Below are 115,343 nucleotides of genomic sequence, written 5' to 3' on the forward strand. Positions count from 1 at the left end.
GCCTTGATGCTATCCCATGCGTTTGGGACGATGGACTTTGAAAAAATCGAATTCCGTATCGATGAACGCAATATACGTTCTAGAAAGGCCGTGGAAAAATTGGGCGGGGTCCTCGAAGGGGTATTACGCAAAAACGTTTACCTCTTGGATGGATTTAAACGGAATACCTGCTGCTATGGCATTTTAAAAGAAGCGTGGATCAAGTAAATTCGAAATAGGGAACGTATGGAACGGAAAATAGCTAAAGTTACCTTGATGGTCAAAGATTATGATGAGGCCATTGCTTTTTATACCCAAAAATTAGGTTTCCATGTTTTGGAGGATGTGCCTTTGGATGCCGATAAACGATGGGTATTGATAGGGCCTCCCGATCCGGAAGGTACCGCATTGCTTTTGGCAAAAGCCACGAACAAAGAAGAAATACGGTGTATCGGCAACCAAACCGGGGGACGCGTATTTCTCTTTCTACATACCGATGATTTTTGGAGGGACTATAAAGCCATGGTCGCAGCGGGGGTCATTTTTATGGAGGCCCCCAGGAAAGAAGCTTATGGAACCGTGGCGGTATTCAAGGATCTTTATGGCAATCTTTGGGACCTTATGGCTCCTAAACCTTGATCACTCTTCCTTCTTTTCGGAAATTTCCACCTCGTAATACTTTATTTTACGGGTCGTATAGGCATTTTCAGGAGTAATGATCTTTTTGACCCAATTGCCGTCCTCACCTTGGTCAAATTGGTAAATGTATTCCTTAACCGCGACCGACTTCCCTTTTTTGGTCACCGATTTCAGCAGCAATCCCTTTTCATCATATTCAAAGGTGGTTACCTCCTTAGGTACAAATTGGTCTTTTTTGGGATCGATTGCAAAATGGGTCTCGGAGCGCAGTTTCCCTTGTTCATCAAATACCTCTTCCAAAGCGGTCTGCGGATTCCCCTCCAAAAACTTTTTGGTCAACACCACATGCAGCTTTTTCTTGTCCTTTCCTACCTTTTCCGATTTTCTAATGGATTTAATAACGGTCCCGTTCAAAGCATATACCTGCGTCTGCTCCCCTTTATATTCGGCATGTTCGATCAACGTCTCGTCATTACCGTCGTTGTTCGTCCTTATGATTTTCACCAATACCGTATCCGCATCATAGATATACTCATAGCGGTCTAAAAACTCCTTGTCGTAAGAGATTATTTTTTCGGTGACCTTACGAAAGGGAACCGTATCGATCGTATAAAAATTCGCATAGGATGTACTGCGCTCAAAAGTGTTGTTCCTATAATTCTCAAAGCGTCTTTCAATAAGATCCCCTCCCCTATACTTGTAATACGTTACATCATAATCGGCATCGTTATAACGGGTGACCGATTTGGTCAGTTTACCCTCCATATCAAAATCATAGGCCTCCTTGCCATAGGAAGTACTTACCAAGCAGGACTTCACCGGACCTTTTAGATCAAAATCCGCTATGGTGAAAATCCTGATTTCCTGCCCATGTCCCACCTTGGCAAAGACCAAAAGGACCAGAACCATTACTTTCCGTAAAAAAATTGACGTGTAATTTTTTACCATATACCAAAAGTAATTTATAATACCGCAACAAGAAAACAAATTCCGTACCATTAATATTGCGTTAAGTGTGATAATTTCATCAACCTTCGCTATAGTTTCAAACCGATTGTCTTCTATCTTTGGGGTCATATATGCTTACGAACATGAAAAAACCCAGTACCATGAAAATTTCCACAGCCTTTGTTCCCCTTTTATTGATGATGGTCATGGGGTGCCGTCCCGAAAAAAAAACGGTAATGCAATACCCTGATTTTGAGATCGGGGTCATTGCCGACTGCCAATATTGCGATTGCGACCCCACCGATGTACGTTTTTACAGGAAGGCACCGGCACGTTTAAAAGAAGCCGTTACCGAACTCAACACCCATAAATTGGATTACACCATACATTTGGGCGATTTCATCGATAGGAATTTTAATAGTTTTGATACCCTGATCCCCATTTGGGGCGGTTTGCACATGGATAAATTCCATGTGTTGGGCAATCATGACTTTAGTGTTGCCGATTCGCTTAAACCCATGGTTTTTGAAAAAATGGGTCTTAAAGATCGTTATTACAGCATCGTGAAAAACAAATGGAGGTTCATTGTTCTCGACGGAAACGACCTTAGTGTACATGGCGCTTTGACAGCCGATAAAAAACAACAGACCGACTCCCTTTATGCGTTATTGTCGGATCGGGAATTACCCAATCTGAAACCTTGGAACGGTGGTTTGGGCAAAGATCAATTGCAATGGGTCGAAAATGAATTGAAACTAGCCACTGAAAATAAAGAACGTGTTGGTTTTTATTGCCATTATCCCGTTTTGGGGGAAACCAATGACCTTACGCTCTGGAATTACGAACAGGTTTTGACCCTTATCGACAAATACGAATGTGTCAAGTTTTATTTCAATGGGCATCACCACGATGGCAGTTATGTACAAAAAAACGGGGTGCACTATCTCAATTTCAAGGGGATGTTGGACACTCCCGACAGTACCTCCTATGCCCGTGTGGCCTTTCATAACGATTCGATCCTCGTGAGTGGATATGGCAGGGAACCCGACAGGGGCCTTAAAATAAGGTAGATCGGTATGCGTTTAGCGCCTTGTACCCTGCATAGATCCCGTTTCCGATCCTAAAAGGACATAAAAAAACACCCCGACGTTTCCGTCGGGGTGTTTTACTATTCACATGTTACCATCTTCACCACTTCGAAGGCTTCCCTTCGACTGGGCCCAGACTGGCTACTTGACTTCTTCGAAATCAACGTCTTCGACGTGATCGCCTTCATCGGCGCCAGTAGCTCCGGCAGTATCCTCACCATTTGGTGAAGCTCCGGCTTGTTGTGCTTCCGCTTGGGCTTTGTACATTTCCTCAGAAGCTACTTTCCAAGCTTCATTGATTTTATCCAAAGCTGGCGTAATAACCGCCAAATCCTTGCTTTCATACGCTTTCTTCAATTCTTCCAAAGCATCTTGGATAGGCTTTTTCTTATCATCGGAAAGCTTATCACCGAACTCGGACAATTGTTTTTCGGTCTGGAAGATCATTCCATCGGCCTCATTCAATTTATCCGCGGTTTCCTTGGCTTTTTTATCGGATTCGGCATTGGCTTCCGCTTCGGCTTTCATCTTTTTGATTTCCTCTTCGGTCAACCCTGAGGAAGCTTCGATACGAATATCCTGTGACTTATTGGTCGCCTTATCGGTAGCGGAAACCTTGATGATACCATTGGCATCGATATCAAAGGTCACTTCGATTTGAGGCGTACCCCTTGGTGCAGGTGGAATTCCGTCTAAATGGAAACGTCCTATGGTCTTGTTGTCCGCTGCCATGGGTCTTTCCCCTTGCAACACATGGATCTCTACCGATGGCTGGTTATCGGCCGCTGTAGAGAATACCTGGGATTTCTTGGTAGGGATCGTGGTATTGGCCTCGATCAATTTTGTCATTACACTACCCATGGTCTCGATACCCAAAGAAAGTGGGGTAACATCCAATAACAATACATCTTTGACATCACCGGTCAAAACACCACCTTGAATGGCAGCACCTACGGCAACCACTTCATCAGGGTTGACCCCTTTTGATGGTTTCTTGCCAAAGAACTTCTCAACCGCCTCCTGTACTGCAGGGATACGGGTTGATCCCCCTACAAGGATGATCTCATCAATATCACTTTTTGAAAGTCCGGCAGACTTCAACGCGGACTCACAAGGCTCAATGGTCCTTTTTACCAAGTCTGCGATCAATTGTTCGAATTTAGATCTGGTCAAGGTACGTACCAAATGCTTAGGTCCTGTAGCCGTTGCCGTTACGTAGGGCAGGTTGATCTCGGTCTGTGCGGAAGAAGACAATTCTATTTTTGCTTTTTCGGCAGCTTCCCTCAAACGTTGCAATGCCATGGCATCTTCACGAAGGTCCATGCTTTCGTCTTTCTTGAACTCTTCGGCCAACCAATCGATGACTTTTTGATCCACATCGTCACCCCCTAAATGGGTATCCCCATCGGTAGACAATACTTCGAATACCCCGTCTCCCAATTCAAGGATTGAAACGTCATGGGTACCCCCACCAAAGTCAAAAACAACGATTTTCTGGTCGGTATCCTTTTTATCCATACCATAGGCCAAAGAAGCCGCGGTAGGTTCGTTGATGATACGCTCCACTTTAAGTCCGGCAATCTCACCGGCCTCTTTTGTGGCTTGTCTTTGCGCATCGTTAAAATATGCAGGAACGGTAATTACCGCACGACTTACATCCTGTCCCAAATAATCTTCAGCCGTCTTCTTCATTTTCTGAAGTACCATAGCCGAAAGTTCTTGTGGTGTATATAAACGACCGTCTATATCTACCCTTGGGGTATCGTTATCGCCTTTTACCACTTTATAAGGTACACGATCCGCTTCTTTTTTTGATTCGGAGAATTTGTTACCCATAAAACGTTTAATGGAGTAAACCGTTTTGTGCGGATTGGTCACCGCCTGTCTTTTTGCAGGATCCCCTACTTTGATCTCACCACCCTCAACGAATGCGATGACCGATGGGGTTGTTCGTTTTCCTTCTGCATTGGGAATTACAACAGGCTCGTTACCTTCCATTACGGAAACGCAGGAGTTGGTCGTACCCAAGTCAATACCTATAATCTTGCTCATTATTTATGTTTTAAATATTAGTGCTTATTTTTTTACGTCGTTATGGAAATGACAAACAATATGCCAATCGCCGGTTTACTGACATGATGTCATCCCACAAATTGTCATAATGCCGGAAGAACACTCTATTCATAGGGTATTCGGAAGTTTTTTGGGGTTAAGGTTTTCTGCTTCGGATGGAAGACAAACGGACTCCTTTTAACGAAAAAGTTGGCACAAAGGCCATTGGGGCAACCATAGGTGCTTAATGTACACCTCTTAATCCGCCATACCTATGGCAAGCCCTTAAAACTGCCCTTTCGGCAAGATTTTTCACGGTACGGCCTTTAGGGGCACCATGGTAGAAATTCAATGGTAAGAAAAATAAAATACCCCCTTTCATCCAACAATAATTTTATCTTTACCATTATGGAGCAAACGGATGTACTATCGGATGTAAAAATGGAATGTATCAGCATTTTCGATATGTTGAAAATCGGCATCGGTCCGTCGAGCTCCCACACCTTGGGGCCTTGGCGGGCTGCTGAGCGCTGGATCGCCAGACTCAAGGCCAAAGGCTATTTTGCCCAGGTGGCAAGCATACAGGTACATATGTATGGCTCGCTGTCCCTGACCGGGAAAGGCCATGCCACCGATTATGCCGTTATATTGGGACTCTCCGGTGCCGACCCCGAGTATGTGCCCCTAGCGGATATACATACCATCGTACAACATACAAAGGAAACCAAACACCTGAACCTCAATGGGGAAAAAAACCTTCCTTTCGATCCGGTGTCCGATATCATTTTCAATCGGAAATTCCTTCCCTTTCATGCCAACGGGTTAAAATTCACGGCCGTGCTGACCGACGGTAAAAAAAAGTCGCAGACCTACTATTCCATTGGTGGGGGGTTTGTCGTGGTTGAAGAACGAAAGAATGCCAAACGGAATATAGCGACCTTTAAAACCTTTCCCTTACCCGTTACCAACGGGCAACAGCTCTTGGGTTATTGCAAACGCGAAAAAAAACCGATTTCAGAAATCGTACTCACCAATGAAAGATCCCTACGTACCGATGCCGAGATCGATCATGAACTGCATCGTATTTGGGACACCATGCTCGAATGTATGTATATCGGATGCCATACGGAGGGCATTCTCCCGGGTGGACTTCAAGTGCGTCGTCGTGCATTTGGCATGCACCAAAACCTAAAGGGCGACCTCCCCTATGCCGATCCCAAAGAATGGTTACAGACCATTCGGCAGACCGAGGTTAAATTTCGACAGATCCTGAAATGGGTCAGTTGCTTTGCCTTGGCCGTCAATGAGGTGAATGCCTCTTTAGGGCGGGTGGTCACGGCCCCTACCAATGGGAGTGCCGGGGTTATCCCTGCCGTATTGATGTACTACCTGGTCATCGAAAACCACGATGCCGGATTTGAGGCCATTAAAAAGTTTTTATTGGTGGCTGGCGAAATCGGCAGCATCTTTAAAAAGGGAGCCACGATATCGGCTGCCATGGGTGGTTGCCAGGCAGAGATCGGGGTGTCTTCGGCCATGGCGGCAGGGGCTTTGACCGAGTTATTGGGAGGCAGTCCCGAACAAGTGCTTATGGCTGCTGAAATTGCCATGGAACACCATTTGGGCCTCACTTGCGATCCCATTGGCGGCTTGGTACAGATACCCTGTATCGAACGCAATTCGATGGGGGCCATAAAAGCGATCAATGCCGCGGAACTGGCTTTGGGATCGGACCCCTTGGAAGCCAAAGTACCTTTGGACAAGGTGGTACAGACCATGTGGGAAACGGCCAAGGACATGAACACCAAATACAAGGAAACCTCGGAAGGTGGACTGGCCGTTGGGGTATATCTAAGTGATTGTTGATTTTTTTATCTACTCTTTTATAACCGTTTGTGCTCATTTGCAACGACTTACATCGTCCTTTTCTACGGAATTACTTGGTTTTTTTGGTTTTTTAAAGGAATTTTAGCTAGTAAACATAAAAAAGATATATACATAACCTGGTACGTATATTCAATTGTTATGTGCCATGAATAGAGAAATGAAATGAATATGATTAATCCTCCCCTTAGGGCACCAGTCTTAATTTGGAATGTATTAACTACAACTTTTTTTTGGACTACGACAATGAGAATGTTGCTAAAGCCTGAAATATCCGGTTGGGGTATTTTCAATTTTGGCGGAGAAGGATTAACAGGAGACTATTGGCTGCCACCCCTAATCGTTTTATTTGCGCTATTGGTCTTTTATCTTGAAGGTCGTGGCAAATTCAGGTCTATTTATCACATAATGATAATTAGCTGGAACTTATTGATTACCGGAGCTGTTGCTTATGGTAGCTTCCAGTCTAGCACACAAGTTTCCTTCGATACCTGGGGAGTCAATATTTCAATGATATGGCTCTTAGTACCATTTATTTTGTTTTTGATATTAACTGTTGCATTAGTGGTACAAGAAACAAATGGAAAATATTTAATTCCGTGTTATAATTGGTCGAAGATCAATTGGAAACCTTTGGTTATGGCTCTTTTATTATTTCCGGTTGCATTTCTATTCTTTAGGTTAGGTGAGGGATTTAATTGGTATGTAAAAATTGCCGTTGGAGCGACCATAATTCAGTGGATATTACTAACAGAAGTTTTAGGTCGTCCTCATAAAGGAAAAATGAAAAAATCCACTGACATCTGATGGTACATTTAAAGATAATCAATGGATGTATAAAGAATACCTCGTACGCATAACATTGGTAACCGATGCACAAGCCTTTAATCCGGAAAAAACTACTTCATATAAGCCGCTTTAAGGGTATTTTCAGTGTCAAGTTAAAAATGGGAAGCTAATTTCCCTTGCTTTGAAAAGGCCCCGGATAAGTATTCGAAGATGTTTTCCACAAATGCCGTTATGGCAAGGATTCCTGCCCCGCTTTTACCCCGTTTTTCGATGAATTTCAGGTACATCTTCAGGTTGTAAGCCATCGCCTTGTTCGCCTGCTCCTGCCCGTTCGTGTTTATTTTCCTTAGCCCCATGAACGGTGCCGGCGTTTCAAAATAGGTTTTGGATAGTGCTGGTCCGTTCGGTTTATCCTGATAGTCCTTCTTGCTTTGGATACCTATAGTTACAATCCTTCCGACCGACAAAGACTTTTTTCACTACCTTGTTCATCAGGCACATAGCCAATAATCAATACGGACTTCTGCCTTATTCGTTAGGTCTGTGTATTTTTGTAATGTCGTCAAAAACTTATGGATTTAGCTTTGGACAGAAAAAAAAGGTTAAAACAAAATAGAAAGTTTTGGCTGAATGCAGGTTCGAAGGTTACCGCTCTATCTCCCGAACTAATCAAAGCTGGAACGTTGGCGGTAATAAAAACCAACCATTTACGTTCAATAATAAATTAGAAACAACAAACCCGAAATCCCCAAGAATCATGAAAAATCCTAAGCCGAGATTAATATTACTGACAATATTTACAGCCTTGGCCTTAATGGTCGGGTGCGATAACGATGATGACAATGACGTGTTCGCCGATGTAACAATAAATGAAGGACCGAATGGCGACATTGGTGGCGATTTTACTGGAAATGGCGGAAGTACTTCCCAAACGTTTGAATATCAAAACGGATTAGCAACAGCGGATTACAATGCGGACATAACAGCATCGGCAGGCAGCATTTTCCAAATGATAGTTAGAGATGCTGACGGAACTGTTGTCTTGGATAGGTCGCTAAATGGAAATATAGAACCTGATAGCTTTTCAGGTGTTACTTCCTCTGGAACGGTTGGAACTTGGTCTGTTACCATAAATCTAACTGATTTTAATGGCGATGGTAGTTTTTCATTGAGCGAAGGCGATTGAAAAAATAACTAACATAAATTGATCAAAAACAAACTTAGGATAGCCATAAGTATAAGCATTTGCTTCTACTCGCCTACCCTGAAAATTCCGTTGGAATTTTAAGCTTCGTGTGTACTTGCAAAATTTTGTGTTAAAACATGTAACTACGCATAGTCAAATCCGTTGTAAACAATTTTGACCCGTCCTGAATAAAGGCTACCATATTATCCGAATAAACCTTACACACGAATTGAGCTAGTTGTTTCGGACTTTTCACCAATTATTTTCTTTCGATGATTAACACCCCAATTATGCAATTCAAAAATAACTTTTCCCAGTGTTTTGGAATGCTCTGTAGGTGTATATTCCGTTCGCACGGGAAAACCATTGATAACAGTTCTAACAATCAACTTATTTTCTTCCATATCTTTTAATTCCTTTGACAAAACTTTGGTGCTTAACTTAGGAATACTTCGTTCTATTTCCCTAAAGTGCTTATTTCCTTCCCAAATTGAAATTAATATCAAAAGCTTCCATTTTCCACCTATGACATCCAAAGTGTCCCGTACGGGTAACAAAGCGGACATACACTCTTTATGTTCTTTTTTTTTCATCCCTACACATTTAATGATTACCTAAAAGTAACTGATTACCTTTAGGTAACTGATTACTAATGGTAATCAAAAATAATTACTTTTGCCGTATTACCAACAATAACAAACGAAAAATGAAAAACAAGATTCTTACAGCTTTATGTATCTTATTCGGATTAATGATGATTAATTCAGGATTGAATAAATTCTTCAACTATATGCCCATGCCCGAAATGTCTGAAGAAATGATGCAAATAATGGGCGGGTTTATGACAATAAAATGGATTTTTCCCCTTGTAGCAATTGTTGAGATCATTGGAGGCGCTTTGATAGCATTCCCAAAAACAAGAGCACTGGGTGCTATAGTAATTCTACCGGTAATGGTTGGAATATTTGTTCATCATATCGTTCACGATATGTCAACTATTGGCATTGTATTGGTGTTGCTAGGAATCAACATTTGGGCAATTGTGGCTAATTGGAATAAGTATTTACCGATTATAAAAAGTGAATAGGCTTGAATTAATATAGATTAAGCGTTTACCAAACTACTGTTGAAAACCACTACTGCCAATTCCGGTAATCGTCACTCAACCCCTTGATCATTGGATCAATGACTTCCAAAACCGCCTTAAAAGGCGGTTTTGTTTTTTAGGAGACCTATTTACCCCTGGTTTTTGCCGAACCCAAAAACATCCGTAGGACCTGTAAGTTCCGTTTTTCACAAAGTGACCAAGCGCCTTGACTACCCCCTTTCAAACGCCTATGGAAATCGTTCGTGCGTATACGTTCGCACAACTGGAAATGGGCGAACGGTTTTTCCTGATAGTCCTTCTTACCTTGCATACCTATCGTTACGATCCTCGCGATCGACAAAGACTTTTTTCGCTAACTTGTGCATCAGGTACAAGAACTATAAGTCAGTCCTACCCTCTTCAAAAGAGAAATTTTATTACTTTCGATTCGGCCCGATGCCGAACTAAAAAATCCCAACAAATTTTCCAGTCCGAAATTATCGCCTTAACCTTGTAGGTAATTAATATCAGGCCTAGGAATTTGTAAGAGTATGTTGAAATAATCCTAAACTAGGAATGGAAATATAACCAATGTTATTATATGAAAAAATTAAGAGCGCTAACTGATGCTAAAATTGAATCCGGACGACAAGCTAATCCTGAGTTTATGAATGGTGTGGATACTATTATCAAACAAGCAAAGGCCTTTCAACAAGGGGAAAATGCAATCAAAATTGAACAGAAAGCTCCTGATTTCGAGCTGCCCAACCCTGAAGGCAAATCAATATCATTAGCTGCTTTATTGGAGAAAGGACCTGTTGTCATTACTTTTTATAGAGGTAATTGGTGTCCTTACTGTAATTTACAACTCAGGGCTTTGCAAGCCAGACTAGATGAGATCCATGCCTTGGGAGCTACATTGGTTGCCATTAGCCCACAAGTACCGGATGGATCATTGACAAAAGATGAAATTAGTACGATGGACTTTACTGTATTGTCTGACCAAGACGCAAAAGTTGCTAGGCAATACGGTGTTGCATGGGAAGTGCCAGAGTTTTTAGCAGAACATATGCGAGTAGACCGTAAACTTGATTTAGAAAAAATCAATAATGGAAACGGTAATATATTACCAATTCCGGCAACGTTTATATTAGGACAGGACGGCGTAGTTAGATGGAGCTATGTTAACGTTGACTATAGAATTCGTTCAGAACCTGATGAAATTATTGAAGCTTTGAAAAATCCATATTAACAAAGTACAACTTACCTTAATTCTACCAGTTGATTCTTTGTTTACCTCAAAACCAATACAACTTCATTGATGGCAAAGGTCGGTTAAGGTTGCTAAACTAATTCTACAGCACCGATAATCGTCACACAATCCCATGATCATTGGATCAATGACTTCCAAAACCGCTTTTTTAGGCGGTTTCGTTTTTTAGGGGACCAATTGACCCCTGGTTTTTGCCGTACCAAAAAACCTCCTTGGAGCCTATAGGTTCCGGTTTTCAAAAAAAGTGACGGTAGCGGGACCAAAGCTCCCCTTTCAATCGCCCATGGAAATCGTTCATGCGTATATGTTCGTTCAACCGGAAATGGGCGAACGGTTTTTCCTGATAGTCCTTCTTGACTTGCACATCTATAGTTATGACCCTTGTCCAAATCGGCAATGATCGACAAAGACTTTTTTCTTAACTTGTGTAACAGGTACAAGGGCCATAATGTTGTGGTTACTATCGATAAACCGAGAAACTGGATGAACAAAACAATATTTGAAATCACCAAAATGGACTGTCCATCGGAGGAAAATTTAATCCGAATGAAATTGGACGGAATTTCAAGTATTGCCAATTTGGACTTTGACATTCCGAATCGAAAACTGACGGTTTTCCACAATGGAAAAATTGACCAAATCGAAAAGTCGGTCCTCGAACTGAATTTAGGCGGAAAGAAAATTTCGACCGAACAATCCGACCAAACGGAATTTAAGGAAAATGCGAACCAGAAAAAACTACTTTGGTCTGTCCTTGCCATAAATTTTGCCTTTTTCCTTATCGAAATGACGACAGGAATCATATCCAAATCAATGGGATTGGTGGCCGACAGTTTGGATATGCTAGCCGATAGTTTTGTGTACGGAATCAGCTTATTTGCGGTCGGCGGAACGATAATTAAGAAGAAACGGATTGCCAAACTTGCTGGTTATTTTCAAATAACACTTGCGATTATTGGATTTGTAGAAGTTTTAAGGAGATTTTTCGGAGACGGGAAACTTCCTGATTTTTCGACAATGATCATCGTTTCGGTTTTTGCACTTATCGCAAACGGAATTTGTCTTTACATCTTGCAAAAATCAAAGACTAAAGAAGAGGCACATATGAAAGCGAGTATGATTTTTACCTCGAATGATGTGATAATCAATTTAGGTGTAATTATCGCAGGACTATTGGTGAATTGGTTGAATTCGAGCAAACCTGATTTGATTATCGGCACAATCGTCTTTGCTTTGGTCATTCAAGGAGCATTCAGAATATTGAAATTAAGTAAATGAAGAAGCCCATTATAGATATGACTCGGAGGTACTGTTGTACGAACAGCTTAGGAAACATGGATTGGAATAATTCTGTAAAGAATTCAAAACATAAAAATGGCTTTGTGATGGCTGTTTTTGAACATTCCAGAATGAATTCGCTGTTCAATGAAATGAAGGACTTGGGTAATTCCCTAATCGAATTAATAGACAAGGAATAAGAACCTTAATGGGCAACTCGCCCCGTTTGGCTAAATGAGGTGCACCGGCAAAAAATACGCCTACATTTCCCGTTTCCGACACTTGGATAAGATCGTTGCAGTACATTTGAAATCCCGATATACCATGAAGACCATCACTTGGAAATTACTATTGAAATCGAATACAAAATCCGTCTTCCAGTTCCTCTCGACCCCCGAAGGCAGAACCAAATTTTGGTCTGAAAAATCATCTGAAAAAGATACTATAATTCATTTTGTATTTCCCAATGGTCGTACCTACCATTCTAGAACAATAAAAATAATTCCCAATAAAGAATTCCATTTGTCCTATTTCGATAGCTTGGTCAAATTTCAGTTAGAGTCCTCTATAAACGGGGGGACTGAGCTTACACTAATTAATGAAGGCGTTTCTGAAAGTGACTTTCCCGAGGTCAATGCAGGATGGGTTTCCGTACTCATGAACCTTAAAGCCGTAGCCGATTTCCGATGTGATCTGAGAAACCATGACCCCAATAAGACTTGGGATCAGGGCTATGCAAATAATTAATGATTTCAGTGCCCTTTTAAAGTCATGAGAATAATAACGGGTTGTATATTTCAATTCATATGCCGCACTATTTGATCTCAGCATACAAAAGCACAAAACGCCTATCACCACGGCTAATTGAAATGATCAATAACGAAATAAACATAACACCCGCATAACCGTTTACCGAGCATTAAACTTAAGACGTGTATCCTAAATGGCATAATATAGCCTACCCGATAAATCCTTCGGATTTTTCCCCTGTTTGTCCCTTTTTTTTAAATTCGTTGTTCAATCGTGTACATGAACGTTGTAAACATTTGAAACAAATCTTATGAGGAAATTATTAGTCCTGCTTCTACTGATCCCCCTCCTGTCAATGACCACCGAAAATGATCGGGACAAATTCATTGGGAAATGGGTGGGTGAGGACAAAAATGAACTTGGTTATCTGAATTTTGACCCAGATGGATATGCTTACTTTGAAATAAAAGGCAGAAAATTTGGAGGAAAAGAATTTGTAATGAATGGTGAAAAAGGAAAAATGACCTATGAAATAAATAGCGAAACGCACCCAATCCAAGTGGATCTCATAGTAACCAAATTGGAAAGTGGCGAACAGCATAAATTACTTTGCATTGCAGAATTCATCGATAATGACACCATGCAGTTTGAGATGAATTTTGAGAACAACAGACCAACGGACTTTGATACGGATAATTCCATAATCTTCATTAGAGAGCAATAAAAACGTTTTAGGGCAAGGTAAAAAATAAATAACCGGTGCATGCCTACTTACGAAAATCCATCGGATATTCCCCTGGATCGACCGTTTTTGCTAAATTTGTTGCTTGGATTACCCAACTAAGCCTACACAGGCTTGTTGGGCCATGATAAAAAAAGTGTAACGGAACAACGAACCATAAATTCTTGAAATTTATAAATTTAACTTCTCTAATTATTTAGAAATAAGTTATCTTGTTCTAGTAATAATTAAAATTAAAAAAATGCAACGATTTAGTGAAAAGTACATCATAACAAAAGAAATGGAATGGGAAGAACTTGGTGGAGGCGTATCAAGAAAGTTCTTAGGTTACGATAACCAAATCATGATGGTGAAAGTGAAATTTGATAAAGGAGCTTTGGGTGCCCCACATCAGCATTTTCATACGCAAGCCACCTATTGTGTTTCAGGTAAATTTGAATTTGATATTGATGGCGAAAAGAAAATTATAGAAGCAGGGGATGGCGTATATATCGAACCTAATTTATTGCATAGTGCGATTTGCTTGGAAGAGGGAATGCTAATAGACACCTTCAGTCCTGTACGGGAAGATTTCTTGAGTGGTGGCGGTGTATCTTATTTTGGGGATAAAGAAGCCTAAGAAAAACACTAAGGGAAATAAAATCAGTTTTCTTCATTTCGTCTAAACCGGCAAAAATCACTCAGGGTAAAACCGATTATACTTTGAGTATTTTATTAGGATAGCCGACCATGATCAAAACAAAGACCCCGATAACCGCTTTATAAGCGGTTATCTTTTTTTTGGGGCACTCCGTTGATCTGAACTTTTAAGGGAATCTTACGGGCAACCCTTAAACTTCACTCGTTTCTAAACGGGGTTCAGGTTTTTCTTTGGTTGTACGTGACAACAAATGCATCACCTTGTTCGCCAGTTACGGCCCTAGGGGTTAGACTGCTTAATCCCATAAACCGGGGCAACGAACCGTTGGGTACGGGCCATTTCCTTGAAACGACATTGCGCCCCGTGCATTTAGTCGAGTCCTCCCCTTCCCTTTCATATCCCATAAAATCAATACACAGAATTCAATTTTGAAATATAAAGTCATAGAGAATTCGTTTGGAACCCCATAATGAAGGAACGATTGAAATATGGCGATGAGATTATCGAAATTAATGAATGGTTTGACGCAAATTCTGAAAAAGAAATACCAAGACTTATATCCTTTGTATTCAAAAAGAAAAACCAATGCCCATAAAACCTCCTGTAAAACGCCATTACGGTTAAAGCTAACCGAATAATTTGTGCGCTTAAGTAACTTTGTCCCTAATCGAAAAAGTACATCAAAATGCGCTACCACTGCAACAAAAAACCATAAGTGAAATTAAAGAAGAACGAAATTGAATATCAGAAAAGCAATAACATCCGATTTTGACAAAGTTTGGGAAATATTCTCCAGAGTCATTAAAACTGGGGACACCTATGTCTTTCATCCCAATACTCCAAAAAAAGACCTGAAAAAACATTGGTTTGCCGACTATATGGAAACCTATGTCCTGGAAGAGGACGGACAAATACTGGGAACCTATATTATCAAACCCAACCAAATTGATTTGGGAAACCATATTGCCAATTGTAGTTATATGGTAAACCCCAACGCCCAAGGGAAGGGAATAGGAAAAAAACTTTGTGAACACTCTCTTGAAACGGCCAAGGAAAATGGATTTGAAGGGATTCAATTCAATATTGTGGTAAGTACCAACAAAATAGCCGTGGCATTATGGGAAAAATACGGATTTGAAATAATCGGAACCACACCTAAAGGATTTCGACATGCTGAATTAGGAATGGTGGACACCTATATCATGTATAAAAACCTAAAAGGAGAACAATAAGAACCAACCGCTACATAACCCAAATACGACGCGCACTTTTAGGCCGAATCCAAAGGGCTATGTATCTTTATGGGGTCGCTAAAATGAAAATCATGCGATTACAAAATGTTGGATTTTCGCTTTGGAGAAAAAAGAAAAACAAAATCAATACGCTATAGCTTAGCGCTCAGTCAGAAACCAATGGTTTCCTAACCTCCGCACTACGCTTGGCCCATCAGTTGTAGGTACTATGGCAAAAGACATACCACATATAACATTTAAATCTGCAACAACCGACAATATTGGTTTTGAAATTGTACCTATTGAACAAATCGCTAAAAGTAAAAACAAACACAAACACCATCCTGAATTACCCCATCAGGTTAAATTTTATAATCTCATTTTTTTTACACAAGGCTCTGGAAGACATTTTATCGATTTCAATTGGTACCCCGTACAACAAAATAGCTTGGTTTACCTCACCAAAGACCAAATCAATGCTTTTGAGTTTTCAGAAGAATTAAAAGGCTATTGTATCCTATTTACCGAGGAATATTTTGTGAATAGCTTCTCCAATTTAACAGATGACTTTGTATTTAGACTTTTTAACCCAGAGTTGTTTTCACCTATTCTTCAAATTCCCCAAAATTCCGATTTTATAGCCTATTTTAATCTACTACTCAAGGAATATGGCAATCCCCATACTTTCAATCATGCAATCATTATCAATTCACTATTGACGATTTTGATATCAAAAGCAGAGAATCTAAAACAAAATCTAACCTTCCATATTTCGGATTCCCCTAAAGTCGCCCTTTATCAAAATTTCATTTCACTTATAGAGAAAAACCTAACCAAAAGCAGAAGCGCAAATTTTTACGCCAAAGAACTGGCGATAAGCTATAAGCATTTAAATACCATTTGTAGGGAATTGATGAATAAGACGGCCAAAAACGTCATTGATGATTTTGTCATTCTTCAAGCGAAGCGAAATTTGATCAATTCAACGACAAACAGTTCTGAATTAGCGTATAGATTAGGGTTTGAAGACCCAACAAACTTCACCAAATATTTTAAAAAAAAGACAGGATTAACCCCAAAATCCTTTATAAAATTACTTTCTAAAGATTAATGGTTCAACTTTAACCATTTTAATACCGGTTTTCATCTTTTCCATAAGTCCTGGTCGCTTCATCTTTGTATCAGATTTAAAATACAAAAAAATGAACCGAATGATTACCACTGTTGCCATTACCCTTTTAATAGCAGTTAGCCACGCACAAGACAAAAACATTAACATTGAAAAATCAGGAAAAATGGAAACAATAACAGCATTAACAAACAAAGAAAAAGCAGTGGCATTGATCACTAGTTTAGAAACCGGTGACAAATCGACCATTTCATACATCAACCCGACCAACTACAAGCAACACAATCTTGCAGTAGCCGATGGATTGGAAGGCTTTGGCGAAGTATTGCACCACGCACCAAAAGGAGGTTTCAAAGCAAATGTAATCCGTTCATATCAAGATGGGGATTACACCTTTACACATACGGAATATGACTTTTTTGGACCAAAAATAGGCTTTGACATCTTTAAATTTGAAAATGGTCGAATTGTAGAACATTGGGATAATTTTTCCGATCTAGCTACTACAAATCCAAGTGGTAGAACACAATCAGATGGGGTTACAAAAGCTTCGGATATGGATAAAACAGAACAAAACAAAGCTTTGGTAAAAGATTTTATCAATACCATTTTAATCAAAGGCGAGTTTGACAAAATGCACAACTATTTTGATGGTGACAAATACATTCAACACAATGCTATGATTGGTGACGGAGTTTCCGGATTGGGAAAAGCCTTGGAAGAATTGGCAAAACAAGGGATTACCATGGTGTTTGAAAAAAACCATATCATTTTAGGAGAAGGTAATTTTGTTTTATCGGTAAGCGAAGGAACATTTGCGGGAAAGCCAACATCATTTTATGACCTGTTCAGGATAGAAAATGATAAGATCGCAGAGCACTGGGATACCATCGAAACCATTTTACCAGAGGCCGAAAGAAAAAACACAAACGGAAAATTTAATTTCTAAACATGAATTTAAAATCAAAAAAAATGAAACCGAAATCAATCCTATTTATCTGTATCGTAGTATTTTGCGTCGGACAAAGTTTCGCCCAAACCAATACAACAAACGAAAATGAATTTCAATTTGGAGAGGCAGAACATTTTTTGGACGGGTATTCCCTGAATTTCCAATACCAAGATGGCAAAGCCATACATATGGGGTTTTACAATGGAAAAGCCAACTATGAATGGATTACCGGACCTGGAAAAGGAAGAGGAAATACAGACATTCCTTACCGCTCATGTAAAATCGGAGATAATCTTTATATCGTCAATTGGCATGAAACGGGATTAAAGGATTATTTGACCATTGTTTTTGATTTTGAAAAAATGATGGTACATAGTTCTATCATCGTAGGCTATGAAAATAAACCCGAAAGAAGCTTAAAAACGGTATTCTTGACCGGTGTCATAGACCATTTACAGAAGAAGTAAGATGAGCAACGTAGCAACTTGCCCAACTTGTGGCAGTACCTCAAAAATAAAGGAAACGAATGAGGAAATAACCTATGAAACCATTCAAGATGATGAATTGATAATAAAAATAGATCAGTTGAAAAAAGCATTGCGGAAATGCAAGGTAAAAGCGGCGCAATTGGAAAAGCAACTTGAAGGATCCAAATAACAATATCGGTTTACGGCAAAACCCAAACGCAACATGCACTTTAGGACCGAATCGAAAAGGCTGTTTATCTTTATATTATAACTAAATTGTACATTATGCGAGAGCGAAATGTACAATTTTCCCTTTGGAGAAAAAAAAAGCTACCTCTGAAGCAGGCGGAAACGAAAAGTTTCCTTGCCTGCCCCACGTGGCAAACCCGAAAACGTTGGCTGTAGTTAGTGATGAACGAAAAGCAAATCATAGATTGGTTACTTGAGGGTGATGTATCAATACGTTATCAGGTTTACCGTGATTTATTAGGTAAGCATAGGAACGACTTGCAGGCCAGAATTGCATTTGAAGGTTGGGGCAAACATTTCTTGTCCCAAAGAAAACCAAATGGCCATTGGGGAGAAAGGTTCTATTACCCCAAGTGGATTTCAACCCACTATACCCTGCTCGACCTCAGAAATCTGAATCTAAGCCCTAACAACGAAATCGTAAAAGAATCAATCAAACAGGTTCTGGGTAGTTCAAAAGCCAAAGATGGAGGAATACGACTTGGCCCCTCCACCTCACTACACAGTGATGTTTGTGTCAATGGCATGTTCTTGAACTATGCCACATATTTCAAAACCCCGGAAAAGGAGTTGTAATCAATGATTGACTGCCTTTTGGAGGAAATAATGCCTGACGGCGGATTCAATTGCCGGACCAAAAGAAACGGTGCAAGACATAGCTCCCTACACGCTACCCTATCGGTACTTGAAGGACTCTGTGAATTTAAAAAAGCCGGATACGACTATCGGAACCATGAAATTTCAGAAGCCCAAAAAAGTGCAGAAGAATTCATTCTGCTACACAACTTGTTCCTTTCCGACCGATCGGGAGAAATCATATCCAAAGACTTTTTAAAATTAGCTTATCCAAGTAGATGGAAATACGATATTTTACGTGCATTGGACTATTTTCAATATACCGGAAGAACATGGGATGAAAGGATGAAAAAGGCACTGGAAGTCCTATTGAAAAAAAGAAATAAGAACGGTACCTGGAATATGCAAGCAGCCCATCCCGGACAAGTACACTTGATAATGGAGAAAGCCGGCACCCCAAGCAGATGGAATACCTTACGGGCTTTACGGGTATTAAAACATTTTGAAAAAGAAAACCACAGTACACAACGGTAATCCTGTATACTGCATTGTCCACTTTTCGCGAATCGATGAATTCGACCACCTTGTACCCCCCTTTGTACAAGTAATTGCGTACCACCTGTGGTTTTACCCGGCTTTGACACCATTGTTTCGTGATAATTTCCCTAGAATATCGACTTAATTAAAAATTTAGTAACTTAATACCTACAAAGGTCGCTATACAGCCTTTTTGCTGTTTACGGGAAGTACTATACCAAAATTGTCCAACAATCAAAACCAGGCAATATGAAACTTGTATCCAATGCAACCCTACAAATTCAAAAACCGATCAATGAAGTTTTTGAAGGAATCGTCGATCCTGCAAAATTGACCCAGTATTTCATTTCGGAAAGTAGTGGGCGATTGGAGTCGGGAAAAGACGTTATTTGGAAATTTCCCGAATTTGATGACAAATATCCGATCAAAAACGTCAACATCGAACCCAATCGTTCAATTACCTTCGTTTGGGATCCCGATACGGCCGTCCAAATTATATTGGAAGCCCAAACTGACAAAAGCACTATCGTAAAAGTAACGGAAACAGAGCGGGAATTCGGTGTAAAAAATCTCGAATGGGTCATAAGTAACACAGGGGGATGGGCCAATTTCCTTGCCTGTATGAAAGCCTATCTCGAGTACGGAATTCAACTTCGAAAAGGGGCTTTTGATTTTATGAAAAAAGATTGAATTATCGAACATTGAAAGGTACCCTAAATGAAAACCACGCCAAAACACAATGAGCGTATCGCAAAAATGACTTTTGCCTCGGTATATCCCCATTACGTGACAAAGGTGGAAAAGAAAGGCAGAACGGTTGCCGAACTGCATCAGGTCATAGAGTGGTTGACCGGTTACGATAAAACCACAGTGCAAGAATTCATTGATGCCAAGGCAACTTTTGAAACCTTCTTTGATAAGGCGGAACTGAATCCAAAAGCCCACTTGATCAAAGGGGTCATTTGCGGATATCGCATCGAGGAAATAGACAACGCCTTGACCCAACAGGTAAGGTTTTTGGACAAACTGGTCGATGAATTGGCTAGAGGCCGTAAAATGGAGAAAATCCTACGGGAATAAAGGAAACAACCATCCCAATGTACGACCGAATTTGCAAAAATGGCCTACTCCCAATCCGATTCCTCCAAAGTAAAGAGCTGACTTACTTCCACCTCGAATATTTGGGCCAATCGCAACGCCAATACCGTTGAAGGCACATATTTACCCAATTCCATGGCGTTAATGGTCTGTCTGCTCACCTTGGCCAATGCCGCCAATTGCGCTTGCGTAATATTTTTCTTGGCCCGTTCTACCTTAATGCTATTCGTCATGACCGGCTAACTTTTTAAGTTTGGAAATTTGCCAATTGAATCGAATAATGAAGAACAGCAGAATCGTGAACATGTTAAATATCATGACCCATAAAAAAGACAGGTCATATATGAACAAAAAGGAGATCAATAGAATGGCATAGTTTACATAGACCGCCCAAACCAATGACTCCAATCGGATTTTTGAAATATATTCATCCTCGGACCTTTCTTTGGAAAAAGCAACCATTAGTGAACCAATGATAGTGAAAACACCAAGAATTTCGTTCAAGATATTGTTGCTTATTATTCCATAGAAATACTTATCCGCAAAAATCCCATCAATAAATACAGCCGGTACCTTAAAATCCAAAAATCCAGGTTCGTAATCCAAAATAAGGGTTATTAAACCAAGGATCGCGGACGGAATCAGCAGTATCCATCCGATTTTCTTGTATTTGTTGGGAAAAAGATAATTCAATTTCATGATCAAAAATTTAATCCGCTATCAAAAGTAAAAAATATTTATCATTATGACAAGTTTATTTTACTTTTTGTAAAACATAATATACTCATAAATCGAATACTATTCATTTATAAAGCCCACAAAAGCGGCATCTTAAGGGGTTCACTTACCTATTGCAGGATTAAAAAGAACGATAAAAAGAGAATTATACCCCAAATCGGTGGTAGTTAACGAATAATTGTTGAATTTAGGCATGTCCTAAAAAAGGACGACTATTTTTTTGAGCAAGCCATACTATTTAACCCAACAAAACGGTCCATTATCAAAACCATGAAAAAACTCTTATCCTTACCGCTTAATCTTGTAAAGTACTTTCATCAAATAGAAAACAAAGACGAGGAATCCTGGTTTTGTACATCGGATCCGGAAGGTAGCCATGTAGGTTCCGGCGGGGGAACGGCATGGTTATTAAAGGAAATGTGGAAAAACTCCAATACCCATTTTGGGGACTGGTTAAAAAAAGAGAAAAGGATCATCATGCATGCGGGCGGACAGAGTAGACGCTTACCTGCCTATGCCCCATCGGGGAAGATATTGACCCCCATTCCTGTTTTTAGATGGGAAAGAGGTCAAAAAATAAACCAAAACCTCTTGGACCTACAAATTCCGCTTTATGAAAAAATACTTCAAAAATCCCCTAAGCATCTGAATACCTTGATTGCCAGTGGGGACGTCTATATTCAATCCGATGAGGATAGCAAAGCACTTCCGGATGTTGACATCGTTTGTTATGGCTTATGGGCCAATGCCGAATTGGCAAGTAACCATGGGGTTTTTGTTTGTAACAAAAATGCTTCCGAAGAATTATTGTACATGCTTCAAAAACCCTCACCCCAACTTTTGAAAGATTTATCACGGGACCAATTATTCCTTATGGATATCGGTATTTGGGTGTTAAGCGATAAGGCCGTGAACGTGCTATTAAAACACTCTGGCTATTCCTTAGACGAAAACGGACAATTGAGTACACCTGAAAACCTCGATTTTTATGATCTATATGGCGATTTCGGACTTAATATGGGTAGCGAAACCACTGGGAAGAACCCGGAAATCAATGCCTTGAAAATTGCGATCTTACCGTTACCTAAAGGTGAATTCTATCATTTTGGTACCAGTAGGGAATTGATTTCCTCAACCCTGTCCATTCAAAATAGGATCATAGACCAAAGATCCATTTTACACAAGGATGACAAACCCCATCCATCCATGTTCGTCCAGAATGCGGATATTAAAATCAAGTTGCGGACAGATCAGCGTAATTTATGGATCGAGAATTCGTTCATTGGTGAAAATTGGAGCTTACAATCGGAACACATTATTACGGGAATCCCCAAAAACAATTGGACCGTGAATCTGCCCAATGGGGTGTGCTTGGATATCGTACCCATTGAAGAAGACAGCTATTGCATACGTCCGTACGGTTTTCACGATGCTTTTAGAGGTCCGGTAAATGACGACACCACGAATTGGCAAGGAGATAGTTTCAATCAATGGCTCTCCCAACGCCATCTATCGTTCAAGGATTTGGATTTCCCTGAAAACACGGATTTGCAGGCCGCCCCTATTTTCCCGGTCTTAACGTTGACCGATTCGTTCGAAGCCTTATTGTCTTGGATGATAGATCCTACGGAAGACAAAACCCTATCATCGCTTTGGCTTTCGAGTGAACGCTTATCGGCCAATGACATTTCAAAAAAAGCGTCTTTAAGTCGCTTATACGATCAGCGGGAATTGTTCAGAAGTAAGAATATCGTACAACTTCATCAGAATTACGCAAAAAGCGTTTTCTATCAGTCCGATTTGAATTATATCGCCGAACATGTCGCCCAGCATAACATCGATTTAAAGCCCCATCTTTCATTTGACAATTCCTTCCTGCAAATGCAAGAGTACATGTTCCAGGCTAAAATCAAAAAATATTTAAACCAGGACAATACCCTTGAAGAACAAAAAGCCTTCAATTTATTAAGTGATATTATTGTGGATAGCCTTGGCTATGAGCAACCCGAACCCCAACTGAACGTTTTTCAAGATCAAATCGTTTGGGGAAGAAGTCCGGTTAGGATTGATCTTGCAGGAGGTTGGACCGACACCCCGCCTTATAGCATTGCCTACGGAGGAGCAGTCGTAAATATGGCCATAAATTTAAATGGGCAGCCTCCCCTTCAAGTATACATTAAACCCTCAAAAGAATATAAAGTCATTCTACGCTCCATTGATATCGGCGTACGTGAAGATGTTACCACCTACCAAGAAATATCTCAATTCAAACAAGTAGGTTCCGCTTTCTCGATTCCCAAAGCAGCCCTGTATATATCGGGGTTCAACGAAAAAAGTCCCTATAAAAGTCTCGAAGAGCATTTAAAAGCTTTCGGCTCCGGCATTGAAATAACCATGCTGGCGGCAATACCCAAAGGCTCCGGTCTTGGCACCAGCTCTATTTTATCGGCGACCGTACTCGGGGCCTTATCAAATTTCTGTGGATTGAACTGGGACCAAAACGACCTCAACCAAAGAACATTGGTCCTTGAACAGTTATTGACGACCGGTGGGGGTTGGCAGGATCAATTCGGGGGTATCTTACCCGGTATTAAATTGATCGAAACGCAAAAAGGGGGCAACCAGACGCCGAATATAAGTTGGGCCCCGGAGTTTATCTTTTCGAAACCCGAGAACAAAGCCTGTATGTTGCTTTACTATACGGGAATAACCCGTACGGCCAAGAACATACTTTCTGAAATTGTAACGGGCATGTTCTTGAACGAATCCAAAAACACAAAGATCCTTAAGGACATCAAGCAGCATGCCTTTGAAACCTTCAAGGTATTGCAAAGCGGTAATTTTAATGATTTCAGCGATTGTGTCAATCTTACCTGGGAGCAGAAAAAGAAATTGGACCAAGGTATCAATCCTCCCGGAGTTGAAAAAATCATCGCTATGATCAAGGATCATGCGGCAGCCTATAAGCTTCCCGGTGCCGGTGGAGGTGGTTACCTCTTCATTATCGCCAAAGACCCTCAGGCCGCCGGAATCATAAGAAAAACATTACATAACAACCCTATTAACAACCGTGCGCGTTTTGTTGATATCGATTTATCCCCTACCGGTTTTCAAGTTACCCGATCGTGATAAGGATCAACCAAGGGAAGTTACGAGTGCTTCGGACATATATAACATCAACCTGAAAGTGACTTTTTGGGACGTGGTGTACATTTCAACTACCGTAGGCAATGCCCCTATAACCAGGAAATCCGGACAGGGATTTAGGATAGGGGCATGATCTAGGTCTAAAATTTCAAAAGCATTGGGGCAACCGATTGTTGTGGCTATCCGCAATGGCCGCCAACCCCAATTCCCAACTATTCCATACCAACCCCAATACGGTCCATTACCACAACCCCATACGGAGATTGATCGAAAATGAATTCAATAGTACTTACCCGTTCCAAATCCAGATCGGCATTCCTATCCATAAATGTTTCCAAGGGAAAGTGATAGGTCTGCAGCTGTACTTCCCAATCTTCACCGATCATTTCCTTATCCAAAAATTTGAATTTGGTAAAACGTGTTTTCAACGGCTTGGGGATTGCTTTTACCTCACTGACCTTGAGGGAGGATGTTTGCCCCGATCTATCGGTCAATTGAATGCTGAAATCCAATCGGGGTACTTCCCTTTCTTCCTTTTCATGCCCCCCCTCCTTTTTGTCTTCCGCATCATTATCTTGCAACCATTCATGATTACCGGCACCTAAGGTCAATTGCAAATATGACCCCAAATCAAAAAGGGATTTACCTGCATCTGACAGGGATATTTTATAGGTGCCTTTAGCCATCGTGCTTTTAACATCCCCATGGTCCCACCCCAGTATCAGCGCATTGTTTTCTTGGGAACCCCCGTCACGTGTAGTTAAATTCCGTTCCTTCCACAGAGCCATATCAGTGGCTTTTAATAAGGTTCCATCCTTTGCCCCTGTAATATCGAAATCTTCTTCAAAATCGGCTATGGTCTTGAATCCGGAAGCTTCAAAATGGGTTAAATAGTGCTCCATCGGCAACCATGGCCTGGCAATGGCGATATTCTTGAATACGGCCCGATACGCTTTGTTGTACTTTAGCGTGGATTCTGCGAAGGCACTTATAAATACTTTGGCTGCTTCCTGCTGTTGCCCTTCTTCAAGTAATGGATCCAGGTTCAACAACCATTTGGACGGTGCCCCAAAATCCGAATTGCCCCAGGTGGAGTTGAATTGACCATGGTTGGCATGGTGGATATATACCCCGGATTTAAACCTGGAAATGGAATCGGTATACTGTAACCTGTGATATGGGCGCATTCCCCAAAAACTGACCTCATCGGAATCATATGATCCCTGAAGGCTTAAAAAATTCAGATCCTTCAATATGATCTTTCGGTCATACCTATAATCCGTAGGGGCCAATGCAACCACGCCTTTTATGTCAAAACCGAAATCGAATTTCTCTTTTGCATTATCGGGAAAATAGGGCAGCTTATTAAATGCAGCCGCAATGGATACGGCCTCCCCGCCCCTTGAATGCCCCACCAACATTATATTGTCCATATCCACTTTCCGTGCCAGCCCATGACCTTTGGTTGCGTTCCAACTTTCCCACTGTTCAAGGTGCTTAAGCAGTAACCAAGCCCTGGCAGGCATTTCCTTACCCCTAAAATCGCCAGACCAATGACCGTTCAGGAAATTTTCATCTACCGATACGGCAATGATCCCCCTACTGGCCAATAATTCCCCAAGGTAACCATAACCATCATCGGAATAATCGATCATGCTGTGGTTACCATGCACGATAAGCGTCAAAGGAAACGGACCCTCACCTTCCGGCATATACACCCTACCGTTCAATGGAAAGTCCTTGGCCCCAAAACCCCAATATCGTTCACGCCATTTTTTCTTTTTACCCTTCCAATCCGGTATCAGCCCTTTAGCATTTACGGGATTTGTGGTATACGTTACCCCCTCGGCAAATTCATCACGGTTTTTATCGGTACCGCTACCATAAGTGAATGTGCTTACTCCATAAGGGCCGGCAGCGGCCGGATTTTCCAGTTGACCTTGGGTTGATGAAAAATCATCGTTATCGGTAAAAGCCAAAGGAACTTCCTTGTCAAACGGGTCGGTCCCTTGATCCGCCAAGGTATATAAGACATAACCAACCCCCAAAAGTGCAATTCCCAGTGCACTACCCGTCAGTAGGGATTTTTTTCCAAGAAACCCATATAAGGCAATACAAAAGAAAATGCCCAATGCTACAATAGCACTATAGAACAAAGTGGGCCAACCGAAACCGACGAATTTCAGGATTATAAAACCTCCAATACCACTGAGGACGGCAACGATGGATTTCAAAGGGATTTTACGCAACAGTTTCCCGATGACAAGAAATAATGCGTAAAGGACCATATTTATGACCAAGCCCAAAAAAATACCGATGAACATCATTGCGACAGGAGGCCATCCCGTTAAAAAATGATAGCCTGCTATGCCATAAAAAATAAGGGATAAAAGGATAATGACGGACAGTAATCTATTTTTCATATAATTGGATAATTCCGGTGGTTATTTCGCATGAATTTAACCATCTTGCCTTAATTTTGACCAACCATAGGTTATTTTTCAATATTCCATAATAATCAGGATTACGGATTATTTATATGGCCTTATTGCCTTCTTAAAACATGGAATATGTAAAGATTGAAAATGGGTGTGCCGATATAAATTAAATCCGTTCGGTTGAACTGCAATTAGAACCTTTTGATAGCAGTTCCCGGAATATCGTTTAGTGGTAACCCTTAGGGAAATTCAGATAATCGATTATCGATAAATACTAAATTCGGAAATAAAACGAACATGGAAACAAAAAAACAAAACACACATCAACTGGCATCGGAAAAATTAATCGGTTCTGTAGTATCGATCGGGGACGATCGTGCTACGGTCACCTTGACCATTACCAAGGAAATGATCGTTGATACGTATAATCTTTCCCACGGTAGTTTTGTTTTCGGACTGGCGGATTATGCTGCCATGCTTGCTGTAAACGAACCCACAGTGGTTTTAGGAAAAGCAACTTCAAAGTTTATAAAACCGGTAGTTTTAAACGACGAAGTAACCGCGATTGCAGTCATCAGTGATAATTCAAATGGAAAAAAGGTAATCGTGTCGGTTACCGTAAAAAATCAAAAAGAGGAATTGGTCTTTGAAGGTGAATTTGTTTGCTTCGTTTTGGAAAAACACATTCTGGAAGACTGATGCAATGAGGTAAGGTTTTGCTTTCTGTACCGTAATACCTAATGATCAAGAACACCCCGTTACGAAAATCAAGACCAGGTCCTTACCCCTGGGTTGCGCAGCTAGGTACATTTTGGTTGATAACTGTTAGTGATACCACTTTCATTATAGCCTTATTTTAACTATTTTAGGGTATGATTTTCCTGTATGCGCTATGGCGGTTCAGGAAAAAAAGGACCAAAACGGAAGTCAGGGTCCTACACCAAAAATATTCATAAAGGGTAGGCAAGGTTCGCAGCTGCCACATTCATTGGCTTTCTTACCCTTTAAAAGCAAAAATGCTCCCCCTTTTATGGTTATCCGTAAAAAGAAACCGGCAAAAATAAAACGTTGCCTGTCTTTCTTTTCCACCCCGTTTTTTGGGGGTGAAAATGTTTTTACGGCCTTTTAATAAGTCGGTAACAACTAAAAACAATGAAAACATGAAAGTAAACGCTTATGCGGCTTTAGAGCCGAATGGAAAATTAAAACCTTTCTCCTATGAATTAGGCCCCTTGGGATCCGAGCAAGTAGATATTAAAGTGGCCTATTGCGGGATTTGTCATTCCGATTTGAGTATGATAAACAACGAATGGGAAATGACGGAGTATCCGATTGTACCCGGTCATGAAATCATCGGTGAAGTCGTTGCTATAGGTGAGGCCGTCAAAAATGTCAAGATTGGGGACCAGGTGGGTTTAGGGTGGTTTTCGTCTTCATGTATGAGTTGTCCGCAATGTATGGACGGATCCCATCATTTATGTGTGGAATCCGAATCCACGATCGTTGGAAGACATGGTGGCTTTGCCGATTATGTACGTGGACATTGGTCATGGGCCATTCCACTTCCCGATGGCATCGATTTAAAGAAAGCAGGGCCCTTACTTTGTGGCGGCATTACGGTCTTTAATCCAATAATCCTTTCCGGGGTAAAACCAACCGATCGTGTGGGTGTAATCGGAATCGGGGGCTTGGGACATATGGCACTCAAATTCTTAAAACATTGGGGATGTGAGGTCGTGGCATTTAGTTCGAACCCCAATAAAAAAGAAGGGATTCTCGCCATGGGAGCCAACAAAGTAATCGACTCAAGAGATCCCAAAGCATTGGAATCGATTGCAGGTAGTCTCAATTTTATCCTCAACACCACCAATGTGAGTTTGGATTGGAACTCCTACTTAATGACTTTGGCCCCCAAAGGAAAATTCCATACCGTGGGTGCGGTTTTGGAACCAATGGCTATTCCCGCATTCAGTTTGATCATGGGTGAAAAATCGGTCGGAGGAAGTCCCTTGGGAAGTCCCGCACTCACCAAGACCATGCTCGATTTTTGTGTAAGACATGATATTTACCCGACGATAGAGGAATTTCCATTGGAAAAAATAAACGAAGCGATAGAACACCTCGAAAAAGGAAAAGCCCGATTTCGAATCGTATTGAAAATTCAATAGCAGTGACCGGTAGTACCAAAATTCATTGTGGTTTGCTACCCAACCGAAACAAGGGTAAGGATCAAGGGTCGATTCCCCGGAAAATCGACCCTGGTGCCCAACCCCGTACCGAGCTATTCGATAGACGGTCATGCTCCACTAGGGGCTACCCACAAACCACGAAGTTCGGCAAAGATCACTTTCCATTGGGACATCCCCTCAAAATTCCAAAAACCCATCGGCCATAAAAAAACGAAAACCATGAAATCCAAAATAGAACCGATCATTCTGGTATTTATATTTTTCTTCAGTATTACAACTCAGGGACAACGCCAACTACGAACGCTAATGGAAGGGTTTCCCTCGGTCATGGATCAACCCCATGCACAAGAACACCCGGATGCCAAAGCATTGGGACCGGCCTTATTCAATCATTTACCCCCTCTAAAAGAGCGGTATTCCCCGGTCAAGAAGCAATTTGTAGGCACTTCTGACGGTAAGCTTTATTTGAGGGCACAAAAATCGGATGCCCATATATGGTCATTACCTCCGGAAAAAGGATTCTATTGGCATATAGACAATGCTTTATGGTCTCCGAATGGGCGATATCTGGTGGCCAAGCAGGTAGACGATCGCGACGTGCCCGAAATTGTACTTACAACAGTGGACCCGGAAACCAAAACCTCCAAAAAATATAGTAGGGCGGGCCAAAACATACCAAAACACATTTTTTATATCATTGAGCAAAAGACGGGTAATCATATCAAAATAGATCTGCCGCCAGAGCTACCCTACATCCATGTATTGGAATGGAGCAATTCAGGGGATAAAATTTATCTCCTTGCGGCCGATCGGCTTATGAAGGAAGTACACTTACGAATGATAGATGCTACCACCGGCAAGGCGACGACCATGCTTACCGAAAAGGCCGACACCTATATATTGGGATTGGAATTATTGCAAGGGTATTCCGATGCATTACAAAATATGGATCTAGCGGTTTTCCTTGATAAGAAACAGCAATTTACTTGGTTGAGCGAGCGCAGTGGCCATAAACAGATTTATCTTTACGACTATGACGGTACCCTTATAAGACCATTGACCGATCATACCGAAAACGGTATTGTAGCGTACATAGACCATATAGATAAAGAAACGGGGTGGTTGTACTTTCTTGCCCATTCGAATGCCGATCGTCCGTACGACCTTCAGCTATTCAAAACCAACTTACATGCGCCACAAATACTAAAAATCGTGGATACCCCGGGGCTTATGGAACTCAAGGTACCGACAGATACCGATACGCTTTGGGTACTGCGTTCCAAACTTCCCAGAACCTTGCAAGTGGATCGGTATTCGCCCCAAGGGGAATATTATGATACGGCATGGGAAGGAAACTTTTCGGCAGTAGGTGAAAATTATTTCAATTATGAGTATGTAAATGCAAAGGCCGCCGATGGCACCACCGATCTTGAGGCCCTTATCCTAAAACCCAAGGCGTTGGACCCGATCCAAAAATATCCCATTGTTGAATATATTTACGGGGGCAACTTCATGAATGTGGTCCCTCGTAATTTATTGGAACCCCAATTGTGGGAAATGAACTCATTGGCACAGGAGGGTTTTATCGTAGTCTTCATCGATGGTAGGGGAACCCCTGGACGAGGAAAAAAATTCAAGGACTTTAGTTATGGAAAATTCGGACAGGTAGAACTGGAAGACCATACCACCGTTTTGAAACAAATCGCAAAGGACAGACCTTATATGGATTTGGGGAATACAGGGATCATGGGACATAGTTGGGGTGGGCATTTTGCACTCCGGGCATTGCTCGAAGCACCGGAAATATACAAGGCCGGTCATATCAACGCTCCTGCTTTTGAACCCAGTGAATTTAGGGTAGTTATCGAAGCCTTTATGGGATGTTTGCCCCAAGACTGTCCTGAATTGTATCAAAAATCGAGTATCATGGCCAAGCTAAAGCACCTAAAAGCACCGATAATGATCGTTCATGGCACTAATGATGATGATGTACCTATTGAGGATTCTTACAAACTTGTAAAGATGTTGGACGCATTGAATTACCGAAACCATGAATTTGAAATTTATCCGGGCTATGATCATATCGTAATGAGAAACCGGGAATGGCTTCCGAATATGATCCGTTTTTTTAAAGCACATTTGAAATGACGCCTGCGTAAAGACCTACTTCAACAATCAATACTCTTAACCCATTTGTGTATATTTGGCCCAAGGAAAACCCAAAGGGTAGCCGCAAGGTTCGTTTCCTTATGGCCTAAAGGGTATTCGTTCGCCTTAACAATAAACCAGTATACATTTCATGGAAGCTTCTGAACTGAAAACATTTATCCAAGGTATTCCTAAAGCGGAACTTCATTTGCATATCGAAGGAAGTTTTGAGCCCGAACTCATGTTCCAAATAGCCAATAGGAATCAAATAGCCATGGATTATGATTCCGTAGAAGCATTGAAAAAGGCGTATAATTTCAATAATCTCCAAGAATTTCTAGACATCTATTACACCGGGGCACAGGTCTTGATCCACGAACGGGATTTTTACGATTTGACTTGGGCCTACCTGACTAAAGTGCACGATCAAAATGTTGTTCATGTAGAGGTGTTCTTCGATCCACAGACCCATACCGAAAGAGGGATCGGATTCGATGTTGTCATTAAGGGAATTTATTCAGCCCTAGAAAGAGCCAAAAAAGAACTGAATATTTCTTATAAATTGATCATGTCGTTCTTACGCCATTTGAGTGAGGAAGAAGCCTTTAAGACCCTGGAATCCTCATTACCTTTCAAGCATTGGATCGATGGAGTGGGATTGGACTCCTCTGAAGTCGGGAATCCTCCAAGTAAGTTCGTCAATGTGTTTAAAGCGGCCGCCGGCCATGGTTACAAATTGGTGGCACACGCCGGGGAAGAAGGTCCCGCTGATTATATTTGGGAAGCCCTCGACCTATTGAACGTTGTGAGGATAGACCATGGCAATCGTTGTTTGGACGATGATAACCTGGTGAAAAGGTTACTTGATAAAAACATTCCGTTAACCTTATGCCCATTGAGCAATCTAGAACTTAAAGTCATCCAAAGAATGGAAGATCACCCCGTTTCAAAAATGCTTGAAAAAGGATTATTGGCAACCATCCATTCCGATGACCCTGCTTATTTTGGAGGTTACATGAACGAGAATTATTATGCCACGGCCAAAGGTTTAGACCTTAGTAAAGATCAATTGATGCAATTGGCCATCAATGCGTTTGAAGCAAGTTGGTTGGATCCGGAAACCAAAGCCTTGCGGATTTCCGAGGTAAAGAACTATTTCAATCCGTAGCAGAAACAAGGCTTGGATACGATATACCCCTTATCAGTGTAGCGTAAGCTTTAAACCTATTTCCAAAGTGCCCTGATCCCGTTTTGGTTTCGCTTTTGCAACATTCCACATGGTTTTCAAAGGGGTCTTCCATAAATCCGAGACCTTACTTTCCCTCCTATCGAAAATTCATCATTAGTCAAGAAACCCCTATCTTTACAGGTTTAAATTACGGTCGGAAAAACCCATAGCCCGAGTCCCTTTACAAGATCAAGAATCACCATGAAAAAACACATTCCCCTTTTTGTATGCGCCTTAATACTGTTATTTTCCTGTTCGGAGAAAAAAACAAAGGATAATATGGTTCCGAAACCGACCAACGGTCCCGTTGTGAACGGTGTTTCCTTGGTTGTCCTGGGAACCATACAGGATGCCGGATTTCCACAGATCGGATGTACCAAAAGTTGTTGTGCCAAGGCTTTTGAAGAGCCCGACCATGCGAAGAAAGTAGTTTCTTTGGGATTGATAGACCCCGAAAACGACAAAACCTATCTCTTTGATGCTACCCCGGATATGGTGACACAAATGAAGATGCTTACCCAACTCGAAACGAAAAGCGATAAGGAACTGGCAGACGGTATTTTTTTGACCCATGCCCACATAGGACATTACACGGGATTGATGTTTTTGGGAAAAGAAGCTATTGATGCCAAGGGTGTACCCCTCTATATCATGCCTAAGATGAAAGATTTCCTGGTTAATAACGGGCCTTGGAGCCAACTGGTAACAAGACAGAATGTAATACTGAATGAACTGGAACAGGAAAAATCCGTTCAATTATCAAAAGATATTGAAGTAATCCCTTTTAAGGTCCCCCATAGGGATGAATTTTCCGAAACCGTTGGATATAAGATAAAGGGGCCCACTAAAAGTGCCCTGTTCATTCCGGATATCGACAAATGGGAGAAATGGGAAAAGCAGGTCATCGATGAGATAAAGCAGGTAGATTACGCATTCATAGATGCCACTTTCTTTAATGGCAAAGAAATAAATAACCGCGACATGGCTGAAATACCCCATCCTTTTGTTATTGAAAGTATGGAAAAGTTCAAAGGACTGAGTAAAAAGGAAAAAGGCAAAATCGTTTTCATCCATTTCAACCATACCAATCCTTTGATCGATCCCAAAAGCGAGGAAACCCAATACGTGCTTGAACAAGGGTTCAATATTGCCAGAATGAATACGACCTATGAATTGTGACCTAAAGCAATAACCAAGTCCTTTCAGAATTTCTTTGATTGAATATTTTACTTGTAAATTGCATTTGTAATACTGATTTTCAACACCCTATAAACATCCTGAAGTTTTTTTGGGTCATTACACAAAGTACCTGTAAAACATAATCGTACATAAACATCGACCCTATTGAAACCCATATCGTTCCCCAATTGGAGACTCCCATTCGACTTCAGGAGTATGGGGTAGGTATTTTTAAAACAGTCCCTACAAAATCCGCATTGAAGAAAGCCTTAAAGAAAAAGTATATCAGGGTAAATGATGTCTTTGCCACCACGGCCACGTTTATAAAAGGAGGGGAATGTATACATCTAACCCAAGTGGTAGTACCGGGCGCGAAGAAAAAACCCATTTTTCCCCTTAAGGTTTTATTCGAGGACGAACACTTCGCAGCAATCCATAAACCTGCGGGCATTTTGGTTAGCGGAAATCGTTTTAAGACCATTGCCAATGCGCTCGACCAAAACCTTGAAAAAAGTAATCTGCCCGATGCCACGACACCACAACCCGTTCACCGATTGGATTATGCAACCACAGGCATAGTACTGGTAGGTAAGACAAGCGACAGTATTCGTAGGTTAAATAAACTATTTGAACACAGGGCGGTAAAGAAAACCTATTATGCCGTTACGATTGGGGAAATGGAACCTAAAGGGGAAATCACTTCAGAGGTTGACGATAAACAATCACATACGGTGTATACGCTTTGCGAAACATTGCCTTCCCAAAGATTCGACAAACTCAACTTGGTACGATTGGAGCCCAAAACAGGTAGAAGACATCAATTGCGCAAACATTTATCATCTATCGGAAACCCCATATTGGGGGATAAGGAATACGGCATCGAAAACCTGATTTTAAACGGTAAAGGATTATACTTGCACGCCTATTCCTTACAATTCGAACATCCATTTACCCATGAAGAAATGCATCTAAAAGATGAACTACCGAAGCGGTTCAATAAAATATTCGATCTGAAAAAATAATCGGATCGAAATACGAACGTTCCTCCGATAAACCACTTAAATCGATAGTCCCTGAATATGGAATTACCAGAGTATACCTTTCCATTTATCAATTCCGACAATTACATGGGGCGTATGGTACTAAATCGTGAAATCTTACGTCCTAACAGCCCTTGTTGAGGGTAATCACCAGTATTTTTTCTACTTTTTGGGTTAAATCCGATCATAATGAAAGTCTTGAAACCAATCTTGTATATCTATCTTTTGTTCATTTGGGGTTGTCAGCCCCAAGGAACATTATTTAAAGATGCCCTTTGTATCGAAAACATCTCGATAATCGATCCTGAAGTTGGCCTGGTCTCAAATCAAACCGTTATCATCAAAGATGGAAAGATTTTAAAAATAAGTGACTCCGCCGAACTAAAGTTAGCCAGTGAAAATACCATTATAGACGGAAATGGCAAATATCTGATTCCCGGCCTTTGGGATGCCCATGTCCATTTTGCCTATATAGAAGATTTAGCTCCGCGAATGTTCGATTTATTTCTAGGCTATGGTATTACCAGTGTAAGGGATACGGGAGGAAAAATCGATTTCGTAAAAGATTGGAAAGACAAAGCATTGGCCGACCCGACGAAAGCTCCCCGTGTGATGATTGCAGGCCCACTTTTAGACGGACACCCCAATGTATACGATGGTAGTGATGCCGGACATCCTCCCCTTTCGGTAGGTCTAAGATCAATTGAAGATGTAACCCAAAAAATCAATGAACTCGATAGCCTAGGTGTAGACCTACTTAAGGCGTACGAAATGTTAAGCCCGGAACTTTTTGCAAAAATCATTGAGCAGGGAAAGGAGAAAGGACTTAAGGTTACCGGTCATGTTCCTTTAAGTATGGATGTCATAAGTGCATCCAATCTTGGTCTCAACAGTATGGAGCACCTTCGCAACCTGGAACTTTCATGCGCTTCGAACAGCGAAGAACTGTTCCTTGAACGGCAAAGGGTCCTAGCGACCGATTTGGGTGAAACAGGAAGCCAAAGAAGGAGTAAGATACATGACCTGCAGCGCAAAAGTGCCGTTGAAAATTATGATGACGTCAAGGCCGACGAAGTATTGAAGGTATTGGCAAAAAACGATACATGGCAGATCCCGACCATAACATTGAATACCATGTTCACAGAGCGCTATTTTGAAAAGGAAGACTGGAAAAAAAGCTTCACCTATTTACCCGATCATATGGAAAACGATTGGAAGAAAGGCATTGAAATGGTAATGACCAAAGCACCATCCGATTTTGACCGCCAATATACACAATGGAAATTGATGATGGTAAAAAAAGTACACCAAGCTGATATTGAAATAATGGCAGGTACCGACTGCCCCATTTTCTATTTGACCCCAGGTTTGAGTTTGCATGAAGAACTGGCCGTTTTGGTAAGGTCGGGACTATCTCCGCTAGAGGCTTTAAAAACGGCCACGGTTAATCCGGCAGCCTATTTCGGCCTTGAGGATGAACTGGGATCGATAAAGGAAAATATGTGGGCCGATTTGGTTATTCTTGATGCCGATCCATTGGAAAATATTGAACATACCAAGAAAATCAATGCAGTTATTAAACAGGGTAGACTTATAAATCGGGAAACCCTCGACGAACTTTTAAAAGGTACGGACCAGTAGGCTGTACGATAAATTGTTTTGATGGCCCCAAAATCATATAAGTCGAGGCATCATTCAACCCAACATATCAATCCTTGAACGTAATCGTGAACGTTGTACCTTGGTTGACCTTACTATCCACAGTGATAGTGCCCCCGAGGGCCACCACATGATTGTAGACCAAATAAAGGCCTACCCCTTTGCTGTCCTCATTCCCGTGAAACCTTTGGTTCAAATTGAAAATAAGATGACCCACCTTCTCCATATCAAAGCCAAGCCCATTATCCGAAAAGGTAAACGTTTTTTTGCCATCCCTTACGGCTGTACTTATGGAAATTACGGGGGAAACCTTCGGTTGTGCGTATTTAATCGAATTGGTAATGAAATTGAGACAAATACTCTCTAAATAAGCGGCATTGAACGCAACACTTTCCAAGCCCGAAAAATCGATATGGAATTTTGTGCCTGACTTTTTTATCAATGTCCGTATCGTACTTTGGACTTTTTCGAGTGTGGTTTTGAAAAACACTTCTTCCAAATTTTCACTATGGGCATCACTTTGCTTGAACGTATCTACATAAGTATCCAGGGAAGTTTTAAGGCCTTCTGCCGAAAGTCGTATAAAATTGAGTATCTCCTTGGTGTCGTCATCATCGATTTTACCATTATCTATTAAATCGATCATGGAAATCAGATTATTCACGGGCGATCTTAAGTCATGGGAAGTCGTATAATTCAGCTGCTTAAGTTTTTCGTTGGATTGGGTAAGTTTACTTAAGTGGGATATACGTTCATTTTCCAATTCTTTTTTATGGGTAATATCCTTGGCGATGGCATAGATCAATTGTTCTTCCGGTACAGGTATCGATGTCCAATGCAGCCATACAATCTCACCGGACTTGCACACATAACGATTTTCAAAATCAACCAGCGCAATATTGTCCTTCAATCTCTTTCTTCGTTCCGCTGTGCGTTCCTTGTCCCCTTCGTAAATGAATTCTGAAATCAATCTTGATTTTAATTCCGCTTCCGAATAACCCAATAATGAGACAAGAGCGGGATTGATATCAACGAAATACCCTTCATAATTGGCGATACATAAACAATCTTTGGAAAGATTGAAAAAAGGTGCTAACTGTAGGTTCATCGGCTTTGCTTCATTTGGATAAGGTATTAACACCTTGGTTCCAATCATATCACTATTTGTTTCCATTCACTCTAAAACGTATATATTCGGTAAGTTATTGGCGGTACACCTTTAAAATGCCATGGTGCCAATATCAGTAAGTTTGCAATTTAAGAAAACCATTACGTATCTTTCCTTCAAAAATCAATGTTTTATAAAATTATTCCCGCCCTTTTGTTAATGGGTTTTTCCGCAGTCGGCCAAGAACCAAAAATGGAATGGAATCCCGACCATAAAATCACCATTGACGATTTTAAGGCTCCCCAGACAACTATCGGTCCTGCGGCCAATGCTGTACATGTCCAATCCGGCGTCGGCATAGAATTCGCTTTGCAGATGAACAATATTGAATTCATGTTCACTAAGAACTTCAACCCAAAAGTGGTGTGTACGTTCCAAAAGGAAGCTGCCACCTTAACGGCCCCGGACAGTTTAAAGGCCAAACAACTGATCCATCTTATTCAATACGATTATGACCTTTCCGAACTTTATACCCGGAAAATCAGGAAAGAACTGTACGAGAATAAAAAAACGTTTTCCAATGTCACCTTTTTTCAGCCTTATTATGATAAAATGATCGCGGAGCGCAATGCTGCCAGCTCAAAAGTATATGCCGAGACGGACTTTGGGACAAATACCCTGCTATTGGAGGAAGAACATAAAGCCGTTCTCAAAGAAATTCAAAAATTATCGGATTATTGTAAGGTCTGTAAACCTCCCAAAAAGGGAAAAAAGCAGGAATAATGACCGTTGGCCATATAAATGAAACAGCATACCATACCAATTGAAGTTCATTAAACGGTGGTTCCCATCCACTCAAAAATCCCCTTCTTCCTATTCCGATTCTTAATGACCCTGTCCGATTTCCGAACCATGAACATCATGCCTGTGGCAAGCAACACCCTATGATCCACTAAAAAATAAAATTTCACCAGATTATGACAATTGTCAGAGACGGTTTTTAAAATCAATCGTATATTTGCGATAAACTTTTATATATCATGCATAAGACAATTAAGATTCTGGGTGTTGGTAGCGCAAAGTACCGATCAATACCCCCCTTTACAAAGGTGAAATATCGAATGTACCTAGATAATCTTGGATACGCCTGTATTACCCATTTAAGGTCGCTGCGATTAGGCAGAAGGCCATTTTTCAAAGAAATCGATCTTGCCCTTTGAAAGGCACCATAAATACTATTTACCATGTTTGATTGGATACAACACTTAGCGGATTGGCTGGTCTATGAAGTCCTGGAATTGGTCAAAGGACAACATTTGGCAGAAGCATTGAACTTTTTTATTTACGATACCATAAAAATCTTACTATTACTCCTTGTCGTCATCTTTCTAATGGGGGTCGTAAACAGTTACTTTCCTATTGACCGGGTTAAAAATTACCTGTCCAGAAACAAATTATATGGACTTGAATACCTTTTGGCGAGCCTTTTCGGGGTGGTAACCCCTTTTTGTTCCTGTTCATCGGTACCCTTGTTCATTGGCTTCGTCAGTGGGGGCATTCCTTTAGGGGTTACCTTTGCTTTTTTGATTACCTCACCTCTGGTCAATGAAGTCGCCATAGGATTGTTTGTAGGCTTATTTGGATTGAAAATCACCATAATTTATGTCGTAAGCGGCATTATCCTGGGTACCTTGGCTGGTAGGATCCTACAGCAGTTGAAATTGGATCCCTACTTAACACCATGGGTTCATGAGGTCTTGGCCAATGCCCAAAAGGACCAGGATATTTTTCAGGCCGAAAATCAATCCTTTAAACAGCGTTTGCCCATTATTTGGAAGGAAGCCTCCAATATCCTTAAAGGGATTATCCCCTATGTGATCATCGGGATTGCCATAGGCGGATTAATGCACGGTTATATACCCCAAGGATTTTTTGAACGGTATATGGCCAAAGACAATCTTTTTGCCGTACCCATAGCCACCATATTGGCCGTTCCTATGTATTCCAATGCATCGGGCATACTTCCCGTTGCACAGGTTTTGGTATCAAAAGGGATTCCATTGGGAACTGCCATTGCCTTTATGATGGGGGTCGTAGGCCTGTCGTTACCGGAAGCAATGCTCTTGAAGAAAGTAATGACCTTAAAATTGATTGCCATCTTCTTTGGGGTAGTCACCCTTTGTATCATTTTTTCAGGATATTTATTCAACATCATACTTTAAACCAATAAAAACCAATGCCATGAAAACACTTAAAGTAGCAACCATTTTAGCCATTAGCTGTATGTTGACCTCTTGTAAGGAGCAAGAAAAAAACAATACCCAAACCGTCGAACAGACTGCTTCCAAGATTGAAATGGTTGACTTTCACTCGACCCATAGATGCATGACCTGCAAAGCCATTGAAGCCAATACCGAATATACGCTCAAAACGTATTTTGCAAAGGAATTGAATGAGAACAAAATCACTTTTCAGGTCATTAATGTAGATGAAAAGGAAAATGGGGCAATTGCAGAAAAGTTTGAGGCTTCGGGTACCTCCTTATTCTTGAATGTCGTAAAAAACGGAAAGGAAACCCCTATGGATTTAACCGATTTTGCCTTTATGAAAGGAATTGACCAAGAAGCATTTTCCAAAGATCTGAAAGCGAAAATAGACACAGCACTAGAAAAACTCTAAACGGATCACTCTTTATCCTTCGTAAAAATTTCTGATTATACTCCGGTATCCGGGACGAACGGCCTAGACCCAGGGTCAAGGCCTTTCTATTTGTAATTGCCTTATGCAACTATAGGTATCTTATATGTTGGTTTCTTACCTATGGATTATGAAAATTAAGGATATATACCAGATCGTAAATGCAATAAGGTCTTTTTTTTATCACGACCAAAAAAGCTTGATAAAAGAGCTTGCAAATTATGCCTTTCAAGCGACCTATATTCTTGAAAAAGAATATCCAAGGTCAGATAGCACTCCCGTAACGCATACCATTTTTATCGCAATTAGTATGGCCGCACCTACAATAAGGATTAAAAAAATCGATTTAAACCTTATTAAAAACATGCATAAACCATTCATTATTTTTTACTTTGCTTTTTTTGTGGCCATGGGCCATATGCCCAGACCAAATTGGAAAAAGAAGTGCGTATTAAAGAAGCATCGGTTCCCGAAATTGACATCAGCTTTGTTGACTCCATCAACTTCAATAAAAAAGTGGGATGGTATCGGGAAAATACGAACAACAAAACCTCCATTGAGGCAAATTCGAGGAAAAATGGAAAAAAATACAGTATCGAATTCAACAGGGATGGCACCTTGGAAGATGTGGAGATGGAAATTGATTGGGATGATATAACTAACCATGTACGCACTAAGATATCGGGCTACCAAGACCATGAATCCACGAAATACAGCATAGACAAAGTACAGGTACAACATTTAAGTACATCCAGGATTATTTGGAGCTATCTGCAAGAGGACCTTCTCCTGGACGGACTTACATTCAATTATGGAATGGTGATCTCCACAAAAGAAAAAAAGCCTTTAAAACGTATGGATATTTGTTTACTGGGGAGGCCTCCTATGTAAGATCATGGGAAATCATCCAAAGTAACACCGATAATTTTGAATTTTAATGATAAAAAATTTCTTGATACCAATTGCCCTTATGACCAGTATATTGGTAAACGCACAAAGCACCTATGAACTGGGCATTTTACCATCACTTAATTTGAGCAAGGGTCTTGAACATGGGTATAAGGTGAGTTTTAAATTAGAGTCCCGGCAACTGTTCAAGGAAGGTTTTATCGCCATGCAGAACGATTTTGACCATCAGTATGTCCTGACCGACCTGACCACTATGGTCGCCAAGAAAGTCGCGACAAACAAATCGGTCGCCTTGGGGTATTTATTTCGCCTGAAAGCGGGGAAGGTTTTGCATAGGGGCCTACAGCAATATGCAACTACGAAGAGGTATACCGGATTTCAAATGTCGCACCGTTTTTTGATGGATCAAACCTTTGGGGACTCATTTAAGACCTTATATAGGTTGCGCTATAGGATCGGGGCCGAAATCCCGTTAAGCGGTGATAAGGTCGACCCCAAAGAACCCTATTTCAAAATATACCATGAATATGTAAACGGTTTACAGGCCGGGGTATATGATTTGGAGGTTAGACTATGTCCTTTTATAGGCTATGTCTTTACCAGTAAACGGAAACTGCAGTTTGGCCTTGATTACCGAATAAAATCCTTTGTAAACGACAGTACCTTCAATCGATTTTTTATCGGAATCAATTGGTTCCAAGCATTTTGACTTTGTTTATTTAGGTAGGTTACGGGGCGTAATGAGCATTGACCAATATCCGTTCCTTTGTAAGGGGTAAATTGAAGTGGTCAAGGGTGAACACCTTTAAACCTCCTCGACCAACAATCGGTCACAAATCGATTTTCCAAAGACCCGATTCGAAATCCCATTATAGGCAATGGTGTAACTACCATCAAAATGCTCTACATGTTCAACTGAAATCTTCGTGCCCAGTTTAATCGATTTCTTATTAAGGTATTGCAAGAATTCAGCGGAACTATCCCGCAAAGCTTTGATGATCAATGTGGAACCAACGGGCATTTCGGATAATCGACGGTATTCCCGCTTATTGAAATTTCCATTTTTATCGGGGATGGGAGAGCCGTGGGGATCCGTGGTAGGAAAACCCAATATTTCATCCATCCGGTCAAATAGCTTCCCTGTTTTTATATGTTCCAATTCTTCAGCGATTTCATGTACTTCTTCCCAACCGAACTTCATTATTTGGGACAAGAACATTTCGGACAAACGGTGCTTGCGTATGACCGTAGCTGCAAGCTTTTTGCCCTTAGCGGTAATTTTAATCGGTTTGTATCTCTCGGAAACCACAATCCCTTCAGCTTTCAGTTTCTTGACCATATCATTCGCGGTAGGCTTGCTTACCTTCAATTCCGCTCCCAAATCAGATAGGGAAATCTCCTCATTTTTCTGATGCAGATAAAATAAAGCCTTGATATAGTTCTCCTTGGTTTTGGATGCCATCCCTCTTTTTCCACAAATGTAGAAATATTCCAATACATATTTTGTTAGATTACTCTAACTTTATACTTTTGTCGATGTAATATTATTTTTATGAATACTTTAAAGACAATACCTCTCATACTATTTTTGAGCTTCATTTCTGTTGCCAATGCCCAGCAAACGGGTAAAGTCTCCGGAATGGTCACCGTGGAGGACAAACCGGTGGAGTTTGCCCAAATCTTGATCGCATCGACCTCAATGGGAGCAGTAACCGATCATCAGGGTAAATTTACCATCAACAATGTGCCCTTTGGATCGTATCGCATAAGAGCTTCATATATTGGGTATGTCGATGTAACCAAAGAACTAGCCCTAACCAAAAACCAGCCGGAAATACTATTGGATTTTAAGCTGACCGAACAAACCATGCAATTGGACAATATTGTGATTACCGGGACCAAAACGTACAAACGGCAAACCGATTCTCCCGTAATCGTCAATGTCATGAATAGTGTGACACTCGACAATGTACAAGCTTGCAACCTTTCAGAAGGTTTAAGATTTCAACCGGGATTGCGGGTAGAAACCGATTGCCAAACCTGTAATTACACGCAGCTTAGGATGAACGGCCTCGCCGGTGGTTATTCCCAAATATTGATTAACGGTCGGCCGATTTTTAGTCCACTTACCGGATTGTACGGGATGGATCAATTACCCGCCAATATGATCGACCGTATAGAAGTGGTTCGGGGCGGTGGGTCTTCCCTCTATGGTTCAAGTGCCATTGGTGGAACCGTGAACGTGATTACCAAAATTCCCAAAAACAACGGCTTTGAACTTAATTACACCTATCACAATATAGATTCCCAAACTTCCGACCATACCTTAAGTGCCAATGCCACCGTAATTTCCGAACAAAAGAACTCTGGCATTTCTTTATTTTTAAACCGAAGGGAAAGAGGGTTATACGATAACAACGATGACGATTTTTCTGAAATTGCCCTGATGAAAACCACCGCCGTTGGCACCAATATGTTCTTTATCCCTAAAGACAACCAGAAACTGGAACTTAATCTTAGCTACATAGACGAATATAGGTTCGGTGGCGAAATGGTACCGGAGAAACCCGCATATCTTGCCCAACAATCGGAAGAAAGAACACACAATGTATGGATGGCCAGCGCAGATTATCAAATAAACCTCAACAATGATAATACCTCCATTATCACCTATCTGGCATGGCAGAACACCGATCGTGAACACTATACGGGTATTATGCCCAATGAAGGAACTACTGCTTATGAGGATTTCCTGGAAAATCCACCATACGGGACCTCGAACGTAAAAACCTACACTTTGGGGGGGCAAATCAATTACGGGCTAAACGACTTCTTCAATACTAAAAATGTTTTGACCCTGGGTACGGAATATGTTTATGACGATGTTCTTGATGAGATTCCGGCCTATGCCTATTTAATAGACCAGACCACCAAAGATTATGGCCTATTTCTACAAAGTGATTGGGAAATAACCCCTAATCTAAACTTGCTATCAGGCGTTCGAATGGACATACACAATTTGTTGGATAACGCTGTTTTTAGTCCAAGGGCATCACTCCTGTACAAATACAGAGAAAACACACAACTTCGATTTAGCTACGGAACCGGTTTCAGGGCACCACAAGCTTTCGATGCCGACTTACACATCGCTTTTGCCGGAGGTGGAATTTCCCGGGTTTTGTTGTCCCCCGACTTAAAACAGGAAAACTCCCAAAGTTTCAGTACCTCACTGAATTTTGATAGCCCCATGGAGGATTGGATTGCCGGTTTTACGATCGAAGGCTTTTATAATCGTTTACTCGATGCCTTTTTTCTACAACCCATTGGGGAAGACGAATATGGGGAACTATTTGAAAAGCAAAATGGAGGCGGCGCTACAGTAAAGGGGATTACCTTGGAGTTAAGGGCCAATTACAACAGAAAAATACAGTGGGAAAGTGGATTCACCCTACAATCCAGTGCATTCGATGATCCCGTGGAATATATTGAAGGTTTGGCCGGTATCAGGGAGTTTACCCGTACCCCGAACGAATACGGGTATGCCATTTTGACCTTCAGTCCCACCGAAAAATTCAATACGACACTGAATTACGTTTATACCGGGACCATGCAAATACCCCATTTTGCGGGGGCGCCCAACCAAACCGTGGATGAACTGATCACATCGGATGCCTTTTCGGAAATAAGTACAAAAATAGGATACACCTTGACCTTAGAAAAAATGGGGACGAAACTGGAGTTGTACGGGGGCGTTAAAAACATTTTAAATGCCTACCAAGATGATTTTGATATCGGAAAAAACAGGGATAGCAATTACATCTATGGCCCTGGACAACCCAGAACCTATTTCATTGGGATAAAACTAAAATCCATTTAAACCCCATGCTCAAGAGCAATAATCATGTTTTACCCTGGTAAAACGTAAGCCCTAATTTTGGATACCCCTTTTTAGTGCGTTTTCAAATAGTCGAGCACATTATTCGCTATTCGCTCCTGGATATTCGAGATATCGGCTTTTTCAAAAGTTTCCCCTGTAATATTCTCGTAAAGTTCTATATAGCGATCCGATACGGTTTCAATGTAGGCATCACTCATTTCGGGCAAGGTCTGTCCTTCCAACCCCTGAAAACCATTGGCAATCAGCCATTGGCGTACGAACTCTTTCGAAAGTTGTTTTTGGGCCGCTCCCTTATTTTGGCGCTCTTGATAACCCTCCGCATAGAAATAGCGGGAGGAATCCGGCGTGTGTATTTCATCGATCAAAACGATCTTGCCGGTCTTGGTCTTACCGAATTCATACTTGGTGTCGACCAAGATCAACCCCCTTTTTGCGGCAATTTCGGTTCCCCTTTGGAACAACGCCTTGGTGTATTCCTCCAAGACCTGATAATCCGCTTCGGAAACAATTCCCCGTGCAATGATATCGGCTCTGGAAATATCCTCATCATGATCCCCCATTTCGGCTTTGGTGGCCGGGGTGATTATGGGTTCCGGAAATTTATCGTTCTCTTTCATTCCCTCGGGCATGGGAACCCCACAAAGCATTCGTTTACCCGCTTTGTATTCCCTTGCGGCATGTCCCGAAAGATATCCCCGTATGACCATTTCAACCTTAAAAGGCTCGCAGGCATGGCCTATGGCCACATTGGGATCGGGAGTTGCCAATAACCAATTCGGCACGATATCTGCCGTTTCGGCCATCATTTTAGTGGCAATTTGGTTCAATATCTGTCCTTTGTACGGAATTCCCTTGGGCATCACCACGTCAAAGGCAGAAAGACGATCCGTAGCGATCATGACCATAATATCATCCTCAAGACGATATACCTCCCTTACTTTACCTTTATAAACACTTAGTTGGCCCGGAAAATTGAAATCTGTATTCGTTATCGTTTTGCCCATTGGGTATGCTTAATTATGATGTTCAATGTTTTTGTATGCATCGATTACTTTCTTGACCAGTTTATGGCGAATGACGTCCTTGTCATCCAAATAGATCATTTCTATACCTTCTACATTACCTAAGATCAATAAAGCTTCCTTTAATCCCGAAATGACCCTTCTGGGCAAATCTATCTGTCCGGGATCCCCGGTAATCAGGAATTTGGCATTTTTCCCCATACGGGTCAGGAACATTTTCATCTGTGCATGGGTGGTATTCTGGGCTTCATCAAGGATCACAAAGGCATTATCCAAGGTCCTACCCCTCATAAAGGCCATCGGTGCGATCTGTATGGTTCCGTTTTCAATGAAATGCGCCAATTTCTCGCTCGGGATCATATCCCTCAAAGCATCATACAAAGGTTGCATATACGGATCCAATTTTTCTTGAAGATCTCCTGGCAAGAATCCAAGATTTTCCCCTGCTTCGACCGCTGGTCGGGTCAAAATGATCCGTTTTACCTGTTTTTCCTTTAGGGCCTTTACTGCCAAGGCCACCCCGGTATAGGTCTTACCCGTACCTGCGGGACCAATGGCGAATACCATATCGTTTTTTAAGGAGGCCGCTACCAACTTGCGTTGGTTCATGGTCTGTGCCTTGATCAACCGGCCACTGACCCCATGCACCAATACCTCCCCACTGCTCGCGGGCGCTTCATAGTCATCCTTACCATTGCTTGTCATTACCCGTTCTATGCTGTTTTCGTCCAGAGTATTGTATTTTATAAAGTGTTGGGAAAGCATATCGAACTTTTTATCGAATTCCTCCAAAAGCTCCTCGTCCCCATAGACTTTTATTTTATTTCCCCTGGCCACGATCTTCAGCTTTGGGAAATACTTCTTTATGATGTCTATATTCTCGTTTCCTTGTCCAAAAAACTCCCTTGGACTGATCTCGATAAGTTCTAGAATTAGTTCGTTCAAAAAATGGTGCTTTGTTAAATTAGAGCCAGAAATAATAATAATTTCACAGGGCTGTTTTTTTGTTTAATTTTGTTCAACAAACTTAAGTAAAATTTCAGTTTGGGGACTAAAAACATATCAACATTGCTGTATGGCAATCATAACACTAACCACCGATTTTGGATTAAAAGATCATTTTGTAGGAGCTTTGAAGGGGGCTATCTACAAAGAACTGACCAATGCCAAGATTGTTGATATTTCACATAATGTAAGTCCGTTCAACATCCAAGAATGTGCCTATATCCTAAAAAACTCTTACCAAAGTTTCCCCGAAGGCACCATACATATTGTCGGGGTCGATTCTGAAGCCACCCCTGAAACAAAACATATTGTCGTTCTTATTGACGGCCACTATTTCATAACGGCCAACAACGGTGTGATCGGATTGATCATTTCGGAAATAAAACCCCAAAAGGTATTCGAAATCAATCTTCCGAATTCCACCAACGGCCCTTTTCCGGTAATGGAGGTCTTCGTGAAAGTGGCCTGCCATATTGTTCGGGGAGGCACGCTAGAGGTCATAGGCAAGGCCTTTGACAAATTAAAGGAGCTAAGGGATTTTGCCCCCCGTATCGCCGATGACGGCAAAAAGATCATCGGTCGTGTCATTTATATCGACAACTACGGAAATGTGGTGACCAATATCCAAAAGAGCCTTTTCGAGGCCTATCGCAAGGGAAGGTCCTTTGAATTGCATGCCAGGACCAGCCTGATCACAAAGATCCTGAATAATTACAGCGATATCGTAAATTACGACAAGGAGCGCCACAGTGGAAAGAGTGCCGGCGACCTTCTCGCCTTGTTCAATTCCTCCGGATACATAGAATTGGCCATATATAAAAGCAACTTAAAAACAGTGGGGGGCGTCTCTACCCTATTGGGATTGGACTATAGGGATACCATAACCATAAACTTTTTGTAAATGTTGGTACGAATCGTAAAACTAACGTTCAAAACCGAGCATATCGCGGAATTCGAAAAAATCTTCAAAGCTTCGAAAACCATTATTCGGGACGTTGAAGGATGTGTTTCGTTAAATTTGCTACAGGATATTGCCGACCCAAAAATCTTTTTCACCTATAGCCATTGGCAAAGTGAGGATCATTTGAATGCTTACCGCAATTCAGAGGTTTTCAAAACCATCTGGGGCAAAACCAAAATATTGTTCAGTGACAGGCCGGAAGCTTGGAGTGTGCATAAAAAACAATGAGGGTGTAAAAAGGCATTTGTGCTACCGGAACATTGCCTATTGGAGCATGGTATGGAACCGACTTATAAACATTGGATAACACATATGGGTTTGCAATCTGGAGGGCAAAAGTGGGAAAGTGGTATTCGAAACATGGGGCATTTACCGTATTTACAGTCGATACAAAGGTTTTCTACGGTAAAAAGGACATGGTTTCCAATAATTTTGGTACGCTAATTAGGCCATGGTAAGTGTTGATAAGTTTGTTTCCTTAAAAAGGACAATTAAAATATCTTTGTTTGATTGCCTAAGGCATGTTCAATCCATTTTCAGGGCGTATGGCCCGAACGAATAAAACGAACAAAAAGTAATTCAGAAAAAAAGAACATCGAATGAAATTCATAGTATCCAGTACTTATTTACTTAAACAATTACAGGTTCTTGGTGGGGTTATCAACAACAGCAATACCCTTCCGATCCTTGACAATTTCCTTTTTGATTTACAGCAGAACAAATTAACGGTTTCAGCCTCGGACCTTGAAACCACCATGAGTACGGTACTCGAAGTCGATTCCGATAATGAAGGAACCATTGCGGTTCCCGCAAAATTATTATTGGAGACTTTAAAAACCTTCCCTGAGCAACCTTTGACGTTCGTTGTGGAGGACAACAACACGGTTGAAATCAGTAGTAACCATGGTAAATATGCATTGGCCTATGCCGATGGGGCCGAGTTCCCAAAAGCCGTGGAATTGGCCAATCCCAGTTCGACCGTACTTATGGGCGATATTTTGGCCACGGCCATCAACAAGACCATCTTTGCCGCCGGTAACGATGATTTAAGACCCGTAATGAGTGGGGTATTCTTCCAGTTCTCCCCCGAGCACCTCACCTTTGTGGCTACCGATGCCCATAAGTTGGTAAAATATCAAAGGGCGGATGTTACCGCTTCGGAAGTCGCGGAATTCATCATGCCCAAAAAGCCATTGAATTTATTGAAAGGGATTTTGGCGGGTAGTGAAGATGACGTCACTATTGAATACAATGACAGTAATGCCAAATTCAGCTTTGGGAACACCGAATTGATCTGTAGATTGATTGACGGTAAATACCCGAATTACGAAGCGGTAATCCCAAAGGAGAATCCGAACAAATTGACCATTGCAAGAAATCAATTCTTAAGTTCGGTAAGACGTGTTTCCATATTCTCCAACAAGACTACCCATCAAATCAGATTAAAGATCGCCGGGGCCGAATTGAACATCTCCGCCGAGGATATCGATTACAGCAATAAGGCCGAAGAACGTTTAACCTGTTCATATCACGGTGATGACATGCAAATTGGATTCAACTCAAGGTTCTTGACCGAAATGTTGAACAACTTGGGTTCCGATGAAGTTTCCTTGGAGATGAGCTTGCCGAACAGGGCAGGTATCCTTACCCCCATAGACGGTTTGGATGAAGGCGAAAATGTGACCATGCTGGTTATGCCGGTAATGTTGAACAACTAGAAAATCACCAACCTCTTTTTAAATAAAAAGACCACTGTCAATTATGATGGTGGTCTTTTGTTTTATGTTACTTACCCATTAATGAACCGGATGGTCCCGAAGTAGCTGGGCGATTCCCCATTGCTGGCGCGTACCGCATTGACAATCGGCATGATCAAGGAAAGTAGGCCTGCAAAAACCAAAAGTAATATCCCCAGACCTAGCAAAAGAATACTCGGAATACCGATTACCACATAAAGGATAAGGCTCAATTGTAGGTTTATGACCGATTTTCCATGCTCGTCCATCCCCAATACGGCATCCCTATTGGTAAGCCATAGAATCAAAGGTACGATCAAGCCTCCAAATCCCGTTACATAATCCAGGTACTGGGTCAGATGGGTAATGACCAAAAGCTGGCGGTCTTCACGTAGCGCGATATTCTTATTTATAATTTCCATTTTTTGATTGATTTAAGATGAATAACCATAAATAAGACGCAAAAACCGGCCTTTTGTTACAGGTGGTTTACCGCTATTTCTAATTGAGTTTTTTCAATTTTATCTTATCCTTGGCTACGGTCGCTTTGAGTTTTTCTATTTTAGCCTCCATCTTTTTAATCTCCACAGGTGATAACTTACCTTTTAAAGTCCCTTTTTCAAGTTTCTTTTGCGTCGTGATTATTTTTTGTTCGTTTTTGGCGATGTCCTTTTCTTTTGCTTTGATGCTTTGTGCCAATTTATCGGCCTGCTTCTCTTTTTTGGCCTTCTTTTTTTGATCCTTCTCGACCTTATCGGCTTTCTTTTCGGCTTTTTTCACCTTTTTGATAACCGCTTTCCGCTCTACCTCAGCCGCTTTCTCAATATCGGTTTCAATCAGTGTTTCGGTCTGGGCCGAAGATACCTGAACGGCAAGGAAAAGAATCAAGATAAACATGAATTGTTTCATACGAATGTGATTTAATGGTTAATGATGGGGCGAATATATAAAATTAGTCGATCCGAATTCCAAAACAATACACGACCCGGCCAACATAAAATATAATTATGATTTACCTACTTTTGCATTAAAATCCCATACCATGATTCCATCAGACACTATTGTTGCTTTGGCCACACCTTCAGGTGCAGGGGCAATTGCCGTTATCCGGGTTTCGGGTAAGGATGCCATTACAATGGCCAATGGTGTATTTGCTTCCATTCACGGAAAAGATCTTACCGAACAAAAGAGCCACACCATACACTTGGGCCATATTATGGATGGAAAGAAAACTTTGGACGAGGTTTTACTTTCCCTGTTCAAAGGCCCAAATTCCTATACAGGGGAAAATGTAATTGAGATTTCATGTCATGGCTCTCCCTATATACAACAACAGATCATCCAATTGTTCCTTCGTAAGGGATGCCGAATGGCCGATGCGGGGGAATTTACCCTTCGTGCCTTCTTGAACGGCAAATTGGATCTGAGTCAGGCCGAAGCCGTAGCCGATCTGATTTCAAGCGAAAATGAAGCTTCGCACCAAATCGCCATGCAACAAATGCGGGGTGGTTTCAGTAATGAAATTAAAATGCTTCGGGATGAACTGATGAATTTTGCCTCCTTGATCGAATTGGAGCTCGATTTTGCCGAAGAGGATGTTGAATTTGCCGACCGCTCCCAATTCAAGACCTTATTGAATAGAATACAGGAAGTACTCAAACGATTGATCGACTCTTTTGCCGTAGGAAACGTAATCAAGAATGGCATTCCGGTAGCCATTGTCGGGGAACCCAATGTAGGTAAATCCACCCTATTGAACGCCCTTTTGAATGAGGAACGCGCCATTGTTTCCGATATTGCAGGAACCACTCGCGATGCCATTGAGGATGAGATGAACATCGGGGGCATCGGCTTTCGGTTCATTGATACCGCAGGTATTCGGGAAACCAAGGACGTTGTTGAGAATATTGGGATACAAAAAACCTTTGAAAAAATAACCCAAGCCCAAGTAGTTCTTTTCCTGCATAGTGCCGAAGAATTCAAAAAGTCGGAGATCGACCTAAAAAGCCTGCAGACCGAAGTTGGTAAAATAGCTACCAAACATCCAGACAAACCTTTGGTGATCTTGGTGAATAAAATCGATATTCTAAGTGACAAGGAAAGGGAATCCCTAAAGCAACTCCTTACCCATGTTGATGGCACTACCTTTCAGATGATTTCGGCAAAAACCGGGGAAGGTGTCGACGCGCTTCAAGACCAATTATTGGATTTTGTGAATACCGGTGCCTTGCGAAACAATGAGACCATTGTCACCAATACCCGACACTATGATGCCTTATTGAAAGCCTTGGAAGAGGTACAAAAGGTTCAATTCGGGTTGGAGAATGGCATATCCGGTGATCTTTTGGCCATCGATATTCGACAGGCCTTGTATTACTTTGGGGAAATCACAGGGGAAATCACTTCCGATGATCTATTGGGCAATATCTTTGCGAATTTCTGTATCGGAAAGTAACCATTACAAAAAAAAGCCATGGAATCGCTCAATTTATCAATACTGTCAACCAATAAAATTAAAGTATACCCAAAAAAGTAAATACATTCGGAGAAGTAATGATGCGTTTATCCCCTCCCGGATATTAAATCATAGGTAGACGATGGTCCAAAACCGTTGGGTAGCCCTTTTTTCTTAAAATCCTGTATTCCTTTTATTATGTGGTCCTTGGTAACCTTATCGAACATCATTGTCTCTCTACTTGTAATTTTACAAAAAAATCATTCAATTTCAAGCACTTAATCCTTGAACAAAAACAGACACGAACTCTTTCATTTTATCTAAAATACGCTCCCCTATTTCCCTTGCTTTTAAAATGCTAGGTCTATTGTCCAAACACTTAAAAACCTCGTCACGTATGGGTTCCTGGCCACTATAGATATAACTCTCGATCAAGGCATTGAACTGGCCCTTGTCAAGGTTTTCCTCTTCACACAATTTAGACAGCGCCAATACCTTTTGTTCTTGCCAGTACCTTTCAAATTCGTCTTCAATATCATCTACATCATTAATTTGCGGTAAATTTTCTTCAATGAATTTCTCGATAAGCTCGCGTTTGCTACGCAGCATAAGATCTCCGCCCAATAAATCGATAATGGCTTTTTTTTGCGCCTTAACTTCCCATGTTTTGGCACCTTTGAGTTTGGCCAACAACTTCAAGATATAGGCGACATTTATTTCATCGCGATGTATGAGCTCCAACTCAAAATCGATATCCTCCAAAATCGATGTTTTTTGCTTTGCCCTATCTTGTTTTATACGGTCGTAGAGGTCTAAATATTTACTTTTATAATCTTCGTATTCCTGTTCGTCCAAAGTGAGGTCGTCCCAATCAAAATCAGTGTAGGACTGCAAAACGTTCATGCTTCGCATAAGTCTTCGGAATGCTTGAACAAATTGTGACTGCTCCTCTTCACTGGGTAAATCGTCCACACTTTTATAGGTTGGTACCACATCCCTTAAGTTTTTGAGTGCCTCGTCAAACTTGTTGGCTATCACCCCATAATCAGGCATAACGACCGTTTCAATGGCATCCTTATTGGAGAAAAGTGTTATGGCATCATCGGTCGCTTTTTTTAGGTTTCGGAAACAAAGGATGTTTCCTTGGGACTTCTGTTCCCCCAATATTCTGTTGGTTCGGGAGAAAGCTTGGATCAGGCCGTGCTGTCTTAAATTCTTGTCTACATATAGGGTGTTTACCTTTTTGGCATCAAACCCTGTAAGCATCATATTCACCACCAATACAATGTCCAATCTATCCTTTTCATCATTAAAGGTGGTTTTCTCCCGCTCCTTTAAACGTTTGCTGATGTCTTTAAAGTAATTCTCAAATTGTTGGGCGTCCTTTGTGGAGAATTTGGTGTTGTACATTTTGTTGTAGTCACCAATAAATGCATCCAATTTATCCCTCGTATGGCCAGATAGGTATTTTATTTCCGATTCCGCTGCCTTTGGCAATTCATCACCTGGCAAATAATCCTGTGCCTCTTCATCTTCTTCATTGGCGCCATAGGTGAAAATCGTGGCGACACGTAAATTGTGCCTGCCTTCTTCCTTTTTCTTTTGAAAGAGCTCGTAATACCGTATCACATTATCGATACTGCTAACCGCGAACAGGGCCGAATACTCTTTACTGAAGGTTTTTTGGCCGTGGTAGGCAATGATATAATCCACGATTTTCTCCAAACGTTTGGGGTCATCAAAGACTTCTTTTTTATCAATATCCTCGACCTCGATATCTATAAAGGTATTTCCTTTTTGCTTGTACCTGCCCACATATTCAATTCCGAACTTAAGCACGTTCTGGTCCCTTATGGCATCCGTGATTACATATTTATGCAGGCAGTTACCGAAGAGGTCCTTCGTGGTACGTTTCCCTAAGTCATTTTTTGATGCATTATCGGCAAAAATGGGCGTACCCGTAAAGCCGAACAGCTGACTTGCCTTAAAATATTCGGTGATTTTTTTGTGCGTTTCCCCAAACTGACTGCGATGGCACTCATCAAAAATAAAAACCACTTTTTTATCCTGTAAATGGCCTAGGCTTTTCTCGTACCGGGCTTTGGAAATGGCATTGTTCAATTTTTGAATGGTAGTCAATACCAGTTTAGAATCGTCCGAGAGTTGTTTTACCAAAGAACGGGTATTGTCGGTAACATCTACACTGTCTTTTTTAAAGGCATTGAACTCTTTCATGGTCTGGTAATCGAGGTCTTTACGGTCTACCACAAAAACCACTTTTTGCACCACGGGTAGATCCATTACAATTTGGCTCGCCTTAAAAGAGGTCAAGGTTTTGCCCGATCCCGTGGTGTGCCAGATATAGCCATTTTCGTTGGAAGTTGCCACCTGGTTTATGATCGCCTCTGCGGCGAAGTACTGATAAGGCCGTAGTACCATCATGGTCTTGAACGCCTCGTTCGTTACCACATATTGGGCGATCATCTTACCCAAATGGTCCGGATCAAGGAATGCTTTTGCAAAATCCTCTAATTCGGTTATATTCTTATTGTTCTTATCGGCCCAATAGAAGGTCTGTTTTACCGATTGCAATTTGTTGTTCGCCAAATACTTGGTATCGACCCCATTGCTGATCACAAACAATTGTACATATTGGAACAAGCCGTGATTGCTCCAGAAAGAATGTTTTTGATAGCGATTGATCTGGTTAAAGGCTTCCTTTATTTCGAGCCCCCTTCGTTTAAGCTCTATTTGTACCAAGGGCAGGCCGTTGACCAAAAGCGTAACGTCGTAGCGGTTTAGGTACGACCCTTCTTGCTGCACTTGGTTGGTGACTTGAAAGCGGTTGTTCTTCCAGTTTTCCGAATCGTAGAAACGCACATACACTACCTCACCATCTTGGCGGGTAAAGCTAAAACGGTCCCTTAAGGTTTTGGCCTTTTCAAATACATTGCCTTTGGCCAAATGGTTTAGAACGGCATCGAACTCCTTTTCGGTATAATTGGCATTATTAAAGGCTTCGAGCTGTGACCTTAAGTTGGTCGCAAGGGCCTCACCATCATTTACCCGAACAGCGTCATAGCCCAAACCCACCAATTGATGGATGAGATTGTTTTCTAAAATGGCTTCTGGTTGGTGGCTCATTTATTCATTAAAAAAAATGGTTCTATATTGCTTTTCGATTTCCTTGATTTCTTTCTCTTTTAAAACCGAAAATTCTTTTTTCAACGCTCTTTTTGATAAAACGCCATCATTTTGTTCTAAAAAACGAACCAAATGGGCAACCAATTTATCCGGCATTTCAAAATTGTTGTCTATATACCTTTTAAATGCATCATAGTTTTGCAAATAGGCTACTTCTTCCGGAATAACGCGCTCTAGAGTATCTTGTACGCAATCGTATAAAAATTCGGCTTGTTTTGTAGCGTCGAAATAACGGTAAAAATCGATGGTATCATTAGTAACATCAACATTATGGTCTTCGGTTTCTTTCCAATCAATATGGTTCAACAAGGGGTGTGAATACGATTCCAAAACGGTTTTGTAATCATCGATGTGGTCGAGTATGGATGAGGATACAGGAAAAATAACACCTTGTTGTGTAAATTCTTTTTTTGCTAAAATATGATGGATAATATAGCGATGTAATCGTCCGTTACCATCAACAAAAGGATGTATGAATACAAATCCGAATGCTATGGTCGCCGCTGCCAACACCGCATCATAGGTTTGGTCTTGCAATGCTTCATTGGTTGCCATCAATCCTTTTAATAGGGGTTCAACATCAGCTGCCTTAGCGGATATATGGTCTGGAATAGGTTCTCCGGTGACGCGGTCATGTTCGCCAACAAATCCGCCGTTTTTTCGTAATCCCATCTCTAAAAATCGACTATTTTCTATGACTATTTGCTGTAAGCGAATTAATTCATCTATGCTTAATGGTTTTTGACCCGCTTGCCCAATAGCTTTTCCCCAACGCATGGCCCTGTTGTTTCCGGGGTTTTCGCCTTCTATGGTAAAAGAGGCTTTGGAATCTTTTAGCAATAAAAAAGAAGATGCGCGTTGTAATACATCTTTATGGATACCGTTAAGGAATGTGTTTTTCTTACCCGCTATATTGGCATTGATATAGGTTTCCAGTTTCTCGGTCTTAAAAATCAACGGACAAAAATCTTTGGTTCCCGGAAGGTTGTTTATAATGCGGTGTCTTGATGAGCGACTGCCTTTAACGCAGTACTGCATTTTGTCGTCTATTAACGGTACAAAATTTTTAATGGTCAAATCTTTAATAGCCAGTTGCTTTTGCAAAAGCCATTCGTAAAGAAACCATATTTTTCGACTGTACTGCCCGGTGGGTTCCAATTGTACTAATGTTGTGATGTCTTGTTCAGATAGTTGATCAAATAGTTTTTTAAAGAACAAAAGATTAATGCCTTCGTATTTTAAGGCGAAAACCAAATGCTTGTACAACGTATCATCAAAGGCTGCCCTGGAAGAAAATACCTTCCAGTTTTCTGTACTATAGCTCCGTCTTTTAGTGCTTATAATTGCCAATTTTTCGGGGAAAGGCATTTGTAATTGGAAGCCTTCCATTATAGCACCATAACCCACTAACACACCTTCTTCTGGTGCTTTTATACCGTGAAAAACAGTTATTTTATGTGAAAAACGTTTCGTATTCATGGGTTTAAGTTACAAACAGTACTATCAAATATAATGGAAAAACAGGTTTTATTTTGGAAAAACGGGTTTTATTTTGATTATTTAAGGAAAAACGGGTTTTTAAGTATTTTGGATTATTAGGTTTTATAATGACATTTTAGGTTTTATTTTACTTGTTATTGGAAAATTAGGTCTAAAAACGTGGGCCAATGAATAAAAACGTGCGCAAAACTTACTACTACTAAAATACGTGCGCCACTATTCTTTAATTTTCGAATAACCTGTTGTTTCCAATGCTTTTTTTTGTTTCAGCTACGCTCAACAATCAAGCACCGATAATACTATGTATTACAATTTTCACCCTTAGACAAACATTTGCTGCAACAACCCTTTTTTAAAAGTCTGGGTTTGATTGAGTTGTTGGTTGACCTGTTCTATTTTGGTATCGATACTTGATAAATAACTCGCGATTTTTTGTTGTTCTGATAATGATGGAAAAGACCATTTTATTTTCACAAATTCCTTCTTACTTAAAACTCTATTTCTACCAGCACCTCCTGGGGAGATTAAATCTAAATTAAGTCGAAACTTTTTATCTAATATAACTTGCTTAAAATATTCAGGATTGGTGTATTTAGCTTTAAATGTATAAGTAGGAAAACGATGTGAGACTAAGCCACCCTCATCTTCTGGTTTAGCTATAGCTATAGCTCCCTCCCAAGCGAAAGTTATGTTAACTACTAAATCATTTTCTTTCACAACAAATAATTTTTCCATGGAATTTTTTTTAGGGTCTGAATCAGGTTTTTGGAAAGTTCCTTTAACATGACTTCTAATTCCAATAGCTAAATAATTTGATGATGGTTTTTTTACTTCTCGAACCTGTTGATCCAAAACCTCGCCCAACCGTTTCTCCTCCCAATCCGGTGGTTCGACAAGCTCACCCACCTCATTTTTTATTTTAAATCGCAATTCCCCAGAAAACAATTGCTGCATCACCCCTTTTTTGTAGTCCTCTAGCAAGGCTTTCTTTTGGGTGAGCTGCTGTATTTTTTGATCTACGGCAGCCAAAAAGGCCGCTATTTTTTGTTGTTCGGGGAGGGCTGGAACCCATAATTCATATTGGAGCAATTCTTTTACAGTAATATTTGCTTGATTAGCGTTGCCCCTTGAAATGGAGTGTATATAACTTTTGTACTTTTTTGAATTCAAATAGCCTTTAAGAAAATCATTTTCGAAATTTTTTTTCACTAAGAATTTCAGCATATTCTGATTCAAAAGCCCATAATCTTTTTCATTAATAAAGATTGCTCTTCCAACTGCCGAATCTCCTAAATTCTGTGGTGATCCAACTGTGGTCACAATTATATTTTTTTTGCGAATCATGTATTTTACAAACTCCTTAGAACGAGTAGGGTCTATAAACACCTGGTTATTATCAGACTTGATTGTATCTTTAGATATATCTGACACCCTAATAATGCGTACTCCATCCGTTCGGTAATCTTCTGATTTAAACGCAAAACCTTTGACATAATCTGTAACTTCTCCTAGTTGTTTTTGGGTCCATTCCCCTTCAAACTCTTTAAAGCGTAATTTGGGAACAAGAGATTGCTTCGTTGGCTTCGAAAGAACAGATTGTTTCGCTCTTTCCTCATGCGTAATTACGGGTGGGTTTGATATTACGTTTGTATTTTGTGCTGCCATTAAAAAGGGGTGTCTATGCCCAGTTCATCACAGAACTGTTGTATGGTGTTATCGGTTTTCCTTATCTCTTTTTCGAGTTGTTTCAAGTCTTGGGAAACCTGTTGCAAGTCTACCGGCTCTTCTTCCTCAAAGGTGTCCACATAGCGCGGTATGTTCAGGTTGTAGTCGTTTTCGGCTACCTCGGCCAATGGGGCCACATAGCTGTATTTGTCCACCACGGCATCGTCAAAGGCTCCACTGCTGTAGGCCTTGTAAACATCTATTACTTTGGTAATGTCCCCGTCCCGCAACACATTTTGGGTCTTTACCTTTTCAAAATGTTGGCTAGCGTCTATAAAGAGTATATTCTTAGCTTCTGACCTGTTTTTCTTCAATACCAAAATACAGGTAGGGATGCTCGTACCGTAAAAGATATTGGCGGGCAGGCCTATAACGGCATCGAGGTAATTGCGGTCTTCTATCAGGTACTTACGTATATGCCCTTCGGCAGCTCCCCTAAACAATACGCCATGGGGCAATACACAGGCCATGGTACCATTATCGGCCAATTGGTGCACCATGTGCTGTACAAAGGCAAAATCGGCCTTACTGCTCGGCGCCAGTTTGCCGTAGGCGGCAAAACGGTCGTCGCTCATAAACAAGGGACTCGCACTCCACTTGGCCGAAAAGGGCGGGTTGGCGACAATGGCCTCAAAACGCATATCTAAATGCTGTGGTTTTTCGAGGGTGTTTTCGTTTTTTATATCGAACTTTTTGTAATGCACATCGTGCATGATCATGTTCATGCGACAGAGGTTGTAGGTGGTGGGGTTCATTTCCTGACCGTAGAATCCGCCTACTTGCTTTACTTGTTTGGCAACGCGAAGCAACAAGGAGCCCGAACCACAGGTGGGGTCGTAAACCGACTTTAACTTGTCCTTACCCAAAGTGACCAATTGCGCCAATACGTTCGATACCTGTTGGGGCGTGTAGAACTCCCCTGCTTTTTTACCCGCACCGGAGGCAAATTGCCCGATCAGGTATTCATAGGCATTGCCCAGCATATCGCTTTCTGAATTGGCAATATCAAAATCGATTTCCTCTAAATGCGAAAGTACTTTTACAATGAGTTCGTTCTTATCGTTCTCCGACTTCCCGAGTTTGGAGCTGGTGAGATCCAGATCCTCGAAGAGGTTGCCAAAATCCTCTTCACTTTCACTGCCCATGGTACTCTGCTCAATGTGCGTCAATACCCTAGTTAAATCCCCTAGGATAAATTGATGTTTTCCACCGGAATTGCCCCGTCTGGCCAGTTCGGAGAACAGTTCAGAGGGCAATAGAAAATAGCCTAGTTTATCCAAGGCGGCGTCGCGTACGGCTTCTATGTATTCCGCTTCCTGCGGATGGCCTTCCAAATCGCGGAACTTTAGGTTGTCCGGCTCCAAGATTTCGTTGCCATAGAGTTCCATTTTTTTACTCAGGTATTTGTAAAAAATGAAACCTAGTATGTAGTCCCTAAAATCATCGGCATCCATTTTTCCACGAAGGGTATTGGCAATGTTCCAGAGTTGTGCCTGTAATTGTTGTGTTTGTTGGGTCATTTGCTATTATTCATCCTTTTTTATGAATTCACCCTTGAAGTCGTAAATAATTCCATCTGCATAGAACAACTCCTCATCGTCAAAATATTGTATCTTATTAAATTTTGGTTCTAGAATATAGTCGCCATATCTATTAATGACCCCCATTTTCCAATCATCATTAGCCACAGAATAGTAGGCTCTATCATTTTCACCTAAGCCAAAACCAGTAAACATTACTACAAATAATTTTACTCCGGGTATATAATGGTGGATTTCTTTAATTCCTTTTTTAACCAAGTCACCATCTTTTGAAACAATTGCAAAATGGTCCGTACCTTCCCATTCACCATACATAACCTGTAAATAGCTCTTGTCTTCTCCCAACCATTCACATTCGGATACAGTTGCATTTAATAATTTTTCTAAATCGATTACAATTGTACCGTTGCCTTTATCAAGCTTATATTTGGTTACTTCGTCACCTTCAACATTTTCTTGGTAGGTTATTATTTCTGTCATTAAGCGTTTTTAATTATTTCGGAATAGTAATTATTGTGAACTTCTAATTTATAATAATTCGGCTAAAGACTGTGGGTAAACAATCCATTTATTGCCTTTGGTATTTTCTTTATATTCAATCCCAACCAATCTACCTTTATCGGTTATGGTCGTCTTATCCAACACATATCCTTTCGCTATCATTACTTCAATGACTTCCGCAAAAGATTTATCCTTTAACTTACCGAGATTTGTTGCCGAAAGAAGTTTATCTTTTACTATAGGTTCCTGAACTTCAATAATGGTTTCAGCTTGAATGTTTTGTTTTTCAAATTCTTCCCTACTGGGTCTTTCCATATGGTCTGCCATATCCACAAAGGTTTTGTCCATAAATTCAAAAACACTCCGTTTCGTTTTGATTCCACCATTTAATAATTCATCAGTAAGGTCTAAACGAGTTTCGGACCCAACATAATCTTTTGCTATTAAATACTTCTTTTTATAATTCGGTCTTCGTATAAAAATAGTGTAGTTTTTTCCTAGAGTCTTCATTGATTCATCCCAAGCCTGTTTGTCTATTCCAGAGCCTCCGAATATGGAAGTTTCACTGATGACCCCAAACTCCACATTGTTTTTAAAGGAGTAATCATACAGATTGATGGATGTTATGATACCTCTTTTTTCATTGGCATAATATTTAGCATGAAGATTTGGAATAAAGACAATAGAAACATTCGGGAAATCCTTGAAATAATTAAGATCTTCTACTTTCAAACTTTTTTCAGGATGCTTTTCATTTTTTCCAAATGCGATAATAATATGTAGTTCAGAGTTTCTTTTATGGTTTTCAAAAAGTGCTTTTTTGAAATAATCATCGAGTTTAATATAAGGTGACACGATCAACAGTTGCTTCTTCGCCTTATGGATGATTTCATAAACTTCTTCTGTAAGTTCTTGTCCTGTAATGAATTTTGCCATTTTAATTGGTTATTTAATATGAAGTTTTTTTAAATAGTTTTCAAATTGTAAACGGATTAATACGACATGTTCAATCATAGTGTTTGTTGAATAAATTCATACTTTCCAAACCTGGAACGGTAAAAAAAGCTAAATATATTAGGCTCCATTTTTTTGTAAATAACAAAGATTCCAATAATCACCTTAGAGCAACTAAATTTAACACAATTATCACGTTGAAGGCAAATCTTACACAGAAGAACTTAAACAGTTTTCGCTTCTACTGTAGCCTTTTTAATAACAGTTTATTTGTCATACACTTTTTGCCCATGCAACTTAGAACATTTTAAATTATTACCCTTACAGATATCTGTAATAGCACTGAAAAATTTCTTCATATGTAACTAGGTGGTCAATTCTGGTATGCAAGGGTTGGAAACAGGGTGATATTCCAATTATCTTTTGGCTATATTAAAGGCGCTTAAGGCATTAACAAGGACCATACATGTCCTCTAACCATTGATGGAATAAAATCACCATGAAATTCTGCCTAATACAAAAAAACCGGACTTCAAAAAATGAAGCCCGGCTCATAAACTAACCAACAAACTCAAATAATATTCTCGGTTACGGTAATTTGATGGACTTTTTGCTTCCTAACGATTAATGTCATGAACAAAATGCAAACTATTAACGTTATGATTCCACCTAAAACATAGGATATCGTATTATCCAATTCAAATCCCTCCGGTGCCACTAAAATATAAGTAGAACAGACCATAGTCATAAAAAGAGCAGGAACAAGGGTAATCCAATAGAACTTTTTGGTATAGGTTAAATAAGCAGTAATCGCCCATAACACTACTGTCGCCAAGGTTTGGTTGCTCCAAGCAAAATAACGCCAAATGATCCCAAAATCAACTTGTGTTAGAATAAACGCTATCACAAATAACGGTATGCTTAGATACAGCCTATTCTTTATTTTCTTTTGATCCGTTTTGAATATGTCGGCAAGAATGAGTCGTGCCGACCTAAATGCCGTATCCCCAGACGTAATAGGGGCGGCCACAATTCCCAATAATGCCAAAAAGCCCCCTACTTTACCCAACATGTTGGCAGAGATTTCATTGGCCGCCCAAGCTGCGTTACTGTTATTAGCGAGCATAGCATCATTCAGTAAGTCAACATTTCCGAAAAAGGCCATAGCGGCAGCGGCCCAAATCAATGCTACTATACCTTCCGTAATCATCGTACCATAAAAAATCTTCCTCCCTAAAGTTTCATTTTTTATACAACGGGCCATTAGCGGAGATTGTGTTGCATGAAATCCTGAAATAGCCCCGCATGCAATTGTTATAAATAGAATAGGAAACATGGGGGTTTCCGTAGGATTCGTAGTCATATTCCTTAAATTGGCAGGTACTATTTCCGGTATGGCATAATCCCCGAATAAAAGTGCTATAAGTAATCCGATTGCCATCAAAAGCATTGCCAATCCAAAAATAGGATAGATCTTACTTATCATTTTGTTGATTGGCAGTAATGTCGATAGGATATAATAAAGTAAAATAATCCCTACCCATACCCAAAGGTTCCAAAAATTACCGGTCATTTCATCTATAATCTTAGCTGGCCCCATTAAAAAAACCGTTCCAACAAAAATTAATAATACAATAGTGAAGAACCTCATGAAATACTTCATATTCGGACCTAAATAGATGCCCACGACTTCACTTATGCTTAACCCATTATGTCTTAAGGAAAGCATTCCAGAAAAATAATCATGGACTGCCCCGGCAAATATGCTTCCCAATACGATCCATAAAAATGCCGATGGTCCGAACATTGCTCCAGCAATTGCTCCGAAAATCGGTCCCAAACCGGCAATGTTCAAAAATTGTATAAGAAAAATACGCCAGGCAGGAAGTGGCAAATAATCCACATCGTCCCTTAATTTGATGGCCGGTGTTTCCCGATTTTTATCGATACCGAAAATACGTTCAACAATTTTACCGTAAGTAAAATAACCTAAGATCAAAACTGCAATGGAAATTAGAAATGATATCATTTAAAAATCTTAATTATTCAACTATCTGACCTTTCGCCACTAAAACCTCTTTCAATGTATCATAATCCACATTTTGAACTGTGGTATTTTCATTGATCGCCAAAACTGCTGCAGCTGCCGCTGATTGCCCCAAAATCATAAATACCGGCTCCATTCGTATAGACCCAAAGGCAATATGGCTTGATGATACACAAACAGGTACCAATAAATTTTTACATTCTTCTTTCTTCGGCACCAAGGAACCATAAGATATTGTGTACGGACCGTTTGTTTCTATCCCGATATCACCTTCGTTCTGGACAAAACCATTTGGTTTTATATAGCGTTGCACATTGTGGGAATCCATTGTATAAGACCCTAATCCAATAGGGTTTGGCGTTTCTCTCTTTTTTAATAATTCATTTTCTGTCATAACGAATTCGCCGATCATCCGTCTTGCTTCCCGAACATAAATTTGATGGGGCCAATTGCCATTATCTGTAAACTCGTCTTTGGCAAGCCCCCACTTTTGCATTTCCGACTGTATGTCCTTAGGAACCCTTGGGTCATTGGCCACGAACCACAATAGTCCCTTTTGATATTGTTCGTGTTCCTTAATGATTTCTTTTCTTCGCTCATAGGAAGCTTCCGGGTAGTCATAGTTCATTCCAATATTATCGCTACTGAACGGACCGTGATTGTTGGTATCGGTCTTATGATTGGGTATGGCATCAAATTTTTGGAACCAATCGTTTCTTCCTGTATCAAAAACACGGGCCAATAGTTCATATTGCATTGGGTCATAGCCCTCTGGCTTTGGGAATGGCACGCGATTCGGTTCATGATCGGTCATACACATCCTAAAACAATAGGCCTGTATTTTATCGTCACCACTATGTTTTACTCCCGGATTTTCCGCAGAAACCCGGGGCAATAGTCCGCTTGACGGATCACCCGGTACTACATAAGGGGAAATATCGGACTCAAACCAATGCTTATGATGTAAAACTCCTGTTTGTAAACCGTTCCATTCTTCCCCATACACGTTTTGACCTTCGCGACCTACATGGTAACTCACTCCTGCCGCAGCCATTAAGTCTCCTTCATAAGTTGCATCTAAAAACATTTTACCGGAATATGTTTTGCCGGAGAGTGTGGAAATTGATCTGATATTACCATCTTTAAGCACAACCCCATTTTCCCTATCCAACCATTCATCCCGATCGACCCTAATACTATCTTCTTTTACCAAGTCTTCAAATACTTTTTCTGCCACGTGAGGTTCAAAAATCCACATGGTTCGATTTTCACCGTCCATCGCCGGTGTTCCCTGACCAGTATTCCCATACTCATCCTTGGGCTGCCATCGCCATGCCTCATCTGTATTATAATAATTATATACCCTATGGTAAAACTCCCTTGCCAGTCCCCCAATCACACTTTTGTCCCCTGTATCCGTCCACCCTAAACCTCCCGAAGTCAAACCTCCTAGGTGCTTATCCGGAGATACCACAATAACGGATTTTCCAGAACGCTTTGCTTCCACGGCTGCAGCTATAGCTGCCGAAGTACCTCCATAAATTATAATGTCCGCTTCTATTGATTCTTTTAAAACATCAGCTTTTTCCTTACAGGAAAACATAATCGATGTTGAAATCAGTAGCACCATCATAGACAGGATGATTTGCTTATTATTTTTCATAAGTATTCTATTTTTCCGAGACCGTCCCGCTTATTATATGACGTAATTCCTTCCGCATTTCCTCTGCGAGGTCAGCATTCTCATTGATTAGGTTTGTTGATTCTGATTCATCCTCCAACAGATTGTATAATTGTCCTTCCAACTCGTCATTTCCTGGCTCAACGTATTTCCAATTCCCTTTTCGAAAACCCATGCGGTTATTTGCGGATTGCACAACCACCGATTCCCTAATAAGTTGTTCATCTCCCATAAGGTTTGGAAATTGGTCATAACTATCAATGGCCACATCTTTGGGCAAGTCAAATCCAATTACCGTACTAATGGTTGCCAGTAGATCATTTAACGCTAAAATCTTATCCGATTTGATACCTGCCGGAATCTTATCGGGCCATTTTGCAATAAAGGGCATGCGAACGCCCCCTTCCCAGATCGTCCATTTTGAACCTTTTAGATTCCCGTTAGGATGGTGTTCTTTCGGATTCTGACTTTTACCGTTAACATCTTCTAGGTCATTACTTGGATTTGCATTATCAATATGAAGTCCGGTCCTCTCAAATTGAGACCCGTTGTCACTGGCAAAAAGGACTATAGTGTTTTCTGCTAGCCCCAAACTGTCAAGTGTATTTAAAATCTCACCAATATAAGTATCTAACTCATACACATAATCGCCATACGGGCCAGCTTTGGTGGTGCCTATAAATTCTTCGCTGACGGATAATGGTATATGGGGAACATAAGGGGCAAAATATAAAAAGAACGGATTTTTATTTTTCGTTTTGGCATGTTGGGTCAAAAAACGCTTACTTTTCCCTGTGATACGTTTTAGATATGTATTGGATGGGATAATTTCTATATGTTCCTTATGTTTGGCCGAATCGATATTATAAAATTCATGCTGCAAAGCCGCAACAATATCATCACCGTCCATAACCCAACATTCACTTGCGCAACTGAATCCATACCAATTATCGAAACCATGCGCGACAGGACCATCACTGATTGGTTGTTGTAAATCAATATTCGCTCCGTTATTATCTGCCTTAAATTTTCCAAATCCTGCAGGTTTTAGCCCATCCAATGTGGGAAATGTAGCCCCTAAATGCCATTTTCCAAATCCTGCCGTAGTATAACCAGCCTGTTGCAACATCTTTGGAAGGGTCAATTGACCTTCATTTATCATGGAAGGCTCATAATTTGATAAAACACCTGACTTTTTCCAACTTCTAAAAGGGTATGTTCCTGTCATCAACGCATATCTAGAAGGAGAACACACGGAAACAGGGCAATATGCATTGGTAAAACTAATTCCTTCAGAGGCCAGTTTATTCAAATTTGGTGTAGGGACTAAAGAATTATTATTGTATGTCGACAAGTCCCCATAGCCAAGATCATCTGCAAGTATCAATACAATATTAGGCGATGCCGTTAATTCTTCTTTTTTATGTACACATGAATTGGCCCACAGCAAGCCTGAGCTAATTAAACCAATAAAAAAACACTTACTAAGGTTCGAATATCTTATTCCAAACATGACATTTTACTTTGTTGTTTTTATGGGTATCCACTATTTTAAAGGATATGGCCAGATTGATTCACTTATTCCAAATGTTGCCCATTTTTCAACAAAATGGATTTTAAACTTTCATAAGAAATATCTTGAACGGGTTTACCTGTGTCAATGGCTAAAGAAGCTGCTGTAGCTGCAGACTCCCCTAAAACCATGAATACCGGTTCCATACGAATAGAGCCAAATGCAATATGAGTTGAACTAACACAAACAGGTACTATTAAATTTTCACATTCTCCTTTTTTAGGCACCAAGGATCTATAACTTATTGGGTATGGTTTAAATCCGTGAGCCTCAACATTACCTTCGTTTTGGACATATCCGTTCGCGTCTACATAGCGTTGTACATTATGGGAATCCATACCATAAGCCGCTAAACCGATTACGTCTTCAGCTACTACCAACCCCTCACAATTTTTCTGGGTCATTACATAATCACTGATCATACGTCTAGCCTCACGAATATATAATTGTTGTTGCCAACCGTCCTCTCTTTCAAATTCATCTTTTGCAGTACCCCATTTTGAGGCCTCCTCCCGCACTTCCTTCGGAATCCTGGGGTGATTGGCCAATGTCCACATTAATCCCATTTGATAATTTCTGTGGTCTTCGATTATTTTTTCCCTTTCAGCATAGGAAGCATCTGGGTAATCATAATTTTTGCCGATATAATCCGTTGAGAAACCAAATCTATTATTTGAATCGGTCTTGCGATTTGGCATACTGGAATTTATTAATGGCAACAAAGGGCCACCCTTATAATACATATCCTGTACAGAACCTACTCTAGCTTCATAATTGCGGAATAACAATTCATAATTAAGTTCATCATAATTTGCAGGTTTCTTAAATACAATTCGGTTTTCAGGATGATCGGTCAAACACATTCTAAAGCAATAGGCTTGTATCTTATCATCACCTTCCCCTTCGAGACCAGGCTTCTCATTTACATTGGGCAGTAAACCGCTTTCGGGGTCGCCTTTTACAACATAAGGATCGACGCTTGGGATAAAATTATGGTTTTGTCCATTTATTGAGACCAATCTGGTCAACGATAGGTTTATTTTATTTGCTTGTACCCCATTTAGCGTTTCTCCAAATTCTTCATTACTTTCACGACCAACAGCATAACTAACCCCGGCAGAAGCTAGGAGGTCACCTTCATAAGTTGCATCAAGGAATACCTTACCTATAAATTTCTTTCCACTTTCCATAGTAATCGATACTATCTTCCCATCAACCTTATTTACACCCGAATCCCTATTTAACCTCTCGTCATATACAACCTTAACCTTCTCTTTTTTCATCATATCATGATAAACAGACAATGCAGCTGAGGGCTCAAAAGTCCACATGGTAGGCTCACCCTTTTCCGTTCGTGTTTGACCTCCATCTTTATATTCCGATGGTTTCTCCCATTTCCAGTTCTTTTCGTCATCATAATATTTTTTGATGTTTTCATAAAACTCTCTAGAGATTCCACCTATTGCCTGCTTGTTACCTATATCCGTTTGGCCCAACCCACCTGTTGTCAACCCTCCTAATCTGTTGGTTGGCTCAATTAACACTACAGACTTATCCATTCTACTGGATTGAATAGCCGCAGCTACTCCTGCTGAAGTTCCTCCATAAATGACTATGTCATATTTCTTTGTTTGGGCATCCAAAGTCTGAAAGATTATTATGAGTATAAAAAAGCTTAATAAATTCTTCATATTCCATTGTTTTACGATTAACGTATAATTGTGTTTTATCTGGCATCATATAACATTGTACCATCATCCCAAACTGCTATCTATGTAACCGTTATTTGAGTGATATTTACTGTAATCCCATCATAATTGTTTTTCCATATCGGAAGTGGACCCATTACTTATTTTCAATGCATCATCAATAGAAAGCAATTAGCTAACAAGTAGTTTGAATACCTAAATGCTATTCTATAATGGGCAAACCAAATAGAGGGATTTCCTTTTCGGTAATAATCAGTGGCATTTAATCCTATAACCGTTGCGTCATACATATAAATCCATTATCAACAAAAATGTCAGGAAAATACAGGCCCAATACCAGGCCTGTATTCTGACTTGTTATTAAGTTAATATCCAGGATTTTGATCTGATTGATTAATTGCCGGATTATTGTTGATCTCATCTTCAGGAATTGGCCATAAAAAGCGTTCATCTATTATGTTTTTACCTGCCGCAGTAAAAGCTTCCCTAACTGTTCCTGTTCGTTTTAGGTCAAACCAACGTCTTCGTTCCAATAAAAATTCATACGCTCGTTCCTGCAATACTGTATTTCTAAAATCAACGGCTCCCAGTCCAGAAGGATAATCTTCAGAAGAAGGTATATTCAGGTCTAGACCATATGCCCGTCTTTTTATTATATTCAATCGCTCCAACGCAAGTGCCGTTGGGCCTCCATTTGCATTACTTGCCGCCTCCGCATAAATTAAATATGCTTCAGCAAATCTATAAATAGGTACGCTGTAAACATTTTGCCCAGAACTGTTGGAAATGAATTTTTTGAAGAGTACCGGCAATGTTTCTGGTAAAGGCACCCATTCCCCCCCAGAATTTTGATACTGTGTATACAAATTAAAATCCTTTCGAAAATCATTATCATCCCAGCTTTCCCCAATAAATGAATTGGTATCAGGGAGCCATGCAAAGTAACCGGTAGATGAATAATTGTATGGTAATGCCAGCCCTCTATGTATATATGTTGGAATGCCCGAAGTTTTTGTTTCGGAATGATGTACCGACATAATATCTTCGGTACTTGAATCCACGGCAAAAATCTTATAAAAATCATCTGGATTTTCGACTTCAACTAAGCTAAAAGGACCGTTAACAATAACATCATCAGCTATGGCTGCTGCTGCTTCCCAATTTTCCAAAGTTAAATAAACATGGGCCAATAGCATTTTTGCTGCCCATTTGGAGGCCCTACCCGTTTGTGATCCAGTTTCGCCAAGACTACTTTCGGCAGCCAAAGCATCTGCGACAATTAATTCATACACCTCACTTTCAGGTTCCCTTGCTGCTTCTACAGAACTCAAATCTATACTTTCACTAGTCTTAATCGGAACAGCTCCCCAACCACGAACCAATTCAAAATAACTTAAAGCTCTTAAAAAATGTGCTTCTCCGAGAATCTGTTCTTTTACCTCTGTGTCTATATCTTCTATTTCTGATACATTGTCCAAAACCGCATTGGCTCTATTGATTGTCGTATACAGAGAAGACCAATTTGAGGCACACCTACCAATGCTTGTTTGATCCAATATTTGATCCCAAATAGTAATCGGTGCTTGTGACCCTCTTCCGAAGATAAAATCGCCGTGCAGCTCTGTCATTAAATAATGGTTCATCCCAAAAAAATCACTTTGCAAACCAGCGTAAACACCAACAATAGCAGCTTGGGCATCTTTTTCATTATTGTAGAAGTTTGCCTTGGAGACAAAATCTTTTGGAACTTCCTCCAATGTTTTTTCACAGGCAGGGAAACACAAGATTATTATTAATCCTAAAACTATATTTTTCATAATGTTATGTCTTTATAAATTAAAATCTAAATTTTAGACCAATCGCATAAATCTTGGCACTAGGATAACTACTCTGATCGTGACCATATCGTAATCGATCTCCGATATTACTGGAATCAGTTCCTCTTGTATTTGCCTCTGGATCAATACCTGAATAATTGGTAAAAGTGAATAGATTGGTACCAGAAATATATAATTGAAGCATGTCAAAATCATTTAGACCCATTTCAGAAACGGGGAAATTATATGCCAACCTTATCGACTTAACACGCAGATAACTCGCATCTTCAATAAATCTGTCGGAAACGGTTATTTGGGTGGCACTACTAATTTTAGGGTATTTTGCATTGGGATCTGGATTTTCAGCCGTCCAATAATTTCCAATAATATCCCTAAATTGATTATTGCCTCGCTGAAAGGAATTTAAGTGTGTTCCATTGGTGGCATTGAATAATTCGTTTCCTTGAACCCCTTCCAACATCACATTTAATTCAATTCCCTTATAACTGAAATTAGAAGTCAATCCATAAATGAAATCCGGATGGTAACTACCCAAAATCACACGGTCCAACGAATTAATCAATCCATCAGGAACACCATCGGGTCCGCTAACATCCTGATATTTAATGAAACCATTCTCATCCAAACCATCTTCAAGAAGTCCATAAAAAACTCCTAATGGTTCTCCTTCTCGTGCAATATTTGCACTTGGCCAAACTGAACTTTGTGCTGCCCCAAAAATATCACTGTCCCCAGCAAGCTCGATCACTTTATTTCTATTGGCAGAAATCTGTGCTGAAACATTCCATTTAAAATCATTTCTCAGAATATCAGCATCAACACTAAATTCAATTCCCGAATTTTGTATTTCTCCAAGATTTCTTAGAATTGAGCTAAATCCGACACTTGATGGGAGCGGTACCGATGCAAGTAAGTCTTTAGTATTCTTTTTATAGTAATCAAATACAAACCTTAATTGATTATTAAATAGATTTAGATCAAACCCAACATCCAACTGCCCAGTAGTTTCCCATTTCAATGCGCTATTGGAAATACCGGCAGGATAAAATCCAATGACGTCAGCTTGATTCTCAAAAATAAATTTAGTCGAGTTCAGTCTATCAAGTGATTGATAGGGATTAAGTGCCGTATTACCCGTAATACCATAACTCGCCCTTAATTTTAAGTTGGAAATGGTCGAGCTATTTTTAAGAAAGGCTTCATCTGAAACACGCCATGCTAAAGCTGCCGATGGAAAATATCCCCATTTATTATTAGCACCGAACCTTGAAGAACCATCGGCCCTGATACTGGCAGTCACCATATATTTACCGTCATAGGAATAATTTACCCTCGATAGAAAAGAAGCTAATGTCCAATCAAAATATCCGGACCAAGGATTTCCGATGGTTTCAGCAGCGGCTAAATTATAGTTCTCGGTAATATTATTAGAAAAACCACTTACATATATACCAGAGTAACGGTTCATTTGTGTTTGATAGGTACCACCACCTATGATATTTAAAACATGTTTTTCATCAAATGTTTTTGAATATGTCAAGACATTTTCGGTTAAAAAGGAATTAAAATAGTTATTCCCCTCCTGAGCGGAACCCCTATCATTTTCATAAACAATTGGTGTAAACAACTCACTACGCGAGTTTCTATATTGTAAGCCTAATAAAGTCTTGAAAGAAAGACTAGGAGTAATTTGAAATTCAAATGTAGAATTTGCTAATACACTATTTGAAAAACTAAGATTTTTATTTAGTGTAGACAATAATGGGTTTCTCATATCGGCAGACCCAAAATTATAAATCTGTCCTATTTGAGTAGGGAGACCATCTTCATCATACAAAGGTAATGTAGGTGGCGCCGAAGCAGCAGCAGAAAGCATTGATGTACCTCGGTATCCGTTGTCAACATTGACTGAATGGGTCTCACTTCTCGACAATTGAAGGTTAATACCCATTTTCAACCAACTTTTCAATTCTTGATCTAAATTAACTCTAACAGAACCTCTTGTAACTCCTGAATTTTCTATGATTCCTTCTTGATCATAATAATTACCGGATATAGAATATCTACCTTTATCAGAACTTCCGGAAAAAGTAATTGTATGGTTCTGTACAGGTGACGTTCTAAAGATCGCATCTAACCAATCAGTTCCTGGGTTCTGAACTTCATCAACATTGAAATAAGGTTCCAGACCTTCATTTTTTAACCATTCATTGGCTATAACGGCATATTCTTTTGCATTGAGTAAATCATATTCATTTATGGCTTGTTGCATACCAAAGTAATTATTTACCTCAATTTTACTTTCTTGGTCTTTTTCACCTCTTTTAGAAGTGATTATCACGACTCCGTTTGCTCCCCTTGAACCATAAATTGCGGTTGCAGATGCATCCTTTAAAATATCAACTGATTCAATATCCGCTGGATTTAAATAATCTATACCGCTTGTAACTGGAAATCCATCTACTACATATAAAGGTTGATTATTACCGATTAAAGAATTTCCTCCTCTAATACGCACCTCTATTCTAGAACCGGGAGTACCTGAGTTTTGAGTAACTCTAACCCCTGAAGCACCGACTTTAAGTGCTTGCGCCATGTTGAAAACCGGAACCGATTCAAGGGTTTCGCTTTTAACCTGAGAAACCGCCCCGGTCAAATCTGCCTTCTTCATTGTGCCATAACCAACGACAACAACTTCTTCCAAGCCTGAGGCACTTTCTTCTAAAATAATACTAAGATTTTTTTGGCTGTTCACTTGAATCTCTTTCGTAGCATATCCAAGATAAGAAACTACTAATATTGCATTGTCATCCACCAGTTCTATAGCGAAATTACCGTCAAAATCTGCCGTTACACCATTAAGCGTTCCCTTTTCTATGATATTAGCCCCTGGCAGCGGTGTCCCATTAGAATCTGTTACATTACCCATTATTATTTGCTGTAACCTTTCAAGGCTTTGTGAATCCGACCTATCACTAATGCCATGTTCCCTTACTCTCTGCTTCAACAAGATTTTTCGATCATCTATTTCGAAAGACGTATCAACCCCTTTAAATAGTAATTCCAAAACCAAATCAATAGTTGCTTTATCTACCTTAATAGAAATTTCTCTATTGAGATCAACGGCTTTAGTATTGAACAAGAATTTAAACTTGGTCGTAGCTTCGATTTCATCAAGAATCTCCCTCACCGCTGTATTTTCCCTGTCAATCGAAATTTTGGTTTTTTGTGCATATGAAGAATTGGCCTGCATTAAAAAACTTACTATTAAAAAAAATAGAAGTGATAATTTCATTTTAACGTCATAATTTAGGTGCCAAGAGTGTACACCCTTTGACTTTGGTGGTTTTTTCATATTTTTGAATGTTTATTTGTGATTACGCAGTTAGTGTGATCATTTTCTTTAAATCGGGAAATGTTCCAGCATTTTCCGATTTTTTTTATTGCACTTTATTCTAGTATTAAGATTGAAAACGATCATGGTTAATTCCTTTGTTTTTATATCATAGGCGTTATGTATTAATTAATGATTATTTTGTTTTCAACAATTTGGTATTCAATCCGGTATATTTTATTGAAATAATTAAAGACCTGCTCAATGGTTTCGTGGTTCAATTCGATCGTGGCATTAAAGGTTTCGTCTGCTAAATCCTTATTGTTATTGATTATAACCACATTATAATGTCGTTCTAACTTACGGGTAATATTTTCGAACGTTTCGTTCCTAAAAACCAAATTACCTGCCATCCATGAAGTGTAAAGGGATGTATTGACTTTTTGGTCCACAATATTCTTATCCCTTTTATTATATGCACCCATATGCCCTGGCTTTAGAAATACCTCTTTTTCCTTTTTTAGTGTTTCACCCTGCTGCGACAAGGCTACGGACCCTTCTATTAAAACGACTTCGGTATTCTCATCTTCGGGATAATTGGTTATATTAAATCTGGTACCATACACTTTAACGTCGAGTTCCTGGGTATTGACGATGAACTGTCGTTTTTGGTCGTGACTGACTTCAAAATAAGCTTCACCGGATAAAACCACTTTTCTAGGACCGTTTGGATTGAATGATATTGGATAAGTAATGGAACTCCCCGCATTCAACTGGACTTTTGTTCCATCAGAAAGTACAACTCCAAATCGCTTACCTTTGGGAATTGTCAGCGTATTATACTTCAATTCTGAATCATACTCATTTACTTCATAGACTAACTCTTTTCCTTTTTGATTACCAATTACTTCACCATTATCATCAATCAATTGATGGTTACCTTTCTCTGTGATTACTTCTATCTCCCCATTCTCCAATTGTAAAGTGATGGCATCTTCCCTAGGCTTTATCAATTTGTCCTTATCATATTTATTCTTACTGATAATGAACCCTAGTCCCATAAACAAAATGGCGATAGCCGCATATTTTAAAACCCACACGACCCTCATTTTGATCACCGGTTTTTTATCCTTACGTATTTCACGAAGAAGCTCGTCTTTAATTTTATCTAGACCAGGGTCGTTCATAGTTAAATTTATCGCAAATTGGGTTTTAACATATTCTTTGAAAATACTTTGATTCTCTTTTTTTTTCAGCCACTCGTTCAAAAAATTCAAATCCTGAATATCAGCAGACTGTGAAAGATATTTTACAATTCGATTTTCAACATCTTTAGAAATCATTTGAGGTCCATTTATACTATTAATACAAGCCAAATTTTCAATACCCTAACTTTTTTTTAGATATTTTTTAAAATTCATATTATTTTTAACCATAAATTGCCAAATAACCAAAAACCATGAATTTCAACGATAATAGAATACTCATCGAAAACCTTATTCTAGGGGAAGAAAAGGCCTATATCTTTCTTTTGGAGAAATACCATAGACAACTTAACGCTTATGCACTTACTTTAACCCATGAGCAGGCTCTAGCCCAAGACCTTGTTCAGAACGTTTTTTTAAAGACCTGGAAATCCAGAAAAAAACTTAACCCACAATTTTCAATACGTAATTTTTTGTACAAATGTGTCTACAATGAATTTTTGAATAATTATCAGAAAAACAAGGCCGTTGTATTATTGAATAAAAAATATATCGAATATGCGCATGAAGTTGCAGAGGAAATCGATGATAATATCATTGACAAAATGATGGAAATCGTAAACAAAGAAATTCGAAAGTTACCCCCAAAATGTCAACGTATATTTATTCTTAGTAAAAAAGAAGGGCTTACCAATAATGAAATTGCCGATTACCTAAACATATCAATAAAAACTGTAGAGGCCCAAATCACCAAAGCATTTGGTATTTTGAAAACTGAATTAGGTGAAAAATATGAAACTATCTTATTGTTGATTTTTGGAATTAATATAGGGAAATTAAAGGCGAATCCTTTAATTCGTAAAATGAAGTTTTGAAAATGCTAATTTCCGTGCTAACTTCCGAGACTTATTGTACCCCATAAGCCTCAATACCCCATAAAATATAGGAAAATAATTTCTGTATCGGAAAGTAACCTATGGGATGGATTCCCCGCTGATTTCGGCTGGATTCCTTCCAATTCATTAAGAATCCGTATTGATTACCGAAAGGGACACAAGGTTCTATGGGTTGAAAAACAAGGAAAATGTGTGTATTCCCCCTGTTCGTACATAGTCTAACCGAAATCCATAGATTTCACATATTTTTTGGTTGATGGCCAGACCAAGGCCAAGGGAATCTTTTTGCGAGGTACCTTTTTGAAAGCGACTGAATAATTTTTCAGTAGGTATATCCGAAACTTCGCCCGTGTTGGTGATCTCAAATATATCGTTGTCCAACACCATACTAATCGTCCCCCCCTCTTTATTGTGCTGTACCGCATTTTTGATAAGATTGGTAAACAGGATGTCGGCCAGGATATGATCGCATTCCAAAGTTACCGTATCTAGGTCTTTGGACACTTCGAGATGTTTAAAATTGATGATCTCCTCCATATTGCCAAGGATGTTCTCTATGATGTCACGAACATCAATACGCTCCAATCGTTTAAACTCAAGATTCTCGATTCTCGAAATCAGGATCAACGATTTGCCTATTTTGGAAAGTTTATTGGTTTCTTGATATATGGTATTTACATTCTGAATTTCCTTTGGGTCCAAATTATCACTTCCCAACAGCAACACTACTTTGTTCCGGATCGTGGCCAGAGGGGTCTGTATCTCATGTGAAATGTTCTCGTTGAATTCCTTAAGGTTTTTAAAATCATTTTTTATCTGATCGATCAACGTCTCAATGACCTTATTAAGTGTTTCGAATTCACTTGTCTTGGTTTTTTTCAGACGAATGGGCTCTTTCTGGGCCACATTGTATTTCTCAAGTTTGGCCAGATTTTCGAAAAAAGGACTCCAGGCCCATTGGTATATATTCCGATCGATATAATAAAGTCCGCCATACAATAGCAATAAGATGACACCATTGGAAGCCAAAATCCACCAAATCAACCCGTTGATATCCAACAACACATGTTTAAGAGTGATTTCCACAGGCTGGGAATCGACCGATGATCTAAATGTATATGTACGATAAGGTATGTTCCCGTTGGCATAGGGTTCAAAAAATAACGTATCCCTGAATTCCTCAGGGCGGAAATTATCCGCAGCTATCGGCTCGATGCGATACAGGTAATACGAGGATAAAACCGCTCCATCTTTTTGGAGACCATAATCGATACGCTTACGTTCATCCAAGAGCAACTCATCTATTTCGCGATATACCAAGTGGTTGACCAGCAGGTAGTCCAGGGCAATCATAATGGGTAAAAACAATACCAAAAAAATCAGGTATTGGTTAATGGTCTTTTTGAAGAGGTTCATCCGCGATCAGTAAATTTGTATCCCACGCTGTATATCGATTGAATATAGTCGGTTCCGCCCGTTTCGGCAACTTTCTTCCGTACATTGGCCAGGTGGGTATAAATGAATTTATAGGAATCGGCCATTTCTATATGGTCGCCCCAAAGGTGTTCCGCTATCGCCTCCTTGGTCAATAACCGATGCTTGTTGATCATAAAGAAGTGTATGATGTCGAATTCCTTTTTGGTAAGGTTCAAAATATGGTCGTTCACAAAAACCTCATGACTGTCGGGCTTGATCTTAATTTCGTTGAAAACGATTTCCCTGCTCCCATTGTAAGCCTTTCTTCGATAAAGTGCCTTGATCCTGGCATTGAGCTCGGCCATGTAAAACGGTTTGGCCAAATAATCGTCTGCCCCTATCTCTAGGCCCCGAATTTTATCCCCCACTGCGTTCTTTGCCGAAATAATGATGATTCCCGTATCTATGTTTTCCTTTTTTACCTCCCTTATGATGTCCAAACCGTTTCCATCGGGCAAGGTGATATCGACGATCAATATGTCGTACGGGAAGAATCCTATTTTATCATAGGCCGTTTTATAATTGGGGGCAATTTCGCAGATGACCCCTTCTTCTTCCAAAAAGCTTTTGATATCGCGTAGCAGTTCTTTATTGTCTTCAATTACAAGTACTTTCATTCCCGCCAATTTTTGATCATTTCTATACATGGGAGCCTTATCAACTAAGGACAGGACAATTCCCAATGCGTACCTTGGCAATTCCCTTAACAAATTTAAACATAAGTTTCAGCATCCGCCCATGATATTAGATCTTTTACTACATTACAGAAACTTAAATTTTCCTAAAGAATTATTTCTTTAATTATAAAATATTGGTTGTTTTAGTACGAAAATCACAATATCATGAAAAAAATTCTTGTACCTACCGATTTTTCGCCCGTAGCCGACAATGCCTTAAGATACGCCATTGAAATAGCCACTGTTTTTAAAAGTAAAATATATCTATACCATTTTTTTTCCTATGACCGGTTCAATTTTGATTTAAATCTACCCAAGGACAAGCAGCCCTACGTAAAAGAATTGGAACGTAGTATGAAAAGAACTAAGTTGAAATTCGATGATAAGATAAAGGAGAGAGGATTGTCGATCAAAACCTATGTAAGGGAAGGCAGTATTTTTTCCCTCTTCAAAACAAAAGTCCAGGAATATGAAATCGATATGATTGTTTTGGGCAGCAAAGGAACATCGGGAATGACGAAATTTTTTTTCGGTAACATTGCGGCCAGTGCATTGGAATTGGCAGAGGTGCCTGTTCTGGTTGTCCCACCCGATCACGATTTTACCCAACTACAGCATATTGTCCTGGCAATGGACCAAATAAAGGTACCGCCAAATGTGCTTTCGTCCCTTCAAAAATTAACTTCGGAATTTGGGTCCAAAGTGACCATCCTTCACGTCAAGGCAAATGTAAAAAAAGGCACCGACAAGGTACCTGATTTAGGTCTCGAGGGGGTGGAAACGACATTTCGTGAAGTGCAAAGGTCGAAAAGTATCAATAATACCATTAACGAATTCATTCGCAAAGAGCCTTGTGAGCTACTTTGCATGGTGCGCAGAAAAAAAGGTTTTTTTGAAAAATTATTTAAAAAAAGCATTACGGAAGTACAAGTGTTCAACAACCAGGTTCCACTATTGGTGCTGCCTGAAGTTTGAACCAACAACGGGTCGACCAAATGCACTTACAAAAAATGAACCATGAAACTAAAAAAAGAATTAGGATTATTTGATGTTTTCGCCGTTAGTACAGGGGCCATGTTCAGTTCCGGTTTTTTTCTGTTACCCGGACTGGCCGCCCAATATACGGGACCTTCAGTGATTTTGGCTTATTTTCTTGCAGGTATCCTGATATTGCCTTCGATGTTCAGTGTTGCCGAAATTTCGACCGCCCTGCCGCGATCCGGAGGAGCGTATTTCTTTCTTGACCGCAGCTTGGGACCCATGATGGGAACAATTGGCGGTATCGGAACCTATATCGCCCTACTCTTGAAAACCGCCTTCGCCCTTGTAGGTATCGGTGCCTATGGCGCCATATTTTGGGATATTCCGATAAAGGAAACAGCCGTGGTCTTTGCTATTTTATTTGCCATTCTGAACATCTTTGGAGCGCGAAAATCCTCGGGTATCCAGAAGGTATTGGTCGTTGTATTGCTCGTGGTACTCGGAGCATTCGTAGCCGATGGATTCTGGAATATTTTTTCCGGCAACCAGCCCGCCATCAATTTTGACAAGAATAATTATAATCCTTTTTTTACCGGAGGCTTGGACGGCCTTGTTTTTACCACGGGGTTTGTCTTTGTATCGTACCTGGGCCTGACGCAAATAGCCAGTGTGGCCGAAGAGATCAAAAATCCGGGGAGGAACATCCCATTAGGGATGGGGTTGTCGTTATTGGTCACCGCTTTGATCTATGTGCTCGGGGTTTTTGTCATGGTATCGGTAATCGGAAATGAAGAACTTACCAAAGACCTTTCGCCTGCAGCTACCGCGGTAGAACATTTATTTAGCTGGCTTCCACCAAAAACGGGTCTCTACATTATCGTAATCGCCGCTTTATTTGCCTTTGCTTCTACGGGGAATGCGGGCATATTGGCCACTTCCCGTTATCCCTTGGCCATGGGAAGGGATAAATTGTTCTCCGAAAAATTCAGTAAAATAAGTCGTTGGGGAACACCTATACCGGCCATCCTTCTCACTGCGGGATTAATCATCCTGTTTATCATCGTCTTAACCGAGGAGGGAATCGTTAAACTCGCAAGTACCTTTCAATTGTTCATTTTCATGGCCTTGAACTTTTCGGTAATCGTTTTCCGAAATAGTAAAATTGCTTCTTACGACCCTGGTTATCATTCCCCACTTTACCCTTGGATGCAATTGTTCGGGATTATTTCCTCCCTAGCCTTAATGTTCTATATGGGATGGGGAGCCTTGGCGTTTACTTTGGCTACCATTGTTTTTGCTTACCTATGGTATATATTTTTCGTGCGCTCAAAAGTTAAAAGAGAAGGGGCCATTTATCACTGGTTTGCTTTATTGGGCAAACACCAACACGATGAACTTGAGAATGAGTTTATGATGATCTTACGTGAGAAGGGACTTCGCCAGGATGACATTTTCAACCAGACCATTGTACGTTCGAAAGTACATTTGGCACAAAAATCGACTTTTGAGGATTTGGTACATGAAGTAGCAAATTCCATTGGCGTTGAATTACAGGTAGAAGGTGCTATTTTATATGAAGAATTTCTAAAGGCGACCCCGATAGATCCCGCCTTGGTCATCCCTGAAGTATCCCTTCTTTATGCCAAACATCCCGATATCATCCATCCTGTGCTCCATATCGCACTTTGTGAAGATGGCATTGATAAACCTGTGGAAAAGGACGGGAGAGCGAGTAAGGAAAAAATAAAAATATTCTTTTTTCTGGTCAATGATAAGAACAAACCCAAAGAGCAACTACGTATGCTGTCGAGTATCATGAATATAGTAGAACGTGATTATTTTATCAAGGACGTATTCTCTTCGAAAACCACAAGGAAAATCGTCGAGTATCTCTTACATGACAAGCGTTATATCTCATTTTCATTGACAAAGGACGAACCGTCAAATGTTCTTATAAATAAGAAACTCATGGAAGTAAAACTACCCCAGGATGTTTTGGTCGTGTTTATCGATCGGGACAACTCCTCCTTTGCGCCGAAGGGCAATACCGTACTTCTCGAAAACGATGTCCTTACCATTGTCGGTGAACCTTCATCGATCAATACGTTGTATGATCAATACATCCTATCCAATTAGATGGCCTTCCCTTCGATTTCCCATGAATCGAAACCACGCTTTTGGCACTTTACCTCGCCATTATGAGGACATAGGCATACCATGATTCCATTCAATGGCGTTTTTAGGACACTAGGCACTGGGCAATCCGGTCATTGTAAAGATCATGACAAACAAGGCTACGGTTTCCACGATACCGATGATCATAATGTATTTTGCCGTATCGTTCGCCCCGGAGGCTATGGCATCACAGGCCCTTGCCCCCGTCTTACCTTGAAAAATAGCGGAGCCCGCCATGGCTGCGCCCGCTACCAGACCGATAACAATTTGCCATGGGTACGAATCCGGTGCCAGATTCGCATCGGCAATGGCATTTTTAAGGATCATCCCGTAAATGACCTGCGAAAGGGGGGCTCCTACAAAAATAAGCAGGGCCGTTGCCGCTTTTTGTCCGCTGATGATCATTTTCTTCCAAGCCCCTATAGCGGCCATACCCGCTATTCCCGTGCCTATTGCGGATCCTATCGAAGCGATACTTAGGGACATTCCCATATCACCCAAACCTGTTACCGTCGTTGTCAATAGTGTCATATCTATCATAATCTAGAATTTTATTGATGTTATTTTATAATCCGTTTTACTTTGATTTTTCCACATTGTTCCTTTTCCCGTTTTCATGAAATACCAACCTGAAAGGTTTGTATGCCTCTCCCGAAAATTGCACCCCCAAATGGCCTGAAAACTCCAACATATTCAATCGAATCCCATGCACCATAACCGCCATAAGGGCCAAAACAATATTAAGCCCATGCCCTAAAAACAAGGCAATCGCCGCCATTATCAGGTTTACAAACCCCATCCCCATGGTTCCGTCAGGAAGGATCATATTGTTAAAGCTGGCCGCAACGGCAGCCGTAGCCATGCCCACGGCAAACAGCCGCACATACGATACAATATCAGAAAACCCACTGATCAGGCTTAAGGGTAAATTACCCAGGGATATCGCCATGCTTTTGAAAAAGCTTTTGCTCTCTACCGAAAAGAGGGCCACCAGTAATGCACCCATTAAAAACAGCCATAGGCCCCATTCGGGCATGGCCTTATCGAGCACCAATTGTTCCGTTACCAAAAAAAGTCCCCAGACCAAAAGAACCCAACCCACTTCGCTCAGGGCTTTGATCGAGTTGATAAATTGGAATATCCGTATACCATGGGCAATGGTCAGATGGATAGCCCCTATCAAAAAAGATAGGTGCATCATAAAAGAGACGTTATTTACCCCAAAACTGGCAATCTCCGGAATGATCAAACCGTTCAACAGCGGGTGGGCCGCCATCTGTTCAGACCCAAAGTAGGTTCCACTCAATACTCCCCAGATAATGGTCGTCCCACTTAAAACGTAAATCAAGATCCGTAGTTGTCCCGACATCTTCTTACGTAGTAAGAATGTGATCAGGATAAATATCAATCCGTAACCTGCATCACCCACCAGCATGGCAAAAAATAAGGCGAAAGCCACCAAAAAATAGATAGATACATCCACCTCTTTGTATCCTGGGACAATATCTATGAATTTCATCACGGGATTGATTATACCGATCCATTTGGGATTTTTGATATGTACAGGGACACTCTCTGGATTTTCGGGATCTGCGATATGGTATCCCCATTGGTTATCCTCCGCAAAACCCACGAAATCCCCTACTGAATCCTCTGGAAGATATCCCTTCAAGTATTTTAACCTCCCTTCAATATCCCCCATACCCACGAGGGCCTTTTGGATGAGCATACGATCTTTCAAGAGCAGTAGGTAATCTTCAAGCCATGCGATATTCGCACATTGATCCTCCAAAAAATGCTCTACCTCTATCAATTGCCGTTCCTTTCTTACCTTCTGCTGTTTGATGTCTTTGTAGGACAGCTTGGGCAATGACTCTTCCGGATGGTTCAATTTCCCGGCTTCATCCCGACTGATCAATACCGTAGGCACTTTACCGTTGTGCTCTGTAAGCTGAACACAGGTGTGTTTGCCATTTAAGGAATCTGCCAAAGGTCTGTCCAGTAAATACAACCTAAGGTAAAGCCCTTTCTTCCGCAATTTGGCAAGGTCTTTCACCTTTACTTTTTTACCCCAAACCTTGTACCAGGTCAAACCCTGTTCGAGCTCCCCCAATCGCTCCAATCCTTTTCGCTTAATTTCTTCCGTTTGCAAAACACGGCCTACCAGCTGTTCGGGATCACTTGCGGCATATTTTATCCGGTTTTTGGCATCGTTTTTCCGTTGGGCATACGCTTTGAGTATGGAAAGGGCCCGCTCTGTACGATTAACAGCTTCCAAACGTCTTTCCACGGTACCGTTTCCAAACGCATCGATTTCCTTGATGTCTACTACCCCCAATTTACCCAATTGCAAAATGGTATCGTCCACGGCGCGTGCCGTGGTAAACAGCAGTATTTCCTTCATCCTTACGATCATGCCGTTGCCTTTTTATGCTCTTTTTTCTTTTTTACAAGTTTGGCGCATCCAATGGCCAAGCGTTCCACATCGCCCAAATAGATTTCAATTTTCCGGATGTTTTCCTTGGTCTCGGGTATGAAAACTTCCTTAAGGGCATTTTTCATCCTACGGGCCTCGGCCAATTCTTCCCTGATCAGGTCCAAATTACGTTCCTCGATTTCCACTAGTATGCGATTGGTCTTTTGGTCGCGTATTACTTCCATGGCCGCATCTACCCAAAGCGGTGTGTTTAAAAGGTCAACTTCGATATCTTCAAAGGTTAGGTTCTTAAATACGGCAATGGTCAACCCCGCAATTTCCTGTTTTTCGGTAATGAGCTCTTTGACCCTTACCATTTCTAAAAGGTCAAAGGTTTCCTCGGCCATTACGGCCACCCATGCTTTTGTCTTTTCATTGGTTTCCGATATGGCTTGTTTCAATCGGGCAATATTGTCCTCTATGATCTGTACCACCTCTTTCAATTGTTGTTCCTTCATCTCAAAGACCGGAAGTGCCGTATTGTATTCCTTGAGCTCTACCTTTAGGGAGGCCAAGGTGTTTTTGTTCATTAAGATCTTATCGGCCATCTTCTGTCATTTTTGTGCTGTTCAAAAATTTTTCAAAGCCCTTTTCCTGGTCAAAACCCCACCATCGCAACAACAACAGTAATTTGAGTTTATATATGACCAAGGCTCCAAAATCGGCATAATGCCCAATGGAAAGCGCTTCCAATTTGTCCCATTGCCACCTAAGGAGTTGAAGTTCTTCCTCTAGGGGATTTCCCGGGATCAAAGGCATCGATGCTTTTTTCGATGCAGATTCCACCCCGTTTTTTCGTGAAATCCGTAATTGACGGATATCTTTTTTCAGGGAATACATATACGTGGAAAAAGCGGCCAATTCCTGGTTCTTACTTTTTTGGAATGATGCGGAATATATGGTTTCCAAATCGATCTGTTCGAATATCCGATAGGCTTTCGGGGCCAAAAACTTTTTGGCTTCGGCATCCAATAGAGGGCTAAGGTTTTTTCCCGATTCTGAGGAGGAGGCGTATTTTTCCAGGATGGAAAAAACTTTCGAACGCTCCTCGTCCGTATCTTGAAAAGTCAGATAGGGCAAACTACTTATCATATATTCCAAATCTCCGGTAATCATGTGTTCGGTTCGTTTTTAAGGATATTGATCCACTTTGGACTAAGATGCCCATTCAACAGTTCGGCCACTGCCTCGGCCGAAATGCGGTAACTCCATCCTTGATCGGTCTTGGTCACAACGAACCCATTGGGAAGGTTCGGATCCTTGGTAAGGGTATCAAGATTCCCTGAAGTACGCAATCGCTCCTGAATTTTATCAGCGAGTTCCTTTTTCATATTTTCGGGAATTTTAAGGGCTACGCCACTGCCGATATTCCCGACCACCTTTAAAATGGCCCTTTCCATAAGGTCTGGAGTGAAATTGGATTCCACTTCCCTTTCCAAAGCAGTTTTCAGTAGCTTCAACAAATCGTTTCGTACCGAAATGGTAAGATCCCTTGCTGCTTGTTTCAGGGCACTCTCCCCTTTTCCATAAATGGCCTGTGCTTCTTTATCCGCCTTAACCAGAAGCTCTTCTTTTTGTTCTTCGGCCTCCTTTAAAATTCTTTGGGCCTCCTTATGGGCTTTCTCCACGATTTGCTTTGCCTCCTTATCGGCGGCTTCTATGGCTTCCGTTTTCAAAGTGACAATTAATTTGTCCAGGGTTTTCTCACTCATAGCTCGTTTCTTTTAAAATTTTGAACATCCCCTTTTCAGGCCAATAGGTATCGATCAATTTTGAGGACAGTCCTACCTCTTCCTTTTTAAAATGCTGGGCAAGGATGTCCCAACACAAATCCAGGGCATCCTCCAATTCCAAATAGCGGAAAGGATCCATCAATTCACTTTGAAAAGTCTTACGATACTCCAGAAGCCGTAATGAATAATCATCTTTAACCGAGCCGAACTTCTGGGCTTTTACCCGTTCCTCGGCCTCCGATAACAAACGTGCCATGGCGTTCATGATACTTCTGTGGTCCGAACGGGTCCTATCGTTCACCTGTTGCTTCAATCGGCTCAGCGAACCAAAGAGCTCCAAATACCCATCTTTCATGTAAAATTGTCCTTCGGTGATGTATCCTGTATTGTCGGGCACGGGATGGGTAACATCGTCCATCGTGGTCACCCCGAGTATGGTCAAACTTCCCGCACCTTCTATATCCGCGGCCTTCTCATAACGACTGGCCAATTGGGAATACAGATCGCCCGGGTAGCCTTGATTGGCGGGGATCTGATCCTGGGCATTGGCCACCTGTCTTAAATAGTCCGACCATTGTGTCATATCCGACAACAGTACAAATACATTTTTACCCTGCAGCGCAAACTGTTCTGCCACGGCCAAAGCCAAGTCGGGGACCATCAACCCTTCTACAATCGAATCCCTATGGGTATGTACGAACATGATGGTCTTATTCTTGCTTCCGGCCTCCTCAATACGTTCCCTGAAGTAATGGAATTCATCATACTTGAGACCTACCCCACCGATGATGATGACATCCGCATCGGTTTGGGTGGCGATGTTGGCCAATAAGCGGTTGTAAGGTTCCCCCGCCTTGGCAAAGATGGGTATCTTTTGGGAACGGACCAATGTGTTGAACACATCGATCATGGGTACCCCCGTACGGATCATATCTTTTGGAATCAAGCGTTTTACGGGGTTAATGGATGGACCTGCCACCCGAACCATATCCGTAAGCAATTCAGGTCCGTTGTCAATGGGCCGGCCATTGCCCGAATAAACCCTTCCAAGCATATCATCGGAAAAACCGACCTGAATGGGTTTCCCCATAAAACGGACCTTACAGTCCGTTGAAACCCCAAATCCGCCCCCGAACAATTGTAGGGTCACCTGATCACCATCCAAGGCAATGACCTGTGCGAATGCCCTGTGGCCATTGGGATAAATGACTTCGGCGAGTTCCTTATTATGGACCCCTTGGGCTTTAATGCCCAAAATGGCCCTTCCGATACTGTCTATGTTCTCATATGTTTTCTGCAACATACCCCCTATGTTTAATCAAATTCAATAATTTTGTTTGCTGTTTTTCAATTCCCGCTTCGTCTTGCCCCATATAATTCCAATCGAGAAAGGCTTGTCTAATAAAATTGAAATGCGAGCGTATGCTCTCTTTTCCCTTGATATCAACAGGGGTATCGATGACCTCCTTGACCATTTCGAACATCGAACGCAACCTATCGGGATGGGTCACCCCATCCACTTCATGGAAACTGTTCTGTTGTAGGAAAACCGCATCGAGCAATTCCGCTTTTTGGTATCGGATATAAGATGCATCGGTTATCCCCTTTTCCCCCATAAGGATGATATTGGAGGCAATGGTCTTACCATCACGCAACAGGTCTAACAAATAGGAGACTTCCTCTTGCTTTAAAAGGGAAGGATATTTCGATTTACTGTCGATACGATCTATGGCCGGATATTTCCGGGCATCTGAGAGTGCTCTTGACAACCCCCAAAAAGCACCTGTACTCAAAAGGGTTGCTTGGGTAACGGGTTCATCAAAGTTTCCGCCGGCCGGGGACACCGTACCGATGATACTGAGCGACCCCATATCACCATTCCCCAAGATTTCGACTCCAGCCCGGTCGTAAAAGGCAGAGATCAATGTGGAAATATACATGGGGAAGGCCTCGGGACCGGGAATTTCCTCCTTTCGACCTGAGGTTTCACGCAGTGCCTGAGCCCAACGGGAGGTAGAATCGGCTAGGATCAGAACATTCAATCCTTGCTTGCGATAGTATTCGCCCACAGAAGTGGCCATATAGACCGATGCTTCCCGGGCGGCAACGGGCATTGAAGAGGTATTCCCCACGATATAAGTACGATCCATCAACGATTTTCCTGTTCGGGGATCGATGAGTTCCGGAAAATCCTTAAAGACCTCCACGGCTTCCCCTGCACGTTCCCCACAAGCGGCTATAATGACCACATCGGCTTGGGAATGACGGGCCAGACTATGTTGCAAAACTGTTTTTCCTGCCCCAAAAGGACCAGGATTACAAGCCGTTCCCCCATAAGCGATGGGAAAAAGGGCATCTAAAATACGTATTCCCGTAGGCATGGGTTTTGTAGGTACCGAACGCTCTTTAAAGGGCATTGGCTGCTTTACGGGCCATTCAAAAGCCATTTTCAATTCCATTTTCTTACCTGAACTATCCACGATAGTGGCAATGACCTCATCTATAGTGTAATCCCCTTTTTCCACGATATGGTCTATCGTGTAGTTTTCCTGTAGGGAAAAAGGAACAAAGATCTTATGTTCGAATAGCTTTTCGGGTACTGAACCCAATATGGAGCCCCCCGTGACAATGTTCCCTTTTTCGACCATCGGGGTAAAATACCATTCTTTGGTGTTGTCCAAGGGATCCACCTCAAGCCCCCTTTCGAGAAACCAATCAATTTCTCCCAATTCGTATAAAGGGTTCTGTAGGCCATCGGTCACGGACCCTAAAATACCAGGTCCTAATTTTACGGCAAGCGGAAGACCGGTAAACTCCACTGGGTCACCTACCCGCATCCAACCGGTATCTTCAAAAACCTGTAGGTATACCTTATTGCCTCCCTTAATATCAATGACTTCGGCCTTGAGTCTTTTACCATCCTCTATAATGATATAGGCCACTTCCCCGTTCATTACGGCCCCCTGGGTAATTTGGGTACCTACCAGTGACTCGTTGACACTTATTACTTTTCCTTTTGCTTTTTGCATATTGATCGGTTATTTTCAGCTACCCCGTAGTTTACGCACCTCTTTTTCCACTTTGGTGTACCATATCTTATCCAAGATATCCCTTGCACTGTCCCTATACAATTTGGCTTTTTCAGGCTGTTTCAATTTTTCATAGACTAGGGCCAATCCCTTGTAAGCGGGCACATGCATATCGTTGATGTTCAGACAGGCATATAGGTGGTCTTTAGCTTCCTCGTAAAATCCACTTTCTATCAATTCCATGGCGGTCTTATGGAGTTGTTCAACGTCTTTGATATGGGTTTGCAATTGCAGTGAAATGACATCCTCGGATTTCAAGGTTAGGAAGGAACAGGGCACTTCCCGTACCACTTTTTCGGTGACACTCCCCATGAACATTCGGTTCAAACCTGTTCGTCCCGAAGTACCCATGATCAGCAAGTCGATCATTTTTCTTGAAATGATACTCAATATTTCATTCGAAGGATCGCCCTTTGGTACTTCCTTGGTCCACGTAAGATCCGTTAGGTTGAAATCTTTTAGAAAGGAGTCGAATTCCTTCTTGTGTAAACTATAGCGAAGTTCATTTTCCTTGTCCATATCCTTTTTGTTCACAAACCAGGAAGGGCTTTGCAATTCGCAAACTGCCAAAATGGTCAACTCCGACTTAAACTTACGTGCCATGGTTATGGCGTTCTTAAGCGCTCGTTTGGAGGCATCGGAAAAATCAACGGGACATAGAATATGGTGTACGTTTAGCAATACGTTCTCTTTAATCACGAAAACCGGCTTTTCACTCTTTTGGATAATGCGTTCGGCCGTAGTGCCCAAACGAAAAGTATCCCCTTTCCTGGTTTCCCCGGAACCCAATAGGATAAGGTTGGCGTTGACATCCACCGCGGCCCTGACAATAGCTTCATGTGGGGAACCAACCATTAATAAAGGTTTTTTCATGGCTACACCCTCGGCTTTAATCAGGTTTCCCGTTTCCCTCAATTTGGTCAGTGCCGTTTCGTTCAGCAATGACCTCACTTTTTCATGTACAACGTCATCGGGAAGCACATGTATGGGTACAATGGTCGATTGAAATATCTTGGCCAATTCTATGGCACTTGCGACCACATTTTCAGATGATTTGCTAAAATCATGCGCTACTAAAATTTTTTCCAAAAGTTTCATTATAAAGTGGCTTTAGTTATGTGTTCTATTAATCATGCTTCAGGCGCCTTTAAAAATCCCTATGTTATCATTTTCGTATTTAAGGCTTCTTATTTTAAGACTTTCATAAGATATCATATAATTCTTTAGAAATTCTTTAGTTTTGGCGATGTTCGAAAGATTTCGGAAAAAGAGTGTTCAGCGAAATATCCTTCCTCATTAGGACTTGTAAGACCATCGATTCGGTAGCCCTTAATCCCTTAGCCGGGTAGAGAAACCACTATTCTTGACCATCCCAATGCTCTTAAGTTTCCCTTAAGAATCTATTATTAGATTTATAATTGAAGGCTGTTGTTATAAAATTATCCTTATAAATATTGCTATTTATTTAACTATTATACAATAGGTCTTGACATTTGAATTTGATATTCACGCTAAATGATTTAATTATGAAAAAAATTCTGGTACCCGTAGATTTTTCCGATGCATCCTCGAATGCATTGTCGTATGCCATTCAACTTTTTGAAGCTTCGCCCTTGGAGATTACCGTTTTACATCTCTATGGGGTAAGGTCAACTGCCCTACTGATGAAAAATATAGATGACGTGTTTGAAAAGGATGCCAAACAAAAGATGGAAGCGCTTCTGAAAACCTTGAAAAAAGAACATCCCGATGTGGAATTTAAGTCGAAAATCTCTAAAAACCCACCAGTTTCGAGCATTGCGGCATTGGGAGACAGTGGGAAGTACGATTTTATCGTGATGGGTACCAAAGGGGCCAGTGGACTTAATGAAGTCTTTATGGGTAGCGTTGCCGGTGGGGTGATCTCAAAAACCATGGCACCTGTTATCGTAGTACCGGCGAACAACAAATTTCGCCCCCTGGAGAAAATCGTATTGGCCGTAAGTGACGATCCTTTCACCGATGCCAAGGTGATAGAACCGTTACGGACCATTGCCACACTTCAAAAGAGTAAGGTCAAGGTGCTACATATTGCCGATAAGAAAACACCCCAAATCGAAAAGGCATTAAGTGCCATTGAGGATTTAAACCCTTCGGTGGACTACGCCTTTGGTACGGGTAAAACCAATAAGGATTTGAATGCCTATCTCATGAAGGATTTTTCCGGAATGCTCTGTCTTATCAGAACTAAAAAAGGGTTTTTTGACCGTTTATTGAATGAAAGTGTTACGCTGAAACAGACTTTTAACAGCCCTGTTCCACTGCTCATTCTCCATGAATAGGATGTAAAGGTGTTAAAAATACCTCCTTGTGCTTACAGGGCTTTCCCTTGATTTATCCCTAAAAGGATATTCAAGGGACCACACTTTGTTTTAATGGCGTAATGTAAAACGGTTTATATACTATTTTGGAGGTCACATCGAACTTACAAGCAAACAGGACCATGGCAGTACATTCACTGCCATGGGACCACAACTTCGTTAAAGACGGTATTGATATGACCATTATTTAGCTAGGTACAGCCCCAAAGAAAGGAACATACCCATAAAGGGATAAAATTCCCAGGGACCCCCTATTCACAATCGCCTTATGCTTCTTTATACTTGCTTATGGCATCTTTAATGGCATGGATCAACTCATCCTCTTCGAACGGCTTTTTAACATAAGCGTAGGCACCCATGTCCATTCCTTGTAGGATATCCTTCGGTTCCGTCATTGCCGATAAAAAGACCAAAGGGATATTTTGGGTAGCTTCATGGCATAACAACTCCTGTAATACAAGATAACCGTCCATTCCAGGCATAAGCACATCACATAGGATAAGATCTGGAACCACTTTATGGGCCTTTTCAAGGCCATCCCTTCCGTTGGCTGCCGTTATCATGTTATAACCGTAAAGTGTCAAAAGTTCTTCGATATTTTCCCTTAGGACCATATCATCCTCAATAAGCAGAATGGTTTTCAGCTCTTTGTTACTCATATCCATCGTAATTATTTGGGGGGGAAATTTGATAAACAATAGAACACTATTATTGGAAAATAAAGAATTAAGATACTAAAAATTTAGAAGAATACTACAAAATAATGCGTTGAACCGAATTTTTTCGATGGTTTTCCCCTTAATTTATAACTAAAGACCCTTGAAGTTGCGTGAATTCATCTTTAGAACGCTATTGAAAATTTCAAACATCACTAGAACCCGATCGAAAGCCTTATATAGACTTTCTTGTGGAAATGGAATTTAGACAGGTGAGTACCATTGATCCGGGGGGCATACATTATAAAAATACGCAATGGTATCCCGAAAATCGTTATCAGGTAACCATTTGGAATTTACGTCCGATTAACCCTAAACTTTAAAGACCCTACCTTTTCCGATGGATTTGTTATATCACCATCCAAAGGCAATGATAATATCGGGTTTCGTATATTTAAAACAACCTGTCAATGGATCAAATGAAATCCACTGGACGGTCATGGCAAATAAAAAGAACGATTTGATGATAAGAATGTTTGAAACTATGTCACTAAAAAGTATCTTTAAAGAAACCATTTTCGATAGAATGATTCAACCCTAACAATTAAAATAAACATAAGGATGCCTAAAAAAGTAATAACATTCGGGGAAGTAATGATGCGTTTGTCCCCTCCTGGATATTCAAAGTTTTCACAAGCAACATCCTTTGAACTTGTATATGGGGGCGGCGAGGCGAATGTTGCCATTTCATTGGCCTATCTTGGCATGAAAGCGGCCCATGTCACACGTTTTCCGGATAACGCCCTAGGAAAAGCGGCCACCCAATTCCTTCGGAAACATTGGTTAAGTTCGGAACATGTTATCTATGGGGGCGATATGATAGGGAAGTACTTTCTCGAGAAAGGCGCAGTACATCGACCCAGTCAGGTAATTTATGAACGGGAAGGGTCTTCTTTCTCCTTGATCGAACCCTCTATGATCGATTGGGAATATGTTCTCAAAGGAGCGGATTGGTTTCATTGGACAGGGATAACCCCGGCCATTTCTGAAGGGGCGGCAATGTGCTGCCTGGAAGCCATAAAAACAGCGAACAAAATGGGAATTACGGTTTCGGGGGACATCAATTCACGTAAAAACATGTGGAAGTATGGAAAAACCATGCAAGAAGTTATGCCCGAATTGGTAAAACATTGTGATATCGTCATCACCAGTAGTCGAGGTATCCATGAAATGTTCGGTATTGGTCAGACCGGGGGCAAATTCCGGGTTATGGCCAAACAACTCATGGAAACCTTTCCTAGAATCAAAAAAGTCGTAGGTAAGACCAGAAAATCCATAAGTGCCTCCCACCAGCAGATTCAAGGTAAATTGTGGAACGGAAAAAAATATATCAAAACCGAAACATTGAACGTGACCCATGTCATTGATCGCGTTGGCACCGGGGATGCCTTTGCTGCCGGACTCATCTATGGCCTATTACATTATACCAAGGATATGCAAGCCTTGAATTTTGCATCGGCTGCCTGTGCCCTTAAACATACCGTTCCCGGTGATGTAAATATGGTGTCCTTGGAAAACGTTACCAGTTTAATGGAAGGGGATACTTCGGGTGCGATAAGAAGATGATCAACACTTAAATTAAAATAGCGGGCATTGATCATTCCCATACATAGACCCCACTGATCTGCAAAACCAGGGGTCGCCTTATTCGACCAAATCGGGTTATTAATCCCAAGAACGGTTTACACGACACCGGTGGATTGGCTTATCACCCCCCTAAAATATTAACTTTTTTTTAAGAACACCGTTCTTCCCTTTCTCCATATGAAAGCGGAATATTTCGTAAATTCAACACATTCATTCACTTACACTATCCTTATGGCAACATTTACATTAAACATTAATGGAAAGACAGAACAGGTAGACGTGGACCCCTCTACCCCTATTCTATGGGTACTTCGGGACCATCTTGACCTTGTTGGCACCAAATATGCATGTGGCATCTCACAATGTGGAACTTGCACCATTCATGTTGGGGGCATGGCGGTACGCTCATGCCTTTTACCGGTTTCCGCAATTGGAAACCAAGAGATCACGACCATTGAAGGTTTATCCGAAAATGGGGACCACCCGGTACAACAAGCTTGGTTAGAGCATGATGTCTACCAATGTGGTTATTGCCAAGCCGGACAGATCATGTCGGCCACTGCCCTGTTAAAAAACAATCCCAACCCGACAGACGAGGAAATCGAAGCTTCCATGAACGGCAACATTTGCCGTTGTGGCACCTATACCCGGATCAAAAAGGCCATCAAAACAGCGGCAACCAACATGCAAAACGCTTAACTATCCCACGCAACTTAAAAGCACTCAAATGACACGTATAAAAACCTCCTATAATCGACGCTCTTTTATGAAGGTATCCGCAGCTGCCAGTGGAGGAATGCTAATTGGCTTTAGCTGGCTCAATGGCTGTGTGCCTGCCACCTCGGAGAAAAAAACGGGATTGGCGATACCCAAAGAATGGTTCGAGATCAATGGGTATATCAAAATCGGGGATACCGGATTGGTTACCATTTATTCGCCCAATCCCGAGATAGGGCAAAATATAAAGACCTCCATGCCAATGATAGTGGCCGAGGAACTAGACGTGCCATGGGAAAATGTCATCGTGGAACAGGCCCCCTTGAACACCGGGTTCTATCAGAATCAATTTGCAGGAGGAAGTCTGTCTATCCGATTAAGTTGGAACGCCCTGCGAATGGCCGGGGCCACAGGACGAAGAATGTTAATGGAAGCTGCCGCCAAAGAATGGGGAATCCCCATTTCCGATATAGCGGCAAAAGATGGGATGATTTCCGAAAACAATGGGGAACGTTCCTTTTCCTATGGTGAAATCGCCTCCAAAGCCGTTGGTATTGAAATTCCGAAAGAAATCGAACTCAAGGAGGTCAAGGATTTTAAATTGATCGGATCAAGTATTAAAAACGTTGACGGTAAGAAAATTTTAAAGGGAGAACCTTTATTCGGTTTCGATTTCAAGAGGGAAGGTATGAAATTGGCCATGATCCAACACCCCCCGGCTTTTGGGATGACGGTCAAAGACTTCAATGCCGATGAAATCAAAAAGATGCCCGGTATTACCGATGCCTTCATCATCGACACTACCATAGATGACCCTGAAATGTTCGATGAAAGGGGATTCCTGAAACTTATTGCCATAGTGGGCGAATCTACCTGGCCATTGATGCAAGCCAAAAAAGCCATTAAAGCCAACTGGGAAACCATTGATGCCTTGGAAGATTCCCAAACCCATACCAAACGTTTGGAAAGAGCCCTTGAATCGGGTAAAGTCAGTGACGTACGAAAAGACGGGGACCCGGAAGCGGCCTTCAAAAAAGCCGCCAAGGTCATAGAACGTACTTATAGTGCCCCGTTCATAGCGCACAATACCATGGAGCCCATGAATTTCTTTGCGCATGTAACCGAGAATTCCGCAGAACTCATTGGTCCTACCCAAACACCTGAAGCGATGGAAAAATCAGTATCAAAATTCCTTGGTATGCCCATCGAGAACATTACTGTGAACATGACCCGGATCGGGGGTGGTTTTGGAAGAAGGCTCTATGTTAATTTTGGGGTCGAGGCGGCGGCGATATCAAATAAAATAGGAGGACCCGTAAAACTGATATACACTAGGGAAGATGATATGTCCCAAGGAACGTACAGACCCACCTATAGGTCAAAATATAAAGCTGGTTTGGATGAAAACAACAAGCTTATCGCATTTTCCGTGAAAGGTGCAGGATTGCCCGAAAGCCCAGTATTTCCAAAACGATTTCCCGCTGGGGCGGTTGAAAACTATATTGCGGAAAGAATACATGGGGAAACCAATGTCACCACAGGGGCTTGGAGGGCCCCAAGATCCAATTTTACCGCAGGTGCCGAACAATCCTTCCTCGATGAAGTTGCCGAATTGGCCGGAAAAGACCCTATCGATTTCAGGCTGGAATTGTTTGACCGGGCCATTAAAGACCCCATAGGGGAAGCCCATGATTATGAAGCGGAACGTTATGCCGGGGTATTGAAATTGGTAAAGGAAAAATCGAATTGGGGAGAAGAAAAACCCGGACTATATCGCGGGGTGGCCGCTTACTTTTGCCATTCCAGTTATGTTGCCGAAGTCTTTGATATGATGATGGTCAACGGACAACCGAAAATCAAGAAAGTATGGTGTGCCGTGGATTGTGGGATCGTTGTGAATAAAGATGCCGCCAAGAACATGGTTGAAGGAGGGGTTATCGATGGTATTGGACACGCCATGTACAGTAGACTGACCTTTGCCAACGGAGCGGCTAGGGAAATGAATTTTGACCGATACCAATTGATACGACATTCCCAAGTGCCGGAAGAAATCGAAGTGTTCTTTGTGGAGAATGAAATTGACCCAACCGGATTGGGAGAACCGGGTCTTCCCCCTGCCATAGGGGCTTTGGCCAATGCCATGTATAAAGCCACGGGGCAACGCTATTACCATCAGCCCTTTGCCACGGAACGGCAGATCATCGGATAAAAATCAATTCCGACAGTTAAGACCGTTAAAAACAATACAGAAGGAGGCTATGGGGATAGCCTCCTTTTATTTTGAATAAAGATAATATTCACCCCCTAAACCGCCCCAGTCCTATCCAATAAAACTTTCGGCAAATCGTTCAAAATGGCAGGTATACCCATTGGGGTTCCTTACCAAATAATCCTGATGTTCGGGTTCGGCAGGCCAAAATGTGGTATAGGGTTCCAAAGTGGTCGCTACCTTTCCGTCCCATTTCTGGGAGGCATCAACAATGGCGATCATTTCAGCCGCTTCATTTTTTTCCGCTTCATCTTGAAAGAATATGGCCGAACGATAACTGGAACCAATGTCATTCCCCTGCCGATCTAGGGTAGTTGGATCATGCATCCTGAAAAAATAATCCAATAACTCCTTAAAGGAAGTCTCAGATGGATCATAGGTGATCTCGATACCTTCTGCATGCCCTGGGTGGTATTTATAGGTAGGGTGATCATTTTCCCCACCAATGTATCCCACTTCAGTATCTTTAACCCCAATACGTGTCCTAAAGAGCTCTTCCATTCCCCAGAAACATCCGCCTGCCAAATATGCTTTTTTATAGTTGTTCATCAGTATACTATTTAAAACTTGTCCAATATCATTAAAAGGTGACTATAAGTCGATCTTCACGGTTAATAATTACATTCTTTTCAGATTTTTCATTGATTTTCCAACTGGGTGCCTCTATCCATTACTTCGAACGCCCTGTCCTACTATACAAATGAAAAACCTAGGAGCTGCAGGACAACATGGAGCAACCTACTTTGTTCCTGGCCCATTCGGGACGTTTGGCGAACCATTTCTGCATATTCGGTTGCTCATCATAAGGCTTTTTCAAAAGGTTGAACAATTCGTCCAAAAGGGTATAGTCCCCTTTTTCCGCAGCATCGATCGCCAATTGTGCCATATAATTCCGAAGTACGTATTTCGGATTGACCAAGTTCATCGCAGTAGCACGCTCGGTATCACTTTTCCCTTCTTTCCCCAGTCGCTTACGATAGGCGGAAAACCAATCTTCCCAACTTTTCCTGATGTCCCCCTCGATTTCCCGTGGATCGTAAAAAGCTTCTTTTACCACATCCAATCCATTTTGGGCATCATTTGCTTTAACCTTTGCCAATAGCCGAAAGAAAATCGTCATATCGGTTTCCGATCGTTGTAAAACAGCCTCCAGAGTATCTATTAATTCTTGATCTTTTCCATCTTTCTCAAACAATCCCAACTTTGATTTCATCATGATCGGATAAGCTACTTTCAGCTCATCTTGATACGTTCCAAGAACGGCCTGCAAGGGTTCTGCTTCTTCTATCAACGGATAGAGGGCATTTGCCAGTTTCAAAAGGTTCCAAAGGACAACCTGTGGTTGGGTGCTGTACCTGTAACGTCTGTGGGCCCGATCCGTGGTATTGGGGGTCCACCCATGATCATACCCCTCTAACCATCCATAAGGACCATAGTCGATGGTCAGACCTAAAATGGACATATTATCCGTATTCATGACCCCATGCACGAACCCGACCCGTTGCCAGTGCAGGACCATTTCCAGACTCTTGGCGGCAACTTCCTCAAAAAATGCAATATATACTTCTTTAGAAGGTTTCCCCAAGTGGGGAAAATGGTGTTTAATGGTAAAATCAACCAATGCTCTTAATGTCTTTACATCTTCCTGGGCTGCCAATATCTCAAAATTCCCAAATCGTATGAACGAAGGGGCTACACGACATACGATGGCCCCTTTTTCATAGGCCGGATTACCATCATACATTACATCCCGAAGCACCTTGTCCCCACTTAAAACCAAGGACAATGCCCGGGTGGTAGGCACCCCAAGATAATACATGGCCTCACTACAGAGGTATTCCCTAATGGATGATCGCAAAACCGCCAAACCATCGGCCGTTCTAGAATAGGGCGTCTCCCCTGCCCCTTTCAACTGTAAAGCCCAATTCTTTCCCTCATGTTCAACTTCGGCAAGGTTGATGGCCCTGCCATCGCCCAATTGTCCGGCCCAACTCCCGAATTGGTGTCCACCATAGCACATGGCGTAAGGTTTGGTTCCCTCAATCACTTTAGTCCCCGAAAAGACATCGAGAAAATCTTTTGAAGTAATCGACCCCGTTAACCCGATGGCCTTTGCCATTTCGGCAGATACATGTAACAGTGAGGGGTTGGTAGGTTGCTTGGGCATCACGAAAGAGAAACATGCGTTCCGCACCTGTCGCCTGGTATTCTGCAATACGGGATCGGCAGGAAGTTCCTTACTGAATTTATCCTTGATGTTGAGTTTCAATTTCAATCTTTCTGTTTATACTACAAAGGTACAATCTTCCATTTACATCAATATAAACCCCGGAGCATCCTATTTAGATTTGCCTTATAAAAGGAAGCTTTGATCCCATTCCTTCCGAAAAAAGGAAAAATATGATCAATTATTCATTTTTTTCAACCATTTATACATCCCTAACACTTCGATGTCCAAATTATCCGTAACTTTAGGATACTTCCCTCCTAATGGAATCCCCTTTTTAAATAGAACACTTGTAGCGATGTGAACCTGTAAGAAACTTAAAAGTGAAAAAAGGTCGACCAACAGACCATCAAAGTCTGGAAGAACTATTGAAAATCATGAACCGTACCCGGCGGCGTACTGATTTCTATCAAGAATTTGAAATAACTACGGATCATTCGGTAGCTAAGGTTAGGTATGTGGCGAAGGTAACTACGAAGTCTATATGGATTTTCTGGGGAGATTTCGAATCGGACAAATTATCCGTTTATGACGAAACGGATTTTTCCCATTCACCGGAGTTTGGATTACCCGAAGTTCCTGCCCATAGAACCTATAGCCTATGCCACGTTTATGATGTGCCAAAAGATTGTCGGGAATTCAAAAAACTTGTTACGGTTAGGATACTAGACCATTCCGGTCGTATCCACCAATTCTCGAGAACAATTCATCTATCTTCTCCATGCCATATAGCAAACGATTACGGTCAACATCGTGATAGTATCCACTGATTTCAAGTACTACGAATTGGAAATGGAACCCCGATACCTATATGGACGAATCCACTACCCGCATGTAACCATGAATTGACCTAAAAACAAGGTATAGGGTAAGTTGTTCTTGCCATGGCTCAAAAAGATCCTGTCAGGAAAGAAGAAAGTGATTTTATAAGACGGGAACGGCATTTTTTAAGGTGTTTTAATAAGTCGAACAATTTTGTAACCTAGGTTACACAGAGGCACTTATCATGATAATTATCATGAAATCGACCTTTTTGAATAATTAAATTTGATAGTATACTAATAGATATAAAATTATGGAAACCTTAACAGAAATCAAGAAAAGAGTATTCCTATTTGGAGATAAAAAAGCTGAAGGGAACAGTAAAATGAAAAACCTTCTCGGAGGTAAAGGCGCCAATCTGGCCGAAATGAGTGCCATTGGCATTCCCGTTCCCCCGGGATTCACAATTACCACCGAGGTATGTACAGAATACAATACCTTAGGGAAAGATATTGTGATCGACCAACTTAAGGAAGATGTACAATCGGCCATCAAGGCTATTGAAAAGACCATGGGATCAAAGTTCGGGGATGCTGAAAATCCACTCTTGATTTCCGTACGGTCAGGCGCTAGGGTTTCCATGCCCGGGATGATGGATACCGTACTCAATCTTGGTCTAAACGACGAATCGGTTCTGGGATTGGTCAAGAAAACCGACAATGAACGATTCGCTTGGGATTCCTACCGTAGGTTCATTCAAATGTATGGAGGTGTTGTCCTTGGAATGAAGCCCCATACCAAAGAAGACATAGATCCCTTTGAGGAGATCATGGAGCACCTAAAGGACAAGCGGAAAATAGAATTGGATACCGAATTCACCATTCAGGATCTACAGGATTTGGTCTACGACTTTAAGGATGCCGTAAAAAAACGGACCGGACATGATTTCCCAACCGACCCCTGGGACCAACTTTGGGGGGCTGTAATGGCCGTTTTTGATAGTTGGAATGGCGACAGGGCCATTTATTATCGTAAAATGCACAATTATCCCAGTGATTGGGGTACGGCAGTGAACGTTCAGGCAATGGTTTACGGTAATATGGGTACCAATTCAGGAACGGGGGTTTGTTTTACCCGAGATGCGGCTACGGGTGAAAACGTTTTTAATGGGGAATACCTGATCAATGCCCAAGGTGAGGATGTTGTGGCCGGAGTAAGGACTCCCCAACAAATCACGAAATTGGGTTCCGAACGTTGGGCAAAACTGGCCAAGGTTGAGGAAGCTGATAGGATTGAAAAATACCCCTCTTTGGAAGAATTGATGCCTTCTATGTACAAAGAACTCAATGGATACCAACAAAAGCTGGAAAGTCATTACTCCGATATGCAAGATATGGAGTTCACCATCCAGGATGGCAAGCTGTGGATATTACAAACACGTACGGGCAAACGAACAGGGGCCGCAATGGTCAAGATCGCCATGGATTTTTTAAAAGAAGGGATCATTGATGAAAAGGAGGCCCTTTTACGTATAGAACCCAATAAATTGGACGAACTGTTACACCCCGTTTTCGACACCAATGCCTTAAAGAAAGCCCATGTCCTTGCCCAAGGTCTTCCTGCTTCCCCAGGGGCGGCTACAGGTCAGATCGTTTTCTTTGCCGACGAAGCGAAAAAATTCAAAAACACCATCCTTACCCGTATTGAGACTTCTCCCGAAGATCTGGAAGGAATGAATATTGCCAAGGGTATTTTGACCGCCCGTGGCGGTATGACCTCCCATGCGGCCGTAGTAGCCCGTGGTATGGGTAAATGTTGCGTATCCGGCGCAGGGGCCCTGAAAATTGATTATAAAAATCGATTGCTTCGGGTAAACGGCAAGGAATTCCATGAAGGGGATTGGATTTCCCTAAATGGATCGACCGGTAATATTATCGAAGGTAAAGTGGCCACTATGGAACCTGAACTAAGTGGGGAATTCGGCGAAATCATGGAACTTACCGATAAGTACCGTACCATGGATGTACGTACCAATGCGGATACCCCCAAAGATGCGCGAATTGCCCGGAATTTCGGTGCCAAGGGTATTGGACTTACCCGAACCGAACATATGTTCTTTGAAGTAGACCGTATTAAAGCCATGCGGGAGATGATCTTGGCAGATACCGTGAAGGGAAGAAAACATGCCTTGGAAGAGTTACTCCCCATGCAACGAAGTGACTTTGAAGGTATTTTTGAAGCCATGCAAGGTTTGCCGGTTACCGTTCGATTATTAGACCCTCCCCTACACGAATTCGTACCCCACCAATTGGCGACCCAAAAAGAATTGGCCGAAGACATGCATATTTCGTTGGCCGCAGTCAAAAATAAAGTAGCCGAACTGGAAGAATTCAATCCAATGTTGGGCCATAGAGGATGTAGGCTTGGAAATACCTATCCGGAAATCACCGAAATGCAAACCCGGGCGATTATTGAAGCTGCCCTAAACTTAAAGGAAAAAGGAATCCTTGCCTTCCCCGAAATCATGGTGCCACTGGTTGGGACTACCAATGAGTTTATCGAACAAAAGAAAGTCATTACGGCAACGGCGGATACCGTTTTCAAGGAAAGAAATGACAGCATCGATTATTCTGTGGGAACCATGATCGAAATTCCACGCGCCGCATTAATGGCCGATAAGATTGCGGAACATGCCGATTTCTTCTCTTTCGGTACCAACGACTTGACCCAAATGACCATGGGGTACTCAAGGGATGATGCCGGTAAATTCCTGAATGTTTATCTTGAAAAAGGAATCTTGACCCAAGATCCTTTCGAGGTTTTGGATCAAGAAGGGGTAGGACAATTGGTAGAAATGGGAACCCAAAGAGGTAGAAGTACCAAACCGAATCTTAAGGTCGGTATTTGCGGGGAACATGGTGGGGAACCCAGTTCTGTTGAATTCTGCCACAAAACAGGCATGAACTATGTCAGCTGTTCCCCTTTTAGGGTCCCCATTGCGCGATTGGCAGCCGCACAGGCCGCAATAAAAGCAAAGGCTTAGTTGCAATAAAAAAAGGTCAAAAAAAGGCTTTACCCAAGGGTAAAGCCTTTTTTTGTATTAAGGATAAGCGGAATTTTCGTCTTGTCTGCAATTATGCAGTCAAGTTAGAAGTAGTATCTTTGTGGGTTGTGGTGTCATTATTTTTTAAGGCAATAAATCATTTTAATTCATTTGAACAATGTTTGATTTTTTCAAAAAGAAATATTTTTTAGTTGATTTTTTGGAAGACTTTATTGATATACACAATCATATCTTGCCCGGCATTGATGATGGGGCAAAAAATGTGGATGATTCCATTGCCTTGATCAAAGGATTTGGGGAGTTTGGGGTCACCGATTTTATTGCCACCCCCCATATCATGAATAGCTATTACCCCAACAATCCTAAAACCATCAATGACGCCTTGATTCTTTTAAAGAATGGATTGTTACAGCAAAAAATGAAGCATGTTTCCATTCGGGCAGCGGCAGAACATATGATCGATGATAATTTTGAAACGCTACTGGAACATGAAGAGATCATGCCCTTGGGAGGCAATTATCTACTGGTGGAAATGTCTTTTTTACAAGCTTCGATCAATTTTGAACAAGCCTTGAAAAAAATCAGGCAAAAAGGATACTTTGCGATTTTTGCCCACCCTGAACGATACCTATACCTACATTCCAATTTGCACCTTCATAAATCCTATAAAAAGCAAGGGGTACTTTATCAAATGAACTTGTTATCCTTGAGCAAGTACTATGGCAAGGAAGTACAGCAAATGGCATCAAGGCTACTCGACCAAGGCATGATCGACTTTGTTGCGACCGATGTACACAACCTAAGGCAACTGAACAGCCTAAAGGAAGTACAGGTAAGTACTAAAATGTCGGATATTTTAAAACCGATCATGGATAAATCCCATAGTACATTTATAGGTTAAGCCCATCTTGCCACTTATTAAAGCGCATAACCCTAATATTTGATTACATTTTCTTTCGCGCAGTATATATATAAACAAACTCATACGGCTGGTGTACCTGAATATCCTCAAGTTCATCTGTATGCAAGTCAGCAGGGGTACCAACAAGAGTATTGTAACAAGCAAACACTTTTTTATAATACAAGTGTTCCAACCATGTAGAACCCTCATACTCCCGTTCATCCAAAATAAGGATTTTTCCACCTTTTTTGGTCACTCTAACCATTTCCTTCAGAGCAGCTTTTGTGTCAGAAAATCCATTAAACGCCCCATAATTTGTACAAATATCAAAGGTCTCAGCTTCAAAAGGGAGTTTGGTTGCATCAGTCAGAATAAAATCTGCAGGAACCTTATGTTTACTCATTAATCGCCTTCCCTGTAAAATCATACCTGCAGAAAGGTCTACTGCCGTATACTCCGCATTCAATTTCATCCAACCATGTCGAAAAAGTGAATTACCACTACCACTGGCAATATCGAGCATCCTTATTATTTTATCTGATTGTAAATACTCTTCTTGAAATCCACCGTGGACAGAAGCATGTGTTTTTATAGGTTTAAAATTGCGAATGGCAAGTATTATCTTTATTGGTATCGAAAGCCATAGTAAATGCGCATATCGCGGATGTTTTGATAGTAAAAAAATAAAAATTACCAAGGGAATAAAGAATAATATATCTGAGATCCTAATTTCACCTATGCCTCGAAATGCAATCAAATCAACAAAATTATATACCAGAAAAATTAAGGAAAAAACTAAGAGAAAATATACAATCCAATATTTCACAGAAACTTTTATCGGTCGAACCGGAAGCATAAAGAAAGGATTCCAAAAATTATAAAACCAGGCCATATGTTTATAGACCTTATCCCTAAGACCCTTATCTGACATACCAAGGGCATCTTCGTCATAAAGCTTGGGTATACCATTTACACAGGAATATTGCCTTCCGCATGCACCACATTCCCAGTAGGTTTGGTAACGATCTTTAATACTGTTTTTTTTACAAGAGGGACATATCACTTTTGATTCTATCATTACGATCAATCTTAAAATTAAAAGTCAGTAATTTTAGAAGAATTTAAGAAATACTTGTGGTAATCATTAAATATTTTCGTCCATCAATCAATAATTCGGATTAGCGACATTTTATTAATGTCATTTAATACCCTAACCCTTCGTTATTTCCACATTTCATATTCAACATTAGAAGAATTTTTTAAATCAATTATTGACCATAGAACTAAATCCAAGACAAGAACTCTTTTTGCACTCTAGTATATTATCTTTCACAATTTAAAGTGGATAATGGGAATTATGTTGATGATTGACCAATCTAGGAGATAAAATTGAATATGAATATCGGTTATTTAGTCCTTAGAACTTTATATTTTAGATATTTTCATTGTCATTCAAATAACAGAAATACCTTATAGATTGTTTAAATTAAACAGAAATATGTCGATAAAATATTTTTCATGTATTTAATCGAGTTTAGGAATACAAACCTTTTTAAGTGCAATATCTTCGAGATATAATTGCTAGTTGTCTTATTTACAAAATTATCAATTAGACATTTAAAAATTATCAAAAAATAAGGTTTCCTATTAAAGATAGTTTAAATTTATAATCTAATATAAAGTGCTGGTCATATGCAAGAAAAAAGTAATCCTATTAAAAAAATATTAGTTACGGGGGGAGCTGGATTCATAGGTTCCCATGTCATACGAAGACTCGTTACAAAATATCCAGAATACCATATTTACAATTTGGATGCATTGACTTACGCCGGAAATTTGGAAAACCTAAAGGATATAGAGGCTAAAGACAATTACACTTTTATCCAAGGCAATATTACAGATGAAGATTTTATAAATACAATCTTTAAAGAATATCGCTTTGAGGGAGTAATACACCTTGCGGCTGAGTCCCATGTTGACCGATCCATTAGCGACCCTTTGGCCTTCGCTAAAACCAACATCTTAGGCACCATGGTTCTTTTAAACGCATTTAAGAATCTTTGGGGAGAGAATTGGAAAGGAAAGCGTTTTTACCACGTAAGTACGGATGAGGTATATGGAAGCTTGGAGGAAACCGGTTTATTTGAAGAGACAACTTCCTATGACCCCAATTCTCCATATTCAGCATCAAAGGCAAGTTCAGATCATTTTGTTAGGGCCTATGGGGAAACTTATGACCTTCCGTATGTGATTACCAATTGCTCCAATAATTATGGGGCTAACCAATTTCCTGAAAAATTAATACCCTTGTTTATACATAATATAATCCATAATAAACCATTACCAGTGTATGGCAATGGCGATTATACACGGGATTGGCTTTATGTAATAGACCATGCTATAGCCATCGACCTTGTTTATCATAAAGGAACAGATAAAGAGACTTATAATATTGGAGGTTTCAATGAATGGAAAAATATCGACTTGGTAAAATTACTTTGTCAACATATGGATGAAAAATTAGGGCGGGAAAAAGGAAGTAGTGAGCAACTGATAACCTATGTAAAAGACCGGCCTGGACATGATTTACGCTATGCCATTGATGCCAGTAAGATTAACAAGGAGTTGGGTTGGAGTCCTACGGTAACCTTTGAGGAAGGCCTATCGAAAACAATAGATTGGTACTTAAACAACGATGAGTGGCTAAATAATGTTACCACTGGGGCCTACCAGAAATATTATGCAAAACAATACCAATAAATTATGAAAGGAATAATTTTAGCCGGGGGTTCTGGGACACGATTGCACCCATTGACGCTAAGTGTTAGCAAGCAATTATTGCCCATCTACGATAAGCCTATGATTTATTACCCCTTATCCGTCTTTATGCTTGCAGGGATAAAAGAGATATTGGTAATTTCAACCCCTCAGGATTTACCGAATTTTAAAAAATTGTTGGGATCTGGTCAACAGTTTGGTATACAATTATCATATGCTGAACAACCATCTCCAGATGGTTTGGCACAGGCTTTTATTATTGGGGAAGAGTTTATTGGTGATGATGATGTTTCTTTGGTCCTGGGTGATAATGTTTTTTATGGGGCAGGATTGCAAAAATTATTGATGAACGCCATTAGGATTGTAGAGCAACAAAACAAAGCTGTAATTTACGGTAATTTTGTAACGGACCCTGAACGCTATGGGGTGGTGGAGTTTAATCAAAATAAAGACGTTTTAAGTATTGAGGAAAAACCGAAAATTGCTAAATCCAAATACGCTGTTGTTGGATTGTATTTTTATCCTAACAGTGTGGTCCGGATTGCAAAGAATGTAAAACCCAGTGATAGAGGTGAGTTGGAAATTACGTCCATAAATCAGGAATATTTAGATCGGAAACAATTAAAATTAGAAATTTTAAGTCGGGGCTTTGCGTGGTTAGATACAGGCACCCATGAGGCGTTAACTGAAGCAACTGAGTTTGTGAAAGCCGTTGAAAAAAGAACAGGACTAAAAATTGCTTGTTTGGAAGAGATTGCTTTAAACTATAATTGGATTGATAAAAAGCAATTAAAACAAAGTATTTTTAAATTGAAAGGTGAATATTACTCGTATCTTCAAAATTTGTTGGATTAATGTCCTTAAAACAAAAAACAATATCCGGAGTAGTGTGGAGTTTTGCCGAGGCATTATTTTTAAAAGGACTGTCTTTTATAGCTATGCTCTTTTTAGCTCGTTGGTTAGGGCCAATAGATTTTGGTCTTATAGGAATGATCGCGGTATTCATAGGCGTTGGCACCTCCTTAGTTGATAGTGGCATGTCTTCTTCATTAATTAGGACAAAAAATGCAGATGATTCCGATTTTACCACTGTGTTTTATATGAATATGGCCATTAGTCTGCTGGTATATGCACTGATGTTTTATGCTGCACCTTATATATCAACTTTTTATGGACAAGAAGTTCTTATAGATATTATTAGAATTTATTGTTTAGTATTTATAATATCAGCTTTTTCTGCTGTACAATTGGCAATATTAAATAAAGAAATGCGTTTTAAAAAGATAATGCTATTGAATGCCCCGAGCATTATTATTGGCGTTAGTGTAGGTCTTTTCTTGGGCTATAATAATTATGGCGTTTGGAGTATTGTAACCATGTATATGACCACTCAAATTATTTTATCCCTGTTACTTTGGATAACGGGATCATGGAAACCAAGCTTAAATTTTTCTAAGAAAAAGTTAAAATACCATTATAATTTTGGTTACAAAATAATGTTATCCGGACTGCTCGATGTAGTTTTTACAAATAGCTATAATATTATTATCGGTAAATTTTTTCCAGTACAGACACTCGGTTATTACGAACGGGCGAGACGGTTTACTCAATATCCGTCACTAACAATAACTTCAATTGTTAGCAAAGTCACGTACCCAATGTTTGCCCAATTGCAAGATGATACCTCAAAATTGTCGAAAATTTTCAGGAGTTTACTTCGTATATCTTTTTTTATTATCGCTCCCTTAATGTTGGGGTTAGCCGCCATAGCAGAACCCTTATTCGACTTGATATTAGGGCATGAATGGTTAGCTGCAGTACCCTATTTCCAAGTATTGAGTTTGGCGGCCATGCTATTCCCAATACATGCTTTTAATGTTAATGTATTAAAAGTATATGGCAGAAGCGACATATTTTTATTTTTAGACATAATTAAAAAATCATTTCTTGTTCTTGCTTTGATTATAGGTTTTCAATTTGGGGTTATCGGTATGATTTGGGGTAGTGTAGTTGTTTCCTTTTTCAGTTTGCTTATCAACACTCATTATAGTAGTAAATTAATAGACTATAGTACAAAGCGTCAATTATTGGATATGTTGCCAATTTTACTACTGGCCTGTCTTACTTTTTTATTGATGCACTTTTCTGTTTATTTATTTATCGACTATAGTAATATCGCACAAATAACAATTGCTTCACTAATAGGAATAACATTTTATCTATTGATTCATTCTTTTTTTAAAGCAAGCCCTTTGTATGCGCTATTAACAATTATAAAAAATCGAAAGTTATGATACCTGTAACCTTACCTTTTATACCTCCCAAGGAAGACTATGATATACTATTGCATGGCATTTGGAAACGTCAATGGCTCACCAATATGGGACCATTGGCCAGTGATCTTGAGATGAAACTTAAAGAGCATCTAGGGGTAGAGCATTTATTGTTTGTGACAAATGGAACCATCGCTCTCCAAATGGCCATTAAGGCATTGAATTTGAAAGGAGAAATAATTACTACTCCTTTCACTTATGTTGCAACAACAAGTAGTATTGTTTGGGAGGGCTGTACTCCTGTTTTTGTGGATATAGATCCAAAAAGCCTAAACATTGATCATACAAAAATTGAAGCTGCTATTACCGCAAATACCTCAGCCATAGTGGCAACACATGTATACGGTAATCCATGTGATGTGATGGCAATTGAAAAAATCGCAAAAAAACATAAGCTTAAAGTAATATACGATGCTGCACATGCCTTCGGAGTAGAAATCAATGGAAATTCCATTTTTAATTATGGGGATATTTCAACATGTAGTTTACATGCAACCAAGTTATTTCACTCAGGTGAAGGTGGCTTGGTGATAACCAAAGAACCAAAATTATTAAAGGAATTGGCCCATATTCGTAATTTTGGGCACAGTGGTCCAGAAACGTTTCATAATTTAGGCATTAACGGAAAGAATTCAGAATTTCATGCTGCAATGGGTTTAGCTAATTTAAATTATATTCAAGCCATACATGATAAACGTAAATTGTTGACAGAACGCTATGACGAAAAATTAAAGACGTTTAAAGCATTTAAGCCATTATGGCATAAGGATTCTAAAGCTAATTATGCCTACTATCCGATTGTTCTTGAAAATGAAGGGTTTCTACTTAAGTGTATTGATTTCCTTAAATTAAATGAAATATTTGGGCGACGCTATTTCTACCCTTCTTTACCATCTTCCCTACCTTATTTGAAATCAAAACCACTCCAATGGGCCGATGATATTTCTAAGCGGGTTTTTTGTTTGCCATTATACTTTAATCTTACGTTAGAAGAAGTGGATATGATTTGTAGACTCTTATTAAGAGTACAGAACAATTAAGTAATGAAGGTTGCTATTATACAATCGTATTTATTCCCTTATTTGGGATATTTCCAACTTGTGAATGCGGTTGATGTATTTATTTTTGCAGATGACGTAAGTTTTATTAAAGAAGGTTTTATCAATCGAAACAAAATTTTATTTAAAAATGAGGAAACGGTATGTAACTTTACATTGCGTTCGAAGCTAAAATAAGTTGATAAAAGAAATACAAATCAGAAAGGATACGATAAATTTTACTACTTACTATACAGCAAACCTATGCGAAGTCACCTTTTTTACTGATGTTTTTCCTATAATCGAATCCATATTCAATCCTAAGGTTGATAGTATCTCTTCATTAGTCGTAGCTTCAGTGGAAGCGGTATCAAAATATTTGGAAATAAATGTGGAATATAATTTTCTTCTGTATCAATTAGTAATACAAAAAGTCAGGAAATATCAATGTGATTAATAAATATAACCAATGAATTAGGCGGTCACACTTATATGAATCCTGTTGGAGGAACTAAGATGTATGACAAAGATTTTTTTAAATGCAAAGGCATTAAATAAGATTTTTTAGAATCTGAAGCAATAACATATGCTCGGTTAATACTAGTTTTATTCCAAATCTGTCTATAATCGATGTTATTATGTTTAAATCTAGAGAAGATGTTAATAAGGTTCTTAATTAATATGGACATATATAACTGTAAACCGCAAATATTTGGATGTAAACTTTGGAATCTTCTTATTTTATTTCACAGGTTCGGTTTCAGGTTAAATTTCAACTTTTATTTTACATATTCATCGTGTTTAGACATTATTAGTTAATGAGAAATTATTATATTTCGTAACATTACTTATTAATAATAGTTGAAAGCGCAGAAAATTTGAAAGTCGCAATCGATAGCACAGATTTAGATTTTAAATGGTACATCTTAACCTCTCTAGTTTTATCTTTACTTATCAATTTAAGATGATTTTTAATATTCAAATACAACTATTATGATAAAAATGGTATACTTGGTGCTATACGTAGCGTATTATAAGTTGTTAATCAAGAAAATGATTAAAATAAGCTTTAAAGAGTATACTTTAGAGTTCTTCTAGATAAATTTTAAAAAAATTAAATTTAATTTATGCGTGGATTCGATATTTCAATAGGTTCAATCGGTAAAATCAGTAAGTCAAAGGAAAACCAAACTATTAAGCATGACTGCATAGCATATAAAGATATTAGACTTAACCATTTTTCTAATAATAAATTTGAAAATGATAATTTATTTTCAGAAACAAATGATTATATAATTGTATTAAAAGGAGTTGTTTTAAATAAAATAGACCTCTTAGAACCATCCTTAAATTGGGAGGAGACAATTACAGCATTATATTTGAAAGAAGGAAATGAATTTTTCAAAAAGTTTAGGGGAAGTTTTTGCGGTGCATTTTATGATAAAAAAGAGGATAAGTGGTTAGTTTTCACGGACCACATTGGTTCAAGAACCCTATATTATTATAAAAAAGGGAAAGTCTTTTTTATTTCCAGTGTAATAAATGAAATATACACTTTCTTAAAAGACAATAATCTTTCATATAGTCTCAATATTGAATCTGCATACAATTTATTGAGTTATGGTTATATGTTAGGAGATAAAACTTTATCTGATGATATCCATAAAATTATGCCTGGTAATTACCTCTATATAAAAGATGGCAGTGTTGAAATAATAAAATATTATAATCTACCCAAATCGAAACTTGAAGGGAAGGTCGATGAAAATCAAATAATTGAAGAACTCGATACTAAGTTTAGAGAAGCTATTCGTCTGCAATTTGAAAAGGACAGGGAATATTCTTTCAAGCATTTGGTCACTTTAAGTGGAGGTTTGGATTCTAGAATGACCTCATGGGTTGCACATCAAATGGGGTATGTAGATCAAATTAATCTAACATTTTCCCAAAGCGATTATTTGGACGAAACAATTGCAAAAAAAATTGCTGCCGATTTAAGACATGATTGGATTTTTAAGGCCCTGGATAATGGCCTTTTTTTAAAGGATATTGATGAAATCACCAAAATATCGGGAGGCAATGCCTTGTATTACGGACTTGCGCATAGCAATAGTATTTATAAGTATTTAAATTTTGACAACCTGGGAATATCCCATTCCGGCCAATTGGGAGATGTTGTAATTGGTAGTTTTATTACCCGTTTAAACAAAGATGATTTGAAAATATTAGGAGGGAAATATTCCAGGACACTGGAAAATAAGAGCTCCTCAAGCGAATCTTTCGCATCATTTGAGGATCTTGAGTTGGCCATGCTATATCAAAGGGGATTTAATGGTGCTAATGAAGGGCTAAAAATTGGACAAATCAAAACCGAAACTATGTCCCCTTTTTATAATGTGGATTTTATGGAATATTGTATGTCAATACCTATAAAAAATAGGATGAATCATCATATTTATCTCAAATGGGTTTTATCAAAGTACCCAGACGCTGCAAACTATAAATGGGCAAAGATCAATGCTAAACCGTCTGCTAAACATTTTGCAATTAATTATAAAGGTAGACAGGTTCCAATAAAAAAACTCCCTTCAGCCATAATGCGAAAATTGGGCATGAAATTACCTCCTACATCAACCAAAAATCATATGAATCCTTTGGAATATTGGTACAACACAAACAATGACCTTAAGACGTTTCAGGATACTTATTTTAAGGAAAATATTGATCGTATAACTAATGGAGGTTTGAAATCTGATTGTCAAAAACTTTATGATTTTGGTAATGCCATTGAAAAGAATCAAGTATTAACCCTTCTCTCTGCTATACAGCTAAATTTTTAATTGCAGGGTAAAATTTTATTTTTTATTTAGATAAATAGCAAGTTGCACCATATTATTTTTTATGAAAAAAATTATACATATTCATTCAGATAACAAATTTATAATTGACTCCAAAAGGTTTTCGGGTGATTTTTTTGATAATAAATTATTAATATTGGATACCAAAAATTCAAATAATGAGGATTATCATGATAAAGCCCTGTTTTTTGACCCTCTACCAGACAATCTAAACGAAATACTGGCAATAGTAAATGCTGCGGATTTAGTCGTTTTATACAATTTAGATTTTTTTAAAAGCCAAATAGTGAATCGTGTGGATCAAGGCGTTAGGGTTGTCTGGCGTTTTTTTGGCACTGAGTTATATTCACGTAAATTACATATGTATCTCAGCACAAAATCCAAGTCTTTTTTTATTTCCAAATTAATTAAAGAAAAGGTAAAATCGAGTTTTCGATTCCTTTTTCAAGAAGAAATGTTGTTTTATAAGGCAATAGGACGTGCGGATGCAATAGTCTGTGTTTTTAAGGAAGAATACGAATATTTGACAAGATATTATAGACATCTGCCTAAATTTATCCCCCTTTCTTTGGACGATATACCGTACGCCAAAGAAATTGATTTTGAATCGGATTATCCCAAAAAGAATACAGTGGTTATTTGTAATAGTAGGTCACATTACAACAATCATTTGGATATTTTGGAATTGGTAGAAACTTGTAACCTGAATAAGAAGATAAACATAAAAATTTTGTTTAATTATGGCGAAGAAAATGCCTACACTGATAAAGTACGGGAAAAGGCAAGTAAAATAGAAAAGGCTGTTTTAATAGATTCTTTTCTACCCGCCCATGAATTTATTGATTTTTACGGACCGGTAGCCGCCTGTGTCAATAACAGCTATAGACAACATGCGCTTGGCAATCTAATGATGGCATTGAACAAAGGGGTTAAAGTGTATCTAAATAAAAAAAACCCTACGTATACGTGGTTTAAAAATGAGGGGCTTTATATATATGGGATAGAAGACCTAAAAAAGGATTTGGAAACCGGACAGATTCACTTGTCAAAAAATGAAATAGCACATAATTTAAAATGCTTTAAAAAGCTAGAGGATGCATACTCCAAGACGGACTTCCATTTACAGATAATGCAATTATTAAATTAATAATATCCAGAATGTAATTAATAAGTTTTGAACTCATTTAAATAATTTGGATTTGAAATCTAAATGGCACTGTCTTTATGGGTTGGGTAATTCCAAATATAAAAGTAAATGCTTATTCTTAATTCTGAAATAAAACTAAATTTTTAGATGCATTCACTCTTCAATCGTTTATTCTATATCATTCTATTTATTGGTTTTTTTTTACCTACGAATAGCAATTTCTATTTGTCTTTACCAGGGGTGCTTTTGAGCATTAATCATTTCGCCTTTATTTTATTGCCTATAATCAATCTATTATGCTATTCCCAAAATAATGTAAGCGTCAAAAACTTTCGGATAAAAAGAAATATTGTTTTATTGATCATAGTGGTTGTTTTTACTGAAGTTGTTACTAAAAAGTTTATGTACGGTCAGTCGTTTGTGGAGGCCTTTAAAACCATACGCATTGGATTACCCTTATTTTCATCCTTACTACTCATTGTACAAGGGATAAGGGCCGATATTCGAATCGTATGGAAAACCTTATTGGTTGCCATAAACGCTTCCGTGATCATATCTGTTCTCTCTTTGGTTATTGATCTACCCATTTACCAAGACTTGGAAAGTGGCGCTGATATATTGAAAGAAACAAGTGGAAGATTAGGCAATTCCAACTTTCACTTCGGTTTAATAGGAATGTATCTATTAATTCAAGATAATAACAATTGGTATAGTAGAGGCAAGTTGGTTAAAATCACGGCCATTTTGAGTGTATTTGCTCTTATACTAAGTTTTAACAGAACCTTATTGGCCCTATTATTTCTTGAGACCATCTATTTATTGTGGAATAAATTTAACTTAAAAAAGATTCTAAAAATTTCATTTTATGGCATTTTGGTATTGCTGATTTTTTTCGGCGCCTATTCAAATAATCAATCGATGAGAAATCAAATAGATAGAAGAATCTTTTCAATAATAGAGGGAGAAGAATCCATAGCTGAAAATACCATCGAAGGTAACCGAGAGGTAATTTACACGGCAGTACAAGATAAACTGGTTTCAGGACATTATGTTATTGGATTGCCCTTTAAAATTCCGATATTTACCTGGGCCGCGCGCTGGTCAACTGAAGAAGATAGGGATATGTCAGTCACCGATACATCCGCGCTAACAATCCTACTAAGATATGGATTTATACCTTTTATATTGATATTACTGATTTTAAGGCAACTATATTCTTTTTCAAATAATTTGTTCTTTAAAACGATTCTAATCTTATACCTAATTGCATCTTTAAACATCGATGTTATATTGCGTATGAACTCAATTTTATTCGTCACTTTTATTTTTTTTATTACTAAAGCAAAATTTCATGAACAACATAGTATTCATAGCAAAGACTGATATTAATACGGACGGAAGGATTTTAAATGAACTAAGAATTTTAAAAGAATGGAATAAGGACTTAAAAGTTGATCTTATTTTATTTCCTGATAAACAGGTAACCCTTTCTTTTGATGACTCCGTTATCTTACACCAAATTCAGGGTACATTTAGACATAATACCTTTTTAAGGGTTTTTACCGTACTTGAATTTACATTTAAGGCTTTTAAATTATTGAATAAACTAAAACCAAGAATTGTTCATGCACAAGACTCTGATATAATTCTTCCAGTATTATTGTTCCGGTTACTGAACCCTAAAAGGTTTTATTTGATATATGACGACCACGAAGTACCCAATAAAAACGAATCCTTCTTGAAAAAAATATTGGATGCGTTAGAGAATTTATTGATAAAAAAATCTGATACGGTAATTATGGCCAATAAGGAACGAATGCTTTATTTGAAAGAAAAATTACAACTAACGAATAAATTGTTCTACTTATTTAATTTGCCATACTATGACATTGATTCTAGGAAGACCCCATCGGCACTGATTGTGTCAAAATTGGATGAATTGGAAGCAAAAAAGAAAAAGGGAACTAAATTTATAATACATCAAGGACCTTTATACAAAGAAAGGGGAAGGCAGAAACTCGCTGACCTTTCCAGAAACCTCCCCAATCCCTACAAAATCCTCTTATTGGGAGGTACGGAAGTTGACTTTATAAAATTTAAGGAAGAGAACAAGCTGACAGATGATAAATTCTTTTTTATA

General features: G+C 40.2%; 100 protein-coding genes (2 of these 100 running past the window's edge). 60 read left to right on the plus strand and 40 right to left on the minus strand.

What is annotated here, in order from left to right:
* Both PHU20_RS16200 and PHU20_RS16205 read left to right on the plus strand, forming a co-directional pair.
* Positions 1-207, plus strand: the final stretch of a protein-coding gene (locus PHU20_RS16200) for a GNAT family N-acetyltransferase (protein WP_274826450.1). 345 nt of this gene lie to the left of the window's left edge; 207 of the gene's 552 nt are visible here — the last part of the coding sequence; the start codon falls outside the window, past its left edge; the stop codon is at positions 205-207.
* 18 nt (positions 208-225) lie between these two features.
* Positions 226-618 (plus strand): VOC family protein, encoded by a 393-nt coding sequence (locus tag PHU20_RS16205; RefSeq protein WP_274826451.1) that lies wholly within the window; start codon positions 226-228, stop codon positions 616-618.
* Here the strand turns inward: PHU20_RS16205 and PHU20_RS16210 are convergent, their stop codons facing one another.
* On the minus strand, positions 619-1,527 hold the full coding sequence (locus PHU20_RS16210) for a hypothetical protein (protein WP_274826452.1): 909 nt from the start codon (positions 1,525-1,527) through the stop codon (positions 619-621). It lies immediately after the preceding gene.
* A gap of 200 nt (positions 1,528-1,727) precedes the next feature.
* Between PHU20_RS16210 and PHU20_RS16215 the strand changes: the two genes are divergently transcribed.
* Positions 1,728-2,636 carry a metallophosphoesterase gene (locus PHU20_RS16215; RefSeq protein ID WP_274826453.1) on the plus strand — a complete coding sequence of 303 codons (909 nt, stop codon included), beginning with the start codon at positions 1,728-1,730 and terminating at the stop codon, positions 2,634-2,636.
* A 159-nt stretch (positions 2,637-2,795) separates the two neighbouring features.
* Here PHU20_RS16215 and dnaK read toward each other — a convergent pair whose 3' ends face one another.
* Positions 2,796-4,706 carry a molecular chaperone DnaK gene (dnaK, locus tag PHU20_RS16220; protein WP_274826454.1) on the minus strand — a complete coding sequence of 637 codons (1,911 nt, stop codon included), beginning with the start codon at positions 4,704-4,706 and terminating at the stop codon, positions 2,796-2,798.
* Between the two features lie 441 nt (positions 4,707-5,147).
* On the opposite strand from dnaK, the gene PHU20_RS16225 reads away from it, so the two are divergent.
* Together PHU20_RS16225 and PHU20_RS16230 are read left to right on the plus strand one after the other, a co-directional pair.
* Entirely contained in the window at positions 5,148-6,572 is a 1,425-nt protein-coding gene (locus PHU20_RS16225; protein ID WP_274826665.1) for an L-serine ammonia-lyase, read from the plus strand.
* Positions 6,573-6,755: 183 nt separating this feature from the next.
* On the plus strand, positions 6,756-7,397 hold the full coding sequence (locus PHU20_RS16230) for a hypothetical protein (RefSeq protein WP_274826455.1): 642 nt from the start codon (positions 6,756-6,758) through the stop codon (positions 7,395-7,397).
* A 134-nt stretch (positions 7,398-7,531) separates the two neighbouring features.
* Here the strand turns inward: PHU20_RS16230 and PHU20_RS16235 are convergent, their stop codons facing one another.
* Entirely contained in the window at positions 7,532-7,846 is a 315-nt protein-coding gene (locus tag PHU20_RS16235; RefSeq protein WP_274826456.1) for a hypothetical protein, read from the minus strand.
* A 155-nt stretch (positions 7,847-8,001) separates the two neighbouring features.
* On the opposite strand from PHU20_RS16235, the gene PHU20_RS16240 reads away from it, so the two are divergent.
* Positions 8,002-8,565, plus strand: a complete 564-nt coding sequence (locus PHU20_RS16240; RefSeq protein WP_274826457.1) for a hypothetical protein — start codon at positions 8,002-8,004, stop codon at positions 8,563-8,565.
* Positions 8,566-8,783: 218 nt separating this feature from the next.
* Here the strand turns inward: PHU20_RS16240 and PHU20_RS16245 are convergent, their stop codons facing one another.
* Positions 8,784-9,158: a winged helix-turn-helix transcriptional regulator gene (locus PHU20_RS16245; RefSeq protein ID WP_274826458.1), complete on the minus strand. Its 375-nt coding sequence runs from the start codon at positions 9,156-9,158 to the stop codon at positions 8,784-8,786.
* Between the two features lie 113 nt (positions 9,159-9,271).
* Between PHU20_RS16245 and PHU20_RS16250 the strand changes: the two genes are divergently transcribed.
* The 16 genes from PHU20_RS16250 to PHU20_RS16325 all read left to right on the plus strand — a co-directional run bounded on the left by PHU20_RS16250 (position 9,272) and on the right by PHU20_RS16325 (position 20,557).
* Positions 9,272-9,652 (plus strand): DoxX family protein, encoded by a 381-nt coding sequence (locus PHU20_RS16250; RefSeq protein ID WP_274826459.1) that lies wholly within the window; start codon positions 9,272-9,274, stop codon positions 9,650-9,652.
* 601 nt (positions 9,653-10,253) lie between these two features.
* Positions 10,254-10,904, plus strand: a complete 651-nt coding sequence (locus tag PHU20_RS16255) for a peroxiredoxin-like family protein (protein WP_274826460.1) — start codon at positions 10,254-10,256, stop codon at positions 10,902-10,904.
* A 504-nt stretch (positions 10,905-11,408) separates the two neighbouring features.
* A complete protein-coding gene (locus PHU20_RS16260; RefSeq protein ID WP_274826461.1) occupies positions 11,409-12,203 on the plus strand; it encodes a cation efflux transmembrane domain-containing protein in 795 nt (264 codons plus the stop codon).
* The gene (locus tag PHU20_RS16265; RefSeq protein WP_274826462.1) at positions 12,200-12,403 is read left to right on the plus strand and encodes a hypothetical protein; all 204 of its coding nucleotides are present in this window, start codon (positions 12,200-12,202) and stop codon (positions 12,401-12,403) included. The genes PHU20_RS16260 and PHU20_RS16265 overlap by 4 nt, the downstream gene beginning before the upstream one ends.
* Before the next feature lie 124 nt (positions 12,404-12,527).
* On the plus strand, positions 12,528-12,950 hold the full coding sequence (locus tag PHU20_RS16270) for an SRPBCC domain-containing protein (protein ID WP_274826463.1): 423 nt from the start codon (positions 12,528-12,530) through the stop codon (positions 12,948-12,950).
* A 313-nt stretch (positions 12,951-13,263) separates the two neighbouring features.
* Positions 13,264-13,677: a hypothetical protein gene (locus PHU20_RS16275; protein ID WP_274826464.1), complete on the plus strand. Its 414-nt coding sequence runs from the start codon at positions 13,264-13,266 to the stop codon at positions 13,675-13,677.
* A 259-nt stretch (positions 13,678-13,936) separates the two neighbouring features.
* Positions 13,937-14,314, plus strand: a complete 378-nt coding sequence (locus PHU20_RS16280; protein WP_274826465.1) for a cupin domain-containing protein — start codon at positions 13,937-13,939, stop codon at positions 14,312-14,314.
* A 758-nt stretch (positions 14,315-15,072) separates the two neighbouring features.
* Positions 15,073-15,567 (plus strand): GNAT family N-acetyltransferase, encoded by a 495-nt coding sequence (locus tag PHU20_RS16285; protein WP_274826466.1) that lies wholly within the window; start codon positions 15,073-15,075, stop codon positions 15,565-15,567.
* A 229-nt stretch (positions 15,568-15,796) separates the two neighbouring features.
* Positions 15,797-16,678, plus strand: coding sequence for an AraC family transcriptional regulator (locus PHU20_RS16290; RefSeq protein ID WP_274826467.1), 882 nt, complete (start codon positions 15,797-15,799; stop codon positions 16,676-16,678).
* Positions 16,679-16,769: 91 nt separating this feature from the next.
* On the plus strand, positions 16,770-17,645 hold the full coding sequence (locus tag PHU20_RS16295) for a nuclear transport factor 2 family protein (RefSeq protein WP_274826468.1): 876 nt from the start codon (positions 16,770-16,772) through the stop codon (positions 17,643-17,645).
* 23 nt (positions 17,646-17,668) lie between these two features.
* On the plus strand, positions 17,669-18,115 hold the full coding sequence (locus PHU20_RS16300; protein WP_274826469.1) for a MoaF-related domain-containing protein: 447 nt from the start codon (positions 17,669-17,671) through the stop codon (positions 18,113-18,115).
* Position 18,116: 1 nt separating this feature from the next.
* Positions 18,117-18,305: a hypothetical protein gene (locus PHU20_RS16305; protein ID WP_274826470.1), complete on the plus strand. Its 189-nt coding sequence runs from the start codon at positions 18,117-18,119 to the stop codon at positions 18,303-18,305.
* 221 nt (positions 18,306-18,526) lie between these two features.
* Positions 18,527-18,940 carry a hypothetical protein gene (locus PHU20_RS16310; protein ID WP_274826471.1) on the plus strand — a complete coding sequence of 138 codons (414 nt, stop codon included), beginning with the start codon at positions 18,527-18,529 and terminating at the stop codon, positions 18,938-18,940.
* Positions 18,941-18,943: 3 nt separating this feature from the next.
* Entirely contained in the window at positions 18,944-19,474 is a 531-nt protein-coding gene (locus PHU20_RS16315) for a hypothetical protein (protein WP_274826472.1), read from the plus strand.
* Between the two features lie 252 nt (positions 19,475-19,726).
* Positions 19,727-20,167: an SRPBCC domain-containing protein gene (locus PHU20_RS16320; protein WP_274826473.1), complete on the plus strand. Its 441-nt coding sequence runs from the start codon at positions 19,727-19,729 to the stop codon at positions 20,165-20,167.
* Between the two features lie 27 nt (positions 20,168-20,194).
* On the plus strand, positions 20,195-20,557 hold the full coding sequence (locus tag PHU20_RS16325; RefSeq protein WP_274826474.1) for a DUF2200 domain-containing protein: 363 nt from the start codon (positions 20,195-20,197) through the stop codon (positions 20,555-20,557).
* A gap of 44 nt (positions 20,558-20,601) precedes the next feature.
* Here PHU20_RS16325 and PHU20_RS16330 read toward each other — a convergent pair whose 3' ends face one another.
* Both PHU20_RS16330 and PHU20_RS16335 read right to left on the minus strand, forming a co-directional pair.
* Positions 20,602-20,808 carry a helix-turn-helix transcriptional regulator gene (locus PHU20_RS16330; RefSeq protein ID WP_274826475.1) on the minus strand — a complete coding sequence of 69 codons (207 nt, stop codon included), beginning with the start codon at positions 20,806-20,808 and terminating at the stop codon, positions 20,602-20,604.
* On the minus strand, positions 20,798-21,274 hold the full coding sequence (locus tag PHU20_RS16335; protein WP_274826476.1) for a hypothetical protein: 477 nt from the start codon (positions 21,272-21,274) through the stop codon (positions 20,798-20,800). The genes PHU20_RS16330 and PHU20_RS16335 overlap by 11 nt, the downstream gene beginning before the upstream one ends.
* A gap of 300 nt (positions 21,275-21,574) precedes the next feature.
* Here PHU20_RS16335 and PHU20_RS16340 point away from each other — a divergent pair, with 300 nt between their 5' ends.
* Positions 21,575-24,442 carry a bifunctional fucokinase/fucose-1-phosphate guanylyltransferase gene (locus PHU20_RS16340; RefSeq protein WP_274826666.1) on the plus strand — a complete coding sequence of 956 codons (2,868 nt, stop codon included), beginning with the start codon at positions 21,575-21,577 and terminating at the stop codon, positions 24,440-24,442.
* A gap of 230 nt (positions 24,443-24,672) precedes the next feature.
* On the opposite strand, the gene PHU20_RS16345 is transcribed toward PHU20_RS16340, so the two are convergent.
* Complete coding sequence (locus PHU20_RS16345; protein ID WP_274826477.1) at positions 24,673-26,883, minus strand: hypothetical protein; 2,211 nt, start codon at positions 26,881-26,883, stop codon at positions 24,673-24,675.
* A gap of 312 nt (positions 26,884-27,195) precedes the next feature.
* Here PHU20_RS16345 and PHU20_RS16350 point away from each other — a divergent pair, with 312 nt between their 5' ends.
* The 7 genes from PHU20_RS16350 to PHU20_RS16380 all read left to right on the plus strand — a co-directional run bounded on the left by PHU20_RS16350 (position 27,196) and on the right by PHU20_RS16380 (position 36,323).
* Entirely contained in the window at positions 27,196-27,597 is a 402-nt protein-coding gene (locus PHU20_RS16350) for a MaoC/PaaZ C-terminal domain-containing protein (protein WP_274826478.1), read from the plus strand.
* 461 nt (positions 27,598-28,058) lie between these two features.
* A complete protein-coding gene (ahr, locus tag PHU20_RS16355; RefSeq protein WP_274826479.1) occupies positions 28,059-29,066 on the plus strand; it encodes an NADPH-dependent aldehyde reductase Ahr in 1,008 nt (335 codons plus the stop codon).
* Between the two features lie 240 nt (positions 29,067-29,306).
* A complete protein-coding gene (locus PHU20_RS16360; RefSeq protein ID WP_274826480.1) occupies positions 29,307-31,235 on the plus strand; it encodes a S9 family peptidase in 1,929 nt (642 codons plus the stop codon).
* Positions 31,236-31,386: 151 nt separating this feature from the next.
* On the plus strand, positions 31,387-32,403 hold the full coding sequence (locus PHU20_RS16365; protein ID WP_274826481.1) for an adenosine deaminase: 1,017 nt from the start codon (positions 31,387-31,389) through the stop codon (positions 32,401-32,403).
* A gap of 261 nt (positions 32,404-32,664) precedes the next feature.
* The gene (locus tag PHU20_RS16370) at positions 32,665-33,642 is read left to right on the plus strand and encodes an MBL fold metallo-hydrolase (protein WP_274826482.1); all 978 of its coding nucleotides are present in this window, start codon (positions 32,665-32,667) and stop codon (positions 33,640-33,642) included.
* Positions 33,643-33,830: 188 nt separating this feature from the next.
* On the plus strand, positions 33,831-34,664 hold the full coding sequence (locus PHU20_RS16375; protein ID WP_274826483.1) for an RluA family pseudouridine synthase: 834 nt from the start codon (positions 33,831-33,833) through the stop codon (positions 34,662-34,664).
* 207 nt (positions 34,665-34,871) lie between these two features.
* The gene (locus PHU20_RS16380) at positions 34,872-36,323 is read left to right on the plus strand and encodes an amidohydrolase family protein (protein WP_274826484.1); all 1,452 of its coding nucleotides are present in this window, start codon (positions 34,872-34,874) and stop codon (positions 36,321-36,323) included.
* Positions 36,324-36,390: 67 nt separating this feature from the next.
* Here the strand turns inward: PHU20_RS16380 and PHU20_RS16385 are convergent, their stop codons facing one another.
* The gene (locus PHU20_RS16385) at positions 36,391-37,449 is read right to left on the minus strand and encodes a sensor histidine kinase (protein ID WP_274826485.1); all 1,059 of its coding nucleotides are present in this window, start codon (positions 37,447-37,449) and stop codon (positions 36,391-36,393) included.
* Between the two features lie 186 nt (positions 37,450-37,635).
* On the opposite strand from PHU20_RS16385, the gene PHU20_RS16390 reads away from it, so the two are divergent.
* The 5 genes from PHU20_RS16390 to PHU20_RS16410 all read left to right on the plus strand — a co-directional run bounded on the left by PHU20_RS16390 (position 37,636) and on the right by PHU20_RS16410 (position 41,764).
* Complete coding sequence (locus PHU20_RS16390) at positions 37,636-38,232, plus strand: hypothetical protein (protein WP_274826486.1); 597 nt, start codon at positions 37,636-37,638, stop codon at positions 38,230-38,232.
* Between the two features lie 461 nt (positions 38,233-38,693).
* Positions 38,694-39,671 (plus strand): permease, encoded by a 978-nt coding sequence (locus tag PHU20_RS16395; RefSeq protein WP_274826487.1) that lies wholly within the window; start codon positions 38,694-38,696, stop codon positions 39,669-39,671.
* Between the two features lie 19 nt (positions 39,672-39,690).
* Positions 39,691-40,128, plus strand: a complete 438-nt coding sequence (locus PHU20_RS16400) for a nitrophenyl compound nitroreductase subunit ArsF family protein (RefSeq protein WP_274826488.1) — start codon at positions 39,691-39,693, stop codon at positions 40,126-40,128.
* A gap of 462 nt (positions 40,129-40,590) precedes the next feature.
* Positions 40,591-41,037, plus strand: coding sequence for a hypothetical protein (locus tag PHU20_RS16405; RefSeq protein WP_274826489.1), 447 nt, complete (start codon positions 40,591-40,593; stop codon positions 41,035-41,037).
* 46 nt (positions 41,038-41,083) lie between these two features.
* Positions 41,084-41,764: a DUF2490 domain-containing protein gene (locus tag PHU20_RS16410; RefSeq protein ID WP_274826490.1), complete on the plus strand. Its 681-nt coding sequence runs from the start codon at positions 41,084-41,086 to the stop codon at positions 41,762-41,764.
* 96 nt (positions 41,765-41,860) lie between these two features.
* On the opposite strand, the gene PHU20_RS16415 is transcribed toward PHU20_RS16410, so the two are convergent.
* Positions 41,861-42,517, minus strand: coding sequence for a metal-dependent transcriptional regulator (locus PHU20_RS16415; RefSeq protein ID WP_274826491.1), 657 nt, complete (start codon positions 42,515-42,517; stop codon positions 41,861-41,863).
* A gap of 90 nt (positions 42,518-42,607) precedes the next feature.
* On the opposite strand from PHU20_RS16415, the gene PHU20_RS16420 reads away from it, so the two are divergent.
* A complete protein-coding gene (locus tag PHU20_RS16420) occupies positions 42,608-44,932 on the plus strand; it encodes a TonB-dependent receptor (protein ID WP_274826492.1) in 2,325 nt (774 codons plus the stop codon).
* 71 nt (positions 44,933-45,003) lie between these two features.
* Here the strand turns inward: PHU20_RS16420 and PHU20_RS16425 are convergent, their stop codons facing one another.
* Both PHU20_RS16425 and PHU20_RS16430 read right to left on the minus strand, forming a co-directional pair.
* Positions 45,004-45,957, minus strand: coding sequence for a phosphoribosylaminoimidazolesuccinocarboxamide synthase (locus PHU20_RS16425; protein WP_274826493.1), 954 nt, complete (start codon positions 45,955-45,957; stop codon positions 45,004-45,006).
* Positions 45,958-45,966: 9 nt separating this feature from the next.
* On the minus strand, positions 45,967-46,920 hold the full coding sequence (locus PHU20_RS16430) for a PhoH family protein (RefSeq protein WP_274826494.1): 954 nt from the start codon (positions 46,918-46,920) through the stop codon (positions 45,967-45,969).
* A gap of 130 nt (positions 46,921-47,050) precedes the next feature.
* On the opposite strand from PHU20_RS16430, the gene PHU20_RS16435 reads away from it, so the two are divergent.
* From PHU20_RS16435 to dnaN, 3 genes are all read left to right on the plus strand, one after another.
* Entirely contained in the window at positions 47,051-47,881 is an 831-nt protein-coding gene (locus PHU20_RS16435; protein WP_274826495.1) for an SAM hydrolase/SAM-dependent halogenase family protein, read from the plus strand.
* Positions 47,882-48,169 carry a putative quinol monooxygenase gene (locus PHU20_RS16440; protein ID WP_274826496.1) on the plus strand — a complete coding sequence of 96 codons (288 nt, stop codon included), beginning with the start codon at positions 47,882-47,884 and terminating at the stop codon, positions 48,167-48,169. It begins immediately after the preceding gene.
* A gap of 371 nt (positions 48,170-48,540) precedes the next feature.
* A complete protein-coding gene (dnaN, locus tag PHU20_RS16445) occupies positions 48,541-49,659 on the plus strand; it encodes a DNA polymerase III subunit beta (protein WP_274826497.1) in 1,119 nt (372 codons plus the stop codon).
* Positions 49,660-49,730: 71 nt separating this feature from the next.
* Here dnaN and PHU20_RS16450 read toward each other — a convergent pair whose 3' ends face one another.
* Positions 49,731-50,099, minus strand: coding sequence for a DUF4870 domain-containing protein (locus PHU20_RS16450; RefSeq protein ID WP_274826498.1), 369 nt, complete (start codon positions 50,097-50,099; stop codon positions 49,731-49,733).
* Between the two features lie 79 nt (positions 50,100-50,178).
* Positions 50,179-50,586: a hypothetical protein gene (locus PHU20_RS16455; protein WP_274826499.1), complete on the minus strand. Its 408-nt coding sequence runs from the start codon at positions 50,584-50,586 to the stop codon at positions 50,179-50,181.
* A gap of 133 nt (positions 50,587-50,719) precedes the next feature.
* Between PHU20_RS16455 and mnmE the strand changes: the two genes are divergently transcribed.
* Positions 50,720-52,132, plus strand: a complete 1,413-nt coding sequence (mnmE, locus tag PHU20_RS16460) for a tRNA uridine-5-carboxymethylaminomethyl(34) synthesis GTPase MnmE (protein WP_274826500.1) — start codon at positions 50,720-50,722, stop codon at positions 52,130-52,132.
* 270 nt (positions 52,133-52,402) lie between these two features.
* Here the strand turns inward: mnmE and PHU20_RS16465 are convergent, their stop codons facing one another.
* From PHU20_RS16465 to PHU20_RS16525, 13 genes are all read right to left on the minus strand, one after another.
* The gene (locus tag PHU20_RS16465; protein ID WP_274826501.1) at positions 52,403-55,276 is read right to left on the minus strand and encodes a type I restriction endonuclease subunit R; all 2,874 of its coding nucleotides are present in this window, start codon (positions 55,274-55,276) and stop codon (positions 52,403-52,405) included.
* On the minus strand, positions 55,277-56,815 hold the full coding sequence (locus PHU20_RS16470) for a Fic family protein (protein ID WP_274826502.1): 1,539 nt from the start codon (positions 56,813-56,815) through the stop codon (positions 55,277-55,279).
* A gap of 342 nt (positions 56,816-57,157) precedes the next feature.
* Positions 57,158-58,501 carry a restriction endonuclease subunit S gene (locus PHU20_RS16475; RefSeq protein ID WP_274826503.1) on the minus strand — a complete coding sequence of 448 codons (1,344 nt, stop codon included), beginning with the start codon at positions 58,499-58,501 and terminating at the stop codon, positions 57,158-57,160.
* The gene (locus PHU20_RS16480) at positions 58,501-60,081 is read right to left on the minus strand and encodes a type I restriction-modification system subunit M (RefSeq protein ID WP_274826504.1); all 1,581 of its coding nucleotides are present in this window, start codon (positions 60,079-60,081) and stop codon (positions 58,501-58,503) included. The genes PHU20_RS16475 and PHU20_RS16480 overlap by 1 nt, the downstream gene beginning before the upstream one ends.
* A 6-nt stretch (positions 60,082-60,087) precedes the next feature.
* On the minus strand, positions 60,088-60,582 hold the full coding sequence (locus tag PHU20_RS16485; protein ID WP_274826505.1) for a hypothetical protein: 495 nt from the start codon (positions 60,580-60,582) through the stop codon (positions 60,088-60,090).
* A 48-nt stretch (positions 60,583-60,630) separates the two neighbouring features.
* Positions 60,631-61,539: a phospholipase D family protein gene (locus PHU20_RS16490; protein WP_274826506.1), complete on the minus strand. Its 909-nt coding sequence runs from the start codon at positions 61,537-61,539 to the stop codon at positions 60,631-60,633.
* Positions 61,540-62,128: 589 nt separating this feature from the next.
* On the minus strand, positions 62,129-63,586 hold the full coding sequence (locus tag PHU20_RS16495) for a carbon starvation CstA family protein (protein ID WP_274826507.1): 1,458 nt from the start codon (positions 63,584-63,586) through the stop codon (positions 62,129-62,131).
* Between the two features lie 13 nt (positions 63,587-63,599).
* Complete coding sequence (locus tag PHU20_RS16500) at positions 63,600-65,267, minus strand: FAD-dependent oxidoreductase (RefSeq protein ID WP_274826508.1); 1,668 nt, start codon at positions 65,265-65,267, stop codon at positions 63,600-63,602.
* 7 nt (positions 65,268-65,274) lie between these two features.
* Positions 65,275-66,798, minus strand: a complete 1,524-nt coding sequence (locus PHU20_RS16505) for a sulfatase family protein (protein ID WP_274826509.1) — start codon at positions 66,796-66,798, stop codon at positions 65,275-65,277.
* Between the two features lie 65 nt (positions 66,799-66,863).
* Positions 66,864-68,549, minus strand: a complete 1,686-nt coding sequence (locus PHU20_RS16510) for an FAD-dependent oxidoreductase (protein ID WP_274826510.1) — start codon at positions 68,547-68,549, stop codon at positions 66,864-66,866.
* A gap of 383 nt (positions 68,550-68,932) precedes the next feature.
* Positions 68,933-70,384, minus strand: coding sequence for a RagB/SusD family nutrient uptake outer membrane protein (locus PHU20_RS16515; protein ID WP_274826511.1), 1,452 nt, complete (start codon positions 70,382-70,384; stop codon positions 68,933-68,935).
* Between the two features lie 19 nt (positions 70,385-70,403).
* Positions 70,404-73,760: a TonB-dependent receptor gene (locus tag PHU20_RS16520; RefSeq protein ID WP_274826512.1), complete on the minus strand. Its 3,357-nt coding sequence runs from the start codon at positions 73,758-73,760 to the stop codon at positions 70,404-70,406.
* Between the two features lie 164 nt (positions 73,761-73,924).
* Positions 73,925-75,082: a FecR family protein gene (locus PHU20_RS16525; RefSeq protein ID WP_274826513.1), complete on the minus strand. Its 1,158-nt coding sequence runs from the start codon at positions 75,080-75,082 to the stop codon at positions 73,925-73,927.
* Between the two features lie 116 nt (positions 75,083-75,198).
* Between PHU20_RS16525 and PHU20_RS16530 the strand changes: the two genes are divergently transcribed.
* Positions 75,199-75,819, plus strand: a complete 621-nt coding sequence (locus tag PHU20_RS16530) for an RNA polymerase sigma factor (RefSeq protein ID WP_274826514.1) — start codon at positions 75,199-75,201, stop codon at positions 75,817-75,819.
* A 186-nt stretch (positions 75,820-76,005) separates the two neighbouring features.
* On the opposite strand, the gene PHU20_RS16535 is transcribed toward PHU20_RS16530, so the two are convergent.
* Positions 76,006-77,256: a sensor histidine kinase gene (locus PHU20_RS16535; protein ID WP_274826515.1), complete on the minus strand. Its 1,251-nt coding sequence runs from the start codon at positions 77,254-77,256 to the stop codon at positions 76,006-76,008.
* Positions 77,253-77,933, minus strand: a complete 681-nt coding sequence (locus PHU20_RS16540; RefSeq protein ID WP_274826516.1) for a response regulator transcription factor — start codon at positions 77,931-77,933, stop codon at positions 77,253-77,255. Before PHU20_RS16540 ends, PHU20_RS16535 begins: the two co-directional genes overlap by 4 nt.
* A gap of 225 nt (positions 77,934-78,158) precedes the next feature.
* Here PHU20_RS16540 and PHU20_RS16545 point away from each other — a divergent pair, with 225 nt between their 5' ends.
* Positions 78,159-78,968 (plus strand): universal stress protein, encoded by an 810-nt coding sequence (locus PHU20_RS16545; RefSeq protein WP_274826517.1) that lies wholly within the window; start codon positions 78,159-78,161, stop codon positions 78,966-78,968.
* Between the two features lie 42 nt (positions 78,969-79,010).
* The gene (locus tag PHU20_RS16550) at positions 79,011-81,110 is read left to right on the plus strand and encodes an amino acid permease (protein ID WP_274826518.1); all 2,100 of its coding nucleotides are present in this window, start codon (positions 79,011-79,013) and stop codon (positions 81,108-81,110) included.
* Between the two features lie 111 nt (positions 81,111-81,221).
* Here the strand turns inward: PHU20_RS16550 and PHU20_RS16555 are convergent, their stop codons facing one another.
* The 8 genes from PHU20_RS16555 to PHU20_RS16590 are packed head-to-tail and all read right to left on the minus strand — an operon-like array spanning position 81,222 to position 89,545.
* Positions 81,222-81,689 (minus strand): hypothetical protein, encoded by a 468-nt coding sequence (locus PHU20_RS16555; RefSeq protein WP_274826519.1) that lies wholly within the window; start codon positions 81,687-81,689, stop codon positions 81,222-81,224.
* A gap of 37 nt (positions 81,690-81,726) precedes the next feature.
* Entirely contained in the window at positions 81,727-83,565 is a 1,839-nt protein-coding gene (locus PHU20_RS16560; protein WP_274826520.1) for a V-type ATP synthase subunit I, read from the minus strand.
* A complete protein-coding gene (locus PHU20_RS16565; protein WP_274826521.1) occupies positions 83,562-84,173 on the minus strand; it encodes a V-type ATP synthase subunit D in 612 nt (203 codons plus the stop codon). The genes PHU20_RS16560 and PHU20_RS16565 overlap by 4 nt, the downstream gene beginning before the upstream one ends.
* On the minus strand, positions 84,163-84,741 hold the full coding sequence (locus PHU20_RS16570) for a hypothetical protein (RefSeq protein WP_274826522.1): 579 nt from the start codon (positions 84,739-84,741) through the stop codon (positions 84,163-84,165). Before PHU20_RS16570 ends, PHU20_RS16565 begins: the two co-directional genes overlap by 11 nt.
* Positions 84,738-85,337 carry a hypothetical protein gene (locus PHU20_RS16575; protein WP_274826523.1) on the minus strand — a complete coding sequence of 200 codons (600 nt, stop codon included), beginning with the start codon at positions 85,335-85,337 and terminating at the stop codon, positions 84,738-84,740. The genes PHU20_RS16570 and PHU20_RS16575 overlap by 4 nt, the downstream gene beginning before the upstream one ends.
* On the minus strand, positions 85,330-86,661 hold the full coding sequence (locus PHU20_RS16580; protein WP_274826524.1) for a V-type ATP synthase subunit B: 1,332 nt from the start codon (positions 86,659-86,661) through the stop codon (positions 85,330-85,332). Before PHU20_RS16580 ends, PHU20_RS16575 begins: the two co-directional genes overlap by 8 nt.
* A complete protein-coding gene (locus PHU20_RS16585) occupies positions 86,642-88,387 on the minus strand; it encodes a V-type ATP synthase subunit A (RefSeq protein WP_274826525.1) in 1,746 nt (581 codons plus the stop codon). Before PHU20_RS16585 ends, PHU20_RS16580 begins: the two co-directional genes overlap by 20 nt.
* A 15-nt stretch (positions 88,388-88,402) precedes the next feature.
* Complete coding sequence (locus PHU20_RS16590; RefSeq protein ID WP_274826526.1) at positions 88,403-89,545, minus strand: universal stress protein; 1,143 nt, start codon at positions 89,543-89,545, stop codon at positions 88,403-88,405.
* A 428-nt stretch (positions 89,546-89,973) separates the two neighbouring features.
* Here PHU20_RS16590 and PHU20_RS16595 point away from each other — a divergent pair, with 428 nt between their 5' ends.
* The gene (locus PHU20_RS16595; protein ID WP_274826527.1) at positions 89,974-90,768 is read left to right on the plus strand and encodes a universal stress protein; all 795 of its coding nucleotides are present in this window, start codon (positions 89,974-89,976) and stop codon (positions 90,766-90,768) included.
* Between the two features lie 305 nt (positions 90,769-91,073).
* Here PHU20_RS16595 and PHU20_RS16600 read toward each other — a convergent pair whose 3' ends face one another.
* A complete protein-coding gene (locus tag PHU20_RS16600; RefSeq protein WP_274826528.1) occupies positions 91,074-91,466 on the minus strand; it encodes a response regulator transcription factor in 393 nt (130 codons plus the stop codon).
* Between the two features lie 618 nt (positions 91,467-92,084).
* On the opposite strand from PHU20_RS16600, the gene PHU20_RS16605 reads away from it, so the two are divergent.
* The 3 genes from PHU20_RS16605 to PHU20_RS16615 all read left to right on the plus strand — a co-directional run bounded on the left by PHU20_RS16605 (position 92,085) and on the right by PHU20_RS16615 (position 96,036).
* Positions 92,085-93,089 carry a sugar kinase gene (locus tag PHU20_RS16605; RefSeq protein WP_274826529.1) on the plus strand — a complete coding sequence of 335 codons (1,005 nt, stop codon included), beginning with the start codon at positions 92,085-92,087 and terminating at the stop codon, positions 93,087-93,089.
* Between the two features lie 252 nt (positions 93,090-93,341).
* The gene (locus PHU20_RS16610; RefSeq protein ID WP_274826530.1) at positions 93,342-93,809 is read left to right on the plus strand and encodes a (2Fe-2S)-binding protein; all 468 of its coding nucleotides are present in this window, start codon (positions 93,342-93,344) and stop codon (positions 93,807-93,809) included.
* Between the two features lie 28 nt (positions 93,810-93,837).
* Positions 93,838-96,036 (plus strand): xanthine dehydrogenase family protein molybdopterin-binding subunit, encoded by a 2,199-nt coding sequence (locus PHU20_RS16615; protein WP_274826531.1) that lies wholly within the window; start codon positions 93,838-93,840, stop codon positions 96,034-96,036.
* Between the two features lie 111 nt (positions 96,037-96,147).
* On the opposite strand, the gene msrA is transcribed toward PHU20_RS16615, so the two are convergent.
* Positions 96,148-96,645 carry a peptide-methionine (S)-S-oxide reductase MsrA gene (gene msrA / locus PHU20_RS16620; RefSeq protein WP_274826532.1) on the minus strand — a complete coding sequence of 166 codons (498 nt, stop codon included), beginning with the start codon at positions 96,643-96,645 and terminating at the stop codon, positions 96,148-96,150.
* 160 nt (positions 96,646-96,805) lie between these two features.
* Entirely contained in the window at positions 96,806-98,365 is a 1,560-nt protein-coding gene (locus PHU20_RS16625) for a protein adenylyltransferase SelO (RefSeq protein WP_274826667.1), read from the minus strand.
* A 281-nt stretch (positions 98,366-98,646) separates the two neighbouring features.
* Here PHU20_RS16625 and PHU20_RS16630 point away from each other — a divergent pair, with 281 nt between their 5' ends.
* From PHU20_RS16630 to PHU20_RS16640, 3 genes are all read left to right on the plus strand, one after another.
* Complete coding sequence (locus PHU20_RS16630; RefSeq protein WP_274826533.1) at positions 98,647-99,093, plus strand: hypothetical protein; 447 nt, start codon at positions 98,647-98,649, stop codon at positions 99,091-99,093.
* A gap of 305 nt (positions 99,094-99,398) precedes the next feature.
* Positions 99,399-102,128, plus strand: a complete 2,730-nt coding sequence (gene ppdK / locus PHU20_RS16635; RefSeq protein ID WP_274826534.1) for a pyruvate, phosphate dikinase — start codon at positions 99,399-99,401, stop codon at positions 102,126-102,128.
* A 178-nt stretch (positions 102,129-102,306) separates the two neighbouring features.
* Entirely contained in the window at positions 102,307-103,050 is a 744-nt protein-coding gene (locus PHU20_RS16640) for a tyrosine-protein phosphatase (RefSeq protein ID WP_274826535.1), read from the plus strand.
* A gap of 43 nt (positions 103,051-103,093) precedes the next feature.
* On the opposite strand, the gene PHU20_RS16645 is transcribed toward PHU20_RS16640, so the two are convergent.
* The gene (locus PHU20_RS16645; RefSeq protein WP_274826536.1) at positions 103,094-104,128 is read right to left on the minus strand and encodes a class I SAM-dependent methyltransferase; all 1,035 of its coding nucleotides are present in this window, start codon (positions 104,126-104,128) and stop codon (positions 103,094-103,096) included.
* 635 nt (positions 104,129-104,763) lie between these two features.
* Here PHU20_RS16645 and rfbB point away from each other — a divergent pair.
* From rfbB to PHU20_RS16685, 10 genes are all read left to right on the plus strand, one after another.
* On the plus strand, positions 104,764-105,810 hold the full coding sequence (rfbB, locus tag PHU20_RS16650) for a dTDP-glucose 4,6-dehydratase (protein WP_274826668.1): 1,047 nt from the start codon (positions 104,764-104,766) through the stop codon (positions 105,808-105,810).
* A 3-nt stretch (positions 105,811-105,813) separates the two neighbouring features.
* Entirely contained in the window at positions 105,814-106,683 is an 870-nt protein-coding gene (gene rfbA, locus PHU20_RS16655; RefSeq protein WP_274826537.1) for a glucose-1-phosphate thymidylyltransferase RfbA, read from the plus strand.
* Complete coding sequence (locus PHU20_RS16660; protein ID WP_274826538.1) at positions 106,683-108,122, plus strand: lipopolysaccharide biosynthesis protein; 1,440 nt, start codon at positions 106,683-106,685, stop codon at positions 108,120-108,122. The genes rfbA and PHU20_RS16660 overlap by 1 nt, the downstream gene beginning before the upstream one ends.
* On the plus strand, positions 108,119-109,201 hold the full coding sequence (locus PHU20_RS16665) for a DegT/DnrJ/EryC1/StrS family aminotransferase (RefSeq protein ID WP_274826539.1): 1,083 nt from the start codon (positions 108,119-108,121) through the stop codon (positions 109,199-109,201). The genes PHU20_RS16660 and PHU20_RS16665 overlap by 4 nt, the downstream gene beginning before the upstream one ends.
* Before the next feature lie 3 nt (positions 109,202-109,204).
* Entirely contained in the window at positions 109,205-109,396 is a 192-nt protein-coding gene (locus PHU20_RS20170; RefSeq protein WP_420828683.1) for a WbqC family protein, read from the plus strand.
* Position 109,397: 1 nt separating this feature from the next.
* Positions 109,398-109,655 carry a WbqC family protein gene (locus tag PHU20_RS20175; protein ID WP_420828684.1) on the plus strand — a complete coding sequence of 86 codons (258 nt, stop codon included), beginning with the start codon at positions 109,398-109,400 and terminating at the stop codon, positions 109,653-109,655.
* 670 nt (positions 109,656-110,325) lie between these two features.
* Entirely contained in the window at positions 110,326-112,038 is a 1,713-nt protein-coding gene (locus PHU20_RS16670) for an asparagine synthase (glutamine-hydrolyzing) (RefSeq protein WP_274826540.1), read from the plus strand.
* Between the two features lie 61 nt (positions 112,039-112,099).
* The gene (locus tag PHU20_RS16675) at positions 112,100-113,203 is read left to right on the plus strand and encodes a hypothetical protein (protein WP_274826541.1); all 1,104 of its coding nucleotides are present in this window, start codon (positions 112,100-112,102) and stop codon (positions 113,201-113,203) included.
* Between the two features lie 357 nt (positions 113,204-113,560).
* Complete coding sequence (locus tag PHU20_RS16680; protein WP_274826542.1) at positions 113,561-114,586, plus strand: hypothetical protein; 1,026 nt, start codon at positions 113,561-113,563, stop codon at positions 114,584-114,586.
* Positions 114,555-115,343: the 5' portion of a glycosyltransferase family protein gene (locus PHU20_RS16685; protein WP_274826543.1), read on the plus strand. Its footprint extends 366 nt past the window's final position; the window shows 789 of its 1,155 coding nt (coding positions 1-789); its start codon is at positions 114,555-114,557; its stop codon lies off the right edge, out of view. The genes PHU20_RS16680 and PHU20_RS16685 overlap by 32 nt, the downstream gene beginning before the upstream one ends.

Source organism: Maribacter polysaccharolyticus, from assembly GCF_028882255.1.
In the GTDB taxonomy this organism is placed as follows: domain Bacteria; phylum Bacteroidota; class Bacteroidia; order Flavobacteriales; family Flavobacteriaceae; genus Maribacter_A; species Maribacter_A polysaccharolyticus.

Coding starts and splice junctions, on each gene's coding strand:
- dnaK (WP_274826454.1), bottom strand. CDS start 4,706: ATGAGCAAGATTATAGGTATTGACTTGGGTACGACCAACTCCTGCGTT.
- PHU20_RS16475 (WP_274826503.1), bottom strand. CDS start 58,501: ATGGCAGCACAAAATACAAACGTAATATCAAACCCACCCGTAATTACG.
- PHU20_RS16325 (WP_274826474.1), top strand. CDS start 20,195: ATGAAAACCACGCCAAAACACAATGAGCGTATCGCAAAAATGACTTTT.
- PHU20_RS16465 (WP_274826501.1), bottom strand. CDS start 55,276: ATGAGCCACCAACCAGAAGCCATTTTAGAAAACAATCTCATCCATCAA.
- PHU20_RS16590 (WP_274826526.1), bottom strand. CDS start 89,545: ATGAAACTTTTGGAAAAAATTTTAGTAGCGCATGATTTTAGCAAATCA.
- PHU20_RS16455 (WP_274826499.1), bottom strand. CDS start 50,586: ATGAAACAATTCATGTTTATCTTGATTCTTTTCCTTGCCGTTCAGGTA.
- PHU20_RS16640 (WP_274826535.1), top strand. CDS start 102,307: ATGTTTGATTTTTTCAAAAAGAAATATTTTTTAGTTGATTTTTTGGAA.
- PHU20_RS16670 (WP_274826540.1), top strand. CDS start 110,326: ATGCGTGGATTCGATATTTCAATAGGTTCAATCGGTAAAATCAGTAAG.
- PHU20_RS16270 (WP_274826463.1), top strand. CDS start 12,528: ATGAAGACCATCACTTGGAAATTACTATTGAAATCGAATACAAAATCC.
- PHU20_RS16600 (WP_274826528.1), bottom strand. CDS start 91,466: ATGAGTAACAAAGAGCTGAAAACCATTCTGCTTATTGAGGATGATATG.
- PHU20_RS16495 (WP_274826507.1), bottom strand. CDS start 63,586: ATGATATCATTTCTAATTTCCATTGCAGTTTTGATCTTAGGTTATTTT.
- PHU20_RS16490 (WP_274826506.1), bottom strand. CDS start 61,539: ATGGCAAAATTCATTACAGGACAAGAACTTACAGAAGAAGTTTATGAA.
- PHU20_RS16345 (WP_274826477.1), bottom strand. CDS start 26,883: ATGAAAAATAGATTACTGTCCGTCATTATCCTTTTATCCCTTATTTTT.
- PHU20_RS16420 (WP_274826492.1), top strand. CDS start 42,608: ATGAATACTTTAAAGACAATACCTCTCATACTATTTTTGAGCTTCATT.
- PHU20_RS16250 (WP_274826459.1), top strand. CDS start 9,272: ATGAAAAACAAGATTCTTACAGCTTTATGTATCTTATTCGGATTAATG.
- PHU20_RS16665 (WP_274826539.1), top strand. CDS start 108,119: ATGATACCTGTAACCTTACCTTTTATACCTCCCAAGGAAGACTATGAT.
- PHU20_RS16310 (WP_274826471.1), top strand. CDS start 18,527: ATGAACGAAAAGCAAATCATAGATTGGTTACTTGAGGGTGATGTATCA.
- PHU20_RS16230 (WP_274826455.1), top strand. CDS start 6,756: ATGAATATGATTAATCCTCCCCTTAGGGCACCAGTCTTAATTTGGAAT.
- PHU20_RS16275 (WP_274826464.1), top strand. CDS start 13,264: ATGAGGAAATTATTAGTCCTGCTTCTACTGATCCCCCTCCTGTCAATG.
- PHU20_RS16585 (WP_274826525.1), bottom strand. CDS start 88,387: ATGCAAAAAGCAAAAGGAAAAGTAATAAGTGTCAACGAGTCACTGGTA.
- PHU20_RS16580 (WP_274826524.1), bottom strand. CDS start 86,661: ATGTTGCAGAAAACATATGAGAACATAGACAGTATCGGAAGGGCCATT.
- PHU20_RS16215 (WP_274826453.1), top strand. CDS start 1,728: ATGAAAATTTCCACAGCCTTTGTTCCCCTTTTATTGATGATGGTCATG.
- PHU20_RS16545 (WP_274826517.1), top strand. CDS start 78,159: ATGAAAAAAATTCTTGTACCTACCGATTTTTCGCCCGTAGCCGACAAT.
- PHU20_RS16530 (WP_274826514.1), top strand. CDS start 75,199: ATGAATTTCAACGATAATAGAATACTCATCGAAAACCTTATTCTAGGG.
- PHU20_RS16535 (WP_274826515.1), bottom strand. CDS start 77,256: ATGAACCTCTTCAAAAAGACCATTAACCAATACCTGATTTTTTTGGTA.
- PHU20_RS16385 (WP_274826485.1), bottom strand. CDS start 37,449: ATGAACCTACAGTTAGCACCTTTTTTCAATCTTTCCAAAGATTGTTTA.
- PHU20_RS16400 (WP_274826488.1), top strand. CDS start 39,691: ATGAAAACACTTAAAGTAGCAACCATTTTAGCCATTAGCTGTATGTTG.
- PHU20_RS16660 (WP_274826538.1), top strand. CDS start 106,683: ATGTCCTTAAAACAAAAAACAATATCCGGAGTAGTGTGGAGTTTTGCC.
- PHU20_RS16225 (WP_274826665.1), top strand. CDS start 5,148: ATGGAATGTATCAGCATTTTCGATATGTTGAAAATCGGCATCGGTCCG.
- PHU20_RS16320 (WP_274826473.1), top strand. CDS start 19,727: ATGAAACTTGTATCCAATGCAACCCTACAAATTCAAAAACCGATCAAT.
- rfbA (WP_274826537.1), top strand. CDS start 105,814: ATGAAAGGAATAATTTTAGCCGGGGGTTCTGGGACACGATTGCACCCA.
- PHU20_RS16280 (WP_274826465.1), top strand. CDS start 13,937: ATGCAACGATTTAGTGAAAAGTACATCATAACAAAAGAAATGGAATGG.
- ahr (WP_274826479.1), top strand. CDS start 28,059: ATGAAAGTAAACGCTTATGCGGCTTTAGAGCCGAATGGAAAATTAAAA.
- mnmE (WP_274826500.1), top strand. CDS start 50,720: ATGATTCCATCAGACACTATTGTTGCTTTGGCCACACCTTCAGGTGCA.
- PHU20_RS16595 (WP_274826527.1), top strand. CDS start 89,974: ATGAAAAAAATTCTGGTACCCGTAGATTTTTCCGATGCATCCTCGAAT.
- PHU20_RS16550 (WP_274826518.1), top strand. CDS start 79,011: ATGAAACTAAAAAAAGAATTAGGATTATTTGATGTTTTCGCCGTTAGT.
- PHU20_RS16330 (WP_274826475.1), bottom strand. CDS start 20,808: ATGACGAATAGCATTAAGGTAGAACGGGCCAAGAAAAATATTACGCAA.
- PHU20_RS16290 (WP_274826467.1), top strand. CDS start 15,797: ATGGCAAAAGACATACCACATATAACATTTAAATCTGCAACAACCGAC.
- PHU20_RS16395 (WP_274826487.1), top strand. CDS start 38,694: ATGTTTGATTGGATACAACACTTAGCGGATTGGCTGGTCTATGAAGTC.
- PHU20_RS16435 (WP_274826495.1), top strand. CDS start 47,051: ATGGCAATCATAACACTAACCACCGATTTTGGATTAAAAGATCATTTT.
- PHU20_RS16525 (WP_274826513.1), bottom strand. CDS start 75,082: ATGATTTCTAAAGATGTTGAAAATCGAATTGTAAAATATCTTTCACAG.
- PHU20_RS16565 (WP_274826521.1), bottom strand. CDS start 84,173: ATGGCCGATAAGATCTTAATGAACAAAAACACCTTGGCCTCCCTAAAG.
- PHU20_RS16520 (WP_274826512.1), bottom strand. CDS start 73,760: ATGAAAAAACCACCAAAGTCAAAGGGTGTACACTCTTGGCACCTAAAT.
- PHU20_RS16425 (WP_274826493.1), bottom strand. CDS start 45,957: ATGGGCAAAACGATAACGAATACAGATTTCAATTTTCCGGGCCAACTA.
- PHU20_RS16205 (WP_274826451.1), top strand. CDS start 226: ATGGAACGGAAAATAGCTAAAGTTACCTTGATGGTCAAAGATTATGAT.
- ppdK (WP_274826534.1), top strand. CDS start 99,399: ATGGAAACCTTAACAGAAATCAAGAAAAGAGTATTCCTATTTGGAGAT.
- PHU20_RS16480 (WP_274826504.1), bottom strand. CDS start 60,081: ATGACCCAACAAACACAACAATTACAGGCACAACTCTGGAACATTGCC.
- PHU20_RS16675 (WP_274826541.1), top strand. CDS start 112,100: ATGAAAAAAATTATACATATTCATTCAGATAACAAATTTATAATTGAC.
- PHU20_RS16575 (WP_274826523.1), bottom strand. CDS start 85,337: ATGAGTGAGAAAACCCTGGACAAATTAATTGTCACTTTGAAAACGGAA.
- PHU20_RS16305 (WP_274826470.1), top strand. CDS start 18,117: ATGAGCAACGTAGCAACTTGCCCAACTTGTGGCAGTACCTCAAAAATA.
- PHU20_RS16360 (WP_274826480.1), top strand. CDS start 29,307: ATGAAATCCAAAATAGAACCGATCATTCTGGTATTTATATTTTTCTTC.
- PHU20_RS16295 (WP_274826468.1), top strand. CDS start 16,770: ATGAACCGAATGATTACCACTGTTGCCATTACCCTTTTAATAGCAGTT.
- PHU20_RS16485 (WP_274826505.1), bottom strand. CDS start 60,582: ATGACAGAAATAATAACCTACCAAGAAAATGTTGAAGGTGACGAAGTA.
- PHU20_RS16415 (WP_274826491.1), bottom strand. CDS start 42,517: ATGGCATCCAAAACCAAGGAGAACTATATCAAGGCTTTATTTTATCTG.
- PHU20_RS16440 (WP_274826496.1), top strand. CDS start 47,882: ATGTTGGTACGAATCGTAAAACTAACGTTCAAAACCGAGCATATCGCG.
- PHU20_RS16515 (WP_274826511.1), bottom strand. CDS start 70,384: ATGAAAAATATAGTTTTAGGATTAATAATAATCTTGTGTTTCCCTGCC.
- PHU20_RS16505 (WP_274826509.1), bottom strand. CDS start 66,798: ATGTTTGGAATAAGATATTCGAACCTTAGTAAGTGTTTTTTTATTGGT.
- PHU20_RS16610 (WP_274826530.1), top strand. CDS start 93,342: ATGGCAACATTTACATTAAACATTAATGGAAAGACAGAACAGGTAGAC.
- PHU20_RS16450 (WP_274826498.1), bottom strand. CDS start 50,099: ATGGAAATTATAAATAAGAATATCGCGCTACGTGAAGACCGCCAGCTT.
- PHU20_RS16335 (WP_274826476.1), bottom strand. CDS start 21,274: ATGAAATTGAATTATCTTTTTCCCAACAAATACAAGAAAATCGGATGG.
- PHU20_RS16365 (WP_274826481.1), top strand. CDS start 31,387: ATGGAAGCTTCTGAACTGAAAACATTTATCCAAGGTATTCCTAAAGCG.
- PHU20_RS16370 (WP_274826482.1), top strand. CDS start 32,665: ATGAAAAAACACATTCCCCTTTTTGTATGCGCCTTAATACTGTTATTT.
- PHU20_RS16645 (WP_274826536.1), bottom strand. CDS start 104,128: ATGATAGAATCAAAAGTGATATGTCCCTCTTGTAAAAAAAACAGTATT.
- PHU20_RS16210 (WP_274826452.1), bottom strand. CDS start 1,527: ATGGTTCTGGTCCTTTTGGTCTTTGCCAAGGTGGGACATGGGCAGGAA.
- PHU20_RS16245 (WP_274826458.1), bottom strand. CDS start 9,158: ATGAAAAAAAAAGAACATAAAGAGTGTATGTCCGCTTTGTTACCCGTA.
- PHU20_RS20170 (WP_420828683.1), top strand. CDS start 109,205: ATGAAGGTTGCTATTATACAATCGTATTTATTCCCTTATTTGGGATAT.
- PHU20_RS16255 (WP_274826460.1), top strand. CDS start 10,254: ATGAAAAAATTAAGAGCGCTAACTGATGCTAAAATTGAATCCGGACGA.
- PHU20_RS16500 (WP_274826508.1), bottom strand. CDS start 65,267: ATGAAAAATAATAAGCAAATCATCCTGTCTATGATGGTGCTACTGATT.
- PHU20_RS16510 (WP_274826510.1), bottom strand. CDS start 68,549: ATGAAGAATTTATTAAGCTTTTTTATACTCATAATAATCTTTCAGACT.
- PHU20_RS16540 (WP_274826516.1), bottom strand. CDS start 77,933: ATGAAAGTACTTGTAATTGAAGACAATAAAGAACTGCTACGCGATATC.
- PHU20_RS16555 (WP_274826519.1), bottom strand. CDS start 81,689: ATGATAGATATGACACTATTGACAACGACGGTAACAGGTTTGGGTGAT.
- PHU20_RS16300 (WP_274826469.1), top strand. CDS start 17,669: ATGAAACCGAAATCAATCCTATTTATCTGTATCGTAGTATTTTGCGTC.
- PHU20_RS16390 (WP_274826486.1), top strand. CDS start 37,636: ATGTTTTATAAAATTATTCCCGCCCTTTTGTTAATGGGTTTTTCCGCA.
- msrA (WP_274826532.1), bottom strand. CDS start 96,645: ATGAACAACTATAAAAAAGCATATTTGGCAGGCGGATGTTTCTGGGGA.
- PHU20_RS16605 (WP_274826529.1), top strand. CDS start 92,085: ATGCCTAAAAAAGTAATAACATTCGGGGAAGTAATGATGCGTTTGTCC.
- PHU20_RS16560 (WP_274826520.1), bottom strand. CDS start 83,565: ATGATCGTAAGGATGAAGGAAATACTGCTGTTTACCACGGCACGCGCC.
- dnaN (WP_274826497.1), top strand. CDS start 48,541: ATGAAATTCATAGTATCCAGTACTTATTTACTTAAACAATTACAGGTT.
- PHU20_RS16260 (WP_274826461.1), top strand. CDS start 11,409: ATGAACAAAACAATATTTGAAATCACCAAAATGGACTGTCCATCGGAG.
- PHU20_RS16615 (WP_274826531.1), top strand. CDS start 93,838: ATGACACGTATAAAAACCTCCTATAATCGACGCTCTTTTATGAAGGTA.
- PHU20_RS16315 (WP_274826472.1), top strand. CDS start 18,944: ATGATTGACTGCCTTTTGGAGGAAATAATGCCTGACGGCGGATTCAAT.
- PHU20_RS16410 (WP_274826490.1), top strand. CDS start 41,084: ATGATAAAAAATTTCTTGATACCAATTGCCCTTATGACCAGTATATTG.
- PHU20_RS16265 (WP_274826462.1), top strand. CDS start 12,200: ATGAAGAAGCCCATTATAGATATGACTCGGAGGTACTGTTGTACGAAC.
- PHU20_RS16470 (WP_274826502.1), bottom strand. CDS start 56,815: ATGAATACGAAACGTTTTTCACATAAAATAACTGTTTTTCACGGTATA.
- PHU20_RS16380 (WP_274826484.1), top strand. CDS start 34,872: ATGAAAGTCTTGAAACCAATCTTGTATATCTATCTTTTGTTCATTTGG.
- PHU20_RS16350 (WP_274826478.1), top strand. CDS start 27,196: ATGGAAACAAAAAAACAAAACACACATCAACTGGCATCGGAAAAATTA.
- PHU20_RS16570 (WP_274826522.1), bottom strand. CDS start 84,741: ATGATTACCGGAGATTTGGAATATATGATAAGTAGTTTGCCCTATCTG.